132 protein-coding genes and 1 pseudogene (1 of these 133 cut by a window edge) are annotated in these 106,189 nt (G+C 72.5%); 30 read left to right on the forward strand and 103 right to left on the reverse strand.

Annotated features, from left to right (window positions below; genetic code table 11):
- The 6 genes from AB0C99_RS15425 to AB0C99_RS15450 all read right to left on the reverse strand — a co-directional run.
- Positions 1-783, reverse strand: a 783-nt coding sequence (locus AB0C99_RS15425; protein ID WP_362475011.1) for a carboxyl transferase domain-containing protein, incomplete at its 3' end; no start/stop codon positions are given.
- On the reverse strand, positions 776-2,239 hold the full coding sequence (locus AB0C99_RS15430; RefSeq protein ID WP_362475013.1) for an acyl-CoA synthetase: 1,464 nt from the start codon (positions 2,237-2,239) through the stop codon (positions 776-778). The genes AB0C99_RS15430 and AB0C99_RS15425, both read right to left, overlap by 8 nt.
- 46 nt (positions 2,240-2,285) lie before the next feature.
- Positions 2,286-3,488, reverse strand: a complete 1,203-nt coding sequence (locus AB0C99_RS15435) for an MFS transporter (protein ID WP_362475015.1) — start codon at positions 3,486-3,488, stop codon at positions 2,286-2,288.
- Positions 3,489-3,543: 55 nt separating this feature from the next.
- On the reverse strand, positions 3,544-5,013 hold the full coding sequence (locus AB0C99_RS15440) for a GAF domain-containing protein (protein ID WP_362475311.1): 1,470 nt from the start codon (positions 5,011-5,013) through the stop codon (positions 3,544-3,546).
- Between the two features lie 43 nt (positions 5,014-5,056).
- Entirely contained in the window at positions 5,057-6,100 is a 1,044-nt protein-coding gene (locus AB0C99_RS15445; protein WP_362475017.1) for a rod shape-determining protein, read from the reverse strand.
- A 136-nt stretch (positions 6,101-6,236) separates the two neighbouring features.
- Positions 6,237-6,827 carry a hypothetical protein gene (locus AB0C99_RS15450; RefSeq protein WP_362475019.1) on the reverse strand — a complete coding sequence of 197 codons (591 nt, stop codon included), beginning with the start codon at positions 6,825-6,827 and terminating at the stop codon, positions 6,237-6,239.
- Positions 6,828-6,949: 122 nt separating this feature from the next.
- Here AB0C99_RS15450 and AB0C99_RS15455 point away from each other — a divergent pair, with 122 nt between their 5' ends.
- Positions 6,950-7,759: a hypothetical protein gene (locus AB0C99_RS15455; protein WP_362475021.1), complete on the forward strand. Its 810-nt coding sequence runs from the start codon at positions 6,950-6,952 to the stop codon at positions 7,757-7,759.
- Positions 7,760-7,946: 187 nt separating this feature from the next.
- On the opposite strand, the gene AB0C99_RS15460 is transcribed toward AB0C99_RS15455, so the two are convergent.
- Complete coding sequence (locus AB0C99_RS15460) at positions 7,947-8,375, reverse strand: MarR family transcriptional regulator (RefSeq protein ID WP_362475022.1); 429 nt, start codon at positions 8,373-8,375, stop codon at positions 7,947-7,949.
- A gap of 89 nt (positions 8,376-8,464) precedes the next feature.
- On the opposite strand from AB0C99_RS15460, the gene AB0C99_RS15465 reads away from it, so the two are divergent.
- Entirely contained in the window at positions 8,465-9,484 is a 1,020-nt protein-coding gene (locus tag AB0C99_RS15465) for an NADP-dependent oxidoreductase (protein ID WP_362475024.1), read from the forward strand.
- 63 nt (positions 9,485-9,547) lie between these two features.
- Positions 9,548-9,970, forward strand: a complete 423-nt coding sequence (locus tag AB0C99_RS15470; protein WP_362475026.1) for an organic hydroperoxide resistance protein — start codon at positions 9,548-9,550, stop codon at positions 9,968-9,970.
- 79 nt (positions 9,971-10,049) lie between these two features.
- On the opposite strand, the gene AB0C99_RS15475 is transcribed toward AB0C99_RS15470, so the two are convergent.
- Entirely contained in the window at positions 10,050-12,566 is a 2,517-nt protein-coding gene (locus tag AB0C99_RS15475) for a M14 family zinc carboxypeptidase (protein ID WP_362475028.1), read from the reverse strand.
- 106 nt (positions 12,567-12,672) lie between these two features.
- Between AB0C99_RS15475 and AB0C99_RS15480 the strand changes: the two genes are divergently transcribed.
- Positions 12,673-13,464 carry an EI24 domain-containing protein gene (locus AB0C99_RS15480; protein WP_362475030.1) on the forward strand — a complete coding sequence of 264 codons (792 nt, stop codon included), beginning with the start codon at positions 12,673-12,675 and terminating at the stop codon, positions 13,462-13,464.
- Positions 13,465-13,505: 41 nt separating this feature from the next.
- On the opposite strand, the gene AB0C99_RS15485 is transcribed toward AB0C99_RS15480, so the two are convergent.
- Positions 13,506-14,471, reverse strand: a complete 966-nt coding sequence (locus AB0C99_RS15485) for a LysR family transcriptional regulator (protein ID WP_362475032.1) — start codon at positions 14,469-14,471, stop codon at positions 13,506-13,508.
- Positions 14,472-14,630: 159 nt separating this feature from the next.
- Here AB0C99_RS15485 and AB0C99_RS15490 point away from each other — a divergent pair, with 159 nt between their 5' ends.
- On the forward strand, positions 14,631-16,823 hold the full coding sequence (locus tag AB0C99_RS15490; protein ID WP_362475034.1) for a M4 family metallopeptidase: 2,193 nt from the start codon (positions 14,631-14,633) through the stop codon (positions 16,821-16,823).
- A 174-nt stretch (positions 16,824-16,997) separates the two neighbouring features.
- Here the strand turns inward: AB0C99_RS15490 and AB0C99_RS15495 are convergent, their stop codons facing one another.
- The 3 genes from AB0C99_RS15495 to AB0C99_RS15505 form a co-directional block, all read right to left on the reverse strand.
- On the reverse strand, positions 16,998-17,720 hold the full coding sequence (locus AB0C99_RS15495; protein WP_362475036.1) for a carbon-nitrogen hydrolase family protein: 723 nt from the start codon (positions 17,718-17,720) through the stop codon (positions 16,998-17,000).
- A gap of 65 nt (positions 17,721-17,785) precedes the next feature.
- Positions 17,786-18,994 (reverse strand): pyroglutamyl peptidase, encoded by a 1,209-nt coding sequence (locus tag AB0C99_RS15500; protein ID WP_362475313.1) that lies wholly within the window; start codon positions 18,992-18,994, stop codon positions 17,786-17,788.
- Positions 18,995-19,160: 166 nt separating this feature from the next.
- Positions 19,161-19,739: a TetR/AcrR family transcriptional regulator gene (locus tag AB0C99_RS15505; protein WP_362475038.1), complete on the reverse strand. Its 579-nt coding sequence runs from the start codon at positions 19,737-19,739 to the stop codon at positions 19,161-19,163.
- Positions 19,740-19,841: 102 nt separating this feature from the next.
- On the opposite strand from AB0C99_RS15505, the gene AB0C99_RS15510 reads away from it, so the two are divergent.
- Positions 19,842-22,313 (forward strand): glycoside hydrolase family 3 C-terminal domain-containing protein, encoded by a 2,472-nt coding sequence (locus AB0C99_RS15510; RefSeq protein ID WP_362475040.1) that lies wholly within the window; start codon positions 19,842-19,844, stop codon positions 22,311-22,313.
- A 90-nt stretch (positions 22,314-22,403) separates the two neighbouring features.
- Here AB0C99_RS15510 and AB0C99_RS15515 read toward each other — a convergent pair whose 3' ends face one another.
- On the reverse strand, positions 22,404-23,285 hold the full coding sequence (locus AB0C99_RS15515) for an SGNH/GDSL hydrolase family protein (RefSeq protein WP_362475042.1): 882 nt from the start codon (positions 23,283-23,285) through the stop codon (positions 22,404-22,406).
- 258 nt (positions 23,286-23,543) lie between these two features.
- Here AB0C99_RS15515 and AB0C99_RS15520 point away from each other — a divergent pair, with 258 nt between their 5' ends.
- A complete protein-coding gene (locus AB0C99_RS15520) occupies positions 23,544-24,038 on the forward strand; it encodes a DUF3145 domain-containing protein (RefSeq protein WP_362475044.1) in 495 nt (164 codons plus the stop codon).
- Between the two features lie 76 nt (positions 24,039-24,114).
- Here the strand turns inward: AB0C99_RS15520 and fabF are convergent, their stop codons facing one another.
- The 5 genes from fabF to AB0C99_RS15545 all read right to left on the reverse strand — a co-directional run bounded on the left by fabF (position 24,115) and on the right by AB0C99_RS15545 (position 29,045).
- Positions 24,115-25,377, reverse strand: a complete 1,263-nt coding sequence (gene fabF, locus AB0C99_RS15525) for a beta-ketoacyl-ACP synthase II (RefSeq protein ID WP_362475046.1) — start codon at positions 25,375-25,377, stop codon at positions 24,115-24,117.
- Positions 25,378-25,455: 78 nt separating this feature from the next.
- A complete protein-coding gene (locus tag AB0C99_RS15530; RefSeq protein WP_362475048.1) occupies positions 25,456-25,704 on the reverse strand; it encodes an acyl carrier protein in 249 nt (82 codons plus the stop codon).
- Positions 25,705-25,773: 69 nt separating this feature from the next.
- On the reverse strand, positions 25,774-26,805 hold the full coding sequence (locus tag AB0C99_RS15535) for a ketoacyl-ACP synthase III (RefSeq protein WP_362475050.1): 1,032 nt from the start codon (positions 26,803-26,805) through the stop codon (positions 25,774-25,776).
- Between the two features lie 18 nt (positions 26,806-26,823).
- Positions 26,824-27,774, reverse strand: a complete 951-nt coding sequence (locus AB0C99_RS15540) for an ACP S-malonyltransferase (RefSeq protein ID WP_362475052.1) — start codon at positions 27,772-27,774, stop codon at positions 26,824-26,826.
- A gap of 89 nt (positions 27,775-27,863) precedes the next feature.
- Entirely contained in the window at positions 27,864-29,045 is a 1,182-nt protein-coding gene (locus AB0C99_RS15545) for a helix-turn-helix domain-containing protein (protein WP_362475054.1), read from the reverse strand.
- Between the two features lie 90 nt (positions 29,046-29,135).
- Here AB0C99_RS15545 and AB0C99_RS15550 point away from each other — a divergent pair, with 90 nt between their 5' ends.
- Positions 29,136-29,798, forward strand: a complete 663-nt coding sequence (locus AB0C99_RS15550; RefSeq protein WP_362475056.1) for a pirin family protein — start codon at positions 29,136-29,138, stop codon at positions 29,796-29,798.
- Here the strand turns inward: AB0C99_RS15550 and AB0C99_RS15555 are convergent.
- The 5 genes from AB0C99_RS15555 to AB0C99_RS15575 form a co-directional block, all read right to left on the reverse strand.
- Entirely contained in the window at positions 29,795-29,989 is a 195-nt protein-coding gene (locus tag AB0C99_RS15555) for a DUF397 domain-containing protein (protein WP_362475057.1), read from the reverse strand. The two genes, AB0C99_RS15550 and AB0C99_RS15555, sit on opposite strands and share 4 nt — an antisense overlap.
- Positions 29,949-30,797, reverse strand: coding sequence for a helix-turn-helix transcriptional regulator (locus AB0C99_RS15560; protein ID WP_362475059.1), 849 nt, complete (start codon positions 30,795-30,797; stop codon positions 29,949-29,951). Before AB0C99_RS15560 ends, AB0C99_RS15555 begins: the two co-directional genes overlap by 41 nt.
- Before the next feature lie 1,117 nt (positions 30,798-31,914).
- Positions 31,915-32,436, reverse strand: coding sequence for a DUF4259 domain-containing protein (locus AB0C99_RS15565; protein WP_362475061.1), 522 nt, complete (start codon positions 32,434-32,436; stop codon positions 31,915-31,917).
- A gap of 6 nt (positions 32,437-32,442) precedes the next feature.
- Complete coding sequence (locus AB0C99_RS15570; protein ID WP_362475063.1) at positions 32,443-34,002, reverse strand: hypothetical protein; 1,560 nt, start codon at positions 34,000-34,002, stop codon at positions 32,443-32,445.
- Between the two features lie 430 nt (positions 34,003-34,432).
- Entirely contained in the window at positions 34,433-35,602 is a 1,170-nt protein-coding gene (locus AB0C99_RS15575; protein WP_362475064.1) for an Ig-like domain-containing protein, read from the reverse strand.
- Between the two features lie 209 nt (positions 35,603-35,811).
- Here AB0C99_RS15575 and AB0C99_RS15580 point away from each other — a divergent pair, with 209 nt between their 5' ends.
- The 5 genes from AB0C99_RS15580 (at position 35,812) to AB0C99_RS15600 (ending at position 41,477) form a co-directional block, all read left to right on the forward strand.
- A complete protein-coding gene (locus AB0C99_RS15580) occupies positions 35,812-36,990 on the forward strand; it encodes a peptidoglycan bridge formation glycyltransferase FemA/FemB family protein (RefSeq protein WP_362475065.1) in 1,179 nt (392 codons plus the stop codon).
- Positions 36,987-38,642, forward strand: coding sequence for a murein biosynthesis integral membrane protein MurJ (gene murJ / locus AB0C99_RS15585; protein WP_362475066.1), 1,656 nt, complete (start codon positions 36,987-36,989; stop codon positions 38,640-38,642). The genes AB0C99_RS15580 and murJ overlap by 4 nt, the downstream gene beginning before the upstream one ends.
- A 95-nt stretch (positions 38,643-38,737) precedes the next feature.
- Positions 38,738-39,424, forward strand: coding sequence for a response regulator transcription factor (locus AB0C99_RS15590; RefSeq protein ID WP_362475067.1), 687 nt, complete (start codon positions 38,738-38,740; stop codon positions 39,422-39,424).
- On the forward strand, positions 39,421-40,902 hold the full coding sequence (locus tag AB0C99_RS15595; protein ID WP_362475068.1) for a HAMP domain-containing sensor histidine kinase: 1,482 nt from the start codon (positions 39,421-39,423) through the stop codon (positions 40,900-40,902). Before AB0C99_RS15590 ends, AB0C99_RS15595 begins: the two co-directional genes overlap by 4 nt.
- The gene (locus tag AB0C99_RS15600) at positions 40,899-41,477 is read left to right on the forward strand and encodes a hypothetical protein (protein WP_362475069.1); all 579 of its coding nucleotides are present in this window, start codon (positions 40,899-40,901) and stop codon (positions 41,475-41,477) included. Before AB0C99_RS15595 ends, AB0C99_RS15600 begins: the two co-directional genes overlap by 4 nt.
- A 16-nt stretch (positions 41,478-41,493) precedes the next feature.
- Here the strand turns inward: AB0C99_RS15600 and AB0C99_RS15605 are convergent, their stop codons facing one another.
- Positions 41,494-42,327, reverse strand: a complete 834-nt coding sequence (locus AB0C99_RS15605; protein WP_362475070.1) for a serine hydrolase domain-containing protein — start codon at positions 42,325-42,327, stop codon at positions 41,494-41,496.
- Positions 42,328-42,388: 61 nt separating this feature from the next.
- Between AB0C99_RS15605 and AB0C99_RS15610 the strand changes: the two genes are divergently transcribed.
- Positions 42,389-42,799: a MerR family transcriptional regulator gene (locus AB0C99_RS15610; RefSeq protein WP_362475072.1), complete on the forward strand. Its 411-nt coding sequence runs from the start codon at positions 42,389-42,391 to the stop codon at positions 42,797-42,799.
- On the forward strand, positions 42,796-43,836 hold the full coding sequence (locus tag AB0C99_RS15615; RefSeq protein ID WP_362475074.1) for an aldo/keto reductase: 1,041 nt from the start codon (positions 42,796-42,798) through the stop codon (positions 43,834-43,836). The genes AB0C99_RS15610 and AB0C99_RS15615 overlap by 4 nt, the downstream gene beginning before the upstream one ends.
- Before the next feature lie 23 nt (positions 43,837-43,859).
- On the opposite strand, the gene AB0C99_RS15620 is transcribed toward AB0C99_RS15615, so the two are convergent.
- From AB0C99_RS15620 to AB0C99_RS15650, 7 genes are all read right to left on the reverse strand, one after another.
- Entirely contained in the window at positions 43,860-45,056 is a 1,197-nt protein-coding gene (locus AB0C99_RS15620; protein ID WP_362475076.1) for an acyltransferase, read from the reverse strand.
- Positions 45,053-46,033, reverse strand: coding sequence for an alpha/beta hydrolase (locus tag AB0C99_RS15625; RefSeq protein ID WP_362475078.1), 981 nt, complete (start codon positions 46,031-46,033; stop codon positions 45,053-45,055). Before AB0C99_RS15625 ends, AB0C99_RS15620 begins: the two co-directional genes overlap by 4 nt.
- Before the next feature lie 213 nt (positions 46,034-46,246).
- Complete coding sequence (locus AB0C99_RS15630) at positions 46,247-46,930, reverse strand: response regulator transcription factor (RefSeq protein ID WP_362475080.1); 684 nt, start codon at positions 46,928-46,930, stop codon at positions 46,247-46,249.
- Positions 46,927-48,315: a sensor histidine kinase gene (locus AB0C99_RS15635; protein ID WP_362475082.1), complete on the reverse strand. Its 1,389-nt coding sequence runs from the start codon at positions 48,313-48,315 to the stop codon at positions 46,927-46,929. Before AB0C99_RS15635 ends, AB0C99_RS15630 begins: the two co-directional genes overlap by 4 nt.
- 125 nt (positions 48,316-48,440) lie before the next feature.
- Positions 48,441-49,313 (reverse strand): DUF4429 domain-containing protein, encoded by an 873-nt coding sequence (locus tag AB0C99_RS15640; RefSeq protein ID WP_362475084.1) that lies wholly within the window; start codon positions 49,311-49,313, stop codon positions 48,441-48,443.
- Positions 49,314-49,389: 76 nt separating this feature from the next.
- Positions 49,390-50,601 carry an alpha/beta hydrolase gene (locus tag AB0C99_RS15645; RefSeq protein WP_362475085.1) on the reverse strand — a complete coding sequence of 404 codons (1,212 nt, stop codon included), beginning with the start codon at positions 50,599-50,601 and terminating at the stop codon, positions 49,390-49,392.
- Between the two features lie 266 nt (positions 50,602-50,867).
- Positions 50,868-51,497 carry a TetR family transcriptional regulator gene (locus tag AB0C99_RS15650; RefSeq protein WP_362475087.1) on the reverse strand — a complete coding sequence of 210 codons (630 nt, stop codon included), beginning with the start codon at positions 51,495-51,497 and terminating at the stop codon, positions 50,868-50,870.
- A 340-nt stretch (positions 51,498-51,837) separates the two neighbouring features.
- On the opposite strand from AB0C99_RS15650, the gene AB0C99_RS15655 reads away from it, so the two are divergent.
- The gene (locus tag AB0C99_RS15655) at positions 51,838-52,455 is read left to right on the forward strand and encodes a TetR/AcrR family transcriptional regulator (protein ID WP_362475089.1); all 618 of its coding nucleotides are present in this window, start codon (positions 51,838-51,840) and stop codon (positions 52,453-52,455) included.
- Here AB0C99_RS15655 and AB0C99_RS15660 read toward each other — a convergent pair.
- Positions 52,437-52,640, reverse strand: a complete 204-nt coding sequence (locus AB0C99_RS15660) for a hypothetical protein (RefSeq protein WP_362475091.1) — start codon at positions 52,638-52,640, stop codon at positions 52,437-52,439. The genes AB0C99_RS15655 and AB0C99_RS15660 overlap by 19 nt on opposite strands.
- Positions 52,641-52,742: 102 nt before the next feature.
- Here AB0C99_RS15660 and AB0C99_RS15665 point away from each other — a divergent pair, with 102 nt between their 5' ends.
- Positions 52,743-52,973, forward strand: a complete 231-nt coding sequence (locus AB0C99_RS15665; protein ID WP_362475093.1) for a helix-turn-helix transcriptional regulator — start codon at positions 52,743-52,745, stop codon at positions 52,971-52,973.
- A gap of 553 nt (positions 52,974-53,526) precedes the next feature.
- Here AB0C99_RS15665 and AB0C99_RS15670 read toward each other — a convergent pair.
- Complete coding sequence (locus AB0C99_RS15670) at positions 53,527-54,063, reverse strand: DUF6415 family natural product biosynthesis protein (RefSeq protein ID WP_362475095.1); 537 nt, start codon at positions 54,061-54,063, stop codon at positions 53,527-53,529.
- Positions 54,064-54,239: 176 nt separating this feature from the next.
- Here AB0C99_RS15670 and AB0C99_RS15675 point away from each other — a divergent pair, with 176 nt between their 5' ends.
- From AB0C99_RS15675 to AB0C99_RS15685, 3 genes are all read left to right on the forward strand, one after another.
- Positions 54,240-54,989, forward strand: coding sequence for a DUF6879 family protein (locus AB0C99_RS15675; protein WP_362475097.1), 750 nt, complete (start codon positions 54,240-54,242; stop codon positions 54,987-54,989).
- A 12-nt stretch (positions 54,990-55,001) separates the two neighbouring features.
- A complete protein-coding gene (locus AB0C99_RS15680) occupies positions 55,002-55,850 on the forward strand; it encodes a helix-turn-helix transcriptional regulator (RefSeq protein ID WP_362475099.1) in 849 nt (282 codons plus the stop codon).
- A 545-nt stretch (positions 55,851-56,395) separates the two neighbouring features.
- Complete coding sequence (locus AB0C99_RS15685; RefSeq protein ID WP_362475101.1) at positions 56,396-56,695, forward strand: hypothetical protein; 300 nt, start codon at positions 56,396-56,398, stop codon at positions 56,693-56,695.
- A gap of 260 nt (positions 56,696-56,955) precedes the next feature.
- On the opposite strand, the gene AB0C99_RS15690 is transcribed toward AB0C99_RS15685, so the two are convergent.
- The 18 genes from AB0C99_RS15690 to AB0C99_RS15775 form a co-directional block, all read right to left on the reverse strand.
- Positions 56,956-57,153 (reverse strand): hypothetical protein, encoded by a 198-nt coding sequence (locus AB0C99_RS15690; RefSeq protein ID WP_362475315.1) that lies wholly within the window; start codon positions 57,151-57,153, stop codon positions 56,956-56,958.
- Between the two features lie 53 nt (positions 57,154-57,206).
- Positions 57,207-57,434 (reverse strand): hypothetical protein, encoded by a 228-nt coding sequence (locus AB0C99_RS15695; protein ID WP_362475103.1) that lies wholly within the window; start codon positions 57,432-57,434, stop codon positions 57,207-57,209.
- A gap of 27 nt (positions 57,435-57,461) precedes the next feature.
- A complete protein-coding gene (locus tag AB0C99_RS15700; RefSeq protein WP_362475105.1) occupies positions 57,462-58,394 on the reverse strand; it encodes a peptidoglycan-binding protein in 933 nt (310 codons plus the stop codon).
- Positions 58,394-58,597 carry a hypothetical protein gene (locus tag AB0C99_RS15705; protein WP_362475106.1) on the reverse strand — a complete coding sequence of 68 codons (204 nt, stop codon included), beginning with the start codon at positions 58,595-58,597 and terminating at the stop codon, positions 58,394-58,396. The genes AB0C99_RS15700 and AB0C99_RS15705 overlap by 1 nt, the downstream gene beginning before the upstream one ends.
- 69 nt (positions 58,598-58,666) lie before the next feature.
- The gene (locus tag AB0C99_RS15710) at positions 58,667-59,110 is read right to left on the reverse strand and encodes a hypothetical protein (protein WP_362475108.1); all 444 of its coding nucleotides are present in this window, start codon (positions 59,108-59,110) and stop codon (positions 58,667-58,669) included.
- Positions 59,111-59,120: 10 nt separating this feature from the next.
- Positions 59,121-61,859, reverse strand: coding sequence for a hypothetical protein (locus tag AB0C99_RS15715; protein WP_362475110.1), 2,739 nt, complete (start codon positions 61,857-61,859; stop codon positions 59,121-59,123).
- Positions 61,860-61,868: 9 nt separating this feature from the next.
- Positions 61,869-64,865 (reverse strand): hypothetical protein, encoded by a 2,997-nt coding sequence (locus AB0C99_RS15720; RefSeq protein WP_362475112.1) that lies wholly within the window; start codon positions 64,863-64,865, stop codon positions 61,869-61,871.
- Positions 64,866-65,068: 203 nt separating this feature from the next.
- Positions 65,069-65,569, reverse strand: coding sequence for a hypothetical protein (locus tag AB0C99_RS15725; protein ID WP_362475114.1), 501 nt, complete (start codon positions 65,567-65,569; stop codon positions 65,069-65,071).
- Positions 65,569-66,039 (reverse strand): hypothetical protein, encoded by a 471-nt coding sequence (locus tag AB0C99_RS15730; RefSeq protein ID WP_362475116.1) that lies wholly within the window; start codon positions 66,037-66,039, stop codon positions 65,569-65,571. The genes AB0C99_RS15725 and AB0C99_RS15730 overlap by 1 nt, the downstream gene beginning before the upstream one ends.
- A gap of 13 nt (positions 66,040-66,052) precedes the next feature.
- Entirely contained in the window at positions 66,053-66,490 is a 438-nt protein-coding gene (locus AB0C99_RS15735) for a minor capsid protein (RefSeq protein ID WP_362475118.1), read from the reverse strand.
- 59 nt (positions 66,491-66,549) lie between these two features.
- A complete protein-coding gene (locus AB0C99_RS15740) occupies positions 66,550-66,900 on the reverse strand; it encodes a hypothetical protein (RefSeq protein WP_362475120.1) in 351 nt (116 codons plus the stop codon).
- Positions 66,897-67,211 carry a hypothetical protein gene (locus AB0C99_RS15745; RefSeq protein WP_362475122.1) on the reverse strand — a complete coding sequence of 105 codons (315 nt, stop codon included), beginning with the start codon at positions 67,209-67,211 and terminating at the stop codon, positions 66,897-66,899. Before AB0C99_RS15745 ends, AB0C99_RS15740 begins: the two co-directional genes overlap by 4 nt.
- Positions 67,208-67,621: a hypothetical protein gene (locus AB0C99_RS15750; protein WP_362475124.1), complete on the reverse strand. Its 414-nt coding sequence runs from the start codon at positions 67,619-67,621 to the stop codon at positions 67,208-67,210. The genes AB0C99_RS15745 and AB0C99_RS15750 overlap by 4 nt, the downstream gene beginning before the upstream one ends.
- A 14-nt stretch (positions 67,622-67,635) precedes the next feature.
- Complete coding sequence (locus AB0C99_RS15755) at positions 67,636-68,145, reverse strand: hypothetical protein (protein WP_362475126.1); 510 nt, start codon at positions 68,143-68,145, stop codon at positions 67,636-67,638.
- Positions 68,146-68,158: 13 nt separating this feature from the next.
- Complete coding sequence (locus tag AB0C99_RS15760; protein WP_362475127.1) at positions 68,159-68,722, reverse strand: hypothetical protein; 564 nt, start codon at positions 68,720-68,722, stop codon at positions 68,159-68,161.
- Entirely contained in the window at positions 68,719-69,144 is a 426-nt protein-coding gene (locus AB0C99_RS15765) for a hypothetical protein (RefSeq protein ID WP_362475129.1), read from the reverse strand. The genes AB0C99_RS15760 and AB0C99_RS15765 overlap by 4 nt, the downstream gene beginning before the upstream one ends.
- Positions 69,141-70,205, reverse strand: a complete 1,065-nt coding sequence (locus tag AB0C99_RS15770; RefSeq protein WP_362475131.1) for a major capsid protein — start codon at positions 70,203-70,205, stop codon at positions 69,141-69,143. The genes AB0C99_RS15765 and AB0C99_RS15770 overlap by 4 nt, the downstream gene beginning before the upstream one ends.
- Positions 70,206-70,222: 17 nt before the next feature.
- Complete coding sequence (locus tag AB0C99_RS15775; protein WP_362475133.1) at positions 70,223-71,014, reverse strand: hypothetical protein; 792 nt, start codon at positions 71,012-71,014, stop codon at positions 70,223-70,225.
- A gap of 164 nt (positions 71,015-71,178) precedes the next feature.
- Here AB0C99_RS15775 and AB0C99_RS15780 point away from each other — a divergent pair, with 164 nt between their 5' ends.
- Positions 71,179-71,508 (forward strand): hypothetical protein, encoded by a 330-nt coding sequence (locus AB0C99_RS15780; RefSeq protein WP_362475135.1) that lies wholly within the window; start codon positions 71,179-71,181, stop codon positions 71,506-71,508.
- Here the strand turns inward: AB0C99_RS15780 and AB0C99_RS15785 are convergent.
- From AB0C99_RS15785 to AB0C99_RS15805, 5 genes are read right to left on the reverse strand one after another with little or no spacing between them, the layout of a single operon-like run.
- Positions 71,505-72,650: a phage minor capsid protein gene (locus tag AB0C99_RS15785; RefSeq protein WP_362475137.1), complete on the reverse strand. Its 1,146-nt coding sequence runs from the start codon at positions 72,648-72,650 to the stop codon at positions 71,505-71,507. The two genes, AB0C99_RS15780 and AB0C99_RS15785, sit on opposite strands and share 4 nt — an antisense overlap.
- Positions 72,650-74,212 carry a capsid protein gene (locus AB0C99_RS15790; RefSeq protein ID WP_362475139.1) on the reverse strand — a complete coding sequence of 521 codons (1,563 nt, stop codon included), beginning with the start codon at positions 74,210-74,212 and terminating at the stop codon, positions 72,650-72,652. The genes AB0C99_RS15785 and AB0C99_RS15790 overlap by 1 nt, the downstream gene beginning before the upstream one ends.
- Positions 74,199-74,408 (reverse strand): hypothetical protein, encoded by a 210-nt coding sequence (locus AB0C99_RS15795; protein WP_362475140.1) that lies wholly within the window; start codon positions 74,406-74,408, stop codon positions 74,199-74,201. The genes AB0C99_RS15790 and AB0C99_RS15795 overlap by 14 nt, the downstream gene beginning before the upstream one ends.
- Positions 74,405-75,697: a PBSX family phage terminase large subunit gene (locus tag AB0C99_RS15800; RefSeq protein WP_362475142.1), complete on the reverse strand. Its 1,293-nt coding sequence runs from the start codon at positions 75,695-75,697 to the stop codon at positions 74,405-74,407. The genes AB0C99_RS15795 and AB0C99_RS15800 overlap by 4 nt, the downstream gene beginning before the upstream one ends.
- 22 nt (positions 75,698-75,719) lie before the next feature.
- Entirely contained in the window at positions 75,720-76,217 is a 498-nt protein-coding gene (locus AB0C99_RS15805; protein WP_362475144.1) for a helix-turn-helix domain-containing protein, read from the reverse strand.
- A gap of 57 nt (positions 76,218-76,274) precedes the next feature.
- On the opposite strand from AB0C99_RS15805, the gene AB0C99_RS15810 reads away from it, so the two are divergent.
- Both AB0C99_RS15810 and AB0C99_RS15815 read left to right on the forward strand, forming a co-directional pair.
- Positions 76,275-76,808 carry a PH domain-containing protein gene (locus AB0C99_RS15810; protein ID WP_362475145.1) on the forward strand — a complete coding sequence of 178 codons (534 nt, stop codon included), beginning with the start codon at positions 76,275-76,277 and terminating at the stop codon, positions 76,806-76,808.
- 576 nt (positions 76,809-77,384) lie between these two features.
- Entirely contained in the window at positions 77,385-77,765 is a 381-nt protein-coding gene (locus AB0C99_RS15815) for a hypothetical protein (RefSeq protein ID WP_362475147.1), read from the forward strand.
- 283 nt (positions 77,766-78,048) lie between these two features.
- Here the strand turns inward: AB0C99_RS15815 and AB0C99_RS15820 are convergent, their stop codons facing one another.
- The 9 genes from AB0C99_RS15820 to AB0C99_RS15860 form a co-directional block, all read right to left on the reverse strand.
- Positions 78,049-78,453, reverse strand: coding sequence for a hypothetical protein (locus tag AB0C99_RS15820; protein WP_362475149.1), 405 nt, complete (start codon positions 78,451-78,453; stop codon positions 78,049-78,051).
- Positions 78,454-78,618: 165 nt separating this feature from the next.
- On the reverse strand, positions 78,619-78,999 hold the full coding sequence (locus AB0C99_RS15825) for a hypothetical protein (protein ID WP_362475150.1): 381 nt from the start codon (positions 78,997-78,999) through the stop codon (positions 78,619-78,621).
- Between the two features lie 163 nt (positions 79,000-79,162).
- On the reverse strand, positions 79,163-79,375 hold the full coding sequence (locus AB0C99_RS15830; protein WP_362475152.1) for a hypothetical protein: 213 nt from the start codon (positions 79,373-79,375) through the stop codon (positions 79,163-79,165).
- Between the two features lie 28 nt (positions 79,376-79,403).
- The gene (locus AB0C99_RS15835; protein ID WP_362475154.1) at positions 79,404-79,958 is read right to left on the reverse strand and encodes a hypothetical protein; all 555 of its coding nucleotides are present in this window, start codon (positions 79,956-79,958) and stop codon (positions 79,404-79,406) included.
- Positions 79,958-80,794 carry a protein transporter Sec31 gene (locus tag AB0C99_RS15840; protein WP_362475156.1) on the reverse strand — a complete coding sequence of 279 codons (837 nt, stop codon included), beginning with the start codon at positions 80,792-80,794 and terminating at the stop codon, positions 79,958-79,960. The genes AB0C99_RS15835 and AB0C99_RS15840 overlap by 1 nt, the downstream gene beginning before the upstream one ends.
- Complete coding sequence (locus AB0C99_RS15845) at positions 80,794-81,054, reverse strand: hypothetical protein (RefSeq protein ID WP_362475158.1); 261 nt, start codon at positions 81,052-81,054, stop codon at positions 80,794-80,796. Before AB0C99_RS15845 ends, AB0C99_RS15840 begins: the two co-directional genes overlap by 1 nt.
- The gene (locus tag AB0C99_RS15850; RefSeq protein ID WP_362475160.1) at positions 81,054-81,377 is read right to left on the reverse strand and encodes a hypothetical protein; all 324 of its coding nucleotides are present in this window, start codon (positions 81,375-81,377) and stop codon (positions 81,054-81,056) included. Before AB0C99_RS15850 ends, AB0C99_RS15845 begins: the two co-directional genes overlap by 1 nt.
- Positions 81,370-81,753 (reverse strand): hypothetical protein, encoded by a 384-nt coding sequence (locus AB0C99_RS15855; protein WP_362475162.1) that lies wholly within the window; start codon positions 81,751-81,753, stop codon positions 81,370-81,372. Before AB0C99_RS15855 ends, AB0C99_RS15850 begins: the two co-directional genes overlap by 8 nt.
- A gap of 76 nt (positions 81,754-81,829) precedes the next feature.
- Positions 81,830-82,039, reverse strand: coding sequence for a hypothetical protein (locus AB0C99_RS15860; RefSeq protein WP_362475164.1), 210 nt, complete (start codon positions 82,037-82,039; stop codon positions 81,830-81,832).
- A gap of 104 nt (positions 82,040-82,143) precedes the next feature.
- Here AB0C99_RS15860 and AB0C99_RS15865 point away from each other — a divergent pair, with 104 nt between their 5' ends.
- The 4 genes from AB0C99_RS15865 (at position 82,144) to AB0C99_RS15880 (ending at position 83,346) form a co-directional block, all read left to right on the forward strand.
- Entirely contained in the window at positions 82,144-82,377 is a 234-nt protein-coding gene (locus tag AB0C99_RS15865; RefSeq protein WP_362475166.1) for a hypothetical protein, read from the forward strand.
- Positions 82,378-82,382: 5 nt separating this feature from the next.
- Complete coding sequence (locus tag AB0C99_RS15870; protein ID WP_362475167.1) at positions 82,383-82,799, forward strand: DUF6221 family protein; 417 nt, start codon at positions 82,383-82,385, stop codon at positions 82,797-82,799.
- Positions 82,800-82,916: 117 nt separating this feature from the next.
- Positions 82,917-83,135, forward strand: coding sequence for a hypothetical protein (locus tag AB0C99_RS15875; RefSeq protein WP_362475169.1), 219 nt, complete (start codon positions 82,917-82,919; stop codon positions 83,133-83,135).
- A gap of 31 nt (positions 83,136-83,166) precedes the next feature.
- Positions 83,167-83,346, forward strand: coding sequence for a hypothetical protein (locus AB0C99_RS15880; protein ID WP_362475171.1), 180 nt, complete (start codon positions 83,167-83,169; stop codon positions 83,344-83,346).
- A 13-nt stretch (positions 83,347-83,359) separates the two neighbouring features.
- Here the strand turns inward: AB0C99_RS15880 and AB0C99_RS15885 are convergent, their stop codons facing one another.
- The 36 genes and pseudogenes from AB0C99_RS15885 to AB0C99_RS16060 all read right to left on the reverse strand — a co-directional run bounded on the left by AB0C99_RS15885 (position 83,360) and on the right by AB0C99_RS16060 (position 102,284).
- Positions 83,360-83,692: a hypothetical protein gene (locus AB0C99_RS15885; protein ID WP_362475173.1), complete on the reverse strand. Its 333-nt coding sequence runs from the start codon at positions 83,690-83,692 to the stop codon at positions 83,360-83,362.
- A gap of 156 nt (positions 83,693-83,848) precedes the next feature.
- On the reverse strand, positions 83,849-84,604 hold the full coding sequence (locus AB0C99_RS15890) for a hypothetical protein (RefSeq protein ID WP_362475175.1): 756 nt from the start codon (positions 84,602-84,604) through the stop codon (positions 83,849-83,851).
- A gap of 101 nt (positions 84,605-84,705) precedes the next feature.
- Positions 84,706-84,966 carry a hypothetical protein gene (locus tag AB0C99_RS15895; RefSeq protein ID WP_362475177.1) on the reverse strand — a complete coding sequence of 87 codons (261 nt, stop codon included), beginning with the start codon at positions 84,964-84,966 and terminating at the stop codon, positions 84,706-84,708.
- A complete protein-coding gene (locus AB0C99_RS15900; RefSeq protein WP_362475178.1) occupies positions 84,963-85,646 on the reverse strand; it encodes a hypothetical protein in 684 nt (227 codons plus the stop codon). The genes AB0C99_RS15895 and AB0C99_RS15900 overlap by 4 nt, the downstream gene beginning before the upstream one ends.
- 16 nt (positions 85,647-85,662) lie before the next feature.
- The gene (locus AB0C99_RS15905) at positions 85,663-85,839 is read right to left on the reverse strand and encodes a hypothetical protein (RefSeq protein ID WP_362475180.1); all 177 of its coding nucleotides are present in this window, start codon (positions 85,837-85,839) and stop codon (positions 85,663-85,665) included.
- Positions 85,836-86,225, reverse strand: coding sequence for a hypothetical protein (locus AB0C99_RS15910; protein WP_362475182.1), 390 nt, complete (start codon positions 86,223-86,225; stop codon positions 85,836-85,838). The genes AB0C99_RS15905 and AB0C99_RS15910 overlap by 4 nt, the downstream gene beginning before the upstream one ends.
- Positions 86,222-86,455 carry a hypothetical protein gene (locus AB0C99_RS15915; protein WP_362475184.1) on the reverse strand — a complete coding sequence of 78 codons (234 nt, stop codon included), beginning with the start codon at positions 86,453-86,455 and terminating at the stop codon, positions 86,222-86,224. Before AB0C99_RS15915 ends, AB0C99_RS15910 begins: the two co-directional genes overlap by 4 nt.
- Positions 86,452-86,607, reverse strand: a complete 156-nt coding sequence (locus AB0C99_RS15920) for a hypothetical protein (RefSeq protein WP_362475186.1) — start codon at positions 86,605-86,607, stop codon at positions 86,452-86,454. The genes AB0C99_RS15915 and AB0C99_RS15920 overlap by 4 nt, the downstream gene beginning before the upstream one ends.
- A complete protein-coding gene (locus AB0C99_RS15925) occupies positions 86,604-87,029 on the reverse strand; it encodes a hypothetical protein (RefSeq protein ID WP_362475187.1) in 426 nt (141 codons plus the stop codon). Before AB0C99_RS15925 ends, AB0C99_RS15920 begins: the two co-directional genes overlap by 4 nt.
- A 100-nt stretch (positions 87,030-87,129) precedes the next feature.
- Positions 87,130-87,900, reverse strand: a complete 771-nt coding sequence (locus AB0C99_RS15930) for a hypothetical protein (protein ID WP_362475189.1) — start codon at positions 87,898-87,900, stop codon at positions 87,130-87,132.
- Positions 87,901-87,980: 80 nt separating this feature from the next.
- Positions 87,981-88,169 carry a hypothetical protein gene (locus tag AB0C99_RS15935; protein ID WP_362475191.1) on the reverse strand — a complete coding sequence of 63 codons (189 nt, stop codon included), beginning with the start codon at positions 88,167-88,169 and terminating at the stop codon, positions 87,981-87,983.
- Positions 88,170-88,204: 35 nt separating this feature from the next.
- Positions 88,205-88,573 carry a hypothetical protein gene (locus tag AB0C99_RS15940; protein WP_362475193.1) on the reverse strand — a complete coding sequence of 123 codons (369 nt, stop codon included), beginning with the start codon at positions 88,571-88,573 and terminating at the stop codon, positions 88,205-88,207.
- Positions 88,574-88,584: 11 nt separating this feature from the next.
- Positions 88,585-88,884 (reverse strand): hypothetical protein, encoded by a 300-nt coding sequence (locus AB0C99_RS15945; RefSeq protein WP_362475195.1) that lies wholly within the window; start codon positions 88,882-88,884, stop codon positions 88,585-88,587.
- Positions 88,881-89,321, reverse strand: coding sequence for a hypothetical protein (locus tag AB0C99_RS15950; protein WP_362475197.1), 441 nt, complete (start codon positions 89,319-89,321; stop codon positions 88,881-88,883). Before AB0C99_RS15950 ends, AB0C99_RS15945 begins: the two co-directional genes overlap by 4 nt.
- Positions 89,318-89,872, reverse strand: a complete 555-nt coding sequence (locus tag AB0C99_RS15955) for a hypothetical protein (protein ID WP_362475199.1) — start codon at positions 89,870-89,872, stop codon at positions 89,318-89,320. The genes AB0C99_RS15950 and AB0C99_RS15955 overlap by 4 nt, the downstream gene beginning before the upstream one ends.
- A gap of 17 nt (positions 89,873-89,889) precedes the next feature.
- Positions 89,890-90,231, reverse strand: coding sequence for an HU family DNA-binding protein (locus tag AB0C99_RS15960; protein ID WP_362475201.1), 342 nt, complete (start codon positions 90,229-90,231; stop codon positions 89,890-89,892).
- A 49-nt stretch (positions 90,232-90,280) separates the two neighbouring features.
- Positions 90,281-92,140 carry an AAA family ATPase gene (locus AB0C99_RS15965; RefSeq protein WP_362475203.1) on the reverse strand — a complete coding sequence of 620 codons (1,860 nt, stop codon included), beginning with the start codon at positions 92,138-92,140 and terminating at the stop codon, positions 90,281-90,283.
- Between the two features lie 10 nt (positions 92,141-92,150).
- On the reverse strand, positions 92,151-92,447 hold the full coding sequence (locus AB0C99_RS15970; protein ID WP_362475205.1) for a hypothetical protein: 297 nt from the start codon (positions 92,445-92,447) through the stop codon (positions 92,151-92,153).
- Entirely contained in the window at positions 92,447-93,265 is an 819-nt protein-coding gene (locus AB0C99_RS15975; RefSeq protein ID WP_362475207.1) for a DUF2303 family protein, read from the reverse strand. The genes AB0C99_RS15970 and AB0C99_RS15975 overlap by 1 nt, the downstream gene beginning before the upstream one ends.
- A gap of 5 nt (positions 93,266-93,270) precedes the next feature.
- Entirely contained in the window at positions 93,271-93,648 is a 378-nt protein-coding gene (locus tag AB0C99_RS15980; RefSeq protein WP_362475209.1) for a hypothetical protein, read from the reverse strand.
- A complete protein-coding gene (locus AB0C99_RS15985; protein ID WP_362475211.1) occupies positions 93,645-93,863 on the reverse strand; it encodes a hypothetical protein in 219 nt (72 codons plus the stop codon). Before AB0C99_RS15985 ends, AB0C99_RS15980 begins: the two co-directional genes overlap by 4 nt.
- A 311-nt stretch (positions 93,864-94,174) precedes the next feature.
- A pseudogene (locus AB0C99_RS15990) lies at positions 94,175-94,459 on the reverse strand (WhiB family transcriptional regulator); the annotation flags it as partial.
- Entirely contained in the window at positions 94,456-95,301 is an 846-nt protein-coding gene (locus tag AB0C99_RS15995; RefSeq protein ID WP_362475213.1) for a hypothetical protein, read from the reverse strand. The gene AB0C99_RS15995 and the pseudogene AB0C99_RS15990, both read right to left, overlap by 4 nt.
- Positions 95,298-95,882 carry a hypothetical protein gene (locus AB0C99_RS16000; RefSeq protein ID WP_362475214.1) on the reverse strand — a complete coding sequence of 195 codons (585 nt, stop codon included), beginning with the start codon at positions 95,880-95,882 and terminating at the stop codon, positions 95,298-95,300. Before AB0C99_RS16000 ends, AB0C99_RS15995 begins: the two co-directional genes overlap by 4 nt.
- Positions 95,879-96,178 carry a hypothetical protein gene (locus AB0C99_RS16005; protein ID WP_362475216.1) on the reverse strand — a complete coding sequence of 100 codons (300 nt, stop codon included), beginning with the start codon at positions 96,176-96,178 and terminating at the stop codon, positions 95,879-95,881. Before AB0C99_RS16005 ends, AB0C99_RS16000 begins: the two co-directional genes overlap by 4 nt.
- Before the next feature lie 2 nt (positions 96,179-96,180).
- A complete protein-coding gene (locus AB0C99_RS16010) occupies positions 96,181-96,879 on the reverse strand; it encodes a 3'-5' exonuclease (protein WP_362475218.1) in 699 nt (232 codons plus the stop codon).
- Positions 96,876-97,919, reverse strand: a complete 1,044-nt coding sequence (locus AB0C99_RS16015) for a hypothetical protein (protein WP_362475220.1) — start codon at positions 97,917-97,919, stop codon at positions 96,876-96,878. The genes AB0C99_RS16010 and AB0C99_RS16015 overlap by 4 nt, the downstream gene beginning before the upstream one ends.
- Positions 97,920-97,922: 3 nt before the next feature.
- On the reverse strand, positions 97,923-98,756 hold the full coding sequence (locus AB0C99_RS16020) for a hypothetical protein (protein ID WP_362475221.1): 834 nt from the start codon (positions 98,754-98,756) through the stop codon (positions 97,923-97,925).
- Positions 98,753-98,980 carry a hypothetical protein gene (locus AB0C99_RS16025; RefSeq protein ID WP_362475223.1) on the reverse strand — a complete coding sequence of 76 codons (228 nt, stop codon included), beginning with the start codon at positions 98,978-98,980 and terminating at the stop codon, positions 98,753-98,755. The genes AB0C99_RS16020 and AB0C99_RS16025 overlap by 4 nt, the downstream gene beginning before the upstream one ends.
- Positions 98,977-99,222, reverse strand: coding sequence for a hypothetical protein (locus tag AB0C99_RS16030; protein WP_362475225.1), 246 nt, complete (start codon positions 99,220-99,222; stop codon positions 98,977-98,979). Before AB0C99_RS16030 ends, AB0C99_RS16025 begins: the two co-directional genes overlap by 4 nt.
- Entirely contained in the window at positions 99,215-99,508 is a 294-nt protein-coding gene (locus AB0C99_RS16035) for a hypothetical protein (protein ID WP_362475226.1), read from the reverse strand. The genes AB0C99_RS16030 and AB0C99_RS16035 overlap by 8 nt, the downstream gene beginning before the upstream one ends.
- A complete protein-coding gene (locus AB0C99_RS16040; protein ID WP_362475228.1) occupies positions 99,505-99,852 on the reverse strand; it encodes a hypothetical protein in 348 nt (115 codons plus the stop codon). Before AB0C99_RS16040 ends, AB0C99_RS16035 begins: the two co-directional genes overlap by 4 nt.
- Entirely contained in the window at positions 99,849-101,252 is a 1,404-nt protein-coding gene (locus AB0C99_RS16045; protein ID WP_362475230.1) for a hypothetical protein, read from the reverse strand. The genes AB0C99_RS16040 and AB0C99_RS16045 overlap by 4 nt, the downstream gene beginning before the upstream one ends.
- The gene (locus AB0C99_RS16050; RefSeq protein ID WP_362475232.1) at positions 101,249-101,719 is read right to left on the reverse strand and encodes a hypothetical protein; all 471 of its coding nucleotides are present in this window, start codon (positions 101,717-101,719) and stop codon (positions 101,249-101,251) included. Before AB0C99_RS16050 ends, AB0C99_RS16045 begins: the two co-directional genes overlap by 4 nt.
- 80 nt (positions 101,720-101,799) lie before the next feature.
- Entirely contained in the window at positions 101,800-101,991 is a 192-nt protein-coding gene (locus AB0C99_RS16055; RefSeq protein ID WP_362475234.1) for a hypothetical protein, read from the reverse strand.
- The gene (locus AB0C99_RS16060) at positions 101,988-102,284 is read right to left on the reverse strand and encodes a helix-turn-helix transcriptional regulator (RefSeq protein ID WP_362475236.1); all 297 of its coding nucleotides are present in this window, start codon (positions 102,282-102,284) and stop codon (positions 101,988-101,990) included. The genes AB0C99_RS16055 and AB0C99_RS16060 overlap by 4 nt, the downstream gene beginning before the upstream one ends.
- Positions 102,285-102,634: 350 nt before the next feature.
- Here AB0C99_RS16060 and AB0C99_RS16065 point away from each other — a divergent pair, with 350 nt between their 5' ends.
- Positions 102,635-103,006: an XRE family transcriptional regulator gene (locus AB0C99_RS16065; protein WP_362475238.1), complete on the forward strand. Its 372-nt coding sequence runs from the start codon at positions 102,635-102,637 to the stop codon at positions 103,004-103,006.
- Here the strand turns inward: AB0C99_RS16065 and AB0C99_RS16070 are convergent.
- Positions 103,003-103,965: a helix-turn-helix transcriptional regulator gene (locus AB0C99_RS16070; protein WP_362475240.1), complete on the reverse strand. Its 963-nt coding sequence runs from the start codon at positions 103,963-103,965 to the stop codon at positions 103,003-103,005. The genes AB0C99_RS16065 and AB0C99_RS16070 overlap by 4 nt on opposite strands.
- A gap of 174 nt (positions 103,966-104,139) precedes the next feature.
- On the opposite strand from AB0C99_RS16070, the gene AB0C99_RS16075 reads away from it, so the two are divergent.
- Entirely contained in the window at positions 104,140-104,334 is a 195-nt protein-coding gene (locus AB0C99_RS16075; protein ID WP_362475242.1) for a hypothetical protein, read from the forward strand.
- 93 nt (positions 104,335-104,427) lie between these two features.
- Positions 104,428-104,673, forward strand: a complete 246-nt coding sequence (locus AB0C99_RS16080; RefSeq protein ID WP_362475243.1) for a hypothetical protein — start codon at positions 104,428-104,430, stop codon at positions 104,671-104,673.
- 76 nt (positions 104,674-104,749) lie between these two features.
- Here the strand turns inward: AB0C99_RS16080 and AB0C99_RS16085 are convergent, their stop codons facing one another.
- On the reverse strand, positions 104,750-106,189 hold the 3' portion of the coding sequence (locus tag AB0C99_RS16085) for a recombinase family protein (protein WP_362475245.1). It continues 240 nt past the right edge of the window; 1,440 of the gene's 1,680 nt are visible here — the last part of the coding sequence; its start codon lies off the right edge, out of view; it ends in the stop codon at positions 104,750-104,752.

A 106,189-nucleotide genomic window follows, 5' to 3' on the forward strand; every position in this document is an offset into this window, starting at 1 on the left:
GGCAGGGGGTGTCCGGACTGCGACCTCCGCTTCGCTTCGCTCGCTCCGGGCGCCGCCACGTCCGGACACCCCCTGCCCCCGCGGAGACTCCGGCGCCCTTCCCGCCGTCGTCCGCTTTCCGAGGAGGGTGAGCCAGAGGGTGAGGGTGCTTCGGAGGTCCTGTGGTCGTACGAGGGCGTCCACGTGGCCGTGGGCGTGCTGGTCCTCCGCCGTGTACGCGGCGGGGTCGGCGTCCGGTGGGCGGACCCGGGAGCCCGCGAAGGCCACCTGGGCGGACGGCAGGGCCAGGATCACGTCGGCGCCCGCCCCTACGGTGGCCCAGCCGCCGCCGGTCGACGGGTCGCGCAGCACCGTCACATGGGCCAGGCCCGCCGCGCGCAGCCTCGTCGCCGCCGCGGCGATCCGCTGGAGCTGGGTGAGGGCGATCATGCCCTCCTGCATCCGGCTGCCGCCCGTCGCCACCAGGGAGAGCAGGGGCAGGCGGAGGGTGGCGGCCGTGTCGTAGGCCGCCACCAGGCGGTCGCCCGCCGCGCGGCCGAGCGAGCCGCCGAGGAAGCCGAACTCGAAGACCGCCAGGACGCAGGGCCGGCCGCCTACGGTCGCCCTGCCGTACGTCACGGACTCGTCCTCGCCGGTGCGTTCGGCGGCCCGGGCCCGGGAGGCGTCGTAGCCGGTCCAGCCGAGGGGGCCGTCGGGCGGCTGGTCGGCGGGTGGCGCGGGGGCCGGTTCGAAGGCGTCGGCGACCAGGGCGACGGCCTCGCGGGCGGTGAGGCGGTCAGCCATCGAGGGCCTTCTTGAGGATCTTGCCCATGTCGTTGCGGGGCAGCGCGGTCAGGTAGCGGACCTCGCGCGGGCGCTTGTGCGGGGCCAGCAGCCTCGTCACGTGGTCGGCCAGCTCCTCGGGGCCCGGGGGCCGGTCGGGGTCGGCGGGGACCACCCAGGCCACGATCCGCTCGCCCAGGTCGGGGTCGGGCACGCCGGTGACGGCCGCCTCGCGCACCCCGGGGTGGTCGAGCAGGGCGTTCTCGATCTCGCCCGCCCCGATCTTGTAGCCGCCGCTCTTGATGAGGTCGGTGGCCTTGCGGCCGACGATCCGGACGTGGCCGTCGGCGTCCCGTACCGCCATGTCCCCGGTGCGGAACCAGCCGTCCTCGGTGAACGCCTCCCTCGTGGCGTCGGGGCGGTTGAGGTAGGCGGTGAAGAGGTTCGGGCCCCTCACCTGGATTTCGCCGATCGTCTCGCCGATCCTCTCGCCGATCGACTGGGTGGGGGTGGGGTGAGGGGGTTCTTCTTCCGTCACCAGGCGGAGGTCGACTCCTGGCAGGGGGAGTCCCACCGAGCCCGGGCGCGGGGGGCCGGCCAGGGGGACGGAGGTGTTCATGAGGGTCTCCGTCATGCCGTAGCGCTCGATCACCGTGCGGCCGGTCGCCGCGGTGATCCGCTCGTGGTCGCGGACCGGCAGCGCCGCCGAGCCGGAGACCAGCAGCCGGGCGCCGGTGAGGGCCTTGACGAGGGCCGGGTCGTGGGGGAGGGCCTCGGCCAGGCGGTGGTACATGGTGGGGACGCCGAACAGCATGGTCCCGCCGTCGCCGAGTTCCCGGGCGACGCCCTCGGGGGAGAACGCGCCCAGGTGGCGGACCTCGCCGCCGCGCCGCAGCGGGCCGAGGATCCCGAGGACCAGGCCGTGCACGTGGAAGAGGGGGAGGGCGTGCACGAGGACGTCCCGGCCCGTCCACCGCCAGGTGTCCGCCAGGGCGTCCAGGGAGGCGGTCACGGCCCGGCGGGAGAGGACCACGCCCTTGGGCGGGCCGGTGGTGCCGGAGGTGTAGACGATCAGGGCCGGGGATTCGGGGGGCCTCGGTGCCTCCTCGGCGCGGCGGGCGTGGGCGTGGGTGTCCACGTCGATCCTGGGCAGGGCCGCCGCCTCCCGGGGCAGGGTGTCGGCCGCGCCGGCGAGTACGGCCGCCGGGCGGCTGTCGTCCAGGATGTGGCGCAGCTCCGCCGAGCCGGTGCGGGGGTTGAGCGGGACGGCGGGGACCCCGGCGAGCAGGCAGGCGACGACGGCGACGGCGGTCTCCGGGGTCGGCGTGGCCCAGACCGCGTACCGTCCGGGGCCGGTCAGCCGCGCCGCCAGGGCGGCCGAGGCGCGGGCCAGTTCCGGGTACGTCAGGGTCTCGTCGCCGAACCGCAGGGCCGTGCGGTCGAGTGCGGCCCCCAGGGCCGGGAACAGGGCGCTCATGGGGGCATTCTGCCCACCTGTCAGGGGCGGCGCGCTGCGACCTTGCTCACCTCGGGGCCGGGTCGCCCTCGGGGCGGACGTTCCGCATCCGGCCGTACGCGTAGACGCAGCCCGCGAGGGCGAGGTCGGACAGCAGCATGAAGCCGATCGAGTACGAACCCTTGGCGCTGTAGATGGCGCCCATGACGAGGGGCGGGACGAAGCCGCCGAGGCCGCCCATCGCCCCCACGATGCCCGTGACGCTGCCCACCTTGGCCTGCGGGGTGACCTGGGAGACCAGGGCGAAGACGGAGCCGCTCGCGGTGCCGAGCCCGGCGGCCATGAGGAGCAGGGCGGTGGTGCCGCCCGGGTTCAGCGGCGGGTCGAAAGCCTGGACGATCGCCAGGAGGGCGACGACGGCCAGGGCGACGGCCGTCACCAGGGCGGGGTGGACGCGGTCCGAGAGCCAGCCGCCGATGGGGCGGAAGACGACGGTCACCAGGGCGAACCCGGCGGCCTTGGTGCCCGCGTCGGTGGGGTCGAGCTCGTACCAGGTCTTCAGGTACGTGGGGAGGTAGACGCCGAACGCCACGATGCCGCCGAAGCCGATCGCGTACAGCGCCGACAGCTCCCAGGTGACCCGCAGCCGGCCGGCCTCGCCGAGGCGGTGGGCGAGGGACGCGGCGGGGACGGGGCGGTCGGGGCGGTCGGTGATGAGCAGGGCGGCGAGCACGGCGTACGCGGCGAGGGCGACGGCCACGACGAGGAAGGGGAGGTTCTCGCCGTGCTTCGCGATCCTCGGGGTGAAGTAGCCGGACAGGGCCACGCCGCCCATGCCCATGCCGAAGATCCCGAGGGCGAAGCCCCGTTTGGCGGGCGGGAACCAGGAGTTGACCAGCGGGATGCCGATGGCGAACGTGGTGCCGCCGATGCCCAGCAGGAAGCCGACGACCAGCATCAGGGCGTACGAGTCCTTGACGACGGTCAGCAGCAGGACGGGCACGATGGTGAGCGCCGCGGCCAGCGGGAACATCTTCCGGGCGCCGTACCGGTCGGTGAGCGCGCCCGCCGGGATCCGGCCGAGCGAGCCGACCAGGACGGGGACGGCGACGAGCAGCGACTGCTCGAAGGAGCTCAGCGAGAGCCGGTCCCCGTACCAGCTCGCGAGCGGGGCGATCAGGTCCCAGGCCCAGAAGGTGAGCGTGAAGCCGATGGTCGCCAGGACGAGGTTGCGGTAGGCGGCCACGGGGATCTTCGCTTCGGTGTCCACGTCCCCAGTCAAGGGGCGGCGGCGGGCCGCTGCGCGCCGGGTTACGCCGGACGGGTCAGGGCCACTCCGTGACGGCGGGCGGGGTGCCGTCGTCCGCCGCGCGCAGGCGCAGGCCGTTCTCGTCCGCCGTCACCTCGACGGTCACGGAGCCGACGCCTGGGCGGCGGTGCGCGGCGGCGAGGGCCCCGCGCAGGGCGCCGAGCAGCCGGTCGGCGGAGGTGTCGTCGGCGAGGGTGTCGACGGCGCCGGAGAAGTGCACGGAGGGCTGGAAGCCGAGCAGGGCGGCGGCCCCGCCGGTCTCCCGCAGCACCCGGCCGCGGAAGGAGGTCGGGGCGTCCGCCGGGGGCTGCTGGAGGGCGAAGATCGTGGTGCGGACCTCCTGGATGGTGGAGTCCAGCTCGTCCACGGCCCGTTCGAGGAGGGTGTCCTCGTCGGAGGCGCCGTCGGCCCTGCGGCGGGTCGACTCCAGCATCATCTCGGTGGCGAACAGGCGCTGGACGACCAGGTCGTGCAGGTCGCGCGCGATCCGGTCGCGGTCCTCGTAGACGGCGAGCCGCTCCCGGTCGTGCTGCGCGTCGGCGAGCACCAGGGCGAGGGCCGCGTGGGAGGCGAACTGGGCGGCGAGCAGCCGGTCCACCGCCGTGTAGGGGGCGTCGCCGCGCCGCCGGGGCAGGGCGAGGGTGCCGATGAGCTTCCCGCCGCTCTGCAGCGGCAGCATCATCGAGGGGCCGAAGCGGCTGCGGACGTGGGTGGTCATCCGGGGGTCGCTGGCCGAGTCCTCGATGAACACCGGCTCGCCGCCGAGGAGCTGGACCAGGACGGGGGAGCCGGGGGCGATCGCGGTGCCGACGAGGTCGCCGGGGTCGTCGGTGGTGGAGGCGGCGACGATCTCCATGCCGCCCTCCTCGGTGGGCTGGAGCACCACCCCGGCGGAGGCGCCGGCGAGCAGCCTGGCCCGCTCGGCGACGGTCATCAGGGCGTTCTCGGCGGGCTCCTCGGCGAGCAGGGCCGTGGTGACGGCGGCGGCGCCCTCGATCCACCGCTCGCGCTGCCGGGCGGTCTCGTACAGGCGCGCGTTGCCGATGGCGATGCCCGCCTGGGTGGCGAGGACGCGCAGCAGGCTGCGGTCCTCCTCGGTGAAGGAGCCCTCGTGCCCGCCGGTGAGGCGGAGGTGGCCGAAGACCTCGGTGTGCACGCGGATGGGCACGGCGAGGACGTCGGTGCCGTCGGCGTCCTCGGCATTGGCGTCATCGGGTCCCTCGGGGAGCGGCTGCCCGTCGCCGCCGGAGGTGTACCGGTCGGTGACGGTCCCGCGCTCGGGGTCGAGGACCCCGAGCGTCCCGGAGCGGGCGCCGGTCAGCTGGGTCGCGGTCTCCACGAGGTGCTGGAGGGTGCCGCGCAGTTCGAGCTCGCTGCCGACGCCGAGGACGGCTTCGAGCAGCACGGGCAGCCGGGGGACCGGGGAGGCGTCGGGCCGTCCGGGCCGTCCGGTGCGCGGCCGCTGCCCGGCACCGCTCTCGTCCATGATCGACATGGGGTCATTGTCGTACAAAACACCCTGCCCGTGGCTATTCGCTTTCGGCCAGCGGGTCGAGCACGAGCGGCTGGATCTTCCCCTCCAGCATCGCACCCAGGCCCAGCACGGCGCAGACGTCGGGCCGCTCCGCGATGTGCACGGGCATCCCGGTGGCCTCGCGCAGCATCTGGTCGAGCCCCGGCAGCAGGGCGCTGCCGCCGACCATCATGATCCCCCGGTCCGCGAGGTCGGCCACCAGGTCCGGCGGACAGTCGCGGAGCACCTTGCCGATGCCGTCCAGGACGGCGGTCAGCGGGGTCTGGATGGCCTCCCGCACGGCGGCGGTGTCGACGGTCACCGACCGGGCCAGGCCGGTGGCCACGTCGCGGCCGTGGATCTCGGTGTACGTCGGGCCCTGGAGCGTCAGGCCGTTGCCGTGCAGGGCCACTTGCAGCGGGCGCACCGACTGGCTCGGCAGCATCAGCTCGTGGTGGTGGCGCAGGTGCTGGACGATCGCGTGGTCGATGGCCTCGCCGCCGACCGGGACCCGCTCGGCGGTGACGATCGCGCCGAGCGAGAGCACCGCGACCTGGGTGGCGGCGGCCCCGCACACCATGATCATGGTCGCGGTGGGCTGCTCCACCGGGAGCCCGCAGCCCACGGCCGCCGCGATCAGGGTGTCCACCAGCTCGACCCGGCGGGCGCCGAGCCCGACCAGGGTCTCCACGGCGGCGCGCTGGGCGAGCGGGTCGCTGTCGTGCGGGGTGCAGGCGGCGGCGCGCAGCCGGGGCTTGCGGCGGAGCTGGCGGCGGAGCTTGTCGCCCAGCAGGTGACGGAGCATCCGCTGGGCCATCTCGATGTCCACGACGGTGCCGCCGGAGACCGGGCGGACCACCCGGATGTAGTCCGGGGTGCGGCCGGTCATCTTCTCGGCGAGCGCGCCGACGGCGATCAGCGCGCCGGTGCGGGTGTTGACGGCGGCGACGGACGGCTCGTCGACGACGAGTCCGGCGCCCTTGACGAAGACCCGGGTGCGGGCTGCCCCCAGGTCGACGGCGACATGGCAGCGGCGCAGCTGCTCAAGGCTGACGGTCACGGCGTTCCTCCGGAGTGCGGTGCTGGCACGGGCGAGGCGGTGCGCGGAGCGCGGTCCTGTTGGCATCGTGCTGCCGCCCCGGCCCGGGCGCGCGCTGTGCTGCGCCGCCCGGGGGTGCCGCTTCACTGACGGAGGGTCAGGCTCGGGTCAGTGCTTCGCGGGGTGTCGCGGGCGGCAGCCGCTGGAGCAGGCCCCAGGCGAACTCGGCCGAGCACGCCGAGCCGTCGGGCAGGGTCAGGTCCAGGCGGGTCAGCGTGGGGGAGGGCTGCTCGCGGACCCGGGCGCCGGGGAACGCCGCGTACACCTCGTCCACCGTGCACCGCCAGGGCAGCAGGTCGGCCGCCGTGCGCAGTTCGGGTACGGGGGAGCCCGGCGCCCTGGTCAGGGTCCGGGACCAGACGGCGCGGCCGGGACCGGCGCAGACCGTGAAGCGGAGCTCCGGCCAGAGCGGCACCGGCCACGCCCACGCCTCGTGCCCGGCCGGCAGCCCCGGGACCGGCCGGCGGGACTCCGGGGCGCCCAGCGCGGCGCGGTAGCGGTCGAGTTCGCCCGGTCCGCGCCGGGCGTGCGCCCGCGCCTGCCAGCGCTTGTTCGCCTCGCGCATCGCGGTGCGGGTGGCGCCGAGCGCGCGCAGCGCGTCCTCGACGAGCTCCGGCTGGTGGTCGGCCATCCGGCGGAGCAGGACGAGCTGGAACTCGGCCGGTCCAAAGGGGGCGGCAGGGGTCATGCGCCCATCCTGCCCGAAGCGGGAGATTCGCGACGGCACGCCGCCGACCTGCGGTTTCCTCACAGGATCCTCACCTCTGCGGCTATCTGCCGGGCCGACGGGACGCATAGCCTGCGGGCGCCATGGACTACTGCCACTCGTGCCGACGGCATCTCAACGGCGCCCTGGCCTGTGCCGGCTGCGGGACCCCCGTCGAGGAGCTGCGGCACCGCGCCCCCCGCCCGGCCGCCGCGCCGCAGCCGCCGCCCCCGACACCGCCCGCCGGGGCGCAGTTCGGCGCCGCGTACGAGCTCGGCCCGCTGGAGCCGCCGGGGCGGGCCGCCGCACGCCGGGGCGCGCGCGGCGCGGGCCGGAGCGGGCGCCGGGCGCGGGCCCGGCGCGGGCGCGCGGTCCTGCTCGGCACCCTCGGCCTGGTGCTCGCGGCCGGGGCGCTGAGCGCCGCGCGGCTGGCCCTGGAGCCGGACGCGGGCGGCCCCGCCACCGCCGTCCAGGAGGCGGACGGCGTCGAGGCGCCCCTGGACCCGGAGCAGCCGCCGCCCTCGGAGAGCGCCGCGCCCCCCGACGGACCCGAGGGCCCCGAAGACCCCGACGCGGTCGGGAGCACCGGGCCCCCGGCCCCCGCCCCGACGTCCACCGGCCGCGCCTCGCGCGGCTCGGGCGGCGGCACGGGGACCGGCCCCGGCACGGGCTCCGGCACGGGGGATACGGGGGAGGGGGCGGGCTCCGGCGCCTCGCCGCGGGCCACCGGCGGCTCCCCGCGCGCGACCGGCACACCCACGGGCCCCGCCGCGACACCTTCCGGGACGCCCTCGGGCACCACCACACCCACGGCGACCGGCCCCGCCCCGACGGCGACGGGCCCGAGCGGCCCGCCGACCCCGGCCCCGAGCCCGTCACCGACGTGCACCCGCTTCCTGTGGTGGTGCGTCTAGGGCCTGTCGGCGCCCGGCGCGACTAGGGCCTGTCCGGCGGATCATGGCCGGGGTCGCGGCGTCTGGCACGGCACCTCGCCGCGTTGCCGAAACGCCCCAATAGCTCCGCTATCGAGACGCTCCGGCGCCTTGCGATGCACCGCACCAGACGCCGCGCCCTGTCCGACCCTGATCCGCCGGACAGGCCCTAGACCGTGCCGAGCATCCGCTTCAGCAGGTCGCGCAGGAGGGTGCGCTCGGTCTCGGTGAGTTCGCCGAGCGGCTCGCGGGCGAAGTGCAGCGAGTCGCGCAGCCGGCGGGCGACCTCGCGGCCCTCCTCGGTGGGGGCGGCGACCTTGACCCGGCGGTCGGCGGGGTCGGGGCGGCGCTCCGCGAGGCCGCGGGCCTCCAGCCGGTCGATGATCCCCGTCACGTTCGACGGCTCGCACTTCAGCTTGTCGGCGATCTTCCGCATCGGCGTGGGCTCCAGGGCGAGCAGGCCGAGGACGCGGGCCTGCGCGCCGGTGAGGGCGTGCCGGGCGGCGGCCTCCTCGTACTCGTCGTGGTAGCGCGCCACGACGGTGCCGATGAGCTCCACGACTTCCAGCGTCAGGGGGTCCGTACGTGTGGTGGGCATGGCCGCATCGTACTCCGATACTTGACAACATGAAATATTGAGGCGCATGGTTGTTTGAGTTCATGAAGCATTCTTAGGAGGCTCCGCCGATGTCCGCACTGCCCGCGTCCAGCCGTGAGTGGCACCTCGTCTCCCGTCCGCATGGCTGGCCCGTGCCCGCGGACTTCGCCCTGCGCGAGACCCCGGTCGCCGAGCCCGCCGAGGGCCGCGTCCTCGTGCGCAACCTGCACTTCTCCGTCGACCCGTACATGCGCGGCCGGATGAACGACACCAAGTCGTACATCCCCCCGTTCCAGCTCGACCGCCCCATGGACGGCGGCGCGGTCGGCGAGGTCGTCGCGTCCAACGCGGAGGGCTTCGCGGTCGGCGACCACGTGCTGCACGGCCTCGGCTGGCGCGAGTACGCGGAGGTGCCCGCCCAGCACGCCACCAAGGTCGACCCGGAGCTCGCCCCCCTCTCCACGTACCTCGGCGTCCTCGGGATGCCGGGCCTCACCGCCTACGCGGGCCTCTTCGAGGTGGCCTCCTTCAAGGAGGGCGACGCAGTCTTCGTCTCCGGCGCCGCCGGTGCCGTCGGCAGCCAGGTCGGCCAGATGGCGAAGCTCAGGGGCGCCTCCCGGGTCATCGGCTCGGCCGGCTCCGACGAGAAGGTCACCTGGCTGGTGGAGGAGCTCGGCTTCGACGCCGCCTTCAACTACAAGAACGGCCCGGTCGCCGAGCAGCTCCGCGCCGCCGCCCCGGACGGCATCGACGTCTACTTCGACAACGTCGGCGGCGACCACCTCGAAGCCGCGATCTCCTCGCTCAACGTGCACGGCCGCGCCACCCTCTGCGGCATGATCGCGCAGTACAACGACACCGAGCCGGTCCCCGGCCCGCGCAACATGGCCATGATCATCGGCAAGCGGCTGCGCCTCCAGGGCATCCTGGTCGGCGACCACTACGGCCTCCAGCCGCAGTTCGTCCAGGAGGTCGGCGGCTGGCTGCGCTCCGGCGAGCTGAAGTACGGCGAGACCGCCGTCGAGGGCATCGAGAACGGCGTGGACGCCTTCCTCGGCCTGCTCCGCGGCGAGAACACCGGAAAGATGATCGTCTCGGTGACCCGTTAGTCTTCCCTCAGCCGTCGCGATCGTGGGCGCGAGTCGCGGCGAACGAAGAAGGAAGACACCAGCATGTCCATCCAGCACTCCGACGTCCTCTACACCGCCGTCGCCACCGCCGAGAACGGCCGCGACGGCCGGGTCTCCACCGACGACGGGCAGCTCGACGTCGTCGTGAACCCGCCGAAGGCCATGGGCGGCTCCGGCGCCGGCACCAACCCCGAGCAGCTCTTCGCCGCCGGGTACAGCGCCTGCTTCCAGGGCGCCCTGGGTGTCGTCGCGCGCAACGAGAACGCCGACGTGTCCGGCTCGACGGTCACCGCCGAGGTCGGCATCGGCAAGAACGACGAGGGCTTCGGCATCATCGTGAAGATCTCGGCGACCATTCCGAACGTGGACGCCGAGACGGCGAAGAGCCTCATCGAGAAGGCCCACCAGGTCTGCCCGTACTCCAAGGCCACCCGCGGGAACATCACCGTGGAGCTCGCGGTCTGATCACGGGATACCGTAGAAGGGGGCCGCACCCCGACCGACCGAGGTGCGGCCCTCCTTCACGTGTGCCCGCGCACGCCCGTCAGCGGGCCAGCAGGGCCCGTCCCACCAGGGCGAACGAGCCCTTCGGGTGGTCCCGGAACAGCGGCTCCGTGCCGATCAGCGCCACCGGCGCGCCGTACCCGGCCCGCCCGCTCACCGCCGCGGCCCGCCCGGCCGCGTCCGCCGGACCGCCCGTGCCGTCCGCCGAGGCCCGCCAGTGGCCCGCGACCAGCGGCGCGACCGGCGCGTACGTCAGCTCCGCCCGCACCCCCGCCCCGAGCCCGGTGAACCACAGCGGCCCGTAGACGAAGGCGTGCCCCGGGGCGCCCGAGGCCAGCGGTGAGTCCGCCGCGCGCACCCGCACCACCCCGTTGGCGTCCTCGTTGCCCGCGACGGCCGTGACCCGCAGCAGCCCCGCCGCCGCGTTGAAGGCGGCGCCGTCCGCCCCGACCGCGACCACGCCCGCGCCGCCCGCCCGCAGCGCGCTCCGCGCCGCCGGGGTCAGCTCCGCCCAGTCCAGGCCCCGCGAGACGTACAGCACGTCCCCGGGCGCCCAGCGGAAGCCCGCGTTCAGCCGCTCGGCCGACACCGGGACCACCTCGAAGCCCATCTCCCGCAGCGCGAACAGCTCGCCCGACGCCGCCGAGGCCACCACCCGGGTGCGGGCCAGCGGCGCCGTGCCCCGCTCCTTCGTGGCCGCGAACACCACCCCGTACCGCTCCGCGAGCTCCCGGGCCGCCTGCCGCGCCGAGCCCGGCACGACCGCCGCCCCGTGCTCCGTGCGGCGCACCGCGACCCCGCGCGCCAGCAGCGCGTTCAGCGCCGCCAGCTCCTTCGGGTCGTCCAGCCGCAGCAGCAGGTCGCCGCGCGGGGCGACCGAGCCGGTCGGCGCCGCCGCGTGGACCGCGCGCGCCACGGCCGGGACCGGGCCGCGCTCCACCGTCCGCACCGTCGCGCCCCACAGCCGGCCCAGGCTCCAGCCCGAGATGTCGTACATCGTCGACACGTCGGCGCTGATGTCCCGGCCGTCCGCCAGGATCACGTTGGCGATGCCCCGCTTCGGCTGCCGCAGGTCCACCACGTACGAGCCGTCCTTGGCCTGCCCCACCCGCACGTCGTTGGCGAGCAGGTGGTCCACCAGCCGCGCCGCCGCGACCGCCGACCTCTGCGAGCGCCCGGCGGGGATCACGTACGCGCGCGGGAACGTGGTCGTGTACACGTCCTCCGGGCCGATCCCCGGCACCCCGGGCACCGTCTCCGGCGACACCGGCCGCTGCGGCTCGCCCGCCGCGCCCCGCCGGAAGGTCTCGATCTGGTCCGCGAGCACCGAGGCGCGGTGCGCGTCCGTGTAGTCGAGGGTGGCCCGCATGGCCGCGCCCGCGATCGCCGTGTTGATCGCCGAGCGGCGGCGCAGCTCGGCCACCGGCAGCGTGTCGTACTCCTCGTTGTTCACCGCCATCGGGAACTCGACGGTGTGCGCGGCGACCGCGCCCTGGAACGGCATGTACTGCGGGGTGAAGATCGGCGGCCAGTCGTCCCAGCCCTCCGGCATGTCCCGGAACGGGATGACGGCGGGTTCGACGCCGTCCTTCGCCGGGGTGTAGCCGAGCCCGTTGACGGCCTTCTCCATGCCGAGCGCGTTGGCGTAGGAGTTCTTCAGGAACAGGTCGTACTCGTAGTTCTCGCCGTGCGGCGGGGTGGTCGGCTCGATCAGCGTGCCGTTGACGTAGCCGTGCAGGTCGAGCATGACGGCCGGCTGCTTGTCGATGGCGATCCGGCGGATGGCCCGCGCCTCCGGCTGGGAGGCGGTGACGAAGTCCCGGTTGAGGTCGAAGCCGTCGGCGTTGGCGCGGGTGCCCGCGATCCGGCCGTCCGGGTTGGCTGTCACGTTCAGGTAGATCCGGGTCCGGGCGAGCAGCCCGGCGGTCTTGCGGTCGGTGGCGGTGGCCAGCTCCTCGATGAGCTTCAGGGCCGCGTCGGTGCCCTCCCACTCGTTGCCGTGGATGTTGTTGTTGATGAGGACCGGCGTCTTGTACGCGGCCTTGATCCGGGGGTCCTTGGCGGCCGAGGCGGGCGCGTTCTCGATGCTCTCGCGCATCCGCTCCTGCTCGCGGCTCTGCCCGGCGGACTCCGGCGCGGTCACGGTGACCAGATACAGCTCGTGCCCGCCGGCCGAGCGCCCGGCGACCTCGACGCTGACCCGGTCGCCCAGCCGCTGGAGCGCGTTGAGGCGCGGCGCGAGCGCGTGATACGGGGCGAGGCCCAGCTTCAGCGACTTGTCGGCCGGGTCGGCGGGCGGCACGGTCAGGGCGGTCCGCCGGGGGTAGCCCGCGCCGGGGCGGGCCGCGGCGGCCGGGTCCGCGGCCCGGTCCAGGGTGCCGAGCGCCCGGGGCGGCAGGGAGGCCGCGGTGTCGTCGGTCCCGCCGTCCTCCCGTACGGGATGGGGCCGGGGGCCCGGCGGGCCCGGCGGCGCGGCGCTCGCCGGGAGCGCGGTCAGGACCAGCGCGCCGAGCGCGGCGCAGGTCGTGGCGATCAGAACGGAACGGGGTCGTGCCATGCGTGCGAACCTCCGTGATGGTCCGATGATCATTACGGAGGGGTCTACCGTCTCAACTCGGGAACAACAAGAGGGCGTCCGGTCGACCGCCGTTAGGGTGACCACCATGCGCGATTTCGGGGTGGGTTTCGGTTACCTGGTGCAAGGCCAGAAGTGGGTCGGCCGGCACGGGCGGTGGTTCGGCTTCGGGCTGCTGCCGGGACTGGTCACCTTCGTCCTCTACGTGGGGGCGCTCATCGGCCTCTTCTACGGCGCCGACGACCTGACGGCCTGGGCCACCCCCTTCGCCGACGACTGGAGCTCGCCCTGGCAGGGCGTGCTGCGCGGCACCCTGACCTTCCTGGTCTTCGCCCTCGGGCTCTTCCTCGCGGTGATCACCTTCACCGCCGTCACGCTCCTGGTCGGGCAGCCCTTCTACGAGTCGCTGTCCGAGGAGGTCGACCGCAGCCGGGGCGGCGACGTGCCCGAGTCGGGGCTGCCGCTCTGGAAGGACCTGTGGATCTCGGCCCGCGACAGCCTGCGGGTGCTGTTCCGGGTCGCGCTGTACGGCGTGCTGCTCTTCGCCGCCGGTTTCATCCCGGTGGCCGGCCAGACCGTCGTCCCGGCGATCGGCTTCTGCGTCTCGGGCTTCTTCCTCGCCGAGGAGCTGACCGCGGTCGCGCTCCAGCGCCGGGGCGTCGAGCTCAAGGAACGGCTGGGCCTGCTGCGGGGCCGCCGGATGGCCGCGATCGGCTTCGGGCTGCCGCTCACCCTCGCCTTCCTCGTCCCCTTCGTGGCCGTGCTGCTGATGCCGGGCGCGGTCGCGGGGGCGACCCTGATGGCCCGCGAGCTCAACGGGGAGACGGACGCCGAGCCGACGGACGCCGAGGCGGGCGCGGGCGCCCCTTCCGGCGCCTGAGCGCCCGCTCCCGTACGCCCGGCCCCCGGCCCCCGTCCCCCTCAGTCCAGCACCGGGTGCAGTTCCGGGCGGGAGTCCCACCAGGCCCGGTGGAAGTCGTTGGTGGGGACGTTCGCCAGATAGGCGCGGCCCGCCGCCCGGTACAGCAGCCCGGCCCGCCGCTCGGAGACCGCCGCCCGGTTCCAGGCGAGCCGGATGCGGCCCGTGATCGGGTCGCCCGCCAGCGGGCGCAGCACGGTCCCCTCGGCGGGCGGCGCCGTGGGCTGGCTCACCGAGATCGCCCGGCCGCCCGCGATCAGGTCGTAGTGCATCTTGCGGTCGGCGATCCGGTAGCGCAGCGTCGGGGTGAACCCGGCCTTGCGGCAGGCGGCGACCAGCGCCTCCGGGCCGCCGTCGTCGTCCTCCACCAGCGTCATCCACGTCTCGCCCGCGAGGTCCGCGAGCTCCACCCGCTCCCGCGCGGCCAGCGGGTGGGCCGCCGACATGCGCACGCAGAACGGCTCCTTGGGGATCAGGGTGCGGGCCGCGGTGCCCTCCGGCAGCGGCACCTCGTGGTCGTTGCACTCCCCGTAGACGATGGCGTCGTACTGCCCGGCGCCGAGCATCCGGCTGAGCGTGGTCACCGAGTGCTCGATGCTGACCGCGATCTCCTGGCCCTCCAGCTCCAGCTCCTGGTCCAGCTCCCCGAGCAGCCGGTCCACCAGCACCAGCAGGATGCAGCCGAGCCGCAGCGTCGGGTGCGGCTCGGCGGCGCGGGCGCCGGCCGCGAGGGCGTCCATCTCGCCGAGCACCCGGCGCGCCTTGGCCAGCACGAACTCGCCGAGCGGGGTGGGGTCCACGCCGTGCCGGCCGCGCACGAACAGCTCGCCGCCGGTGGCCCGTTCGATCCGCCGCAACTGCGCGGACAGCGCGGGCTGGGAGACCCCGAGGCGGGCCGCCGCGCGCCCCAGACTGCCCGTCTCCGCTATCCGGCAGACCGCTTCGAGATGCCTCAACTCCAGCTGCATTTCAGCAGCGTACGCAGCGGATGAGGGTCGGCGGCAGGGTTCGGCGGGACCCGACCATAACGCGCGTCTTATGTCCGGTGGGATGTCCCCGACTTGCCATGTCCACGCACATACTCGGGCGTCCCACCGTCTCCCCCCCCCACCCTGATCGGAGCAGACGTGCACCCCACCAGACTCTCGGCGGCCGTCGCGGCGCTCGCCCTCACGGCGAGCCTCGCGGGCACCCTCGCGGGCACCGCATCCGCCGCGGCGCCCGCGCCGCGGCCCGTACCGCCGGGGCACGGCAAGTCCCTCGCGCTGGCAGCCGCCGACAAGGCCGCCGACAGCGGCCTCGACGGACTGCGCCACGGTGTGGACGAGGAGCTCGTCCGCACCGCCGTCACCCCCTGGAGCGGCGGCCTGTACTACGCCACCTACCAGCGCACCTACAAGGGGCTGCCGGTGGCCGGCGGCGACGCCGTGGTCCTCTCCGACAGCGCGGGCAAGGTCCGCGACGTCACCTCCGCGCCCGCCCCGGCGATCAGGCTCTCCACCAAGGCCACCGTGAGCTCCGCCGCCGCGCTGGCCACCGCCCGGGGGCAGCTCGCCTCGGTCGAGAGCGCGAGCACCCCGGAGCTGACCGTGCTCCTCAAGGGGAACAAGCCGGTCCTCACCTGGCACACCCTGGTCGTCGGCCGCACCGCCAAGGACCTGCCGAGCTCGCTGGACACGTACGTCGACGCCCGCACCGGCGCCGTCGCCCGCGCCACCGACAAGATCCTGCACGCCGACGGGCGCGGCTACCACAACGGCAACGTCACCATCGACACCGCCGCGGGCTCCATGACCGACACCAGCCGCGGCTCCTTCAAGTGCGGCGGCCAGAACGGCAGCGCCTACACCGGCTCCTCGCCCTGGGGCAACGGCACCGCCAACGACCTGGTCACCGCCTGCGTCGACATCATGTACGCGGCCCAGCGCGAGTCCGACATGCTCAAGCAGTGGTTCGGCTACAACGGCCAGAACGGGCAGGGCGGCATGGTCCCGGCCCGCGCCGGGCTGAGCGAGGTCAACGCCTACTACGACGGCACCAAGACCACGTACGGGCGCAACCAGAACGGCACGATGCAGCTCACCGGCATCGACGTGGTGGCCCACGAGTACGGTCACGAGATCTTCGACCGCACCCCCGGCAGCTCCGGCTCGTCCAACGAGAACGGCGGCATGAACGAGTCCACCGGGGACATATTCGGCGCGCTCACCGAGCACTTCGCCAACAACCCGAACGACACTCCCGACTACACGGTCGGCGAGAAGCTGAACTTCCTCGGCGACAACAAGCCGATCCGCTACATGTACAACCCCTCGCTCGCCAACAACGACCCCAACTGCTACACCCAGTTGAGCTCGGGCACCGAGGTGCACGCGGCGGCCGGCCCGCAGAACCACTGGTTCTACCTGCTCGCCGAGGGCTCCAACCCGGGCGGCGGCAAGCCCGCCAGCCCCATCTGTTCCGGCGGCCCCTCCTCGGTGACCGGCATCGGCATCCAGAAGGCCGGCAAGATCTTCATGGGCGCGCTGCTGATGAAGACCTCGTCCTGGAACCACCTGGCCGCCCGCAAGGCGACCCTCTCCAGCGCCAAGAACACGTACGGCAGCGCCGAGTGCAACGCGGTGAAGGCGGCCTGGAACGCGATCGGCGTCCCCGCCCAGTCCGGTGAGACCGACTGCGGCGGCACCACCACCCCGGACTTCTCGCTGGCCCTGAACCCGGCCTCCGGCTCGGTCCAGCCGGGCGCCTCGGCCACCTCCACGGTGAACACGAGCACCACCGGCGGCAGCGCGCAGACCGTGCAGCTCTCCGTGAGCGGCGCCCCGAGCGGCACCACCGTCTCCTTCAGCCCGTCCTCGGTGACCTCGGGCGGCTCCTCGACGATGACCGTGCAGACCGGGGCCGGCACGCCCAACGGCACGTACGCGATCACCGTCACCGGCACCGGCTCGGCCACCCACACGGTGACCTACCAGCTGACCGTCGGCTCCGGCAACCCGCAGCCCGGCGGCTGCGACAACGCCGAGTACACGTACCAGGGCACCCTCGCCTCCGGTCAGGCCCAGGCCCAGCCGGACGGCTCGTACTACTACTCGGCCACCTCCGGCACCCACACCGGCTGCCTGCGCGGCCCGGCCGCCGCGGACTTCGACCTCTACCTGCAGAAGTGGAACGGCTCGGCCTGGGTCGACGTCGCGGTCGGCGGCACGGCGAGCGCCGACGAGGACGTCACCTACAACGGCACCGCGGGCTACTACCGCTATGTGGTCCACGCCTACAGCGGCTCCGGCGCGTACACGCTGGGTCTGAGCGCCCCGTAAACCGGGGTCGGGGCGCCGTCGCGGACCGGGGGTTCCGCGGCGGGCGCCCCGAGCCGGACGGCCGGTGGTCCCGCACCGGTCGTCCGGCGTTTCCGCGCGCCGGTCCTCCGGCGCGTCCGCGCGTGCCCCGGGCGCGCGCGGACTCCGCGCGCCGGGCGGCCGGTGCCTCCCCCGTCAGCGGCCGTCCGGCACCTCCGCCAGCGCGTACCCCGGCTCCGTGCCGCCCGCGTCGGCGGTCCTGCGCCCGTCCGGGCCCCAGGCGCCCGCGCGCCCGGCGCCGACACCGTCCTCGTTGGCCCCCAGCACGTTGCCGAGGACCACGTGCAGCCCGAAGTCCCGGGCCCGCGCCGGGTAGACCGTCTCGAACGAGTCGTTGCCGGCGCCCAGCACCGAGCTGGCCAGATAGACCGCGCAGCCGTCGGCGGCGGCCCGCTCGGCCAGCTCAGGGAAGCGGTTGTCGTAGCAGGTGGCGGTGGCGAACCGGACCCCGTCGAGCGTGAAGCGCCCGTCGGCGGTGCCCGGAGCGAAGACCTCCGCCTCCACCCCGTACAGGTGCCGCTTGTCGTAGCGGGCGAGGAGCGAGCCGTCCGGGCCGATCACCAGCGTGGTGATGCCCGGCCGCCCCGAGGCCGTCCGCACCGGCCCGTTGACGACGGCCGCCGCCCCCGCCTCCCGGCAGGCCGCCCGCAGCGGTTCGAGGCGCGGGTCGTCCTCGGTGAGGACCAGGGCGGGGGTGTCCCGGATCAGGCTCGGCTCGTAGCCGGTCAGGGCCAGCTCGGCGAAGACGACGACCCTGGCCCCCTCGGCCCCGGCGGCCCTGACGAGCCCGGCGGCGGTGCGGACGTTGGCGGCGATGTCCCCGGCGGCCGGGGCGAACTGGGTGGCTGCGACGATCATGGCCGCCATCATCCCGCGCCGCCGGGTAAGGATCAACAGAGCTGAGAGAGTATTAGCTCCGCCGGTCAGGACCCCGCCGCCACCGCCACGATCGCCCGCACCTGGGCGATGACGTCCAGCCGGTTGCGGACGAACTCCGGGTCGGTGACCGTCCCCGTCGCCGGGTCCGCGTTGGCGGCGCCGAACTGGAGCACCGGCGTGTGCACGTGCCCGCCGGGCAGCCCGGTCAGGCCGAGCCGGTCGCGCAGCAGGGTGGCCCGGTAGGCGATCTCGTTGGAGAGGTAGTTCCCGCCGCCGCCCGCCCGCGCCAGCGAGCCTGGTGTCGGGCCGTCGGGCCGCACCACGGGGGTGTCCGCGCCGGCCGGGACCTCGGTCACCGAGGTGTTGTCGTAGACCGGGAAGCGCCCGGTCGCCGCCGCCGTGATCGCCGCGTACGGGAGGGTCGTCGAGGTCCACTGGGGCTGCGCGGCCGGACCGGCCACGGGCACCGTCCCGGTCTCCGACACGTTCTCGTTGTCCGGGAAGCCGCCGCGCCAGGCGCCGTTGGTGCGCTCGATGTCGAAGCGGCCGGGGCGGCCCTGGCTGACCGTGGTGAAGAGGTCGACCTCCGCCAGGTGCGGGCGCAGCGTCCGCTCCACCGTGCCGTCCGCGAAGTCGGCCCAGCGGACCGGGAAGACGGCGGTCTCGACCCGGGCGAGCGAGCCGTCGGCGGTGCGCAGCCAGGTGCCATCCAGGGCGAGCGCGGTGGCCCCGGAGGGGTTGCTGATCCGCACGTCCCGGTCGAGCGTGAAGGGGTCGAAGCCGGTCAGCAGGATCCGCTTGACGCCCTTGCCCCCCTTGCCCGCCGGGTAGCGGATCGAGTCCTGCCCGCGCGAGGCGCGCTCCAGCCGGTCCATGAGCCGGGCCCGGCCCTCGTCGGTGACCGCGAACCCGGGGCGCCAGCCGCGCAGTTCGCGGGTGAGGGCGAGCCGGGCCCAGTACAGCGGCCGGTCGTCGTCCCGGGACAGGTCGCCGTGGAGCGGCCCGCGCCCCTGCGCCCGGTCGACGGCCCGCCGCCACAGCCCGGATCCGTACCGTACGACGGTGTCCTCGGCCTGCCGGACCGTGCGGGCGCGGGCCAGCGCGGCGGCGAACTCCGGTGCCAGGGAGTCGAATCCGCTGCGGCGCAGGACCTCCCGCGGCACGGCCCGGTCGAGCCGGGCCTCCTCGGCGGTGACGGCGGGGGCGGGATCCGGTGCGGGGGAGGGGGCGGCCGTGGCGGGCGGGGCGCCCACCGCGAGCGAGGCGGCGGCGAGGGCGAGGGCGAGCGTGCTGCGTATCGGGGACAACGAAGGTCCTTCCGTGCGGCGGTGACGGGCCGCCGGAAGTATCGCTTCCCCTCCCCGATTCCCGCCAGGACGCGCCCCGTTGTCCGTCAGGGGCGTCCGTCGGGCTCGTCCGTCAGCCCGGGTGCTTCGAGTCCTGCGTGAGCAGCGCCAGGAAGTCCCGGAAGGAGGCCCCCATGTCGACCGCGTCCGGGTCCAGCAGCCACTGGTACTGGAGCCCGTCCATGACCGCCGTGAGCAGCGGGGCGACCCGCTCCGGGGTGAGCCCGCCGGGCAGTTCGTCGCCGTACTCGGCGCGCAGCACGTCCGCCATGTTCTCCCGCACCTGGGTGTAGCGCTCGGTGAAGAAGGCGCGGGCCGGGTGGTCCTCGGTGACGCTCTCGCCGAGCAGCGCGGAGAAGGTCTGCACGATGCCGGGGCGCATCGCGTTGTACTCGACGAGCGACTCCATGAGGTCGAGCCGCCAGCGCTCCCGGTCCCGCCCGCCGCTGGTGTCCCAGCGGTCGCGCTCCTCCAGGACGGCGACGAGCAGCGCCTCCTTGGTCGGGAAGTAGTGCAGCAGCCCCTGCTGGGTCAGCCCGACCCGCTCGGCGACCGCGCCGAGGGAGGCGCCCCGGTAGCCGCGCTCGGCGATCACCGCCAAGGCGGCGCGGACGATCTCCGTCCGCCGCTCCTCGCTCCTGGCCCTGGCCATGGCTCCGTCCCCCTTCGAAGGTCCCTGTCAGGAGGACCGTACGGCATTCGATAGTAACGAAACAGTAACGTAACCTACCGATCTACAGGTAGGCGAGTCACCATGGCGGCACCAGCACTTCAACGAGGAGGTACGGCCGTGCCGGAGACGAACGCGGACATCGTGCGCGAGGAGGCCGTCGAGGCGGCCCTGGCCAAGCTCGACCTGGACACCAAGACCCGGCTGCTCGCCGGCCAGGACATGTGGTCGCTCCCCGCGCTGCCCGAGATCGGCCTGGCCTCCCTGGTCATGTCCGACGGCCCGATCGGCGTCCGGGGCGTCCGCTGGACCGCCGACGACCCCTCCGTGGCCCTGCCGTCCCCGACCGCCCTCGCCGCCACCTGGGACCCCGCGCTCGCCCGCCGGGCGGGCCGGCTGCTCGCCCAGGAGGCCCGCCGCAAGGGCGTCCACGTCCTCCTCGCCCCCACCGTCAACCTGCACCGCACCCCGCTCGGCGGGCGCCACTTCGAGGCGTACAGCGAGGACCCGTACCTCACCGGCGCCATCGGCACCGGCTACGTCCAGGGCGTCCAGGACGGCGGTGTCGGCACCACCGTCAAGCACTACGTCGGCAACGACGCCGAGACCGACCGCTTCACCGTCGACAACAAGATCGCCCCGCGCCCGCTCCGCGAGCTCTACCTGGCGCCCTTCGAGGCCATCGTCAGGAACGCCCACCCCTGGGGCATTATGACCGCCTACAACCGGGTCAACGGCACGACGATGACCGAGCACCGCCACCTCGTCAACGAGGTGCTGCGCGGCGAGTGGGGCTTCGACGGCTACAACGTCTCCGACTGGATGGCCGCCCGCGACACCAAGGGCGACATCGAGGGCGGCATGGACGTCGCCATGCCCGGCCCGCACACCGTCTACGGCGAGGCGCTCGCCGCCGCCGTGCGCACCGGCGACGTCGAGGAGTCCGCCGTCGACGCGGCCGTGCGCAACGTGCTCCGGCTCGCCGCCCGCGTCGGCGCCCTCGAAGGCGCCCCCGCCGCCGTCCCCGAGCCGCCCGCCGCGATCGACGGCGACGCCCTCGCCCGCGAGGTCGCCCGCCGCGGCTTCGTCCTCGTCCGCAACGAGAACGCCGCCCTGCCGCTCAGGCCCGGCACCGTCGCCCTCTCCGGCGCCGCCGCCCGCGACGCCCGGGTCCTCGGCGGCGGCTCGGCCCAGGTCTTCCCCGACCACGTCGTCTCCCCGCTCGACGGCCTCACCGCCGCGCTCCCCGACGGCGCCCTCACCTTCCACGTCGGCGCCGACCCCAGCGAGGAGCTCACCCCCGCCGACCAGGGCTTCACCCTCCGCGCGGTCTGCCGCGACGCGGCCGGCACCGTCCTGGGCGAGGGCACCCTGCCCAACGGCCAGGTCCAGTGGATCGGCGACGACCTCCCGGCCGGCGTCACCCACGAGGCCCTCGCCTCCATCGAGGTCATCGGCTCCTTCACGCCCCGCGAGACCGGCGAGCACTCCTTCGGCACCCGCGGCCTCGGCGCCTTCGCGCTCGCCGTCGCCGGGGAGACCCGCTACGAGGGCGTCCAGGCCATCGGCCCCGAGACCGACCCCTTCGAGGCGTTCTTCGGCTCGCCCGTCGAGCGCGCCCGGGTCGCCCTCACCGCGGGCGAGACCGTCGAGGTCTCCCTGCTGCACACCCTCGACAAGGAGTTCGCGGCCCCGCTCCCGGCCGTCATGTTCTCCTTCGTCCACCTCGGTCCCCGCCGTGACCCCGACGAACTGATCGCCGAAGCGGTCGAGGCGGCCCGCGCCGCCGAGACCGCCGTCGTGGTCGTCGCCACCACCGAGCGCGTCGAGTCCGAGGGCTTCGACCGCAAGGACCTCGCCCTCCCGGGCCGCCAGGACGACCTCGTCCGGGCCGTCGCCGCCGCCAACCCGAACACCGTGGTCGTCGTCAACGCGGGCTCCCCGGTCGAGCTGCCCTGGCGCGAGGAGGTCGCCGCCGTCCTGCTCGGCTGGTTCCCCGGCCAGGAGGGCGGCGCCGCGCTCGCCGACGTCCTCACCGGCGCCGAGGAGCCCGGCGGCCGGCTGCCCACCACCTGGCCCGTCGCCCTCGCCGACGTCCCCGTCACCGAGGTCACCCCGACCGACGGCGAACTCCACTACGAGGAGGGCGTGTTCATCGGCTACCGCGCCTGGGACAAGGCCGGCGCCGTCCCCGCGTACGCCTTCGGCCACGGCCTCGGCTACACCACCTGGACGTACGACTCCCTCGTCGTCACCGAGGACACCGCCACCGTCCGCCTCACCAACACCGGCGAGCGCACCGGCCGCGAGACCGTCCAGCTCTACCTGGCCCCGGTCAACGACTCCGTCGAGCGCCCGGCCCGCTGGCTGGCCGCCTTCGCGAGCGTCGAGGCGGGCCCCGGCGAGACCGTCGAGACGACCGTCGAGCTGCCGCGCCGCGCCTTCGAGATCTGGGACGAGGAGACGAACACCTGGACCCTCGTCACCGGCGCCTACCAGGTCCTGGCGGCGCACTCGCTGGCCGACGCCCGGCTGACCGCGACCCTGGAGCTCTGACCTCCCGGGTCCCCGAGACCGGCCCCGGGGCGGCACCTGACTCCCGCCCCGGGGCCGCGGCCCGTCCCGGCCCTGACGGGCCCGCGGCCGCTACGCCGTGCTGATCCGGCGGTACGCGAGCTCCGCCAGCCGCGCCTGGCCGTCCCGGCTCGGATGGAACCAGTCCCAGCGGCTGAGCTGCCCGTCCTCGAAGGCGAAGCCGAAGACCGCCCCGCCGTCGTAGCGGCAGCGCGCGTCCTTCGCGCACTCCTCGCGCAGCACCTCGTTGTACGCCACCACCCGGTCCCGCACCCGGTTCCGCCGCGCCTCCGCCGCCGGGCCCAGGTCCTCCGGGTCCGCCAGCATCGAGCCGCACACCCCGAGCCCCCACACCTGGCGCCCCAGCGGGCTGACCCGGCCGGTCGCCCACAGCCGCTTCAGGTCCGGCAGGCTCGCCACGTACACCTGCGCCTTCGGCGCCCCCGCCCGCAGCCGGCCCAGCGCCGCCGCGAACGAGGCCCGGAAGTCCTCGACCGGGGTCATCAGCTCGGGCCCGGGGCGGCAGGCGTCGTTCGCGCCCATCATCACCGTGACCAGCTCCGGGCGCCGGGCCGCCGCCGCGGCCATCTGCTCCGGCAGCTCCGCCATCCGGGCCCCGGTCGCGGCCAGGTTCCAGCTCTTCGCCGCCGCGCCCTCGGGCCCGAGCAGCCGCACCGCGAGGCTGCCGACGGCCGGATCGGTGCCGGTCGCCCAGGAGACCTCCGGGCAGTCGGACAGCACCCCGCAGGCGTCGAAGGCGCGCGTGATGGAGTCCCCGACCGCCGCCAGGGAGCCGGGGGAGGGGTCCCAGGAGGGTGACGGCTTCGGTGTCGGCCGGGGCGCGGAGGCGGCGGCCTCCGGGCGCCCGTCGCCCGCCGAGCAGCCCGCCAGCGTCGCGGCGCACAGCAGCGCGACCGCGGCGGCGGTGGTACGGATTCCCTGTCGCCCGCGCATCCCCGGGGCCCCTCCTCGGCGTCCTGGCGGGTGAAAGGTTCGTGTCCACCCGCTTCCGACCGACGGTACGTCACCGCGATGTGGGTGCGGCACGGTAGCTTTTCCCCCGTCGAACCAGAGGCGCCTCGGCCGATCGGGTCCGGTAAATTACATCACGTCACATGCTGTCCCCTTTTTGGGGGTTTGCGAAGATCTACGTCCGATGTGTTTACTGAGGCCGCTGGGCAAGGCGAACCTCGTCCCACACTGGAGGTCCCGGTGACGACACGTGGAGTCCTGTACGTACACTCCGCACCGCGCGCGCTCTGCCCGCACGTCGAATGGGCGGTCGCGGGCGTCCTCGGTGCGAGGGTCCAGCTCGACTGGATCCGCCAGCCGGCGTCCCCCGGCACCTGGAGAGCCGAGCTCTCCTGGCAGGGGCGCACCGGCACCGCCTCCACGCTGGCCTCCGCGCTGCGCGGCTGGCAGATGCTCCGCTTCGAGGTCACGGCGGAGCCCTCCGCCGCCGCCGAGGGCGAGCGCTACAGCGCCACCCCCGCGCTGGGCATCTTCCACGCCGTCACCGGCATCCACGGCGACATCATGATCCCCGAGGACCGCCTGCGCGCCGCCCTGGCCCGCGCGGCCCAGGGCGAGACGGTCCTGGAGGCCGAGATCGCCAAGCTCCTCGGCAAGCCCTGGGACGACGAACTGGAGCCCTTCCGCTACGCGGGCGAGGGCGCCCCGGTCCGCTGGCTGCACCAGGTGGTCTGAGCCCGCCCCGCACGGCACACGAAGGAGGCCCACCCCCGACCGGGGGTGGGCCTCCTTCGTATACGCGTCAGCCGGATCAGACCGAGCGGAACGCCAGCACCACGTTGTGGCCGCCGAACCCGAACGAGTTGTTGATCGCGGCGATCGTGCCCTGGGGCAGCTCGCGCGGCTCGTCGCGGACGATGTCGGCGTCGACCTCGGGGTCGAGGTCGGTGACGTTGATGGTCGGCGGGGCCAGGCGGTGGTGCAGCGCCAGGACCGTCGCGACGGTCTCGATGCCGCCCGCGCCGCCCAGCAGGTGGCCGGTCATGGACTTGGTCGCGGAGATCGCGACGTGGTCCAGGTCGTCGCCCAGGACCCGGCGCAGCGCCTTGATCTCGGCGACGTCGCCCTGCGGGGTCGAGGTGGCGTGGGCGTTGAGGTGGACGACCTCGGACGGCTTGAGGTCCGTCGAGTCGAGGAGGTTCCGCATCGCGGCGGCGATGCCCCGGCCGGTCGGCTCGGGCTGCGCGATGTGGTGGCTGTCGGCCGACAGGCCCTGGCCCAGGACCTCGCAGTAGATCTTCGCGCCGCGCGCCTTCGCGTGCTCCTCGGACTCCAGGATGACGACGCCGGCGCCCTCGCCGAGGACGAAGCCGTCCCGGCCCTTGTCGTAGGGGCGCGAGGCGAGCTCGGGCTCGTCGTTGCTCTTGGACATCGCCATCATGTTGGCGAAGGCCGCGATCGGCAGCGGGTGGATCGCCGCCTCGGTGCCGCCCGCGACGACCACGTCGGCACGGCCGGTGCGGATCATCTCGACGGCGTAGCCGATCGCCTCGGCACCCGACGCGCACGCGGAGACCGGGGTGTGGACACCCGCGCGGGCGTTCACCTCCAGGCCGACGTTGGCGGAGGGGCTGTTGGGCATCAGCATGGGGACGGTGTGCGGGGAGACGCGGCGGACGCCGGACTCCTTGAGCACGTCGTACTGGTCGAGCAGGGTCGTGACGCCGCCGATGCCGGAGGCGATCACGGAACCGAGCCGCTCGGGGACGATCTTCTCGTCCTCACCGGCCGGCGCGGTGTAGCCCGCGTCCGCCCAGGCTTCGCGGGCCGCGATCAGCGCGAACTGCGCCGAGCGGTCCAGCTTGCGGGCCAGCGGGCGGGGCAGCACCTCGGAGGGGTCCACCGCGGCACGCGCGGCGATCCGGACGGGCAGCTGCTCGAAGCGCTCGCCCTCCAGGGGCTTGACGCCGGAGCGGCCCGCGAGGAGGCCCTCCCAGGTGGAAGCGGAGTCGCCACCCAGCGGAGTGGTTGCGCCGATACCGGTGACGACCACGGTGCGATTGGTCGAGCTCACAGGAATTCTTTCTCCATGTGTGTGATGGTCGAAAAACGGCGCCACCGCTGGGTGGCGGGCCGGGACACTGGGGCTGGATCAGCCCTGGTGCTCGAGGATGTACGTGGTCGCGTCGCCGACCGTCTTGAGGTTCTTGACGTCCTCGTCGGGGATCTTGACGTCGAAGCGCTCTTCGGCGGCCACGACGACCTCGACCATGGACAGGGAGTCGACGTCCAGGTCGTCGGTGAAGGACTTCTCGATCGCGACGTCCTCGACCGGGATGCCGGCGATCTCGTTCACGATCTCCGCGAGACCGGCGACGATCTCTTCCTGGGTGGCGGCCATGGTGGCGCTCCTTCTTGTTTCTTTGTGTGTGCTGAGAAAAAACGAGGCGTCCGGAAGGATCCGGAGTGCCTAGGGGAGAGTAACGACCGTCGCGGCGAAGACGAGACCCGCCCCGAAGCCGATGATGAGCGCGGTGTCGCCGCTCTTCGCCTTGCCGGTCGCCAGGAGCCGCTCCATCGCGAGCGGGATCGAGGCGGCCGAGGTGTTGCCGGTGGTCTCCACGTCACGGGCGACCGTGACGTGCTCCGGCAGCTTGAGGGTCTTCACCATCGAGTCGATGATCCGCATGTTCGCCTGGTGCGGGATGAAGACGTCCAGGTCGTCCGCCGAGATTCCGGCGGCGTCCAGCGCCTGCTGGGCGACCTTCGCCATCTCGAAGACGGCCCAGCGGAAGACCGCCTGGCCCTCCTGCGTGATGGCCGGGAACTTGATGTCGCCCTGCTCGTTGAGCGGCAGGTTCGACACGTCGCCGATGTGGAACTCGTTCCACGGCACGGTCTGCTTGATCGTCTCGGACTTGTCGCCCTCCGAACCCCACACCGTGGGGCCGATGTGCGGCTCGTCCGAGGGGCCGACGACCACGGCACCGGCGCCGTCGCCGAACAGGAAGGCCGTGGCGCGGTCCTCCAGGTCGGTCAGGTCGCTCAGCCGCTCCACGCCGATGACCAGCACGTATTCGGCCGAACCCTCGACGATCATGCCCTTGGCGAGGGTGAGGCCGTAGCCGAAGCCCGCGCAGCCGGCCGAGATGTCGAAGGCGGCCGGCTTCCCGGCGCCGATCTTGTCGGCGATCTCGGTGGCGACCGCGGGGGTCTGCTTGAAGTGCGACACCGTGGAGACGACGACCGCGCCGATCTGCTCGGGGGTGATCCCGGCGTCCGCGATGGCCTTGCCGGACGCCTCCACCGACATCGCGGTGACGGTCTCCTCCGGGGACGCCCAGTGGCGGGTGGCGATGCCGGAGCGCGAGCGGATCCACTCGTCGGAGGAGTCGATCTTCTCCAGGATCACCTCGTTGGGCACCACACGGGTCGGGCGGTAGCCGCCGACGCCGAGGATGCGCGCGTACGGGGCGCCCTTGCTGGGCTTGATCTTCGCCATGCTTCTCGACACTCCTTGTCAGGCCGTGGCCGTCTCGGCGACAAGCGTGCGGGCCGCGTCGAGGTCGTCGGGGGTCTTCAGGGCCACGGTGGGGACACCGGGCAGGGCGCGCTTGGCGAGGCCGGTCAGGGTGCCGCCGGGGCACACCTCGATCAGGCCGGTGACGCCGAGCTCCTTGAAGGTCTCCATGCACAGGTCCCAGCGGACCGGGTTGGCGACCTGGCCGACCAGGCGGGCGATGACCTCCGCGCCGCCGGTGACGACCTGGCCGTCCTTGTTGGAGACGTAGCGCACGGCCGGGTCGGCCGGGGACAGCTCCTGGGCGGCGGCGGCCAGCTTCTCCACGGCCGGGGCCATGTGGTGCGTGTGGAACGCGCCCGCGACCTTCAGGGCCACGACGCGGCGGACGCCCTCGGGCTTGTCCGCCTCCAGGGCGGCGAGCTGCTCCAGGGTGCCGGCGGCCACGATCTGGCCGGCGCCGTTGACGTTGGCCGGGGTCAGGCCCAGCTTCTCCAGGTGCGGGACGGTCACCTCGGGGTCGCCGCCGAGCAGCGCCGACATGCCGGTCTCGGTGATCGCGGCGGCCTCGGCCATCGCCAGACCACGGGTGCGTACGAGACGCAGCGCGGCGGTGTCGTCGAGGACACCCGCGAACGCGGCGGCGGTGAACTCGCCGACGCTGTGACCGGCGACGGCGCCGGGGGACACGGCACCGAGACCGAAGGCGGCGCCGGGAGCGACGTCACCGAGGGCGGCGGCGGACAGCAGACCGGCGGCCACCAGCAGCGGCTGGGCCACGGCGGTGTCGCGGATCTCGTCCGCGTCCGCCTTCGTGCCGTAGTGGGCGAGGTCGAGCCCGATGGCGTCGGACCAGGCCGCGACACGGTCGGCGGCACCGGGGAGTTCGAGCCAGGGAGTCAGGAAGCCGGGCGTCTGGGCGCCTTGGCCGGGAGCGACGAGTACGAGCACCCTCACACTCTCTCTTGGGGACGGTCCCGGACGCCCGTGGGGACAAGGACGAAGAACCGTCGGTCGAATTGTTGGTGTTCGACAAAAGTCTAGGACTGCGTCTCCGCGTCGGCCAAGCGCCCGAGGATGAGCGCGATCCGCAGGGTGAACGCGGAGCGGACGTCGGAGGGTGACCAGCCGGTGACGTCGGTCACACGTCGAAGCCGGTAGCGCACGGTGTTCGGGTGGACGAAGAGCATCCGCGCCGCGCCTTCCAGGCTGCTCGCCTGCTCCAGATAGACACTGAGCGTTTCGAGCAGCGCCGAGCCCGCCTCCTCCAGCGGTCTGTAGATCTCCTCCACCAGCTGCTCGCGCGCCGAAGGGTCGGACGCGATGGCCCGCTCCGGCAGGAGATCGTCCGCGAGGACCGGCCGGGGGGCGTCCTGCCAGGCCGAACACGCCTTGAGCCCGGCGGCGGCGGCCTGCGCGGACCGGGTCGCGGCCAGCAGGTCCGGGACCACCGGACCGGCCACCACGGGACCCTGCGCGTACGGCCCGATCAGCGCCTTCGCCACGGCCAGCGGGTTGTCGTTGCCGCCCGCGATGACCACGAGCCGGTCCCCGAGGACGCCCGTGAGCACCTGGAGCTTGGCGTGCCGGGCGGCGCGCCGGATCGCCTCCACGGTCAGCTCGCTGTCGCCGTCCGGCGCCGTGCCGAGGATCACACAGACGTGGTCCGGCGAGTTCCAGCCGAGGGCGGCGGCCCGGGAGACGGCGCCCTCGTCGGCCTCGCCGGACAGCACCGCGTTCACGACCAGCGATTCGAGCCGCGCGTCCCAGGCGCCCCGGGCCTCGGCGGCCTGCGCGTACACCTGGGCGGTGGCGAAGGCGATCTCCCGCGCGTAGACGAGCAGCGCCTCGCGCAGGGTGCTCTCGTCGCCGGGGGCGGCCACGTCGTCGATGGCCGTCTCCATGACCTCGATGGTCGTGCGGACCATCTCGACGGTCTGGCGCAGCGTGATCGCCCGGGTCAGCTCGCGCGGCGCGGTCCCGAACACGTCGGTGGAGATCGCCTGCGGGGTCTCGGGGTGCCGGAACCACTCGGTGAACGCGGCGATGCCGGCCTGGGCGACCAGGCCGATCCACGACCGGTTCTCGGGCGGCATCGCCCGGTACCACGGCAGCGTCTCGTCCATGCGGGCGATGGCGCTGGCGGCGAGCCGCCCCGAGGACTGTTCGAGGCGCTTCAGGGTCGCGGCATGGGGGTGAGCGGCGTTCACTGGTTCAGACACGGGGACAAGACTGCCTTATCAGGACGGCGGCGTGCGGGGCCGGTCCGTTTTCACGGCCGCCCGCGCCGCGCCCGCCGCTACCGTGATCCCGTGATACGCATCCAGCGCGCCGGGGAGCGGTACCCCGGAGGCGACCCCGAGTCCGGGATCGACACCCGGCACGCCCTGTCCTTCGGCCGCTTCTACGACCCGGACAACCTCCGCTTCGGCGCGCTGCTCGCCGTCAACGAGGAGCGGCTGGCCCCGGGCGCCGGCTTCGACGAGCACCCGCACAGCCACACCGAGATCGTGACGTGGGTCGTCGAGGGCGAGCTGACCCACCGCGACACGACCGGTCACGCCACGGTCGTCCGCCCCGGCGACCTCCAGCACCTGAGCGCCGCCGAGGGCGTCCGGCACGTGGAGCGCAACGATGGCCCGGACCCGCTGGTCTTCGTCCAGATGTGGCTGGCCCCGCTGACCCCCGGCGGCGACCCGGCGTACGACGTGGTCCGGGGCATCGCCGACGCGACCCCGTACGCCCTCCCGGCCTCGGCCGCGATGCTGCACGTCCGCCGCCTGGAACAGGGCGAGCGCGCGGCGGTCCCGGACGCCGACTTCGTCTACGTCCACGTGACCCGAGGCACGGTCCGCCTGGACGGCGAGGAGCTGGCGCCCGGCGACGCGGCGCGCGTCACCGGAGCGGAGGGCCTGGCCCTGCTCGCGACCGGTGACGCGGAGGTGCTGATGTGGGAGATGCGGCGGACGTTCTAGCGGACGGCGTCCACGAAGGTCTGCCAGGCGGCGGCGTGCACCATGAGGACGGGCCCGGCGGGCCGCTTGCTGTCACGGACGGGGACGACACCGGGGACGCTGTCGGAGACTTCGAGGCACTCGCCGCCGGTGCTTCCGCTGAAGCTGGACTTACGCCACCGCGCGCCGGTCAGCTCGGGACGGGTCTCCATAACGTTCCTCCATCACGCGGGCGATCAGTGCCGCCGAATCCCCTACGGAGAGGGCGGTGGCCTGCACGTGAGAGTAACGGAACGCTGCTTCCTTGACGGTGTCGGGGTTGGCGGTCATGTGCCCGGAGATCAGGTCCTCCGTGTAGATGATGTCCGGGTCGTCGTCGAAGCGGAGGAGGGTGAACGACCCGTCCAGGCTGGCGTGTTCCCCAGCCCCGAAAGGCAGGACCTGGATGCGCACCGAACGGTTGTCGGCGAAGTCCAACAGGTGGGCCAGTTGCCGGCGCATCACCGTCCGGCCGCCGATGGGCCGGTACAGTGCGGCTTCGTCCAGCACCACCCAGGTGAGCGGCGGGCGCTCGCGGGTCAGGATCCGCTGGCGTTCCATGCGCGCCGCGAGCAGACCTTCCAGGTCGTCCGGCATACCCGTCGCCAGGACCGCCCGGGCGTACGCCTCGGTCTGGATCAGCCCGTGCACGAGCTGCGTCTGGAACGTGGAGATGTACGTCGCTATGGCCTCCATCTGCGCGTACGGCTGGAACCACGTCGGCAACTGGCTCCGTAGCACCAGCCCGATGAGTCGGCTGAACATCCCGCCCGTCCCGAGCGCCGCGTCGATCCGCTCGGAGAACTCCCGGGTCGGGACCTTCTTCGTGGTCTCGACCTGCCCGATGAGGGAGCCCGTGCAGAAGATGATGTCGCCGAGCTGGTTCTGACTCAGCCCGCTCGCTTCACGTAACCGGCGCAGCTCCCACCCGAAGTAGTCCAAGGGGGAGGCGCTGGGGTCGAGTTCGACAGTGTGAACCATGGCGGATACCTCCGGCCTGCGACGCGCGCGGCGTCTCGACTCGCTGTGTCGCCGAGCCTATTCAGCGCCCACGCGGGCCGGAGGGAGAACGGCGTACGACCACTCGTGTGGGTGACCGGGCCGGGCTCTGCCGCGCGGCGGCAAATCGTGTCGGAAGTAGTAATCGGGAGATCTCTTTGGGCGGATAACGTGCCGGGAGTCCACGTGGCGCTCATGCGCCCTCCAGGACAGCAAGATGTCAGGACTCGCGGCAAGGTTCGTGTCTGCCGCATCCTCCAGTGCCGTAGCAGTGACGCTCCTGACGCTATCGCCAAACACCCAAGGAGCCCCGCAGAATGATATTCTACGAGGCTCCCTGCGCTTCAAAAGGAAGTGATTCGCTGCTATGCGGATACGAAGGGCGTCGCGCATAGGTGGGGTGCTATCTCCTCGCTTGACCCGCAGAATAGATCTATTCGCCAGTCCTTGCCAGTCACCATGACTCATCGCCCGTCAGGACGATGATCACCTCATCGGGCTCATCTGTTCCGTCTCCGTAGACGTCGACCCTATTTTCTACATTCGGAACGGGAATCAGTAGCCTCACCGATTCATTAGGATCCGAAATTTCGAGAGACGCCTTGGGGAGATACAGATTCCCTGAGTAGACAAGAACCTTTCCGCTCGGCCGGTAAGGCCCTTGCATGCATTGGACCGACACTGGACCGCTGGCGGCTTGCTGCACCGCGATGAACAAGGAGTCCGGACCGCCGTGCACTACATCCGTATCTGCATCCCAGCCTGTGTGGCTGTCGAGACTCCCAGGCGCGGAAGCGACAACCAGACCATGCGCGAATCTAGTCGTGCACGAGGCGAAAAGCATCATTAAATCCACCTATTGTCCGGGTTTCCATGCTGGGAAGTCGACGAGGATGTAGCACCGCCAACGTCGACTGTCACCCCGCCCTTTCAACCTCAACGTCAAACGACCCGAGGGTCCCCTCCGCGCAGAAGCGTGGAGGGGACCCTCGCATTTGCCGGGCTACCGAATTCTCCGTGATCAGATGCCGTGACGAAGTCACGGCTCACGCCTTCATGACCCTTCATTCAGTCGATTCAGATAGCCGCCTCGAAGGTATTACCAAAGTCCTTCCTGGATGGATTCATCCTCATGCGCAGCTCGTCTAGCCCTCTGTGTCCCTTGCTTTTGACCTTCGGCGCCTGGAGCGGAGAGGAGAACCCCTGCAGTACTTTCTCTGTCAAGCACCGCTTTCAGCCTTCGGAGCATTGCAAGCCATTCAGTGCCTTCCTCCTCCACGCTCCAGTCGTCCCGCAAGTCATTGCTTGTGGCGAGTAGGCGAGAAATTGCTTCGAGCGCCAGAGGTGTCAGCTCTTTCGGAATCTTCGGAATCTCACCATTCGGCCCCCACGTCGCAGATTGAAATTCATCGCCGCCCTCAACCCCTCGGACTGTCAACGCAGCGGCAGCGATTGCCAGCTCTGCTCTGCCGCCATCGATATGCGGGCTGCCGTCGCCCGCCACCGAGGCGAGGGCAGCTCGGATCGCCTGAATCCGCCTAGACAGCGGAGTGGCATCCAAATCTCCAGCAAAGTCCGCGGCGCCATCGTTATCGAATGGCCCGTATCCCCATTTCCCCATATCGCCCTACTCGAACGGGAGCTCAGGCTGAGTTGCCTGGCGCTTGTTGTAGAGGTTTCGACCAAACCCCTCGATGTCGCTACTGAGCTTAAAGCCCATTTTTTTCTGGCGGGGCGGAGTGTTGTAGGTGACCGACAGGTAGGCGTTGCCGCAGACGCGCTTCCATCCGTAGTACGTGCTTTCGTCCTTCGCCTTGAGGCCGAGGGACATCGTCGACCAGCCGCCGGCTGCGGCAGCCCCCATCTGCGTCAACAACTCGCCGTTGCTGAAGTGGAGATTGGCCGCACTCGGGCACGCGGTGGGAGAGATCTTCTGGTTGACCGTCATGAGGTAGTCGGACCATTGGCCGACCGTGTTCTCCCAGTTGCTGGACGATGTGATCGTGTGGTTCGCCCCGCCGATCCGGTACAGGTCGATCGGCTCGGCCTTGGCGTCCGCCCAGTAGACGGCTCCCACACGAGCGGAGAAGCTGGTGCTGATGATCTGCTTCTTGCTGTAGAAGCTCGTCGGGAAACTGAACAGCAGTCGCCGTACGCCGATGCCCGAGCATTCGGTGGGGTTGTAGTTGGAAGGGCACTTGCCCATTCCGGCGTGTCCCGAGAACTTCCAGTTCTGCGCGCTGGGCATGCCGGACATCACGGATGTCCAGGCATTGGTCCCGGTGGTGCGGGGGATGGGGTCGATGACCACGGGATAGACCGTGTCCGGCCCGCGAAGCAGGCGAATGTCGGGGGTCAGCGTTACCGAGTCGCCGCTGATGTCCAGCCCGACGGGCGCCTGACGGCCTGCTCCCTCCAGGTCCGGTTCGACCGCCTGCGCGGCGGACCGTTCCATGGAGCTGGGCATCCGTGCCGCAGCCTGGTCGGCCGAGGAGTCCCACATCCTGGCCTGAGCGGCTTCGAAGACGGTTCCCCCGACGGCGGAGTCCGTCGCCTTGAGCGCTCCGTCAGCCGATTTGCTGACCGTCACACCCTTGGTGGACAGGCCGAGTTCGATGCTGTCGAGCTCAGGGTTGGCGGCTGCCTGGGCGTTCTTCACGACGAGGTAGTGGGCGAAGCCCTCCACATCGGCCCGAACGGCGAGGTCGACGCCGGGCAGCACCTCCTCGTAGCGGGCGGTGTTGCCGTCGACGCGGGGTTTCGGCAACGGAGCGCCGGGCCAGGACAACGCGTACTCGCGGCCGACTTTGCTCATGCGGGCGAACGGTCCCTGCCCCCCGTCGGAGAACTCCACGTCGACCGTGGCCGCGCTCGGTGACCAGCCTCCGTCGGCTCGCCTCACCAGAGTGTCGTCCACCGGAACCCATGAGTTGCCCCGCCGCGTGCGTATCGGCTGGGTGTACTCATGAGCGGTGAACGACCCGTCCGGATTGGCGAACACCTCACGCCGTTCCTGCCGGAGTCCGGTGACCTCGACCTGCTGTTCGCTCGCTTCGGCGGCGGCCTTCGCCGTTGACTCGTCGAATGCCTGACCGGCCGCCGCGGTCGCGGAGACCCTGGCGTCCTGGATCGGACCGCCCGATCCCGCCGCGGCGGCCGGCAAGGCTGCCGTGCCCCCTGCCGTCAATGCCGTCAGTATCGCGATGACGGCTCCGTGCGTCGCTCTGTGACGACGTCTGTCCCTCCCCATCGGCCCCCCAGCCTCTGCGTGGCAAACGCGAAGTTTGCGTGATCAGCCGAGAACGCTACCGAGGGAACGAGTGTTCGGCATGGGGGATTTAATGGTCCCTTGAATCGAAACCAGTCTTTGCAGTCATGTCGACCGGAGGGTGACGCCGCGCCCGCGGAATCACATGGGACCCTGCGGGCTGCTGTTACGTCGTGAAATCTCACTTCACATGGCGAAGAATACGGTTGTGGTTCTCCGAATATGCTGTCGGACCGAAGGGTGCGGCGAGGATGACTTTCGATGAAATGTAGCGGCCGAATATGTCAGGTCGCCGAACCGGTAGTTCTCATTCCGCCGCCGGCCTTGACCGGGAGGCGGCAGTTCGCCCTCAGCCGCGCAGCGCGCTCTTCTTCTGCCACGCCGCCCAGTCGACGTTCCACGCGCCGTAGCCGTTGCCCTCGGCGACGACGCCCTTGGTGTCCTTGCCGGTGATCTCGAAGGGGTCGCCCACGCGGACCGAGGCGTAGAACGAGGTGGCGTTCTCGGTGCTCATGCCGATGCAACCGGAGCTCTTGTTGGCGTTGCCGAAATAGGCCGCGTTCCAGGGGGCGGCGTGGGCGTACATGCCGGACCAGGTCAGGCGCATCGAGTAGTCGACGTCCTTGTTGTAGGCGTCGCCGAGGCCGACCGTCTCCGAGTTCATGTTGATCGTGCCCTCCTTCGCCATCAGGACGGCCGTGCCGCGCCAGGAGCGCTTGTCGCCGCCGGGGGTGCCGCCGGAGACGGGGATGGTGCGGACGGTGCGGCCGTCGCGGATGACGGAGAGCTTCTTGCGGTCGAGGTCGACCTTGATGACCTGCGCGTCGGCGGCGACGGTGAAGCCGGTGCGGTAGTCGCGGACGAACCAGCCGCCGCCGGAGTCGGTGCCGTTCAGGGTCGCGTCGAGGGTGACCTTGGTGCCGGGCTTCCAGTACGAGCGGGGGCGCCAGTCCGCGCGGTCCTTGCCCGAGTAGTCCTTGAGCCAGCCCCATGAACCCTCGGTGGGGTTGGAGGTGGTCACCTTCAACTGGCGCTCCACCGCCGCCTTGTCGGTGACCGGGCGGTCGAAGACGATCGACAGGGGCTGGGCGATGCCCACGGTGGTGTTCTTGCCGGGGGACAGGGTCAGCTTGTTGACCTTGTCGGCGGCGGGGGTCGAGAAGGACCTGCTGTCCTTCGTCTCCTTGCCGCCGGCGCCGCGCGCGGTCACCTCGACGGTGTACGTGGTGCCGGGCGCGGCCTTGCGGTCCGAGGACCAGGAGGCGCCGCCCGAGGCGGTGCGGCCGGCGAGTTCGGCGCCGTCCTCGTCGACGACCCTGACGGTGGCGAGGGTGCCGCCGGCCGCCGTCACCTTGACCTGCTGTCCGGCGGCCGGGGGCGTCACGGTCACCTTCGCCGGGGTGCCGTCGGCCGCCGCCTTCGGGGTCCCCGCCTGTGGGTCGGCCGCCGCCGTCGAGCAGGCCGTCAGCGACGCGGCCGCGATCAGGAACAGGGGGATGCGTATGTGGGTGCGCGGCACGGCACGGCCTCCTCGGGAGGGTGGAATCGGTGGGATGTACCGGACTGTAGGACCAGGTCAGAGGGGAATGCCCGGCTCCGGGGGCGTGTGACCGGCCCTGGTGAGAAACGGTCATCATCCGGTCACATTCCTCGCGCGGAGCGGTCAAGACCGGCTGTGAGCCTGCTGAGCGCCCCACCACCGAGGGGCGGAACCAGGAGGCCCTCGTTGTGTCAGCGCTGCTCGTGACGCCCGCGCCCGCCCGCCCCGCGACGACGCGGCTCGGCCCCGTCACGCCCGAGGTCTACCGCGCCTTCCTCACCGCCCGCGCCGCCGCACCCGGCGGACCCAGCTTCCTGCAACTGCCCTCCTGGGCGCAGGTCAAGGACGGGTGGAGCCACCAACTCATCGGCTGGGGCCCCGAGTCCGGCGAGCTGAGCGGCGTCGCGCTGGTGCTGCTGCGCGCCTTCCCCGGCACCCGTAAGTACTTCGCGTACCTCCCCGAGGGGCCCGTCGCCGACTGGGCCGACCCGGACCTGGACGGCTGGCTCGGGCCGCTGCTCGGGCACCTGCGGGCCTCCGGCGTCTTCGCCGTGCGGATGGGGCCGGGGCCCGACTACCGCCGCTGGTCCGCCGCCACCCTCAAGGCGCACGCCGGGCCCGGCCGGCGCCTGTCCGACGTGCTGGCCAGCGAGGTCGACCCGCTGGGCTCGGCCGTCGCCGAACGGCTGCGGGCGCGCGGCTGGAAGCGCTGCGGCGGCGAGTCCGAGGACGGCGCCGACGCCCAGCCCCGCTTCGTCTACCAGGTGCCGCTCACCGGCCGCAGCTCCGACGACCTGTGGTCCGGGCTCAACCAGGAGTGGCGCCGCAACATCCGCAAGGCCCGCAAGTCGGGGGTCGAGGTCGTCCAGGGCTCCGCCGCCGACCTGCCCGAGTTCTACCGGCTGCTGCGGATCACCGAGGAGCGCGACGGCTTCCGGCTCGGCCGCTCCCTCGCGTACTACGAGCGGCAGTACGCCGTCCTCAACGCCGAGCACCCGGGCCGGATGAAGCTCTACCTGGCCCGCCACGAGGGCGAGGTGCTCGCCGCCCACACCATGATCACCGTGGGCCGCCGGGTCTGGTACCAGACCGGCGCCTCCGCCGACCACCGCCGCGAGGTCCGCCCCTCCAACGCGCTCCAGTGGCGCATGATGCTCGACGCCCACGCGGTCGGCGCGGACGTCTACGACCTGCGCGGGGTACCCTCCACGCTCGACCCGGACGAGCGCGCCCACGGGCTGCTCCGCTGGAAGCTGGGCACCGGCGGGCGGGTCGTCGAGACGCTGGGGGAGTGGGAGATTCCGTTGCCGGGCACGACCAACCACACGCTGTACCGCGCCTTCCAGGCGTACCTGGCCCGCCGATGACGGCCACCCTGACGGAGACCAGAACGCCCTCCGTCCTGCGCAGCGGCGCCCTGATGGCCGCCGGCTCGCTCGTCTCGCGCGCCACCGGCTTCGTCCGCTCCGCCGTCGTCGCCGCGGCCATCGGCACGGGCTTCGTCGCCGACGGCTACGCCGTGGGCAACTCCGTCCCCACGATCGTCTACATGCTGCTCCTCGGCGGCGCCCTCAACGCCGTCTTCGTCCCCGAGCTGGTCAAGGCGGCCAAGGAGCACGAGGACGGCGGCGCCGCCTACACCGACCGGCTGCTCACGATCTGCGTGCTCGCCCTCACGGTCCTCACCGGCGCCGCCGTCCTCGCGGCGCCCGCGATCGTCGACGCTTACACCGACTACACCGGCGCGCAGCGGGAGCTGACCGTCGCCTTCGCCCGGTCCTGCCTGCCGCAGATCTTCTTCCTCGGCCTGTTCACCCTGCTCGGCCAGGTCCTCAACGCGCGCGGGCGGTTCGGCGCCATGATGTGGACGCCGGTCCTCAACAACGTCGTCGTGGTCGCCGTCTTCGGCCTCTTCCTCGCCGTCTCGGCGGGCGGCGGGCTCACCCCCGCCGAGACCGCGCTGCTCGGCTGGGGCACCACCGCGGGCATCGCCCTCCAGGCCCTGGCCCTGCTGCCCTCGCTCAGGGCGGCGGGCTTCCGCTGGCGGCCCCGTTTCGACTGGCGGGGCAGCGGCCTGACCGCGCCCCTCAAGGCGGCGGGCTGGCTGGTCCTCCTCGTCCTCACCAACCAGGCCGCGTACTGGGTGACGACGAAGGTCGCCACGGCGGCCGGCCAGCGCGCCGAGGGCGCCGGGCTCAGCGCGTACAACAACGCCTACCTGCTGTGGGCCGTCCCGCACGGCATCGTCACCGTCGCCCTGGTCACCGCCCTGCTGCCGAGGATGAGCGCGGCGGCGGCCGACGGCGACCTCGCGGGGGTCCGCCGGGACGTGGCCTACGCGCAGCGCACCAGCATGGCGGCGATCGTCCCCGCCGCCTGCGCGCTGTTCGCCCTCGCCGTCCCGCTGATGGGCCTGGTCTTCGGCTACGGGCGCACCGACGCGGGCGCGGTCCGCTCGATGGCCTGGATCCTGATGGCCCTCGCGCCCGGCCTGATCGCCCTCTCCGGCCAGTACGTGTGCACCCGCGCCTTCTACGCGCTGCGCGACACCCGCACGCCCTTCTTCCTCAACCTGGTGATCGCGGGCCTCAACGCGGGGCTCGCCGTCACCGCCGCCGCCCTGCTGCCCGCCCGCTGGGCCGTCACCGGCATGGCCGCGGGCTACTCGCTGGCCCTCTGGGCGGGCTGGGGCCTCACCGCGTACGTCCTCGGCCGCAGGCTGAGGCGAGAGGCCCCCGACAGCCCCGACAGCCCCGACAGCACCACCGCCCCCGGCGCGGAGGCAGCCCCCGGCGCCGGGAGCGCGCTCGTCCGCCTCCTGCTCGCCGCCGTGCCCGCCGCCGCCCTCGGGCTGCTCGCCGCCGACCGGGCCGCCGGCGCCCTGCCCTCCGGCGCGGCCGGCGCCCTCGGCGCGGTCGTCATCGTCGCCGTCTTCGCCCTGCTCGCCCGGCCCCTGGGCCTCACCGAGGTCCGGGCCCTGCTCACGGGCGCCCGCGCCCGGCTCACCCGGCGGCGCTGAGCCACCCGCTCCGCACCGCCCCTCACGACCCGCTCCCCGCCGGGATCCCCTCCCCGGCGGGGAGCGCTTCCGACCGACCTTGGGATACTCCACGAATGCCACGCGTGCTGCTGATCGAAGACGACCCCTCCGTCCGCGAAGGCGTCGAGCTCGGGCTGCGGCGCCGCGGCCACGAGGTGCGCACCGCCGCGACCGGTGAGACCGGGCTCGCCGCGCTCCGCGACTTCCGCCCCGACCTGCTGCTGCTCGACCTCATGCTGCCCGGCATGAACGGCGTCCAGGTCTGCCGCCAGGTCCGCGAGACCAGCCAGCTCCCGATCATCATGCTCACCGCGCGCGGCGACGACTTCGACGTCGTCATCGGCCTGGAGGCGGGCGCCGACGACTACATCGTCAAGCCCGCCCGTACCGAGGTCATCGAGGCCCGCATCCGGGCCGTGCTGCGCCGCATCGAGGAGCCCGGCGGCGGCGCGCGGCCCTCCGTCGAGTTCCACGGCGAGCTCGCCGTCGACCGGGCCGGGCTCACCGTCGCCAAGAACGGCGAGCGGGTCGCGCTGGCCCCCTCCGAGCTCAAGCTGCTGCTCCACCTCAGCGCCGCCCCCGAGCAGGTCTTCAGCCGCCAGCAGCTCCTCGAACACGTCTGGGAGCACAGCTTCCACGGCGACGCCCGGCTCGTCGACGCCTGCGTCCGGCGGCTGCGCAACAAGATCGAGGACACCCCCGGCGACCCCCGCTACATCCAGACCCTGCGCGGCTTCGGCTACCGCTTCGGACCCCTGTGAGAGCCCATGTGCCGGGCGGCGGGCGGCACGCCGACGCCCGCCGCAGACGGCTGCGCCCCTTCGGGCTGCGCACCCGGCTCGTCCTCGCCTTCCTGCTGGTCGCCGCCGTCGGCTGCGGCACCACCGCCGCGCTCACCTACCGGGCCGCCCGCAACGCGATCCTGGAGCAGACCCAGAACACCGCCGTGACGGCCTTCCGCCAGCAGGTCGAGACCCTCGGCACCCAGCTCCCCATCAACCCCGACGGGCTGCGCACCGCCCTCCAGGGCATCGCCAAGCAGGGCAAGCCGCGCCCCTGGCGGGTGTACGCGGAATACGGCGACCTGCGGGTGTCCTCCACCGACCGCCCCGAGTCGAGCGTCCTCACCCCCGAACTGCGCCGCCGCGCCACCGCGATCGGCGCCACCCACGGCAGCTTCCAGCGCGTGGTCAAGGACGGCACCCCGTATCTGACCATCGCGGTCCCGGCGGTCTTCGGCGACTACTACCGGGGCTTCCCCGAGGGCAGCCCCACCGGGCTCGTGCTCTACGCGGTGATGGACCTCGGCGAGGAGGAGGCCAACGTCGAGGCCATGGTCACCGCCGCCCGCGACGGCGCGCTGCCCGCGCTGCTCGTCGCCCTGGTCCCGGCGCTGATCGCCTCCCGGAGCGTGCTGCGGCCGGTGCGCGAGCTGCGGGTGGCCGCGCACAGCATGGGCCGGGGCCGGCTGGACACCCGGATCCACGCCAAGGGCAGCGACGAACTCTCCGACCTGGCCCGTACCTTCAACGAGTCCGCCGCCGAGCTGGAACGTTCCGTCACCGAGCTGCGCAACGCCGAGGCGCGGGCCCGCCGCTTCGCCTCCGACGTCTCCCACGAGCTGCGCACCCCGCTGGCCGGGATGCTCGCCGTCACCGAGGTGCTCGACGAGGACGCGGGCGCCCTCGACTCCGACACCGCCCGCGCGGTCCGCCTGATCAGCGCCGAGACCGGCAAGCTCGCCGTGCTCGTGGAGGACCTGATGGAGATCTCCCGCTTCGACGCCCGCGCCGCCGAGCTGCACACCGACGAGGTCGACGCGGCCGCCTCGGTCCGCAAGACCCTCCAGAACCGGCACTGGACCGACCCGGAGAAGATCGTCACCGAGCTCACCGACGGCCTCCGCGTCCCGCTCGACCCGCGCCGCTTCGACGTCGTCGTCGCCAACCTGGTCGGCAACGCCCTGCGGCACGGCGCCCCGCCCGTGACGGTCCGGGTGTACGCGGAGGGGGCGTGGCTCGTCACCGAGGTCGCCGACCGGGGGCCCGGCATCCCCGCCGACGTCCTGCCGCACGTCTTCGACCGCTTCTACAAGGCGGACGCGGCCCGCACCCGCTCGGCGGGCAGCGGCCTCGGCCTCGCGATCACCCTGGAGAACGTGCGGCTGCACGGTGGTACGGTCGTCGCCGCCGACCGCCCCGACGGCGGTGCCGTCTTCACCGTCAGGATCCCCCTGTGACTCCCGCCGCCCGCCGCCCCCGGTGGCGCCCGGCCGCCGCCGCGCTGGCGCTGCTGGCGCTGGCGGGCTGCGGCATCCAGGAGAGCGACGTGGTGGAGGCGGGCGGCGGGGCGCCGGTCACGGTCAACCCGACCGGCAACCCCCGGATGCTGCTGTTCTTCGTGGGACGGGAAGGACGGCTGATGCCGGTCGCCCGGGACCTCTCCTTCAGCCGGATCATCGACGCCGGGACCGGCACCGAGATCACCAGCCCGCCCACCCACCGGATCGCCACCGACAAGGTGCTGGCCGCCCTCCTCGACGGCCCGGACACCACCGAGCGCGAGGCGGGCCTCACCAGCCGGATCGAGCTGGACGGCGCGACCATGCCGCACGTCGTCCGGCAGACCGACGCGACCTGGCGCCCGGCGCTGAGCATCCGCCTCGGCAAGGTCCGGGTCGGCGACCTCGACCCCGTCGCCGTGCGCCAGATCGTCTGCACCGCCTCCTACGCCGAGGACCTCGGGCGCGCGGCCGAGGTCGTCCTCGCGGGCGAGGACGGCCCGCTGCCCGCCACCCGCTGCGAGACCGACTGACCCCGCCGGACAGGCCCTAGCGGCCGCCGCGCAGCTCCGCCAGGACCGCGTCCGTGAACGGCGGCCACGCCTGGATCGCCCACGCCCCGAAGGGCCGGTCGGTCAGCGCCACGCACGCCGCGCCCGCGTCCGGGTCGATCCACAGGAAGGTCCCCGACTGGCCGAAGTGCCCGAAGGTGCGCGGCGAGGACGAGGCGCCCGTCCAGTGCGGCGCCTTGCCGTCGCGGATCTCGAAGCCGAGGCCCCAGTCGTTGGGCCGCTGGTGCCCGTAGCCGGGCAGGATGCCGGTCAGCCCGGGGTACGTGACGGTCATCGCGTCCAGCACCGTGCGCGCGTCGAGCAGCCGCGGCGCCTGCACCTCGGCGGCGAAGCGCACCAGGTCGTCGACGGTGGAGACGCCGTCCTTGGCGGGCGAGCCCTCCAGCTCGGTGGCGGTCATCCCGAGCGGCTCCAGGACCGCCTGGCGCAGATACTCGGCGAAGGGGATGTCGGTGGCCTTGGCGACGTGGTCGCCGAGCGCCTCGAAGCCGGTGTTGGAGTAGATCCGCCGGGTGCCGGGCGCCGCCATCACCCGGTTCTCGTCGAAGGCCAGCCCGGAGGTGTGGGCGAGCAGATGGCGTACGGTCGCGCCCTCGGGCCCGGCCGGCTCGTCCAGGTCGATCGCCCCCTCCTCGTACGCGACGAGGACGGCGTACGCCGCGAGCGGCTTGGTGACGGAGGCGAGCGGGAAGCGGCGGCCGGTGGGGCCGTGCGCACCGGCCACGGTGCCGTCGGCGCGGACGACGGCGGCGGCCGCGGTCGGGACGGGCCAGTTCTCGATCGACGCCAGGGACGGAAGGCTGTTCGGCATGGTGCCGAGCGTACTTCGCCCGCTTGCTTCGAGTGCACTCCAACGTTCTAGCGTGGTGCCCATGAGCTTGATCGAGAGCACGCCACAGCCGGTGCGGAAGGACCGCTACACGATCAGTGAGGTGGCCGCGCTGACCGGACTCTCGGCCCACACCCTGCGCTGGTACGAGCGGATCGGCCTCATGCCGCACGTGGACCGCTCGCACACCGGCCAGCGCCGCTTCACCGGGCGGGACCTGGACTGGCTGGCCTTCGTCGGGAAGCTGCGGCTGACCGGGATGTCGGTCGCGGACATGGTGCGGTACGCCGAGCTCGTCCGGGAGGGCCCCCACACCCACGCCGCGCGGCGCACGCTCCTGGAGACCACCCGGCGGGACGTCCTGACCCGGATCGCGGAGCTCCAGGACACCCTCGCCGTGCTCGACCTCAAGATCGACCACTACGGCACCGTATGCGGAGGCAGCACCTCATGAGCAGCAGCGACGGCAGCAACGGCAAGATCGACACCGTACGCCTCGGCGCGGGGACGGACGGCCCGGAGATCGGCGTCCAGGGCTTCGGCGCCATGGGCATCAGCGAGTTCTACGGCGACACCGACGAGAAGGCCGCCCGCGACACCCTCGACGCGGCGCTGGAGAACGGCGTCACCCTCATCGACACCGCCGACATCTACGGGCAGGGCGCCAACGAGGAGTTCCTCGCCCCGTTCGTCGCGGAGCACCGCGACGAGATCGTCCTCGCCACCAAGTTCGCCATCGAGCGGAGCGCCGACGACCCGAACCGGCGGGCCGTCCGCAACGACCGCGGCTACATCCGGAGCGCGGTGGAGGCGAGCCTGCGCCGCCTCGGCGTCGAGACGATCGATTTGTACTACATGCACCGCCGTGACCCGGAGATCCCCTTCTCCGAGTCCGTCGGCGCGATGGCCGAGCTCGTCCAGGAGGGCAAGGTCCGCCACCTGGGCCTGAGCGAGGTCACCGGCGCCGAGCTGCGCGAGGCGTACGCGGTCCACCCGATCGCCGCCCTCCAGTCGGAGTGGTCGCTCTTCTCCCGCGACGTGGAGCGCAGCGCGGTCGGCGCCGCCGCCGAGCTCGGCGTCACCTTCGTGCCCTACTCGCCGCTCGGCCGGGGCTTCCTCACCGGCTCCTTCGCCGACGCCTCCAAGGAGCTCTCGGAGAGCGACTTCCGCCGCTACCAGCCGCGCTTCTCCGGCGACAACGCGGTCCGCAACGCGGCCCTGCTCGAACCCGTCCGCGCCATCGCCGCCGCGCACGGGGCGACGCCCGCGCAGATCGCCCTCGCCTGGGTCCAGCACCGCGCCGCCGTGCACGGCCTCGACGTCGTCCCGATCCCGGGCACCCGCAAGCGCTCCCGCCTGGAGGAGAACGCCGCCGCGACCCGCATCACCCTGACCGCCGAGGAGCTCGCCGCCCTGGAGCCGATCGCCGCCCAGGTGGCCGGCGACCGCTACCCGGACATGCGCTTCACCTCGGTGGGCCGGGAGGACTGAGCCGCCCCGCCGGGCCCGCCCGGTCAGGCGAGCCCCAGCGCGAACACCGCGAACCCCGCCGCCAGGACACCCGCCAGGGCGCGCCTGGCGGTGCCGGTCCGCGTCCACGGCGACTCGAAGCCCCGCGCGTACCGCCCGATGAGGACGAGCAGCCCGGCGAAGACCGGCATCCACGCGAGCCGGGCCAGGATCCAGCCCGACGAGTCGGGCGCCCCGACCAGGCCGGCGACCTCGCCCGCGTACGAGGCGGGGATCGCGGCGGCCAGCATCGCCGTCTGGTGCCAGCACAGGATCGTCATCGCCGACAGGTTGATCACCACGACCGGCGCCCACAGCGCGGGCCGCCGCAGCAGCCTCCCGAGCCGGTCCCGCAGCAGGATCGCGGCGCCGGACTGGCCGGCGGCCAGCGCGAGCACCAGCAGCGACGGCGGGTGCGAGTTGGTGCGGGCCTCGCCGGGGACGCCGACCATCGAGGCGGGGTAGCCGAACCAGACCAGCAGCGCGGCGAAGAGCGCGGCGCCGCCGAGCAGCAGCCCCCAGGCGTGCCGCCGGGTGACCCGGCCCACGCCCCAGGAGACGCCCAGCTGATACGCGAAGAGCCAGCCGGGCAGGATGTTCAGCAGGCTCAGCCAGGACGGCATCGCGTCGGCCGCGGGCCCGTAGCGCAGCAGGTCCACGACCGCGACCGTGCCGAGCAGCGGGGCCGCCGCCCACACCCCGAGCCGCCGGGCGGCCCGCACGCAGTACGGGGTCAGCGCCGTGACCACCGTGTAGACACCCACGAACCACAGCGGCTGGATCACCAGCGTGGCCGCCGTCCGCAGCGTGTCGCCCGGCACCCCGAGGCCGAAGTGCAGCAGCGGCGCCAGCACCGCCCACACGGCGGTCACCCCGAGCACCGGGCGGCCCAGCCGGGCGAGCCGGCCCTTCAGCCAGTCGCGGACCGGCCCCTCGTGGCGCCGGAAGGACAGCACCGAGGCGTAGCCGCCGACCAGGAAGAAGATCCCCAGCATCTGGAGGATCCAGCTCGCCGGGGCGAGCCCGCCGAACGCGGACAGCGGGCTGGCGTTGTGGATCGCGCCGTCGGCGGAGAGCGTGAAGCCGCCGAGCAGCCAGTGCCCGGTCGGCACGGCCAGCAGCGCGAGGGCGCGCAGCCCGTCGACCGCGCGGTCGCGGTGGGCGGGGGTGCCCGCCTCGATCTTCCGGATGAGCGTCTTCATCGGGCGGCCCCCTCGGCGATCGCGGCGAACGCGCGCAGCGAGGAGGTGCCGGGCGCGAAGTAGCCGTCGTGGCCGCGCGCGTCGGCGGCGTCGATCCGGCGGGCGCCGAACTCGGGCGCGGCCGGGTCGGTGCCGTGGCCGAGCCCGGCGAGCGTCACGTAGGGGACCCGGTCGATCCAGTCCGTCGGGTCCTTCGCCGCCCACACCCGGGCCCCGGTGCCCAGGTCGGCGGCGCGGTCGGCGCGCATCCCGGGGGAGCCGAGGACGACGAGGTCGGTCGCGTCGATCCGGCGCGCGGCGAGCCCGCAGACGACGGAGCCGTAGCTGTGGCAGAAGACCGAGGGCGCGGCGGCGCCGACGGCGGCGAGCCCCTCGGCGAAGCGGGCTAGGCGGTCCGCGCCCGCCTCGGCGAGCTCGCCGCCGGCGGCGTCCAGGCCGACCCCGACCGGTGTGGTGTAGCCGGCCCAGGCGATCACGGCGGTCCGCCCGCCGGTGGCCTCGCGCAGCGCGGTGGCCTTGCGGGTGAGCGGGGCCAGGTTGCCCGCGTCGATGTCGGAGCCCGGCACGATCACCGCCACGTGTGCGGCCCGCGCCAGGTCCCCGTAGACCAGGACGGCCTGGCCGCGCCCGCGCGGGTCGTACGCGAGGAGCTGCTGCCCGGCGAACCGGCCGCCCGCGCTCCGGGCGTTGGCGGCGTACCGCAGGGCGAGCGGGGCGCCGTCCAGGTTGCCGACGACGGTGGGGTGGGCGGCGGCCAGCTCCCGCTGCCGGGCCGGGGTCAGGGAGGCGAAGTACGCCCCGGCCTGAGCGGGTGTCAGGCGGGCCGGGTCGGGCAGCCCCTCGGCCCGCCACTCGGCCGTCCCGACCGGCATCCCGGTGACCGGCCGCTGGCTGGTGGCGGAGGCCCAGCCCGCCGTCCCGGCCACCACGCTCGCGGTGAGCACGGTGGCGACCAAAGCCCTGGTGAAGCGGCGCATGGGGTGGCCCTTCCTCTCTCTCGTCCGTCGGCGAGAGGAAGGTAGGAAGGGAACGCCTGACCGGGCGTCACACCAGGGCGCCAACCGTGAAGTGATACCGGGGTAGGGGGCGGTGGAGCTGCTGACCCCAGGTCAGGGGTGGGGCTAACCCCCGGTGCCGCGCGCGCGGCCCGCCCGGGACCGCACACCTGGCCCGCGCGTGGCCCGCTCGGGTCAGGCGCCGCCGCCCGGCGTCACCAGGCCCGACTCGTACGCGAAGATCACCGCCTGCGCCCGGTCGCGCAGGTCCAGCTTGGCCAGCACCCGGCCGATGTGGGTCTTCACGGTCTGCTCGGCCAGGACCAGGGCGTCGGCGATCTCCTGGTTCGACAGGCCCCGGGCGATCAGCTCCAGGACCTCCGTCTCGCGCGGGGTCAGCCCGTTGAGCCGCAGCGCGGCCCGGTCGGCGCGCGGCGCGGGCTTCGAGGCGGCGAAGTCCGCGATCAGCCGCCGGGTCACCGACGGCGCCAGCAGCGCCTCGCCCGCCGCCACCACCCGGACGGCGCCGATCAGGTCGGCGGGCGGCGCGTCCTTCAGGAGGAAGCCGGAGGCCCCGGCGCGCAGCGCCTCGTACACGTAGTCGTCCACGTCGAAGGTGGTGAGCATCAGCACCTTCGGGCGGTGCACCACCCCCGGCGGCGGGTTCAGGATCTCCCGCGCCGCCGCGAGCCCGTCCATCTCCGGCATCCGCACGTCCATGAGGACCACGTCCGGGTGGACGGACCGGGCCACCGTCACGCCCTGCCGCCCGTCCGGCGCCTCGCCCACCACGTCGATGTCGGGCTGCGCCGCCAGCAGCGCGGCGAACCCCGCCCGCACCATGGCCTGGTCGTCGACGATGATCACACGGATGGTCACGGGGCTTCCTCGGCGGTCGGGCGGATGTCGGCCGGCCGGAGGTCGGCCGGACCCAGCGGCAGCCGCGCGGCGACCCGGAAGCCGCCGTCCGGCAGCGGACCGGTGTCGAGCGAGCCGCCGGTCAACCGTACGCGCTCCCGCATCCCGACCAGCCCGTGCCCGGTCCCCGTACCGCCCTCGACCGGCGGACCGCCGCCCTCGGCGGGCCCGTTGACGACCAGCACGATCAGGCGGCCCGCGCCGTCCGGGCGGATCGAGACCCGGGTGACGGCGCCCGGCGCGTGCCGGACCACGTTGGCCAGGGCCTCCTGCACGATCCGGTACGCCGAGAGGTCCACCGCCTGCGGCACCTCGCCCAGGTCGGCGGCGAGGGACAGCTCGGCCGGCACCCCGGCCCGTACGGTCGCCTCGATCAGCTGCTGCACCCGGTCGAGCCCCGGCTGCGGGGCCCGCTCGCCCTCGGCGCCCTCGCTGCGCAGCACCACGAGCAGCCGGCGCATCTCGGCCAGCGACTCCCGCGCCCCGGCCGCGATGGAGGCGAACTCCTCGCGCGCGGCGTCCGGCAGCCCGGTGATCCGGTACGGGGCGGAGTCCGCCTGCACGGTGATCACCGACATGTGGTGGGCCACCACGTCGTGCAGCTCGCGGGCGATCCTGGCGCGCTCCTCCAGGAGGGTCCGGCGGGACCGTTCGGCCTCGCTGATGGTCTCCTGCTCGACCAGCCGCCGTTCGGCCTCGCCGCGCCCGCGCAGGGCGGTCGTGAGCAGCAGCACGACGCCGCTGAGCACGAAGAGCAGCAGGGTGATGCCGCCGGCCCGGTTCGGCGAGGCGATCTCGAAGACCGTCGCGGCGGCGCCGGTCATCAGCCACACCCCCATCAGGGCGCGCCGGGACTCGCGCAGCCCGAGGGCGAGCATCAGCGCCAGATAGCCGACCACGACCATCGGGGTCCACGGCCAGGGCCGCCCGTCCACCCCGTCGGCGGCGAGCAGCGCGAAGCCGCCGAGCACGTCGGCCGGGAAGATCACCCACCAGGCTTGGAGGGGCCGGGTGACGGCGAGCAGCAGGGGCGCGGTCTGCGCGGTGGCGAGCGCCCCGGCGACGGCCCCGTTGACCTGGTAGTCCTGCACGAGCACGGTGACGGTGACGGGCAGCAGCGAGGCGACGAACGCCAGCGCGACCCCGTACGGCAGCAGCCGCACCCAGGGCGTGGCGGCCCGCCCGAGCAGCGGCTCGCCGGGGCCGGTGGGGGTGGTGAGCGCGACGCCGAGGCCGCGCAGCAGCTCGTTGGCCCCGGCCCCGGCCGCGCGGAGCACTCCGCGCGCGCCGCCGGTCCGGGGCGTGGTCTCCGGTGGGTGCGGCCTGCGCCGCTGTTCATCCTTCATGGCCCGCCCAGGGTAGGCGGGCCGCCCGCGCCCGCACGTCATACCGGGGTGCGGGGCCGGGGGTCATACCGGGGTACGAGACGGGGGCGGTTCCCGCCCGGTCACCGGCTGGTCGCCGGCCGGTCCTACAGCTCGGCGAGGAGCTCCGCCTTGCGGCAGGAGAACTCCTCGTCGGTCACCAGGCCCGCCTGGTGCAGCTCCCCGAGATGCCGAATCCTTTCCTCCACCCCGGCCGGGTCGTACGGCCGCGCCGCCCCGGGCTGGGCCGGGATCGCCCGGCCCGAGCCGCGGATCGCGGCCAGCACGGCGGCGGCGAAGGGCAGCGACTCGTGCACCGGGCCGTAGCCGAGCCCGAAGACCACCGAGGCCGGGTCCCGGTCCGGGTGCTCCCCGAGGCGGGCCGAGCCGCACGGGTCCGGCCGCGTCAGCAGCCGCAGGAAGCCCTCCGGGGCCTCCGGCGAGCGCCACTCGACCCCGTTCAGCTCGCGCACCGCGAAGACCTGGTCGCCGGCCCGCCACTTCTCGGAGGACGCCATCGTGCGCGACCAGCGGAACGAGACCTCGCCGGAGCCGTCGAAGCTGGCCTTCCCGTCGTACGCCTTGAAGGACTGCGGCCCCTCCGGAGCCGCGACCAGGAAGCCGTCGGCGGGCTCCGTCGCGTCCGCCGGGAGCAGCCCGAGGAGCTCGTCGCGGTAGTACGCGGCCTGCGGCTCGCGCTCGGCGGGCAGCACGAGCCGATAGGGGTCGCCCCCCTCGGTCAGCTGCCCCGCCGCCGCCTCGACCAGCGGATCGGCCCCGGCCCTCGGCACGGCGCGCAGCACCAGCGTGCCCCGCTTGCCCGGCGTCAGCGTCACGGACGCCAGCGCCTCGTGCGGGATGCGCCGTTCGCGCAGCGTGCCGAAGAGCCTCGGCGTACGGATCCCCCGTTCGAAACGGATGACGATGGCGTCGCTCTCGAACTGCCAGGTGGCATGTATTCCTGCCAGCACATCACCCATACACCTCATCGTATGCGGCGTATGCCCCGGCGTCGCCCCTGTGGCGTCGCCCGAAATCCACGGTGATCTACGCGCGTCAGGCGGCTTCGGCACCGGAGATTCCCCTGCGGCAAGCGCTGTCCGCGGGAGCGCAGGTCAGCTCGCCGTAGGCGCCGACGCCTATCGCGGCGAAGTTCGCCAGGCTTCCGGTGCCGGGTTCGAAGTACCCGGCGTGGCCGCTCGCGCCGGCCGCCGACAGCAGCCGGGCGCCGAACTCGGGGGCCACCGGATCGGCGCCGTGGCCGACCCCGCCGACCTCCACGTGCGGGACGTCCGCGATCCAGTCGCCGCTGTCCCGCATGGCCCAGACGCGGGCCCCGGTGCCCAGGTCGGCGGCGTGCTCGGCGCGCATCCCGGGGCTGCCCGCGACCACCACGTCCGTGACCCGCGCGGGCAGCCGGCCGGCCGCGACGCCGCACAGGACGGAGCCGTAGCTGTGGCAGAAGAGGCTGACGGGGGCGGATCCCGGCAGCGCGGCGGTCAGCCCGAGGAGCCGGACGGCGCCGTTCTCCGCGAGCCGCCCGATGGCCGCGTCGATGCCGACGCCGACGGGCGCGGTGTAGTCGGCCCAGGCGATGACGGCGGTCGGGGTGCGCGGGTCGGCGCGGTGCTCGGCCGCGTACAGGGAGGCGGCCATCCCGGCGGGCGCCGAGTACATCCGGGCCGTCTTCTGGAAGGTCAGCAGATTGGTGTCCACCCCCGGCACCACCACCGAGATCCGGCGGGCCCGGTCCAGGTCGCCCAGGACCTCCGCGGCCCGTCCCGTACCGCCCGGGTCGAAGGCGAGGATCTGGCGGCCCGGCCGCATCAGCGAGCGGAAGCGGTCCACCCGGCGGACGGCGTCGTGCCGCCCCTCGGCGCTGAGCCGAGGGTCGTCCACCCTGCCCCGCTCGGCGTCGAGGACGCGGGCCAGGGAGACCCTGTTGGCGCGGTAGCGCAGGGCCACCGGCACGCCGTCGAGGTTGCCGACGACGAGCGGATACCGGTCGGCGAGCAGGGTGCGCTGCGCGGGGGAGAGCGAGGCGAAGAAGGCCGCGATCGTGCTCGCGGGGGCGGTGGGGGCGGGCAGCGCCCGGTGCCCGACCCGGCCGTGCGCCCAGGCGGCGAGCGTGCTCTGCCGGGTCTCGCCCGGGGCCGCCCGGTGCCCGATCGTGGTCCACCCGGTGGTCGCCAGGAACACGAACACCACGGCGAGCGCGAGCGTCATGCGCCAGACCGAGAGGGTGGGGGAGGTGTCGAAAGGAGGCATCGGGCGCCACCCTAGGGGGCGCGGTCGTACGGCCGGGCGGGCGAGTGACGCGGATCACCTGGCGGACGGCGCACGGTGACGCTCCGCACGCGGGGGCGCACGGGCCGGAGGGTGTACGGGGGGCTCGGGCGCCCTGGAGGGTCGGGCGGGGGGCCCGGCGGCTCGGGCGGGTGACCCGACGGCTGGGGGCGGGGGCCCGGTGGCTCAGGGCGGGGGGCCCGGTGGCCGGGCCGGGACCCGGCGGCCGGTCTCGGCGGCCGGTCGGCTCAGTCGCGCCAGTCCGGCGCGAGGGCCGCGCCGAGCTGGTCCAGATAGCGCTCGGTGAGCGTCCGGATCGCCTCCAGGGTCGGGTCGCCGCTCCGCCCCCACAGCTGGCCGGTCACCCGCATCACGCCGCTGAACGCCGCCACGGCGATCCGCGGGCGCGGGTCGGTGTCCACGTCGAGGCCCTCGCGCTCGGCGATCACCCGCGCGATGGACTCCTCCATCTCGTGGGAGCGGCGCAGATGGACGGCGAGCAGCGCGGGTGTGGACTCGATGACCTGGAAGCTGCGGACGTACAGCTCGACGGGGACGACCTCGGCGATGGCCTCGCCGATGGTGTCCCAGGCGCTCAGCACCGCGTTGCGCATCGCGTCGAACGGGCCCTCCTCGGGGGGCCGTTCGGTGAGCGCGCGCATGAACCGCTCCTCCACCATCTGCTGGACGGCGAAGGCGACCTCCTCTTTGGAGGCGAAATACCGGAAGAAGGTGCGCTGGGAGACCTCGACCGCGTCGGCGATCTCGTCGACGGTGGTCCCCTCGTACCCCTGGCTGGTGAAGCGCTCCAGGGCCACCCGGATCAGCGCGTCACGGGTGCGCTGCTTCTTCCGCTCGCGCAGACCGGGAACCGTCACCGTCTCGACCCCTTCCCGCGTCTCGATTTCTACTGCTTCGTCCAGCTCAGCGTACCTGTGAGCAACATGACAGTTACCGTCGCGTGAACTGATTAGTCAATTGTCAGTGACTGACATTAGCCTCGCGGCATGACTAGTCAGACCACCGTGGAAAAGACCCCGCAGGGGCAGGGGGGTGGCCGGACGCCCGACGCGAATCCGGCCCCGGCTCAGGCGAAGGGACTCCGCGGACATCCGTGGTTGACGCTGTTCGCCGTCCCTAATCTCTCTTAGGGAGGTAGGTCTGTCCCAGTAGGGTGACAGTCGACCGTCTGGGCCCGCACTTCAGGAGGACTCGACGATGGACCCGGCCCCCGACTACCGCGAGCGGCGCACTCTGCGGACCCGCGGCGAACTGGCCCGGGTCGGCCTGGAGCTCTTCGCCGCCTACGGCTACGACGAGACCTCTGTGGACGACATCGTCGCAGCCGTCGGGGTCGTCGAGCGGACCTTCTTCCGGCACTTCCCCGCGAAGGAGGACATCGCGCTCGCCGTCCAGGGCGACGTCGACCGGGCCTTCCTCGAAGCCCTGGAAGCGCGGCCCGTCGGTGAACCGCCGGCGGGCGCGCTGAGGCACGCCGCTCTCGCCTCGTGGGGCTCCTTCGGCGCCGTCCTCAACGGCGCCGTGCCGGTGTCGCTGGGCCTGCGGGCCTTGGCCCTGGTGGAGTCGACGGCGGGGCTCCTCGGTGTGGCGCTGCTCCGTTCCCGGGAGACGGAGAACGCAGCCGCCCGGATCGTTGCCGAGCGGGAGGGCCTGGACGTGGACATCGACCCGCGCCCGCGGATTGTGGCAGCCGTGTACGGCGGGCTGATTCGCTCGGCGGTGAGGGTGTGGGGCAAGGGTGCCGACCGGTCGCCGGAGGGGCTCCGGGAGGCCCTGGAGGGCTGCCTTGTGGGGGTTCAGGCCCAGTCGCGGTAGAGCTGCCGGTAGGCGTCGGCGAGTTGCGCCAGGGCGACGCTGAGGTCTCCGGGCGGGGCGGCCAGTTCGGCCGCGTGCTGGTCGCAGCTGTAGACGGGCGTGTTGCCGTTCAGGGCGACGAGCGTGACCGGGGCGCCGGACGGCGATGTGGTGGCGCCGCAGGTCTTGCAGCAGGGTTCGGCCATGGGTGAGGGGCCTCTGTGTGAGGGTGGGCCGGGTGATTCATGATCGAACAATTTACCTGTGCAGGTAAAGACGTCTCGTCATGATCATCAGAGGTTGGGGGGATGCCCGTAGAACAACCCCCTTGGGTGATCAGTCGACGTCGGCTGATCGGTGCCCGAATCCGGGCCGCGCGCGAGCACGCGGACTTGAGCCAGGTGCGCCTCGGCGAGCTCGTCGATGCCGACCACAAGACGATCCACCGGATCGAGTACGGCACGTCCGACCCGGGCCTCGGCCTCATGCTCCAGATCGCGAAGGCCCTGGACATCCCCCTGGCCGAGCTGGTGAGGTAGCCCCGGCCGGCCGTGGGGGAACGGATACCGGCCGGGGCGGTCTTGTGGTGCTACTGCTGGTTGCAGGTGCCGCACGCGAAAGACTGCTGGCTGACGCAGTTTCCGTGGTCGTCGTACACGTACACGGTGCTCTTCATCCCCGGGCACATGCCTGTTCCGTCCGGTTTCTGCCTACCGCATGGCGTGGCTACGTCCTGCTGGTGTCCCATGGGTGTGCTCCTGCTTCTCCTGGGGGGTGGGCTCCCAGTGCTGGCGGCACCCGGTGCAGTACCACGCCCACCGGTCCGGGGCGTCCGGGCGGGTGGAGGTGGTGTCTTTCCAGAGCATCGGGGGCGGTGTGCACTGGGGGCAGGGTGGGGGCATGGGCGCCATGTGGTCTCCCTTGGGTTGCTGTCCAGCGTGGCGTCCGCGCCTGGTGGTGCGTGCGGTTCAGCCGTCTCGGCCACCCATACGGGGGATGGCCGGGGCGGCGCCTAAGGGGTGATGCCGATGACGATGAGGGCGAGCAGGCTGAGGGCGATCAGGACGTAGCAGATCTGCCGCCCGAGCTCCGTCACGGCGACTCCACGGGGACGGGCGGCAGCTCCGTCCGGCCGACGAACGCGGCGCGGCGGCGGCTCATGCGCCGGTGCTCGCGGAGCTCCTGGAGCAGCGCGCGGCCAGCGATGCCGAGCTGCCGGGCGTAGCTCCAGTTCCCGAGTGGCCCGTCCCCCGGTCCGGCCTGGACGAGGTCGACCCACATCCGGACGGCGGCCGTGCCGCGCGCGGGCCGCTCGGCCTCGGGGATCAGCGCGATGCCGTCGGCGAGGGACGAGCAGTGGGTGAGGAGGTCGTTCGTGAGCTGGGCGATGGCCGCGTCGCTGGGGCAGTGGTGCTCCAGGCGGACGGCGAACGCGATGTGCCTCTCGGCCTCCGCTTCGACGTGCTCCTCTATGCCGTCAGCCGCCATGGTGAGCGCGGCGCCGAGGTCCGCCGCGACCAGCACGTCGGCCGGCTTGTCGTGCTGGTCACCCTGGACGCGGACGCAACAGTCCGCGCCCGGGTGAGGGCAGTAGTTGCAGGGCTTCGGCCTGTCGGTTCGCTGCGCCATGTCGGTGAAGCTAGGCGGCGGTTGGAGCGGCGAGCGATACCGTGTTCTCGAATGTTCTCGCGTCCTGGCCGAATAGTCTCGTCTGGTCACACAGAGGTGCGGGAACGTGTGGTGCGGCTCAGCCGGGGTGGCCATCCTGGACAGGACACCGGTTGCATCAAGGGGGAGGACCAACCATGGCGCGTCGCCTGCGCTTCGCCGGAACCGACAGCAAGAACGGCGGATGCCCTGCTCTGCACGAGGACACCGACACCGGCGAGTTCATCGTCCAGGGCAGGCCGCTTACCGCCCCGGACGACCTCACCCGACTCCGGCACCTCGGACCCGAGGACGTAGCGGTCGTTGTCCCGCGAGAGCTGCTCGTCAACCACGCCCCGAAGGAGATGACCCGGGTGCCCGAGCTCATCGGCCTTGACGAATTCGGGCGTCTCTTCCACAACTTCGCGTACTCCGCGTGGCACCTGGAGACCCGCGGCAGGTACGCCTCCGACGAGGAGGACCCGGACTTCGCCGTCTTCCTGGAGACCGGCGAGGCGCCGATGGACCTGGACAGCGACTGGTGCCGGACCATCTCCGCCCAGACCGCAGCCGGCAAGTACGTCGGGCGCGTCCGGGTCGTCGACAACCCGCCGACCGACGGTCAGCGATTCCTCCAGTCCTACGCCCGCTGCAACGCGGCCACCGGCGAGGACGCCCGCGCGATGTGGCGCGCCGAGGCTGAGGCCGGCCTCATCCCGGCGGAGGACTTTTGGGTCTTCGACTCCCGCCTCGTCGCCGTGCTTCGCTTCGACGACCAGGACGCCTTCCACGACGTCGAGGTCATCACCGAGCCCGCCGAGGTCCTCCGCTACGTCCAGGTCCGCGATGCCGCTGTGGCCATGTCGCGGCCGTACGACGCCTTCGCCGCCCAGCTCGGCGCCGAGTAGCACGAGCAGCCGGTGAGCACGGACTACCAGCAGGCGCGCGAAGCCCTCGGAATTCGGCTGCGGGAACTTCGCCAGACGGCGCCCGGCGGCCCGCTCACCGGCACTCAGCTAGCCGAGCGACTCGGCTGGCCTCACTCCAAGGTGTACAAGCTGGAGGGCGGACGCCAGACCGCCACCAGTGAAGACCTTCGCGCGTGGGTGGAGGCCGTCCGGCAGCCGGATGTCCTGCCCGAGCTCCACACCAGGCTCCGTGGATTCGAGTCGCACATCCGGTCTTGGCGCCGCCAGCTCGCAGCCGGGCATCGTCCGGTGCAGGACACGTGGAACGTGGCCGTTGACCAGGCCCGAGTGATACACGCCTGGGAAGAGTCGGTGATCCCCGGGATGCTTCAGACAGCTGACTACGCGCGGCACATCTTCCTGCGCTACGCCGAGCTCCAGGGCACCAAGCGGGACACCGAGGATGCCGTCCGGGCCCGAATCCGGCGACAGGACTGGCTGTATCAGAGCGGGCGCCGCTTACACGCCCTGGTGTGGGAAGCCGCCCTTCACGCGCAGGTGTGCCCGCCGTCCGTGCTCGCCGGGCAGCTGGACCGGCTGGCGGCCATCGTCGGCATGGACACCGTCGAGCTCGGGGTGGTCCCTCTGGGGGCGCCGCTGAGGATCCCGGCGGCGTCAGGATTCTGGGTCTTGGACGAGCGGCTCGTGATCGCGGAGGACTGGCACTCCGAGTCGTGGCTCGACGACGCGGACGTGGTGGCCACCTACCTGAAGGTCTGGCGGACCCTGGCTCGCTCGGCGGTCGGGGGCGCGGATGCCCAGGAGCTGATCCACCGAGTGCGCCGAACGGTGCGCGCGTAGAGCTGTCGCCCCTCAGACGTGAAAAAGCCGCCCCCTCCCGCGCCGCAGCGCGAGAGGGGGCTGAATCCCCACAGACGCGGGGAGCAGACTCGTACCCGGCGCGCACCCCAGAAGCTCGCGTGGGTCATCCCCGCAGACGCGGGGAGCAATGCGAACTGGCCTTCAAATTCGGGCCAACCCCGTGGTGACGGGGAGCAGGTTTCACAAGCCCGCTTCATCCGGACCATCCCCGCGCACGGCGGGGAGCAGCGTGATCTGTCCCCGACGTTCGGGCCATCCCCGTAGTGACGGGGAGCATATTCACGAGCCCTGCTTCATCTGGACCATCCCCGCACGGGCGAGGAGCAGGGGCTGGGCTGAAGTTGCAACACTCCTGACATTCGGACCATCCCCGTGTTCACGGGGAGCAGTGGGTTGAACGTATCCCATCCGGCGCCTGTGGCGGGCGCCCTTCACTCGATCGGGTGACTCTCATTGTGGACCTCGTTACATGTGTGACAAAGTTCAGGTGTTGACAGGGAGCGACCACCACCGAAGGAGCCACCATGAGCACCGAGATCTTCGACAACTTCCCCGGCCGCAGCTTCAGCAACTACGACCTCCTCGACGAGATCACGAAGAAGCACGGGCTTGACCGCCGCGAGGCCCACGACAGCATCAATGTCTTCCTCGCCCAGATCATCGCCATCGACGGCGACGACGTCGTCCTCAAGCGCGAAGCGGCGAACCCCGAACTCCTCCGAGACAACCCGCGCGACCTTGACGTCCGGTACTGGCTCACCATCAGCGACGAGACCGCCGACATGATCCGCGAGAGCTTCGCCGCCGTCTACGAGACCGACTGATGCCTGAGGAGCTCTGGAGCCGGGACGAGATCGCCGAGTACCTCGGTATCGCGCCAGGCTCCGTTCGACAAGTCGTGCGCCGCATGGGCCTCACGGCTACCTACAGGCCCGGCCCTAACGGACGCCCGATGGCCTGGTACAACGCCGCTGCCGTACGCAGAGCAGCCGACCACCGGCCCGGACAAGGCGCTCGAACCGACCGCCCCAGCACATGACGAAGCCGCCCCCTCCCGCGCTACGCGAGAGGGGGCGGTGGTGCATCAGCGGAGGAGCAGACCGGCCGCTGCCGTCGCGACACCGGCCAGGCCGACGAGCGCGCCGATCGAGGCGAGCGGCCACCTGGACTTCTCCAGCGAGTCGAGGCGGGCCTCGTGGTCGGCGAGCTGCTTGTCCGTCTGGTCGCTGCGCTGCACCAGCAGCGCGAGGGCGCCGTCGACCCGGGCGAAGCCGGCCTCCATGGTGCCCCGGAGCCGCTCCAGTTCGAGCGCCACCTGTGTCGACTCGGCCGGCGTCACGACCGGCCCGCGGTGTCGTCGGTCCGCAGCCACCTCGGGAGGAGCTGCTGGACGCCGGGCAGCGCCATGACGCGGGCGAAGCCGCCCGCGACGGCGAGGCCGCCCGCGACCCAGGGCAGGGACTCCGGGATCCCGGAGGCGGACACGATCGCGGGCAGGGCGACGGCGAAGCCGAGCGCGGTCTGGAGGATGGTGCGGGCGGTGCGCTTGGAGGCGTCAGACATGGGGGGTGGTCTCCTGTTCGGTGGGTGCTACTTGATCTTCGGGACGCGGAGGGCGGCCCAGGACTCGGCGCCGGGCCAGCCGTCGGCGTCGTCGCCCCGGTACCCGCGCTTGCGCTGCCAGGCCGCGTACGACTGGCGGTCCGCCTCCGTCCAGCGGGGGCCGGGGCCGGAGCGGTACCGGCCGCAGCCCTCGGAGACGAGGCGGCGGCCCATGGCGGTGATCACCGGCGAGTTCGGGTTCCGGCGGAAGAAGGCAGTCCCGGGGAACGGCTCGTAGGCCGGCGGCGGCGTGGGCTTGGCCGGCGGGGGCTTCGGCTTCCCGGGCGGCGGGGTCGCCGGGTCGCCGGGGTTCCAGCTCGCCGGGTGCCGCAGCCGCTCGGCGACGTCCCGGCGGAACTGGTTCATGTCGATCCGCGGGTCCATCGGCTTCCGGCGGGTGGCCTCCTTGTGGGCCCAGACGCTGTTCGCCGACCAGCCGTGGAACCGGCAGCGGGCGGCCTGGACGCGGACCGCGACGTCGTACTGGGCGGCGGGCCACGAGCGCCCGGCCGCGCCGGAGTTTTCGACCTCCATGCCGTAGCTGCGTGCGTTGCCGTCGAGGGCGTCCGGGCCCGGCGCCGGGTGCTCCGCGAGCTCGTTGAGGACGGCGTTGTACGCGTTCCGGGCGACCATCCCGGCGTGGTTCGCGCGGCCGGAGCCGACGAGGTAGAGGCGGCCGGAGCGGGCGAGGAAGTCGTGGCACAGCGGGCCGGGAAGGTCGGCGTTGCCGGTGTAGCACCAGGCGGGCAGGCCGGAGCCCTCTCCGGCGGTGTGGTGGACCATCGTGGCGTGGACGTCGCCCCAGCCGTCGCCGCGCTGCCCGCGGTTGTGGGTGCGCCAGCCGGGCATCTCGACGATGTCGGTGATGCCCTCGGCGCGGAGGGCCGTCAGCCACTGGTCCGAGGTCATCGGGGTCGCCATCACGCCACCTCCGGCCAGTGCCAGCTCGCGTTCGGGTGCGGCGCGGTGTCGGAGAAGGGCACGTCCGGGTACGACGCCTGTCCGCCCTCGGGGCCGAAGAACGTCATCGACGTGGCGTCCTCGGTGACGGCGGTGATGAGCGCGGCCATGCACGTGCCGTCGAAGGTGTAGTGCACGATCCGTCCGACCGTGGGTTCGGCCATGGGGTCCTCCTGGCATGAGAAAGGCCCGCACGGTGGCGGGCCGGGGGGAGTGAGGCGGAGGGGCTGGGGTCAGCCCCAGAGCCCCTCGACGAGGATCAGGCGGTAGTCGAAGATGCCGCTCGTCGCCGTGTTGTTGACGCGGTGCTTGATCGTGACCGTCAGCGTCTCGCCCGGGACGAGGTTCGACAGATGTTTACGCAGGTCGAGCGGCTGGTTGTTGGCGCCGGGCGTGATCAAGGCGGCGTTGTCGTTGGGGCTGTAGACGACGCCCGAGACGGAGCCGGAGCCCTGCCACGAGGTGATCGTGTTGGACGAGGCCGAGTTGCGTTGCGTCGCGCGGATCTCGACCGCGACCTTCCCGGAAGCCGGGACGACGACCGACGCGGACAGCGCCCCGCCAGACGCGTCCGCATACGCGTTGCTCGACGTGGTCCGGCCGACGGTGGTGTCCTCGGTCTCGGCCGAGAACACGGTGAGCATCGAGGCGGTGATGATGTCCCCCGCGAGGGCCATGGGGACCTCCTTACAGGGCGAGACGGGCAGGGGTGGCGACCTGGACGGCGGCGCCCGCGGTGTGGCTCTTCGTGATGCCGTTGACGGACCGAATCCCGTTGGCCGTCTGCGTCAGGGTCGTGCCGGTGATGGCGGTGATGCGGATGAGCTCGCCGCCGATCAGGACGTCGAAGGGGAAGCGGGACGAGTAGGCCGCGGAGTCGATCCAGCGCGGGCCCGGGGAGGATACGAACGTGAACGTCGTCGCCGTGCTGGAGACGCCGGCGCCGAGCGTGCACCCGTCGGTGGCGAGTCGCCCCTGCACCGGATCGCCGACGACGCCGACGGTCCAGGGGCCGGCGGGGACGCACGTGAGGCTGATGTCCCACGTGCGGACGCCCGGCGTCTCCGTGATGCCCAGCACGAGGAGGTCGATCGGGCCGGGCGGCAACCAGTCGGGGAGGCTGGTGATCTGGATGCGGTCGCCGAGCTCCAGGCCGAGGAACCCGGGGATCAGCTCGGGGCGCCGGTGGAGCTTCAGCTTGACCGTGGGGTAGCGGGCCTCGTCCCAGGTGCCGAGGTGGCGCAGCCATCCGGCGATCTGGCGCGGCTGCTGGTCGGTGGCCAGGGACAGGTCGATCGAGTCGTCGTAGACGCCGACGCCCAGCGGCGGCGCCTTGATGGACAGCGGGCCGTCCTCGCGCACCGCGCGCGCCGACGTGCCGCCGATCCGGTTGACGGTGCGGTCGTTGCGGGTGGACTGGTCGTCCTCGACCGGCTCCAGGTCCGGATCGATGCTGCCGTACGGGATGACCATCTTCGGGGGCTGGTTGTAGAGGGTCGCGCGCTCCCGGTAGACGAGCGTCGCGGACTCCCGGGCCTCGGTGAGCAGGCCGCCGTCGCTGTCCGCGCAGTCCCGCAGAAGGTCGAGCAGGGCCGCCGGCCTCTGCGGCCCCATGGCCTCGCTCACCAGGGCGAGGTCCTGGTAGGTGGCGATGCCCAGCGTCTGGGCTTCCTCGGCGCCGAGGCGCGTGAGGCGGGCGCCCGCGGTCTCGCCGTCGAAGCCCTTGTCGGCGGACGCGTAGGCGGCGCTGATCGCGTCGGCGGACCAGACGGTGAGGTGGCCTGCCCGGATGTCGGGCAGGCCGCCGCCGAAGACGGTGTCGATCTGGGTGACCTGGCCCACGGTCCCGGCGACGGAGTCGCTGAGCTGTGTGTGGCCGCCGCCGACCTGGGTCCAGCCGATGGTCCAGGCCACGGTTCCGCCGCTCTGGGTGACGGTGAACTCCAGCCGCCACCAGCCCTGGAAGAGGCTGCTGTTGGTGGCGATGGCGACGTCCACGTTCAGGGCGCCCGTCTGGTCGTAGCCGAGGACGTGAGATCCGGTGGCGCCCTGGGTGATGCGCCACCGGCGGACGGTGCCGGACGTCTGCCACGAGAGCAGCTCCTGTTCGGCCGCCGGTGCGGCGCCGTCGACCCGGTAGAGCAGGCACACGGCCCAGGTGGTCGACGCGGGCACCGGCGCGGGCACGGTGCCGCGCATGGTGCCGCCAGGGGCGACCGTGGGCAGCGCGGCGGACCCGCCGAGGGTGTCGTCCTGCGCGAACGTCCAGCCGGTGACCCGCAAGGGGCTGTTGGTGGCGAGCGGGCTGTACGCCTGCGTGGAGCCGTTGGAGTCCTCGCACGGCCAGTACGCCAGGAGCGACGGGCGCGAGGGCAGACGGCGGCGGAGCGTGGAGTCGAGCGCCTTCTTGCCCTGGGACAGCCGCCGGAGGGTGCCGGCCGCGTCCACGGACGTCCACCCGTCCCGGCCGGACGGGGTCCACTTCGGCGGCCACGCCGACACTTCGCCGACGAACCGGTATGAGCGGTCGCTGATCGAGGCGCCGTTGGCGACGGTCCAGACCTTGCCGGTCGAGTCCGTGAAGCTGGTGGCCCCGGCGGTCTGGGCGGACAGCGAGGGGGCGGCGACCAGGGTGCCGCCGATGCCGGAGCGGATCTCGGCGCCGTAGATCCGCCGCTCGTGGTTGGTGTACCCCATGGTGGCGATGTCGCCGAGCTCGACGGCTGCCGTAGACGCGAAGATCGCGGTGACGCCGCTGGTGGTGACGGTCTGCCCGATCTGTGTCCAGGGCCCGGCGAGGCTCGCGGCGGTGTAGTAGGTGAGCGTGTAGCCGCCCGCGCCGTTGTTGACATCGAGGGTCGCGCGGACGGACATCCGCGGGCCGCGCGCGCGGAGCTTCGGCGAGCGGTGCTCCAGGGTGTTCGTGCCGTCCGGCGACCAGGTGAACAACAGCTCGCCCTCGCCGGTGATCATCAGCCGCCAGGAGCGGTTACCGGAGGTGGCGCCGTACTTGCCGATCAGCTCGTAGCCGATACCGGCCCCGGCCCACTGCCGGGGCGCCAGGTCGACGCGGACGTCGATGTCGCCGGTGATGTCCAGGACGGCGGTGTCCGGGGTGGTGGCGCGGCCTGCGACGCCCTCGGGAACGTAAAGGTACGGCTCCGCGCCCGGGACTGAAACTCGGAGCGGGGTGTTGCGGCCGATCTTCCCGTAGTACGGCGACCGCGGGTTGCGCGGCGAGTACTTCCCGTCGGTGTTCTTCAGGGTGAGGGAGCAGCGGCCCGGGTCGGCGGTGGAGGCGTTGCTGGGGATGCCCCGGGTGATGGTGACGCGGTCGCGGAGGTAGCTGTCGGGGGTGACGGCCGTCCACACCCCTCCGATCCCGAGCTCGATGCGGGCCCCGAGGGGTGTGTCCGGGAACGCCATGATGGCCTCCTATCTGCGCTGGCTGAGGACGAGGTTCGCGTCGCCGCCGCGGGCCTGGATGCCCTTGCGGAGCTCCTCGACGAGGTAGTCCGCGTGGCGGCTGCCGTCCGAGCTGATGACGATCTGGATGGGGTCGCGGCGCTGCCCGAAGGCGCCCCCGCCCGCCCCCGCGCCGCCGCCCGCGCCCGAGCTGGCGGACGCGGAGGAGGGCGGGGTGACGAGGCTGGCCATCGTGGCGTCGATCGCCGACCGGCCGGCCTCGATGCCCCGGACCAGGCCGGCGGGGACCATCGCGCCGACGGCGGCCATCACCCGGGAGGGGGAGTGGATGCCGAGGGCGCGCCTGATGGCGGCCTGCATGGACCGGGCGATCACGAGCATCTGCCGCTCGATCGCGGACTGTTCCCGCTGGAGGCCCTTCACCAAGCCCTGGGCGGCCTGGATTCCGGCGCCGTACATGGCGTTGCCCGCGACGTTCCCGGCCTGGGTGGCGGCCGTGACGAGCTGTGCCTGGGTGGCGTTGATCTGCTGGATCTCGCCCCGGGACGCGGCGGCGAGCGCGGCAGCCGCGGCGGCGCCCTGCTCGACGCCGGCCTGTGCGATCTGGGCGATGAGGTCGGCGCGGACGCCCCGGGAGCGCAGGGTGGCGAGCTGCTGCGCGAACCGCTTCGCCTGCTGGAGGCGGGCGGTGAGGTTCGCCCAGATGCTCGTGGCGGTGGTGCCGCCCTGGTCGCCGGTCTGGGTGATGTTCGCCGCGTCGAGGACGCCCTTGCGGACCGACGAGGCGAGCTCGTCGCGGGCCTTGATCTGGTCCGCCAGCGACTTGTTCGCGGCCTTGAGCCGCGACGCTACGATGCTCTCGCGCGCGGCCAGCCGCAGGAGCGCGGCCTCGCCCGTGTCGATGCGGGCCAGGGCCGTGCGGCGCTTCTTGCCGGTGAGCGAGCGGGAGACGATCCCGGCGAGCCGGTCCGCCGCCGCCTGCACGTCCTTCATGGTGCCGGTCATGCCGACGATGAGGCCGCGCGCGATCCAACGGCCCTGCTCCGCCGTGACCTTCGACGGCGAAGCGATCCCGAGGGCCCTGGCGATCGGGCCGGGGACGACCGACTTCGCCCAGCCCATGATCTTGTCCGTGATCCAGCCGCCCATGGCCTGGATGCCGTCCCAGAGGCCCCGGACGATGTCCTTCCCCTTGTTGAGGAGCAGGGAGCCGAGGGCGCCGAGTCCTCGGGTGATCCGGCCGGGGAGGCCCTTGAGCCAGGCTACGAGGTCGGACGCCTTCTGCGTGACACCGGTCTTGATCTTGTCCCAGTGCTTGATGACGATCCCGACGATCGTCCAGTTCATGAAGAAGTCGAGGATCTTCTGACCGGCGCCCTTGATCATGTTCCAGAGCCAGTCCCAGATCTTCCCGGACCACTCTTTGATCTTGTCCCAGTTGGCGATGATCAGCGCCGTCAGGCCGATGACCGCCGCGATGATCCAGCCCACCGGGCCCATCGCGATCAGCCACTGTGCCGCCATCGTCGCCGCCCAGATCACCGCCCGCGCCGCCATCATCGTGAACTGAGCGATGGCGAGCGCGGCCGTCCGGATCAGCTGCATCGCGAACGTGGCCATGCCCGCGAGCGCCGACCCCATCCAGGCCGCCGCCGTCCGGGCGCCGGCCACGACCGCAGCGGCGGCCAGCCGCGAGTAGGTCAGCAGGCCCGCCATCAGCAGCCGGGACCAGGCCGCGATCGTCGTCCAAGCCGACGTCGCCATCAGCGCGTTGGCCGCCGCTGCGATCCGCCCGCCCAGCGCGTACCCCATCGCGGCGACCTTGGCCACGAGGAGGATCGCGGCGAGCGCGGAGAGGACCGGCGTCGGGGTGTTGCTGATCACGATCGCCATGGCGTTCGCGATCGTGGTGAGCGCGCCCATCAGCGGGGCCGCCGCCACGAGCAGCGCACCGAGCGCCGCCGCCAGGTTGAGTAGGGTGCCGCCGCCGTTCTTCGCCATGTTGAGGAACTGAGCGAAGCCCGCGCTGTCCTTCAGCCCGGCGGCCCAGTCGGCGAAGGCGCGCGTCATCGAGGCGAGGCCGCCAGTGACCGTGCCCGAGACGGGGAGGAACGCCTGGAACAGTTCGGCGAAGCCGCGGCCGAGGTTCCCCAGGAAGGCGAGGAAGTTGGTCAGCGCGCCGCCGGACGCGGCGGCCATGTCGGAGAGCCAGGTCTTGAACCCGGCGCCCTGCACGCCCTGTTCGATCTTGCCGAGGGCATCCCCGGCGGCCTTCCCGAAGGACTGCACGAACGGGGTGAGCGAGGGGAGCAGCGACCGAATCAGGTTCAGGCCGCGGGTGAAGAGCGGCATCGTGGTCGACGCCATCGACGCCGACCAGTCCTCGGTCGCGGTCTTGAGCTGGGCCTGCGCCAGGGCGGCCTCGCGGGTCGCCTTCGGCAGGCCGGCGGTCTGCCGTTGGAACGCCATCTCGGCGTCCTTCGTGGCCAGCCGGGCGGACTGGTAGGACTTCTCTGCCTTCTTCGCCAGGTCCGAGCCCTGCGCCTTGAGCTTCGCGGCGAGCGCGGCCTTGCGGGCCTCGTCTTCCTGCGCCTGCGCGAGCTTGTCGGCCGCGTCGGCGGCCTCCTGCATGAGGGCTAGCTGCGGCTTGACGGCCACCGCGAAGGCTCCGGTGGCAAGGCCGGCGGCCGTTGCGCCCGCAGCGAGGCCGCCGAGCGCGGTGGAGAGCGCGGCGACGGCCGGAATCCCGACACTGACCGATGCGGCGGCCGGCCCGATCTTCTTCAGCGCCGCGACGGCGACCCCGGCATAGTGCCGGATGCCGTCCGACAGGCCCCGGCCGGCGGCCTCTCCCTCGGAGACGAAGCGGCCCCGGAGGTCGCGGAGTTGCCCGTCCGCGTCCCGGGCGAGGCCGCGGAGCCGCAGGCGGGCGGCGGCGAGGCCCGAGCGCCACCCGGAGTCATCCGCGCGAAGGACTCCGACGAGCTCGCCGACGGTGAGCGCCATGCGCCACCCCCCTCAGGTCTTGGGCTCGGGCGGCGCGAAGTGCCGCTGGATACGGGTGTCGCTGCTGAGCAAGCCGAGGATGCGGACGCGGAGCCACCGCCAGGACCGGGCGCGGAGCAGCGCCCGGTCGCCGACGTCGATGCCGTACGTCTCGTGGAGGTCTGCCTCGATGAGCGCCCACTGCTCCAGCAGCGCCGCCCAGGTCAGGTCTGGGCGGCCTTTCGGGCGCGGACGGTAGCCGGCCGGGAACTCGTACCACTCCGCGAGCCCGGTTTCGGGGTCGATTTCGCCGCACGGGATGAGGCCCGGCGCTGCTCCCGGTTCGCCGGGCCCGCCTGAGAAGGGTCGCCCCCGGCGTTCCAGTAGGTTTCGGCGGCGTCGAGGCCCTGGCTGATCCAGATGACGGCGGTCAGGGCGACGTGCCGGAAGCGGGGCCAGTCCAGGTTCTCGCGGAGCTTGGGGAAGGTGTCGCCGAGGGCGGCCTCGTACAGGTTGAGTTCGGCGAGGTCGTCCAGGGCAGCGGAATCGGGCTCGGCGTCCGGGTCGGCGGCCAGTTTGAGGCCGGTCTCCATCAGCTTCTCGACGAGCAGGCCGTTTTCGGCGGACGGGCCCTCGATGTGGAAGGTGCGGACCTCGCCGTCGGTGCACTTCACGGGGAGGTCGAGGGAGTCGCCGAGGAACTCGTCCAGGGTCTTGAAGGCCATTAGGGGGTCACCGGGTTCGTGATCGGGGCCAGCGGGCCGGTGCCCTTGAGCGTGACCTTGACCTGGCCGAGGGCCTTGTAGTCGCCGCCCTGCGGCTCCCACTCGACGAGGACGGTCCCCTTGTACGCCTCGGGCAGGCCGTTGCGGTCGTAGAACCGGACGCCGATCTTGCTGCCGCTGCCCCAGCCGAAGGACGCCAGACGGAGCTTCTCGTGGACGGTGGAGAACGCGGTGCTGTCGGCGGTGGACTTCCGGTTGAACGTCGCCTCGATCTGCCACGCTTGCGCGGTTTTGGTCGACTCCTCCCAGCCGTCCGAGTCGTAGCTCGTGGAGTCCTCGAAGTTCGGCGGCCACGTCGGCTGGAATTCCGTGATCGCCGGGCAGAGCTGGTAGTCCGGGGCCAGGTCCGTGCCCATGTTGATGTCCAGGCGCCAGTCCCGGGCAAGCTGGTCTTCGGTCGGCGTCGTCATGTGACGCTCCTCCTCAGGTGTTCAGGTAGGGGGCGGGCCGGGTGGCGCGCACGTAGTAGTTGGCGGTCATCTCCTGGCGCCCGTGCGGGTCTTGGCCGAGGAGGGTTTGCGACTGGCGCCAGATCAGCGCCACGCGGGTCGAGCCGAGGTAGACGCCGCTCCGGTTGTGGAGCAGCGCGAAGACGGCGTCGGCCATGTCGGCGGCGTCGAGCGGGTCGGGCCCGGACCGGATCCACACCTGGAGGCCGGTGATCGCGGCCGACAGGTCGGTGTCCTCGACCGGGTAGGGGTTGAGCCAGAGGATCCGGTCCGGCGCCTCGGGGCGGGTGCCGTGGCCGATGGCGGTGATGTCCTCGCCAGGGGCGTAGACGCCGCCCGGCCGGTAGACGCCGAGGCCGCCGTCGGCCAGGAGCTGCGCGCCGCCGTCGAGGATGTCGCGGGTGTAGCTCACGGGCTCCTCCGGGCGTGCGAGAGGGCCCGCGCGGAGGCGGGCGGACGGGCGGGAAGGGGTTAGCCGCGGAGCCAGGCCCGGAGCGGTACGGCCATGAGGCGGAGCGCCGTCTCCCGGGAGTCGTTCATCGCCGACTCCAGGTACTTCGCGCGGCGCCCGGGGAGGTGCCGCCAGGTCAGCTCTTCGTGCTGGCGGACGGCGTACGGCGTGTCGTAGGAGATCGTGGCCTCCAGGTCGTTCACGGCGGCCCGGCCGGAGCGCTCCAGGGTGCCCTCCTCCAGCGGTACGCGCTGGTTGGAGACGGACAGGACATGTTCGGCGGCCCGGCCGAGGCCCCGCGAGGCGAGGCGCCGGCCGCGGGCGGTCCACTGCCGGTCGCCCTGCCAGGAGACGCGTACGTACCGGGTCATGCGAGCTGCACCTCCAGGTGGTCGGGTGTGGGCAGGCCGCCGCCGTCGTGGTGGAGCGTGGTGATGACGGCCGTACGGCGGCCGGACGGCAGCCGCACGCGGCTCTTCGGCGGGATGGAGGGGCCGAGGCGGGTGTAGAACGTCGCGGAGGACGTGACCTCGTCGCCGTCGGGCGCGCGAACGAGCCGGGTCTTCTCCTCGACCCACGCCCGCAGCGGGGCGGCGGGACCGTACTGGGGACCGGACGGGCCGGTCCCCAGGTACGGCTCCACCACCACCTCGTGCCGCAGCCAGATCCCGGGCAATTTCACGAGCGCACCCCCTGCATGACCCAGATGTCCGGGGTCAGCACCGGTGCGAGGAGCGAGTCCCACACCTTGGGGGCGATCTGCCGGCCCGGGGAGTCCCCGCCCGAGACCGCGGTCACCGAGCGGCTGAGCTTGGCCGAGCCGAGCTCGACGCTGCCCCACCCGGCACCGGCGGCGCCGGTGGTGTCGCCGATCTCGTCGCCCCACTCGGCCTGAGCGCACACGGCGTCCGCCATGGCCTGCGCCACGAGGGCGTTCGTGGGCAGGCCGGACGCGTCGGCGTCGTACAGGCAGTGCCGGAAGACCTGGGCGTCGAGCATCAGGGACGCCCCGGCGAGCAAGACGTCGATGTCCTCCGGGGCGGGCTTGCCGGTGTACGCGGTGTACTGGGCGGGGGTCGCGTAGACGGGCATGGCGACCACCTCCCCTACGCGGACGCGCCGATGATCACGATGTCGTACGTGACCGCCGTCCCGGCCCCGGAGTTGCCGACCTTGAGGATGTCGCCGGTCCCGGCGGTGACCGCGTACCCGGTCGGGTCCGCCGTCCCGGTGGCAAGCCCGAGGGCCGCGCCGGGGCGCAGTGCCAGCGTGCCGGTGGCGCCGAGGAGCGCCGCCCACGCATTCGACGTCGCGTTGCCGATCACGACGTTGTTGACGTTCGCGTCGGCGGCCTTGATGTACAGGCCCTTGATCCGTACGAAGGTGATCGCCTGCCCGAAGGCGTCGAGGAGGACGCCGGCCAGGTCGAGGTCCTCGCTGGCCGACGCGTTCAGGGTGCGCCGGTCGGAGAACACCCGGTCGGCCTGGCCGACACCGGTTCCGCTCGACCAGGCCGTAGACGACCGGGCGGCCAGCGGCGCGGCGGCCGTCGTCAGGTCCAGGGCGCTGGAGAGGTTCGCGTTGACCGCGACGGACAGAGCAGAGAGCAGAGGCATGGTGCGGCCCTCCTCAGGTCGCGATGACGAGCGGCACCGCGCGCTTGAACGCGGGTGTCGCGATCGTCGCCGGGGCCGTGCCGGTCAGGCCCGAGCCGGACGTCTGCGCCAGGTTGCCCTCGCCGGTCAGTACCGGCTTGGCGGCGGTCGAGCCGATCAGCGTCGGGACGGTCGTCGCGGCCACCGACAGCGCCGCGAAGTACACGCCGCTCTTGGCGATCCGCTGCGCCGTCGCCAGCGGGAACGTCTTGGCGGTGTCGGCGGCCCACGCCTCCGTGGTCTTGTCGGCGGACTGCGCCAGCAGCGCGCCGGACCCGGAGTACAGGGCCGCGAACTGGTTCGTCGGCGTGCCCGCGGCGGTGGCGCCGGAGACGAAGGTGAGGTTGGAGACCAGGTCACCCTCGTGGAGGTACAGGGCGACGGAGCACATCACGCCGGTCGCGGCGGTGGCGACGTCGTCCAGGCCCACACGGGGCAGGTTCGCCCGGTGGAAGACGGCGTCGGGGTCCGGGCGGCCGGACGAGTTGAGGTATCCGAGGTCGTTGCGGGGGATCCCGCGGAAGGTGCCGAGGCTCACAGCTGCTCCTCCTGCTTCTGCTCGCTGCGGGCGAGGATGGTCTTGCGTGCCTTGCCGTTCTGCTCGGCGGCGAGGATGCGGTCGAACTCGGCGCTGGCGTCGGAGTCGTCCGTGCCGAGGGCGTCGAGGTAGGCGAGGACGTCCGGCACGTCGTGCGCGGCCGGGTCGAACAGCTCGGCGTCCGAGGCCGACGAGACGACCGGCGCACCGACGGCGGCCATCGCCTCCGCCGGAGAGGCCACCTCGACGGCGGCCTCCGGGACCAGGACGTAGCCCTGGCGGCGGAAGTACTCGATGGCCGCGCGGCCCTCCTTCGTGGAGTCGTCCACGAGGCCGGTGCCCTTGTGGAAATGCACGCCGACGGACTCGCCGGTGAAGTCCCTGCTCGGGGACTCGACGGTGTACGCGTTCACGCTGGTCACCGCACCTTCACGTTGCGGAGCACACCGCAGCTCTTCGTGTTGCGGAGAACGGCGGCGACCGGGCCCATCTCGACCTCACCGGTCTTAACGGCGCCCGGGACGGTGAAGTCGGGCATGTACGTCTCGACGAGCGGGGTGCCGGCCATCGCGGCGCCGTGGAAGGCGTCGAGGCCCAGCGACACGGCGTAGATGTCGGTGAGGCCGGTGATGACGCCGCCCGCGCCACCGCCGTCCACGTCCGCCGAGCGGATCGGGATGATCGGCGCGGAGCCGTCGGAGCGGTCGCCCAGGTCGACGAGGACCCAGTCGCCGTACTTCTCGATCAGCATCCCGAGGTCGTCGCGCTCCGAGGTGAACTGGGAGGCGCGGCGGGCCAGGGACTTGATGCGGCTGATGGACTTGGTGTTGCCGAGCAGCGCCTTCACGCCCGCCGGGACGGAGCCGTCGGCGCCGGTGTCGCCGGATCCGACCTGCGAGCCCATGATCCGGGACAGGAAGTCGTCGAGGGCGTCGAAGGCGCTCATGGCGATGTCCTCGGTGGTGACTGTGGCCGGGGACCAGTCGAGGTAGCCGGCCGAGATGCCCTCGTTGATCGGAAGGTACTCGGTCGACTGGTTGACGAGAGCCTTGTCGAGCCCGTCGAAGCCCGCGTCATCGACGGCGGTGTCGCCGAGGATGAGCTCCTGCTGGAAGCGGGTCCGCATCGAAGTCAGCTTCTGGGTGAGCTGGAAGCTGATCTCGTTGGAGGCGGCCGGGCCGAGGCGGGCGAGCTTGCGGTCGACGTTGAAAGCTCCGCCGAGCGGGTGGAGTTCGACGGTCTTCCGCTCGCGCGATGCCTGGTTCGGCGTGTACTCCTCGTTGAACCGGCGGAAGGCCGCGCTCGACGGGGCGAGGAGTCGGGTGTAGCCGTAGGTGAGGGAGCCGTCGCCGGTGCCCGGGGTGACGGTGTCGTCCCAGACCATGTTCCGGAAGAGCCAGCTGTTGCGGCGGAGGTTGTCGATGACGGCGAAGTCGATGTCGGCCTGGGTGTTGAGCTGCGCCTGGGCGAGCGTCACGGGCATGAGGTACTCCTGAGGGGTCAGGTCCGGTAGTGGTTGGTGATGGCCCCGGAGAGGGAGCCGTCGCGCTTCTTGGCGTCGCCCTCGCGGGTGCCGCCGGACAGGTCGCCGCCGGAGCGGGTGACGGCCTGCGCGGCGAAGGTCGGGTTGTCCTTGACGGCGGCCTTGATGGCGTCGTCGAGGGCGGCGGTGAAGCCCTTCACGGCCGGGTCGAGGGCGGCGAGGGCCTTCACGAAGGCCCTGCTGTCGAGCAGCGCCCCGGCCTTCGCGCCGGCCTTCTCGGCGCGGGCCCACACAGCGAGCTCGACATCCCGGGCGCGGAGGTCCGCGTCCTTCGCGGCGAGCGCGCTGTCCTTCTCCGCGATGGCGGCGGCGAGCTTCTCGGGGTCCGGCGGCGCGTCGGCCTTCACGAGGCCGAGGGCCTTGCCGATCTCCTGGGCGAGCGCGGCGCGAGCGTCGTCGGCGGCCTGTGCCTTGGCGGTGGTCCGGTCCTTCGCCGCTTCCTTGCGGGCGTCGGCGAGGTCCTTTTCCAGCCGCTTGATCGTGGCGGCCGTGTCGTCGCCGCCGGTCTTGGTGTCCGTGGTGCCGGAGCGCTGTCCGGACCCGGATCCGGCGCCGTCCGCCTGTCCGGACTGCTGTCCGCCCTGGTCAGCGACCTGTCCACCGGACGTGTCCGTGTCGGATCCGGATGCGGATCCGTCGGCGTCCCCTCCGTCCGCGTACAGGTACGGGTCGAAAGGGCCGGTCGAGTAGGGGTGAGCCCAGCCTGCGCCGTCGAGGCGAAGGTGTCGGGCGAGGGTGCGCTTCGGCATAGGTGCCCTCCTGGGGCGGGGTGCGATGGCCGGCGCCTGGCCGACCTGAGGAAGGGGTGGTGCGGGGCCCGCGCCGGGCGGGCCGTGGTGCTCCCGTCCGCGCCAGGCGGAGGGAAGTTCAGGGGCGCGCCGCTCTCGGGCGGGCGAGCGTGGAGACTGAGCGCATGGACACGACGCTGACCACGTACGACGGACCGGCCACGATCGAGGGGGAGGCCGTTCAGCTGCTGCGGCTGCGCGTCACCGAGACGCAGGACGACGGGGTCGTCTTCCCCGATGAGCCCGTGCGGCTGCTGCGCAGTTGGACGGCCGAGGCCGAGTTCCAGGCCGAGCCGAAGCTGGCCTGGATCTGGGCCAACCTTGAAGGCGGCGTGGAGATCCGGCTGCCGGACTGTGACGAGCCGGGCCGCGCGCTCATGACCGGGATGGACGTCCTGGACGGCGGCGGGTGGACGGTGTACTTCACCGGTACCGGAGCGCCGCCGATGTCCTAGCGGGCCCCGATCTGTTCGCGCGCGGGCTTGCGGCGGAGGTCCGGGTGCGCGGCGACGTGGCTGCGGGCCTCTGCCTGCCACCGCCGTACGAATGCGACTGCGCGCCGTCGGGCGGGCTCGTCGGTCGCGGCGGCCTGGCGGCGCTTCCACTCCCGGATCCGCCGCTCGATCGCCCGCTGACGCTGCGTGTCCGCGTACGTCGTCCCGGGCGTCGGGTGATGCGGCGGCCGGGTCGTCACCCCGGGCAAGTAGCCGGCCAGGCTGTGCCGGCAGTTCGGATGGAACAGGCCCGCCGCCCTGGCCTCGGTGAGGCTGCCGGCCACGTGCACCGCGACCGTCTCCGGCGGCCGGAGAGCAGCCCGCAGCCCGGTCGGCTGGATCGCCGCCTCCGCCCGGATCGTGCGCGGCCCGGACTCCGCTCCCAGGCTGAGGACTTCGCCCTCCCACGGGGCGCACAGCGGGCACTCCAACGGCGCGTCCGACACGACCACCAGGCCGACGCCGACCTCCGCGAGGGCGTCGATGTGCCCCTCGATCGCCGCGCGGGCGGTCACCGACCGGACGGCCATCTCGGCGTACGCGGCGAGCTCCCACGACCGGCCCGCCGCATCGGTGAAGCCGCTCACGCCCCGCTGCGCGAACCGGTCGAGCGCGTGCTGGGTCGCCTGCCTCCGGGTGAGACCGCCGAGGAGCACCGGCGACGACGCCCGGGTCACGATCGACCGGTAGACGTCGAGCACGGCACGCGTGATCCGCACGTACAGCGGGCGGGTGTCGTGCGCGTACGACGCGGCGAGCCGGTCGACTGCGGGCGCCCCGGGCAGGACGCGGCGGGCCTGAAGCTCGCGGCCGATGTCGAGCGTGCCGAGCTCGGCGACGGCGGCCTGCCGCCCGCGGCCGTACGCCTCGGCGAGCGCGCGGCCGACGGCGCCGGTCGCGTCCTGCTGGAGCGCGTTGGCGACGTCCTCGACGGCCTGGCGGAGGTCGCCGATGGATCGGAGCTTGATCTCCGCCCACAGAGGGCTGTCGATGCCGGCCATGAGCGCGGCCTGGAGCTTCTCCAGGAGCGCGAGCTCGGCCTCCGCGTACAGCGTGGCGATCGCCGCGGCGAGGTCCTCGGCGATGGCGGGGGATACGGGCATCAGGCCGCCTCCCCACCGCCCTGGTCGGCTGTGCTGCCGAAGAGCTGCTGACCGGTGGCCGTCGGGTCCGTGACGTCCTTGCCCGACTCGGCCCTGATGCGCCGGACTTCCGCGGCCTGCTCCTCGGCGGGCATCCCCGGGTTCACCAGGGCCACCAGGGTCTCGATGGACGCGGCTCCCGCGCGGGAGAGGAGATCGGCCGTCTCGGCGAGATACCGGCCGTCCTCCTGGACGGAGTCGGCGAACCGCACGACCGGGCGCTCCACCTCGACGGACGGCAGGCCGGGGAACAGCGGCGAGTTCTCCAGGACCAGGAGCGTCTCGGTGATCTCCGCAATCCCGATGGCCTCCAGCTCGGACTTCCGGCCCCGGGTGGACATGCTCCGCGAGGACCGCGCCTTGACCTCGGTGGCCGTGATGGCCGTGCCGTCGCTGTCGTCGCCGAACGTGGCCCCGGAGTAGCCGGCGTTGTGGACGACCCGGCCGACGAGGTCGACGATCGTCTCGCGGTGCTCCTGGAACCGGATGGCGAACTGGTTGAGCGTGATGCCCTTGCCGGACTCGGTCGGCGGGATGTTCATCTCGGTGAAGACGTCGCGGTCTTCCCAGGCCACGCCCTTCCCGGGGCCGAGGGACTGGAGGTAGCCGGACGGGACGAGGATGCGTGAGCGCGCGTGCCGGATGTCCCGCATCCAGCTCGTGTACGTCTCGTCGATCGCCGACAGGAACGGCTCCTGCCCCTGGAAGTCCGATGTGCCGAGGCTGTCGGCGCCGGGGATGTCGTGCCAGTCGGGCGCCGTCACGGAGTTCGGGATGTAGCTCGTCGCCAGGCGCTTCCCGATGGGCAGCACGATGACGGGCTGGTAGCTCTGGGTCTCCCGGAACGCGCCGAGGTCGACCGGCTTGCCGAGGTGGTCCTCGGTGCCCTCGTAGACGCCGTGCAGGATGACGCCGGGCTCGTGGCGCTCCAGGTGCCGGACGACCTTCTGTCCGTCGGTGCCGATGACCTGCCAGAACGTGACGGCCCGCAGTCGGCCGCCGAGGAACTCCGGCGCCGCGCCGTCGGCCCGGACGGCGGTGATCCATGGCCGGTCGCTGACCTCGGTGTCCCACATGAGCCGCAGGTAGCCGCCGCCGAGGGCGGCGGACATCTCCGCGCGCGCGAGGAGGGTCTGGCGGAGACCGGTCTCCATCAGGGTCTCCAGGCGTTCCCGCGTGGCCTTGTTCTTGGTGATGAGGGCGGGCGGCTCGGAGAACAGCAGGTCGGCGCTCGTGCGGGCGATGTCACGGGCGAGCGGCATGTGCAGGCCGTTCCGCTTCTCGCCCAGCGGGACCGGCTCGCCCCAGATGATCCGGGCCGCCATCCCGATGAGGCCGCCCCGGTACTGCGAGGGCCGGTTCGCGGGGCGGCCGTAGGGCCGACCGTGGTTGCCCCGGCGGTTGCTGTAGCGGTAGACGAGGCGGTCGGGGTTGGCGGAGTACCAGGCGGACCAGTCGGCCATGTCGGAGGCGACGATGGGGTTGATCGGGGGCCACGGTGCGTTCGTCTCAGGCAGCGGCATCGGGCACCTCCTCGTCTGGTGTCGGGTTCTCGATCGCCTCGGCGGCCGTGCGTCGGGCGTTGGCGAGCTCGGCGCGCAGGGCGGAGAGCTTCAGGGTGCCGTAGGGCATCGGCAGGGCGAGGTCGCCGATGAGGCATTCAGGGCCGCCCCCGACCCGCATGTAGAGCGGGAGGTGCAGCTGGTCGGAGCGGGTCACGCGGCCACCTCCAGCTTCGTGCGGATCAGTGGGCGCCACTCGTGCGCGGTGGAGTGCAGCGCGTACCGGAGGGCGTCCACGCTGTGGTCATCAATCTTGAGCGGGGCATCCTCGCCCTTGAGCGCGGCCTTCTCGTCCCACGCGTACGAGGGGAGCTCGCCGAGCAGGCCCTTGCACGAGCGGTGGATGGACAACACGTTCTGCCCCAGGGCGACGGACACGGACCGGATGCCGTCCTTCACCGTGTTGTCCGCCTTCGCCACCCCCGGAAGGCCGTCGGCCCACAGCTGCGTCATGAAGCTGGCGGCGCTCGGGTCGACGAACACCCACTGGGGCTGCACGCCCTTTACACCGCGGTGCTCGTACGAGGCGAGCCAACTGCGTAGGCCCTTGCTGTATTCGGCGTCGGTCAGCTGCCGGCGCGCGAGGCGGGAGTCGTGCCGGTACTCGCTCGCCGCGTACAGCCGGTTGTCGCTGCCGACGCCGACGAGGAGCGCGGCGAAGGGGTTGATCGTGCCGTAGTCGAGGCCGACGGCCATCCACCGGGTGATGTCCGGGAGCAGGTCGACGACGTGCTTCTTCTCGTCGAACATGTCGTAGACGACGCCCTCGGCCAGGCACCACTCGCCCAGGACGTAGCGGCGGTAGAAGAGGCCGGTGTACTCCAGCTTGAGTGACTCGACGTACGCCTCGGGAAGGTATGGGTTGTCGTCCAGGGAGAAGCTGAAGCGGTGCAGGTCGATGGCGGCCGGGTCCTGGGACTCGGCGAGCGTGCCGTCGCGCTGGAGGTGCAGCCGGGCGCGGTCGAGGAACCCCTTCTTCAGCCAGTGGTTCGGGCCCTCGGGGTTGGTCGTCCCGAACCACTGCGCGCCGTGGATGCTCAGGCGGGTGCCGAGCATCTTGAAGAACGTCTCGGGGAACGTGGTGACCTCGTCGAGGTACGCGCCCGCGAGGGTCATGCCCTTGATCTTCTCGGCGGCCCGCTCGTCGTTCGCGCCGGCGGTGTAGATCGTGCGGCCGAAGAGGATGAGCTCACCGGCGCCCGCCTTGTAGACGCAGCGCTGCGAGCCGACCATCTCGATGATCGGGTCGATGATGTTCCGCTTCAGGGTCCGCTCGGTCTTCCCGACCATGAGGAGCGGACCGGCGGGCCCCACCCGCACGTACTTCAGCCACACCAGGATCGAGCTGATCGTCTTGGACGAGCGGACCGCGCCCTCCCACAGGTTCCCGCGCGCGGTCGCGAGCATCGTGGAGCGGAGCTGCTTCCCGGCGAGGGCCTTGTACATGGCGCGCCCCCTCCTGGTCGGTCTACTCCGGCGGCGCGCCTCCGCCCATCATGTCTCGGAGCCAGGCGTCAACGGCCGCGAGGCCCTGCTGGTCGGTCTCGGCCGGGACCAGGCGCAGCGACTGCGCGGCGGCGGCGGTCGCCGCGGACATCAACGCCCGCTTGTCGGCGGCGAGCGGCTCGGGGATCTCATGGGAGTTGTAGGTGTGCTCCTTGCCGCCGAAGGAGTGGATGACGGCCGGCTCCCACATCTGCGCGGTCAGCCGGAGGGCGTCGTCGGCGAGGGCCTCGGCGAGGATGACGCGCTTCTCCTCCAGGTCCGCCTTCCGGGCGGCGGTGGCGGCCTCGGTGGCGGTCCGGTCGAAGGTCAGGTGCATGGCTGCGGCCTGGACGCTGATGGTCCGCCCGGAGCGGTCCAGTTGGCGGGCGATCTCGTTGCGGCTGAGGCCCTGCGCGTGGAGCTCGCGGATCCGGTCCCGGTCGGCGTCGGTGACGGGGTTCGTGTACTGGTTCTCTGCCATGGGTCACCTCCGGGGCGGGCTGGTCGATACGATCCGAGCCACGAGAAAGGGGTGGGGATGGGCAAGTTCAACGTGCGCCCGGACATCGACGCGGCGGCCGAGAAGGCCGGCCCGGCGCTCGGGTCGAAGCGCGAGATTCAGCAGCTGCCGAGCGTCTTGTGGGAGGGCGAGCACGTCGACAGTCTCGCCACCGGCGTCTACGGCGGCGGGAATGGTCTGGTCGCGCTCACGGACCGGCGGCTGGTTTTTTTCAAGCACGGGATCATGGGCCAGAAGCTGGAGGACTTCCCGCTCACCAACATCTCCTCCGTGCAGTGGACTGCCGGCCTGCTCATGGGCACGCTGTCGGTGTTCGCGTCGGGCAACCGAGCGGACATTAAGTCCGTGGCGAAAGCACAGGGCGAGGCGCTGTCCGGTCGGCTGCGGATGCTGCTGGCGACGCCGGCCACGCAGGCTGCCCCGGCCGTGGCGCCGGTCGGGGCGCCGGACGTGGCGTCGAGGTTGGCGACGTTGGAGCAGCTGCGGGCGGCCGGGGCGATCAGCGATGCGGAGTACGGGGAGCGCCGGGCGGCGATCCTGGCGAGCATCTGACGGTGGTCATGCCGAAGGCCCCGACTGGGTGTTGGTCGGGGCCTTCGGTGTGTTCGGAGTCCGGGCACGCCGGAGACGCCCCCATGATGGACGACGTCTCGACTTTTTGCAACTAGTTGCAAAAAGCGGGCGGGGGTGGGGCGGGGGCGCGCCAAGGCGGGCGGGGCGCGGCGGCGGGGTGGGGAGCAGCTTCCCCGGGGGCGGGGGCCCGGTGGGGCGGTGCGGGAGGGCCGCCCTCCGGGCCCTGGCGGGCCCTGCGGGTGAGTCCCGGGCGCCCTTCGGGCGCGTTCACCGGTACTCAGTCCGCGCAAGCGCGGACCGCTCTGGCCTGCGCCTTCGGCGCGCACCGGCCAGAGTTCGGGCCCCTGCGCCTCCGGCGCGCACGGGGCCCTCTGCCCACCGTCACCGCCCCACCGGGCCCCCGCCCCCGGGTGAAGTCCCCTTATGTGCAAGGGACTTCAATTCCAAGTGTTGCAAAACGCTACGGCATGGGTCATAATAGAGACACGAAGGCAGCAAGGGGCCGCAATCCCCAAGTCTTCGCAAACCAGCACAACTCAACAGAGAGAGGACGACATGTCCGACGAATACGACGAGACCGGCCAGAATCTGGTCATCTCCCTGGTCTCCGTCTACCGGATCATCCGGAAGGTCTGCGGACGGCTCCCCCTTCCGATCGAGCTGCCCGACGGCCCCGTGTACGACGGGGAGCTCACGATGCAGGCAGTCGGCCGCACGGTGTTCATCCTTCAGGACGCCCCCGTCGACGAGGAAATCCGCAAGGACCTCACCACCGCCTGCCTGATGTGGCTCGCCGCCTCCAAGGTGATCATGTGGTACCTGAGGTTCCCCGATGACCCGACCGCCGAGATTGAGGCCACGCACCTCATGGTCGCCGCAGGTGAAGCGGCCATCGACGCGGGAAGCGCCCTCCTGGAAAGCGAGACGGACGACTAGCCCCACCCGAAGCCCCCGGCATCCAGCCGGGGGCTTTCCCCGTTTCCGGCACGGACATCGACGGCCCTGCGGGCCGGGCCGCCCCCTGTGTGCCCTTCGGGCACGGGCGGCCAACAGCAGCAAGGAAGGCGGCCCCCTAAGTGCCCTTCGGGCACGGGCCGCTACACCCGCCCTGCCGGGCGGGGCGCTTCGCGCAGGGCCCTCCAAGGCGCTTCGCGCCGGGCCCGCCCCTGCGGGGCCAAGGAGCGCGCTCCGCGCGCGGTACCCAGGCGGCGCCCGGCGCTCATCGCCCGGCGCGCCGCCGGTACCCCTGGCGCCCCTTCAGGGCGTCCAGCACCGTCGCTCCCAGCCACACGTCCGCCCGGCCCCGTCGGCCGTCAGGGGCCGGCCACCGGCCCTTCGACTTGTCCGCCCGGATCGCGCCCGCGCTGACGCCCGTCGCAGCCTCGATCTCGGCGGCGCTGTACTCGCGGCGCGGCTCCAGCTCGACGGCCGGGCGCGCCAGGTGCTCGCTCACGACACGGTCGACGGCGGCCGGGTCGTACACGTACGCGCGCCCGCGCCTGCCGAGCGGCTCGGGCCACTCGGGGTGCGGGACCCAGTGGGTCGTCACGGTGGTCTCGGCCCGGCCGTACCGGGCGGCGATCTCCCGCACGGTCTCACCGGCGGGCGGCGGGGTGTCTACCATGGTGGTGTCGGTCTCCTCGTTGAGGCTGGTTGGCGACCGGTAGGGCATTGCGACGGGTGCGCGTGCGCGCCTGTGGGCTTTCGGGCCCGGCCCTGCCGGTCGTTTCTGCTGTCCGGGGTGAGAGTGAGGGGTGCCCCCCGGCTGGCTGCCGGGGGGCTGTGTCGGTTACTCCTTGCTGGTGTCCTCCTCGTTGTCGAGGTAGTCGAGCAGGCCCCTTCCGGCCGTTTCGATCAGGACCTCCAGCTCCAGCCGCGAGACGAAGTTGCCCCGGATCTCGATGTAGCGGCTGTAGAGCTTGGCCGCTGCGGTCCAGTTGATGGCCGAGCCCCAGATCAGCGACTGGTCCTCTTCGCCCATGTTGGGCTGGTCGCCGATGATCTCGATCAGCCGCTCGACCGCCGGGACGATCTCGTTGAGGTCGTACTCGACGACTCGGGGGAGCCGGACCGGGATCGGGAGGTAGAGGCAGATCAGCCGAAGCGTCTCGTAGACCTCGATCAGAGCCCTGGCGAGCGCCAGATTGGCGCGCTCGAACTCGTCGGACATGGTGTCCTCACTCTCTGTTGAGTTGTGCTGGTTCGAGGTGGTTCGGGGATTGCGGCCCCTCGCCCTCTCGTGTCTCTATTATGACCCATGCCATAGCGTTTTGCAACACTTGAGGAGAAGGGAAAGGCCCCAACCCGAACGGGCGGGGCCTCACCACCACCAACTACCCCCGGCGCCGCCAGTCGAACAGCCGCTCACCGGCACCCACACGCGCCGTCAGCCGCACCCCCGGCAACTCCGCCCGGTCCCCGCCCACAGCGGCCAGAAGCTCCACCACCGGGTACCGCTCCGGCTCCGTCGCATCCTCGGCGTCCGCCACGATCTCCGCCTCGTCGCCGACCAGCAGCAGTACCCGCACGTTCACGCGCTCGCTCATCTCAGAAGTCCTCTCAGGTGGTAGGTGGTCACGCAACCGCGTACGCGGCCAGCTGGCGGAGGGTCTCCTCCGTCGGCGCGTAGTCCTCGGTCCCGGGCTCGGCCCCCGCGTCGAGGAGCTCCTGGATCGCCGGCGGGACGGCGCCGGCGGCGGCCGGCCGCGCGGCGCCCGCGATGGGCAGGCGGCCCGCCGGGGGCGCGCCGTCGAGCAGGATCGCCGCGGCCCGGACCACGTCGGCCGGCTCCGGGACGACGCAGCCCACGATCAGGGGCTCGGCGCGCTGGAGGTGGCCCTCCTTGGACCCCGGGCCCCACTGCCAGCCCTCGACCTGGTTCCACAGCAGCGTAGCGCCGTACTCCCACCCGGCGGCGGTCGTGCGGTCCTCGTCCAGGGTGATCACGAGCTCCATGACCATCACGACGCCGTTGTCCGAGCTGTACTCGGTCCAGGAGCCCTCGGCGTCGAGCATCCCGTCGGCCTCCAGGGCCTCCATCACGGCGGCGGCGTACGGGTCGTGGGGCAGGTGCGTGTAGTTCATCGGCTGCTCCTCGCAGTCGTAGGGGTGGTAGTGCGGCTGGCGCATCAGGCGCCCGCCTTCAGGACGCGGAGGTACCGGCCGACGGTGTCGGGCGGCGCGGCGCGCCCCTGAACCTTGCTGACGTAACGGACGATGTCCGTCTGCTCGCGGAGCCCCGAGTCCCACGCGATCTTGACGGCGTCCTTGGTGGTGACCGTGGTGATCGGGAGAGGGAGCACCGTGGCGTCGTCCGGGACGTCGTCCGGGTCCGCCTCGTCGGCCGACCGAAGTGCCGCCTCGACAGCCGCGGCCCGGCGGTCCTCCCGTGCGAGCTGGCGGGTGGCCGCGCCGAGCGACAGGCGGGCGCCGATCTCCCCGCGCTTGAGCGTCACCCACTGCTGCGTACGGGAATCGAGCGGCGTCGCCTGGTGGTCGAGGACGAGCGTCCACAGCCCCTTCGCGCCACCGGACAGCACGGCGCCAAGGACACCGACCGTGAAGGTGTCGACGATCCAGCCGTGCACGCAGACGGCGGCCATGTCGGCGGCGAGGAAGAGGTGGCCGGCGGCGCGCGGGCGCCGGACCCTGGCCGGGTCGTAGCGGGCGAGCCACTCCAGCGCCATGCAGACGATCCACCCGGCGCTGAAGCCGGTGGCGGCGGCGTACGCGATGCCCGGCTCGGAGACGGCGCGGGCGAGGAGGTCGCCGATGGACGCGGTCGACCAGACGATGACGATGCCGAGGCCCGCGATCACGACGACGAGGGCGCCGGTGAGGACGATGTGGTCCCAGTCGCGCGGCGGGGCCGGGACCACGACCGCGTACTCCTCGGTGACCATCTTGGTCTCGCCGTTGACGGTGTGCGGGACGAGCCGCTCGCGCTGCTCGGTGCGCGTGCGCATCAGGCCCCCTGCTCGTGGTCGACGGTGTGGACGAGGGTGCGGAGCGCGTGGTCCAGGTCGACGGCCGCGAAGTACAGGGCGATCCGGCTGTGGATGTTCGCGCCCTGGTGCCGCGCGAGGGCGTCACGGGCGATGCGGAGGGCGGCGTCGAGCGGCAGCGGGGCGGCCGGGGTGTGGACGGTCGGGTCGTGGAGCGGCTCGGGGGGCAGGGCCGGGGCAGCCGGCTGCGGCCGGCGGCCGAAGACGCGGGGGATGCGCATCAGGCGCCGGCCTTTCCGGCGACGCTGCGCAGGCGCTGGGCGTACGTGCCGCGGTGCTCGTTGTGGTGGGGCGTCGGCATGAGCTTGAGGAGCCGCGCGGTGAGCTCCTCGGCGAAGGCGCTGTCGAGGGTGGCGTGGGCCTTGGCGTAGCTGCTGGCGAGGTACTGGCGGGACGCCTCGACCATGTAGTCCCCGGGGCGGGTGTCCGCGAGGTACTCGGCGATGGCGGTGATGAGGGCGCTGGCCGTGGTCCGGACGAGGGTGTCGTGGCGGGCCTGGCGGAGGGCGTCGTCCTGCTGGGTGGGGTGGGCGCGGTCAGCCACGGCGGGCCCCCGTGGTGGTGTGGTCGGCGATGACGGGGAGGGTGTAGCCGTCGAGCTCGGTGGCGGGGTCCCAGTCGGTGGTGATGTCAACGGTGGCGAGGCCGGGGAGGCGGGTGGTGACGGTGGCCTCGACGATGGAGTACGTGGTGCCGTCGGAGACGGTGCGGGTGACCTGCGCGAGGGAGAGCCGGCCGCCGACGCGGGCGTAGACGTCCTGGAGGCTGCGGATGTCCCAGACGGTGACGCGGGTGGGGGTGTCGCCGGGGTCGATGGCGTGGGTGCCGCGGAGGCCGAGGCCCTGGCGGACGCGGGCGGCGAGGAGGGTGCGGGCGCGGTCGCGCTGGGGGCAGAGGCGGGTACGGGTACGGTTGGGCATGGCCTTCTCCTGGTCTGATCAGGGGTGGGCGGGCCCCGGCTGGAGGTGCGAACTCCGGCCGGGGCCGCGTTGTGCGTCAGCGCCAGTCGATGCCGGGCGGCGCCGTGTATGCCGCGGAGGTCATCGAGCCGTTCCGCAGCGCGCGGATGATGCGCTCCTGCGGGTGCTGCATGCGGTAGAGGGTCACGGCCGCGATCTCTGCGGCCTGCGGGGTGTCGGCGTAGGTGGTGTAGTCCTCCCAGCCGGTCGTGGTCTCCAGGGTGACCTTGAACGCTCGGGTGATCATTCGGGACTCCTCAGCTATGCGCCGCTTACGTCAACCAGCTTGGCCAATGGACTTGGCTATTGTCAAGTGGGTTGGCCTATCCGGTTGGCTGATCGCGTGGCATCATGTCCGCCATGGACACCACCACCCTGGACACGCTGACCCGGCGCTACCGCCGCGCCGAGACGGCCTTGGACGAAGCGCGGGCCGCGCTCGCCACGGAGGTGGTGCGGCTGCTCGCCGCTCACGACGAGCGGGGTGCGCAGGCGGAGATCGCACGGCGCACGGGCTGGTCGCGCGAGCAGGTGCGCCAGGTGGTGAAGGCAGCCGCGGCGAAGGCGCGCGAGGGCGAGGAGTGACCGGCGTGGATCTGGTGGAGTTCCTGAACGCCCGCCTCGACGAGGACGGGCGGGTCGCTCTCGCCACGGCCGTCAGTCGTGGCACTCCTGCCTGTTACGTGTGGGAAGCCAGCCCCGAGGCGGGGCGCGCCAGCGAGTGGGAGGTGTGGACCGAGGAGAGGTGGCGGATCGTCCCGGGGCAGACGGAGGCGGATGCCACCCACGTTGCCCGCCACGATCCGGCGCGGGTCCTCGCCGAGGTCGACGCCAAGCGGCGGATCTTGGAGTTGCATGGCCCGGCCGAGTACGAGTACTCCGACGTGGACATCTGCTCGACGTGCGATCGGGGCGGCCCGCTGCCGCACCCGTGCCCGACGCTGCACCTGCTGGCCCTGCCGTACGCCGACCACCCCGACTACGACGAGGCGTGGCGCCCGCAGTAGCCGCGCAGGCGAGCCCCCACTTCCGCCGACGTGCTGGAGGTGGGGGCTCTGTGCTGTCTACGCCTGTCCGGCGCCGTCCGGATGCGTCCGGGCCTGTCCGGGCGGAGGGTGGAGGGTATGGGCGATGAGCAGCCGCACGTCGTGGTGATGCCGCCGGACCCGGAAGGTGGGCGGGCGGTCCGGATCGGCGACCAGATCGCGGGTAGGGCGTTCAAGTTCGAGGACCTGATGGAGTTCCTGCGCCGGGCCGGGTGGCTGGAGGAAGCGGGCTGGCCGCCGATCGAATGGCGCGGCGGCGACCCCAAGGCATGGCCGGCAGATCCGCGCGAGCCGTGACCGACCGGCTGTCCCGCAGGTTGGTCTGCCCGTGGACACTGCCGAGCCCGTCACGGGCACCTATCCGCCAGACGACCGCCAGCCGCTGCTCACCCTGCACGAAGCCCGGCGGGTGGTTGCGCTGCTGCTGCACTTCGAGGACGACACCGATGAGGGCCGCGAGGCCGGCCAGCTCGCCGTCGACCTCGCCTGTCGGCTCCCCGCCGAATAGGCCCTGCTCTTCTTCACCGTTCCCAGGTCGCCCGTCGTCCCGCGTCCGTCACCGAGATGGGCCGACCCGTCCGTCCGTCCTCCCACCTCCACGGGCCGCGGGCTTCGTCGTACTCGGGCACGGGCTCCTCGGCGCCGATCTCGACGAATCCCCGGCTGATGGCGTCGTACATGGTCGCGTCTCTGACCGAGCCGCAGTAACGGAAGATGGGGGCATAGAGGACGCTGTCGAGGACGACGATGCCGCGGTGGCTGCCGACGCCGGTGATGACCCAGGCGGAGGCGGGCGTGATGGAGAAGGGCAGGATGCGGAGAAGGCGGCCGAGGCCGGTCGGGGCGCGGTACATGCGGGCCCTTTCGCTGGGTGGTGTGGGGACCGTATCGACGGCGCCGGGGGACGGTCTGGTCCTCAGGCCCAAGGGAGCGGTGGGCTGAGTCACACCGGCAGTCCGGATCCGCCCGGATCCAGGGCGGATTCGCTCCGGATCAGGGCGGATCGCAGGTCAGGCCGCGACCACCCCGCCCTCGTGCCACAGCGCCCCGCACGCCCCGCACTGCGCCACCGGCTGCGTGCCGGCCCCGCCGTGGACGGTGATCGTGCCGCCGCACGCGCACGGGTGCGTGGCCGCGAGCTCCCGCTTGCCGTCGGCCAGGTCGAGGACGCCCTCGACGCGGGCGAGCGCGCCGGCTGCGACCCGGTCGAGGTGCCGGTGCTGGTCGGCGGACAGCGGCCGGAACGGTCCGGACCGTCCGGCGGATCGTCCGGACAGCCACAGAGCAGCGCGGACAGCGGTTCGGCCCTGCTGCGGCTGCCACCGCCGAGGGTCGCAGGCGTCGGCGCGGGCGGCACGGATCCGGCGCGCCCGGTCCTCCCAGGCGAGGCGCTCCCCGCGGGTGCGGGCGTACGCGGCGCGGGCGGGGGCCGGCGGCTGCATCGGGGCTCGCTGGATCGCGCGGGCGAGCTGGTCGGCGGTGTCGAGGAGGACGGCCTCGACCGCGCGCATGGTGTCGTGGACGCGGAGGTTGAGCGGGACGGGCCGGGTGCCGAGCTGCTCGGGGGATCGCTCCAGGGCGCGGCGGGCCGTGTTGTAGGCGGCCGGGTCGTCGATGTCGAGGCGCTCCATGGCCTGGAGGTAGCCGCGGAGCTCGACCGGGGGCCACGAGTGCTGCGTGGGGGCGGCGAGCGCGTCCTGGAGCTCGGGCCAGAGGCGGGCGATCTGCTGGAGCTGCTGGGCGGTGGTGAGGGTGGGGTTGTTCATGGTGCGCTCCGTGGGATGGGTGCTGCGGCGGTACGGTGGTCGCACCGGATGGGGCGTGCCTGGCCTGGCGAGGTTCGTGGAGGCGCGCCCCTTCGTCGTGCTCAGGGGTGGGTGGCTCGGATGGTCGGGCGCCGGTTCGTGCGGGCCTCGGCCGTGACGGTGAAGCCGGCCCGGCGCAGCGTGGCTGCGTACTGGTCGAGGTGTGCGGGTTCGTCGGGGCCGTCGTGGTGGATGCGGGTGGTGTGCGGGCTGGCCTGGCTGACGCGGTGGCCGGGTGTCCAGGCGGGCCCGCGGTCGCTGCTGGGGTGGCCGGCGGTGATGAGCTGGCTGGCGATGTCGGCGGCGTAGATGCGGCGGGTCATCGTGGCTCCTTCGTGGTGGCGCAGTTCAGGGGCGCCGGGCAGTCGTGGGGGATGTCAGGGGTCCCGTCGCGGCCCCACTGCCGGCAGGCGTCGCAGTAGGACCAGCCCTCGGCGACGATGTCGGCGTAGCCGTACGGCGTGCCGTCGGGGTGGACCGGGCGGGCGCCGGGCGTGCGGACGACGATGGCCTCGCGGATGGCGTCAAGGGCCGCGTCCCATCCGGTCGCCTGGGCGCGGGCGGGCAGGCTCCACGGAAGCCGGCCGGGCGCCCGCCGCACCGCGAGCGCCCGCGCGGTGGCCGCAAGGGCCTGGTCCCGCTCGCCCGCGAGCATGGGCACGATGTGCGTCTGCCAGTGCCGCAGCTCGATGCCGAGGCGGCGGCGCTGCTCGGCCTGGTCGTCGCGGTCGTGCTCGGTCTCGACGATCGCGGCCTCGGCGGCGACGAGTTGGTCGTCGCGCTGCTGGAGGGCGCGCTCGACGCCGATGAGGGAGGAGCGGAGGGCGTCGGCGGCGGCGAGCTCGGCGCGGGTGTGCTCGACGAGGAGGAGGACCTCGGTCGGGGTGAGTCGGTCGATGCGGTTGAGGAGGTCGAGGAGGGTCCGGCGGCGGGCGGCGCGGTCGCGGGCGCGGGTGCGTCTGGCGGCGCGCAGGCCGGAGGGGGCGTCCGAGGCGTCATCCATCAGGGGCTCCAGGTGGTCACGACTGGCTGGTGAGGTGCCAGCCGCCGCAGCGGGAACAGCGGTAGGCGCGGCGTTCGCGGCGCCGGCCGATGCCGGTGTCGATGCGGGCGAGGGCGAGCTTGGCGGCGATGGCGTCGCGGTGGCGGAATTTGCCGGTGCGGCAGGTGCTGGGTGTTCTCCGGCGGCGGGTCACTGCTGCTCCTGCTGCTCGTCGAGGGCGGTGCGGATGCGGCGGGCGATCGCGGCCTGGGTCCAACCGGCGCGGTCGAGGTCGGCGGCATAGGCGCGGACGCGTTCGGTGGCGGCCTCGGCCTGCTTCGCTCGCTCCAGCCGTTCGACAGCGGCGTCGTACCAGTACTGCACCGCTTCTTCGGCCTTCTTCGTCCATGCCTTCCACGCGTCGCGGTCGGCGACGTGGCGGAGGGTGCCCTCGCCGAGGGCTTGGGCGCGGTCGCGGGCGCTGTGCCAGCAGGAGCGGTAGCGGTCCCGCTCGGCCTCGGCCTGCTCCAGGTCGGCGTACAGCTGGTCGAGGGCGTCCGAGGTGATCGTGTCGGCGGTGTGCCGGTCGGGCTGGGTCACTGGTCGGCTCCGGTCTCCAGGACATAGCCGCTGCGCCGCGGCTGGCCGGTCTTGGTCCTCGGCGTGGTGTACATGCGGTTGACGAGGACCTGTCGGGGCCGCTTGCCGGTGGTGGCGTCGACGACGTGAGCGCGGGCGTCGCCGGGAGTGTAGGCGGTGACGCGGAACCGGATGGTTTCGCGGTGGTCGGCGGAGCGGTAGGTCTGGCCGGGCTGGATCTGGGTGGTCACAGGAGGTCTCCTGTCGGGACGCTTTCGACGGGCCGGTCGTGGGGGAGGTTGGGCCGGCCGATGGGTCGGGCGCATTCGGCGAGGGGTGTGATGCGTGGGGCGTGGAGGTCGAGGTGGGCCTGCTCGTCGGCGGTGAGGGGTGGCTCGGTCACCGGTCGATCAGGCCCTGAAGCCACCGCGCGTCCTCCGGTGCCACGTGCTGGCCGTCGGCCGGCTGCACGAGGAGGTAGACGGGCTGGCCGTCGCCGTCGCGCTGGGGGCCGACGCGGACGCCCCAGGTGCAGCGGTCGGGCGAGCCGTGGCCGTCGATGCAGTGCAGGCACGGGAGGTCGTTCTCAACCTCGGTCTCCTCGAAGTCGAGCCAGACGATCTGGGTGGCGCCGCCGTGGCCGTGGACGGCGACAGCGTCTTCGAAGCGGTCCCAGTGAACGGCGCTGGGCCGGTCGCCGCGCCAGCGGATGTCGGCGCTGCCGTCGGGCCAGAGGATGCCGTCTGCGACGTGGCCGGTGCCGGAGACGCCGGTGATGTCGGTGGTGCGCTGGAGGTAGAAGCGGCGGGGGACGGTGGTGGTCATCGGGCACTCCTGTGCTTGAGGTTGTGGATGGTCCGGCAGCAGATGGCGGCGGTGAGGAGGGAGGCGGGCGGCCACCAGGCGAGGAGCTCCTGCCACCAGGTCACGACTCGGCCCCGGCGGCGAGACGGCGGAGCTCGGTCGCCATGCGGCGGGTGGCTGCGCCTTCGACCTCGGTGTCGCGGTCCAGTTCGCTGTACTCGGCGCGGATCTCTTCGTCCATCTGGGCCTGCAGCTTCTCGATGAAGTCGGCGGCCTCACGGAGGGCGGCGGCGCGCGTCTCGCTGTCGTGGTTGGTGGGCGCAACCGGCACGGCGGCGGGGACGGCGGTCGGCGGTGCGAGGTCGTCTCGGAGGGCGGCGGCCCGCTCGGGGTCGAGCTCCAGCCAGTACGGCGCGCGGTCGGGCCCGGAGAGGCAGACGGCGGCGGCCGGCTGTCCGGCGGCGGTCAGCGGGCCGAAGAAGCGCTGGACGTCCCGGCGCAGCATGGGTGCCATATCGCCGGCCGAGGGCAGCATCACGCGGTCACCGTCGTGCGTCTCGTCGGTGAGGTGCCACACCTCGGCGTCACGGTCGGTGTACTCCGGCCAGGGCAGCGGGACGCCGCTGTTCGTGGACTCGCAGATCTCGGCGACGATGTCGTCCGGGATGGTGGCTGCGCCGAGGCGGAGCGCGCGGGCCATGGGGTGCTCGGCGGCCGGCTGTCCGGCGGCTTGGCGGGCGGCGTCCCGGACCTCGGGGTCCTGCGCCAGGTGCTCCGCGAGGTACTGCCTCGCCTGCGCAAGACGGAGAACGTCCCAGCAGGCGACACCGTTGAAGGCGACGAGCGAGTCGTAGATGCGGGCGGTCAGCTGGTCGGCGGTCTGGTCGGTCATGGTCAGGCTCCTGATCGTGTGGAAGGCTCGGGGTGGCCGTCCGCCCGCGCTGCCTGCGGGCGGACGGCTTGCGTGCGGGGTCAGGCGGACGGCTGCTGGACAGCGGACTTCAGGTGAGCGAAGAACAAGGCCGCCTCGTCCGGGTAGGTATCGGTGCCCTCGTCCTCGCTGCACACGGTCTGCTTGTGCAGGTCGTAGTCGAAGATCGCCAACCATCGGCGAAGGGCGGTCTCGACGGCGTGGACGTCAACGCTGATGCGGTCGGTCATGGCTGCTCCTGTGGGTTGGGTGGAACCGGATGAGGTCAGGCGGCGGGCTGGCCGTCGAGGGCGAGTTGGCCGGCGGCTTCGCGGGCGGCGCGGCGGGTGGCTGCGGCGGTCTGGCGGTGGTGGTCGCGGTCGTAGTGGAGGTGGCAGCCCTGGCACATGGCACGGAGGTTGGCCGGGTCGCAGTTCTCGGGGGTGTGGTCGAGGTGGGCCACGGTGAGCACGACTCGGGAGCCGGTTCCGTAGGCGGTGCCGCCGTTCTCGTTGGGGCACCGGCCGGTGTGGGTGCCGCGGCCGCACTCGCCGAGGCACTCGCACCGGCCGCCGGCGCGCTCGGTGCGGATGTCGAGGCTGATCTGGGGCCAGTTGGGCGGGTAGCGGTGTCGGTTCTCGGGGCGGATGGGCATGTGGGTCTCCTTCAGGCGCCGATGGGCGCGGTGCGGCGGACGGGCGTGAACGCGCGGGCCCAGCTACGGAGCCGACGCTTCGTGTCGTCCCCGCCGCCGCTGTGCCACCAGAGCCAGGCGAAGTACGCTGCGACGCCCGCGAAGACCCCTGCTAGCGGCGGGTTCTCCGGGATCCGGGCGGCTGCGGCGAGGGCGTTGGCGATGCAGCTGGCGCCCGCGCCCGTCTTGCGGTCGTGGGGGCGCAGCAGGATCAAGGCGAGTGCGCAGGCTTGGGCGCAGAGGCTGGCGGGGGTGAGGAGGATGGCGATCATGTGGTGGTCTCGCTGTCTGCCGCTGGCGGCATCGGCTCGATCGTGGTGATGGTCGTGCGGCGGACGACGCGGAACTCCCGCCGGACGGCGGACTCCGCAGCGGTCGCGCAGTAGGCAAGGGCCTCAACCGGGTTGGTGAGCGGGCCCGACCACGGAGACCACACGTCCGAGCGGAGGCGCGCCTCGACGACCCAGCGGGTCTCGATCGGGTGCGCCTCGTCGAGCGCCCCGGCCGGCAGGACCTCGCGGCGGATGTAGACGGCGACCGCGGCGGTGAGCGCGCCGACGAGGTCGGGCGCCGCCTGCGGGTCGCCGAGCCGGACCGGGGTGTCGCGAAGCGTCCGGGCGATGACCTGGGCGAGCGGGCCGAGCTCGGCGAGGGCCGGATCGGTCCGGGCGTGGTCCGGACCAGTCCGGGCGCGGCCCGGGGCGCTCACTGCGTACCGTCCTGATCAGCGCGGACCGCCGGATCCGGCGTCCGGACCGCTGTCCGGGCCGCCTTCGCCGCGTCGCACGCCCGGCCCGACGCGGCTCGGCACTCCGGGCGGTCGCCGTGGAACCGCGGCACGCCGCACGCCGGGACGCCCGGCTCCGGGACCGGGCCGACCCACGTCCACCGGGACTCATCGGTCTCGATCGGCTCCCCGCAGTGCGCGCACACCATCGGGTGCGGACGGCACTGAAGGTCCCGCTCCCACATCGCACACAGGCTCACGATGCGCACCAGGAGCGCGCGGAGCACGGCCGGGTCGACGGCGGCAACGACGACCGCGGTCATCATCTCCAGCTGCTGCGCCCACGTGAGTACGCCGTCGCGGTGGGCGATCTGCCCGTCCTGGTACAGCTCCTCAGCGAAGCCGGCGCGGGCGCTGTCGGTGCCGTCGGGGAACGACGGCTCGCCGTACGTGGTGAGCGTGCTCCGGACCTCGATGTCGAGGCTGCGGGCGAACGAGGCCAGGCCCGGGGCGGTGAAGAAGACGGGATCCATGCTGCTGCTCCTCTGGGTCAGGCCGACTTGGGGTTCTTGCGGATCGTTGCCACCGCCGGGTCGGCGGCCTGGACGGTCTCCCGCAGCCGCGGCGACACCCGGAACCGGACCTCCTGCCGCGCCGGCACCAGCACCGTGCCGCCGGTCTGCGGGTTCCGCCGGGCGCGCGCCGTCCGCTGCACCGGCACGAAGGCGCCGAAGTTGGAGACCGCGACGCCGATGCCGCCGGTGATCGACCGGGTGATGACCTCCAGGACGGCGTCGACCGCGCGGACGCCGTCGCGCTGGGAGACGCCGAGCTGGGCGGCGACGAGGTGGCCGAGCGCGGTCTTGTTGATCGAGGTGGGCGTGGTGCTCATGGTGGGTTTCTCCTGGGTGCGAGAGGGGCGGGGAACCGAGGGCGCCGGGTCAGGCGGCGTCGGTGTCGTGTTGGAGGCAGGTGTCGTATCCGCGGTCGAGTCGGTAGCCGTGGAGGGGTTGGTTGCAGACGGTGCAGCGGGGGGTGTTGGGGGTGGTGTTTTTCTCGTCCTCCCCTGCACCTCCCCCCTCCCTAGAGGGGGAGCGGGGGGAGGGAGGTTTTGTAAGGGCATCCCCCGGACCTCCCCCGGCTTGTGGGGGGATGTCTGACCTGGGGTTTTCGGTGACCTCCCTGGACCTCCCTCCGGATTCGTGGGGAGGTTGGTTGAAATCTGTACGGGGGAGGTTTCGGGGGAGGTCATTTCGGGTGCAATCGGACAGTGATTCATCGGCCGTGCCGGGGATGGCTGTGTCTGTCCATGTATGGGCGCCCGATTCGCCCTCCCCTGTCCCGGTTTGCGGGGCGCGGGACTTACGGATGCGGAGGGCTTCCTCGATCTTCGGCTTCCCGAGCTTGATGTTCTCGCCGGTCAGCCACCGGGAGACCCGGATCTGGCCCCAGTCGAGCGGGATGCCGGCCTTGTCGAGGACCGTGACGAGCCACTCCGGCGATCCGGCCTCGATGGGCGGGCGCGCCATGGTGTCGAGGGACTCCAGGACGACGGAGGTGACGGGGCGCCCGTCGGGCTTGGTCTCGCCGTCGAGGGTGACGACCTTGAGGCCGAACTGGAGGTCTTCGCCCTCCTCGTCGTCCTTCTGCTTGCCGACCTTGAAGGTGACGATGATGTTGGCGGCGTTGTCGCCCTTCTTCGACACGTGGAACTCGGACTGGAGCGCGCCCTTGGCGGCGGAGGCGCCACGGCCGTGCTCGCCGATGTGGCCGGTGTGGTGGATGACGAGGACGCACGCCTCGGTGGCGCGGCGGAGGTCGTCGAGGCGCTCGACGACGATGCCGAGCTCGGTGTTGGAGTTCTCCTCGACGCCGACGGAGACGCGGGCCTGGGTGTCGATGATGATGAGCGCGGGCTCCAGGCGGCGCATGGCCTCGATCCACAGGTCCCACTCCGGGCCCCGGGTCTGGACCGGGCGGGGCAGGAAGAGGACGTTGTCCATTTTCAGGCCGTGGTGCTTCTCCCAGGCCCGGACGCGCTTGCGGATACCGCGGTGGCCCTCGGCGACGAGGTAGACGACGGTGCCCTGGGTGACGTGGTGGCCGTGCCAGGACTTGCCGGTCCCGACGTGGGCGGCGATGTCGATGGTGGCGAAGCTCTTCATGTGCCCGGAGGGGCCGATGATCCGGGCGAGGGTGTCGCGGTGGAGGAGGTCGCCGACGAGGGGTTCGAGCGTCGGCATGCTGTCGAGGGCGCTGGTGTCGAGGAGTTCGGCGAGGAGCGCGTCGACGGGGTCGCCGGAGCGGCCGGCGGCGCGTTCGCGCTGCCGCTGGAGGTAGTCGTCGATGAAGGTGACGATGTGCTGCGGTTCGGCGTCGGGCTTGTGGGAGTACTGGGTGATGAGGCGGCCGAACTCTCCGGCGGCGCGGAGGTCGGCGGCCTCGCGGACCATCTCGGCGAAGTGGTCAGGTGCCGGCCAGTGGTATTCGAGGAGCGAAGCGAGGTAGGGGACTCCGCCGACGCGGTGAAGGTCTCGGCGTGCCTCCAGGGCCTTCCTGAGCGTCACGGGCTCGGTGGGCTGGCCCGTGTCGTAGAGGTGGCAGAGCGTGTTCCAGATCAGTTCGTTGTTGGGCTTGTAGAAGTCGGCGCCGCTGATGATGTTGCGGAGGAGGGGGATGTGGCGCGGCTGGTGGATGCAGCTGCCGAGGACGTACGCCTCGGCTTCCGGGTTGTTCGGGGGCACCCGGGCGAAGTCGTCGTTGTCCGCCGTCTCGCGGTTCATCTGGCGGACGTTGTCCACGGGGTGCTCCTCAGAACAGGGTGGTCGGCGCGGCGGTGCAGCGGTGTTCGGTGACGTGTCGATGTGGGCAGTCGGGCGGGTGCCAGCGGGACAGCCAGCGGAGCCGGGGGGTTCCGTGGCGGGTCTGGACGAGGCACCAGATGAGCCGGTTCGGGGTCCGTACCGCGGCCTGCTGCTCGGGGGTGAGCGGCGTGAGGTCGGCGGTGATCCGGAGGGCGGCCCGGTCGCCTACCCACTGGGCGAGGACGGGGGCCGCGCACGACGGGCACCGGGAGTCGGCGGCGCCCGCCGCACGCGGCCGGCTCATCAGGCCGGGGTGCCGTTCATGATCGGCTGCTCGATGTCGGCGCCGACCTTCTCGACGACGTCGGCGAACGCCTTGCGGATCACGTCGCCGGGGCGCTCCAGCTTGTAGCCGAGGGCGAGGCCGCCGTCCTTGCCGATGCGGTACCGGAAGCGGGCGGTGAGCTGGTAGCCCGCGCTGCCCTCGAACGGGACCAGGCCGATGACGAAGGTCTCGGGTACGGTGAGCTGCCCGCGCTGCCCGGCCTTGGCCTGCGTCGTCTCGACGTACTGGAACTGCCGCTGACCGGAGGCGAGGCGGGTGGAGTTCTGCCACTCGACCTTCGTGGCGCCCTGGATGGACTGGGCGATCTCCAGCATCTCGGCGGCGGACGGCTCCAGGAGCTCGGGGAGGTGGTCCTCCAGGAACTCGGCGAACTGCTCCTGCTGCATCAGCCGGCCGTCGAGCTCCAGCCACTGCGCCCACGACTCCGTCTTGCGGAGGCCGAGGGTGAGCCGGTGGCCGGACCAGCGGGCGGTGTCGGCGGTGTGGGCGTCGAGGACCGCGGTGACGGTGAGCCGGTCGGCGTCGGCGTAGACCTCGGTGTCCGGGTCGGCGTGCTTGGTGAAGTAGGCCGCGAAGGAGACGGCGTCTCGGACGGTGGTGGTGCCGGACTTCCGGGCCGGGATGCCGGTGTGGTCGGGGCCGGTGAGGTCGACGGTGCGGATGCCGTCGCCGGTGCGGAGCACGTGGTACTTGCCGGTCTCCAGGGCGACCGGGGCGGCGGCCTGCTGGGCGACGGCGACGAGGCTGCGGACGTTGTCGGTGGTCTCGATGGTCATGGGGGTCACGCCTTCTTGAACTCGGTGGTGACGGCGGGGGCGGGGCGGAAGTCCATGGCGAGCTGGCGCGGGTCCTCGCGGACGGGGAGGCCGTCGCTGTCGAGGAAGTACAGGGACCTGACGGCGGTGGGCTTGGGGGCCTTGACGGCGGACTCGACGCCGATCGGCATCGGGGCGGAGTCGACGCCGTTGGCGGGCGGCTCGACGACGATGGTGATCGTCATCTGGCCCTTCTTGCCGTGGGCGCGGACCGCGTCGAGCAGCTGGTGGAACTCCCGCGAGAGTTCCTCGTCGGTGCGGCCGGAGAGGTGGGAGGCGAGGAACGCGGCGACGGGCGCGGCGGGCTGCGGGTCGAGGTCGGTGTCGGGCTGGGTGGAGGTCATGCGGCTTGCGCTCCTTGCTGGTTGTGGTGGTGCTTGCTGCGGATGGTCTGGACGAAGGCGGTGACGGCTGCGGCGCCGACGACGGGGCCGTCGGTGGTGCGGCAGACCAGGCACTCGTACTTCGCGCGCGGGGGCCGGGCCCAGGTGCCGTTCTTGAGCTGCTGGCCGAAGTCGACGAACAGGGCGCCGGTGACGGTCTGCCGCTGAGGGGTCATGCGGCGGCGGCCAGGGGCTGCCGGGCGTCCCGCATCTGCCCGTCGGCGAGGTGCTCGGCGGCGACGCAGCCGGTACGGCCGCACGTGGGGCGGACGATGCCGAGCGGCGAGCGGCCGTGACCGACCACGAACGCCAGCTGAGTCGGGGTGTACTTCCGGCCGGCGACCGCGTACGACGTTTTCGTGCCGTGCCACCGGACGTGACCGTCGTCGTCCTGGGTGGTCCTGTCCAGGTAGGAATCGACGACCTTGTCCTGGCCCTCTTGCTGCCAGATGGCCCGGACTTCGGCGACGATCTCGGCATCCGTGAGACGCTTCTTGGCCGCCCTACGCGCGAGGCGGGTGCGCTGGGGGGTGGACAGCCCGCCGAACACTCCGTCGCTGTGGTTCTCCCGGAGGGCCCAGAGGGCGCAGGCGACGGCGGCGGGGCAGTCGCGGCAGAACGCCTTGGCCTCCTCGGCCTGGAGGGCGTGGACGCCGGTGGTGCCGTTGGGGAACCACAGCTCGGGGTCCATGCCGGGCTTGCGGCAGTCGGCGCTGTCGCGCCAGTCCGGGGTGTGGGCGGGGATGGTGGCGTGGGTGCTGTTGTGGCTCATCGTGTGCTCCCGAAGATCGCGGTGAGCTGGGAGTCGAGGGCCTCGCGCATGGGCCGGTCCTCAAGGTGGTCGGGGTGGACGCACCGCGGTGTGCCGCAGCCGGGCAGGACCTTGCCGACCGGCGCCCGCCCGTGCTTCTGGCGGAACGCGTACCGGGTGACGGAGACATCGGGGCCGTCACCGTTCTGGATGCGGTAGTTGGTGGTGGGCCAGAGGAGATGGCCATCCGCGGTGCGGGTGACCCGGCTCTCGAAGATCTCGTCGATGCTCCGCAGCTTGGGGCCGGGCTTGCACGGCGGGAGCCGGAGCTCGTCCCGGATGCGGCGGACCCGGGCCGCGTCCACACGGAGAACGCGGCTGATCTCGGCCGCCGAGTGGCCGCCGCGCAGCATCTCGACGATGGAGTCCCGGGGCGGTGCGGGGCGGGCGGCCTTCGCCGCCTGGACGGCCTCGAACCGGCCGGTCTGGTCCTGCATGTGGGCAGGGGCGACGCACTGTGCACGGCCACAGGACGGGAGCGCCTTCCCGACGGGCGGGCGCCCGTTGTGGATCTCGAAGGCGGCGCGGCGAGCGGTCCACAGTCGGCCCTGCCACCGGAAGGTGCCCATGCCGTTCTGGGCGTGGCCGGTCCACAGCATGTGGCCGTCACGGGCCCGCTTGGCCCGAGCGTTGAAGGCGGTCGTCAGGTCCGCCGCCGGCCGCTTGCCCGGCCGGGCCTTGGGCAGGCCGAGGGTGGCGCGGGCGGTGGAGACCGTCCTGGCGTCGGTGTGGAGCGTGGCGGCGATCTCGCGGTCGGAGCGCCCGGCGTGGAGGAGCTCGACGACGTTGTTGCGGAGCTTCATGCGGCCACCGCCGGGGTCTGCTCGGGCCAGGTGACACCAGCGAGCGCGGCGGCGGCCCGGTCGGGCACCGGCGCCAGCTGGTAGCCGAGCCAGTCCATACCGGCGGCCATGGCCACGTAGGCGTCGGCCTCGTCGTACCGGGCGGCGCCCTCGGTGTGGATGCCGTACCGGTTGGCGACCGCGCTCCGGACTTCACCCTTGGCCGCACGGCCGTTGCCCGTGCCGTACAGCTTGAGCGTGGCCGGGGGGATGACGGCGTACGGGATGGTGTGGCGGTGGCAGTACTGCCGGACGAGGACGCGGAGCCCGGCGAGGTCCTCGTGTCCGGCGAGGTGGGCGTGGCCGTAGCTCGGGCCCTCCATGACGACGAGGTCGGCCCGCCGGATGAAGGTGGAGATCTGGCCGATCAGGTAGTGGAGACGCATGTCGCCGCGGGTCTTGGTGCGGATGCGGTCGGTCCAGCCCTCTCCGGCGACTCCGGTGGAGGTGAGGGAGAGGTCGAGGCCGACGACGAGGGGCCGGGTGGCCCCGGCCGCCGCCGGGAGGATGGTCATCCCGGCGGCGGGGGACTGGGTGGTCATCGCGCGGCCTCGGCCTTCTCGACGGCCTCGCGGCACATCAGCTCGTTCGACGCCTGGACGTCGAGGAGCTGCCGCTCCAGGGCGGCGTACGCCCGCTTGAGCTGGGCGTGTTCGGCGGTGGTCACGGTGCTGACGGACCGGGCCTTGAGCTCCTGCTGGAGCCCCTCGATCCGGCCCGCGTACTCGACGGCGACGCTCCGCGACGTCTTGAGGTGGCTGCGGGCGACGTCGCGCTGCTCGACGACCAGCTCGTAGCGGGCCTGAAGTGCGCGGTAGGCGCGGCGGGACACGGGCATGGTCAGGCTCCGTTCTGCTGGCGGGGGATGAGCGGCCACTCGGGCGCGCAGTACGCGGCCGGGTCGGTCTTGCGGAGATGGGCCTGGAGGCTGGCGGCCTGCTCGGCGGCCCACCCGACCTGTGCCGTGTGCAGCTCGTCGAGCGGCATCGCGGCGAGCTGCGGCCGGGTGTGGCCGATGCGCCAGGCGACGCGGCACGCGGCGACGGCGTCGGCCGACGAGGTGTGCGCGGCGCCGAGCTCGACCCGGTAGTGCTCGCACAGCGCGGTCAGGTTCCGCTTCCCCCGCCGGTAGCGGTCGACGTGCTTGTCCAGGACGAGCGGGTCGATCACCGGCCCGGCCGGGAGCGCCGCCAGCCCGTAGCGGGCGGCCTCCCGGTCGAGGAGGGTGAGGTCGTAGCGGGCGTTCATCGCGACCACCGGGATCCCGGCGGCGACGACCTGGCCGAGCGCGGCGAGGACGTCGGCGACGACCTCGGCGGCCGGGCGGCCCTTCGTGCGGGCGGTGTCGGTGGTGATGCCGTGGACGCTGGCGGCGCCCTCGGGGATGTCGATGCCGGGGTCGGCGAGCCAGTCCGCGGCGATGACCGGCTGTCCGCCGCCGACCTGGACGACGGTGGCGGTGACGATGCGGTCCGCCTCGACGTCGGTGCCGGTGGTCTCCAGGTCGAAGCCGCACATGCGGCCGAGGTGCCAGCTCATCGGCGGGCCCCCGCCCCAGGCGCGGCGACGGCCGGCCACTCGGTCTCCGGGCCTTCGTCGACGACTTCGGCCTCGTACGCGCCGTCCTCGTCCGGCCCGTCCGGCGCCAGCTCGGCCTCAGCGGCCCGCGAGGTCTCACCGACGGCGGTGGTCTCCTCGACGTCCTTGCGCGCTGCGATGGCCATGAGCTTCCTGGACAGCGGGTCGGCGCCCTTGGGGTGGACGTGACCGGCCTCGCTGGCCTGCCGCCACACGTCACGGACGTCGTCGGAGGACAGCGCGGCCTCGGCGAGCGCGACGTAGTCGGGACGCGGCGCCTCGATCGCGGCCACCGCGTGGGAGCCGGTCGGGTCAAGTGCGGTCGCGGCCGACATCGGGCCCGCGAGGGCCTGCCGGGGCGTCACGCCGCGCAGCTCGACGACGACGACCGGGAACCTTTTCGTCTTGCCTTCGCGGATCACCTGGCGCGGCTCGATCCGCAGCGTCACCGGGACGAACCCCCGGCCGTCGGTCCCGGCGAGGACCATGTCGACCATCCCGCCCCACTCCGACGCGGCGTAGAACGAGTGGGTCTCGGCCCGCCACATGCCCATGCCGGACAGGTCCGGGAGCATCACGTTCAGGCGGGACGTGGTGGAGCAGACACGGCCCTTGGGCTGGGTGTGCCAGTCCTCGCCGAACTGGCGGGCGCAGACGCACGCCTGGCGGGTGAGGAGCTCGGTCTGGCCGTCGCAACGCCGCTGGCAGCCACCGGCGGACCACATCTCGTTGTACTGGTTCAGCGGGTCGCCGGGAGTGATCAGGGCCTCGATGGACGCGGCCTTGGTGATGACGCGCCACTGCTCGATCGTCGAGTTGAGGGGCTTCCACTGCTCCGGCTCGCCGCCCCACAGCTCGGCGGCGGCGCGGACGTGGTCCTCGGAGTGGGAGGTGATGACCCACGTGGCGGAGCGGACGGGCCGCTTGCCCTGGGTGTAGCCGGTGCGGAGACGACCGTGCTCGGCCGTACGGCGCTGGATGGTGAGGATGCGCGAGCCCATGGTTCAGGCCGCCTTTCGGGTGGTGGGCGCGTCGGCTGCCGGGGGCAGGAGCGCGGGGTACGAGGACGCCGCCGCGTGCAGCCACTTCGTGTTCTCCAGCGCGCCCCGGAACGCGCGGTGCGCGGTCCGGTCGGCGGGCATGGGCACCAGGGCGTGCGAGCGGGAGCGGAGGTTGAGGACGCCGGCCTTTTCGATGCGGGGCATCGGGGCGTCGGTGTCGTCGGGGAGGAGGACCGTCTCGCAGTACCGCAGGGCGGCGAGCTGGAGGGTGTTCTCCGGGTACACCGACTTCGCGGGCCGGGTGGCGGACGACTTGTAGTCGATGAGCCACAGCTCCAGCCGCCCGCCGGGGCCGGTCGGGAGCCAGACCATGAGGTCGGCCGTCCCGGCGTAGCCGAGGCGCCGGTGGAAGCACGTGACCTCCGTGGCCACGACGTGCTCGCGGAGGTTGATGCCCCAGGAGGTGAGCCAGATCTTGAGCTGGAGGAGGTACGGGCGGACTTCGGCGTCGTCCGCGACCGGCGCCCCGAGGACGTGGCCCTCGGCGGCGGCGTGGACGCGGTCGCCGAGGTCCGCGGCGCGTTCCTTCGCCTCGCGGTGGAGGGCTTTCAGCTCGCGGGTGAGCGTCGGCCGGTCGTCGGCGGCGCGCACGGTGACGGCGTCGAGGTGGTCAAGGACGTGCTCGACGGTGACCTTGACGCCCCAAGGGATGAGCGCGTGGCTCTTGTTGACGGCGGTGTCGATGACGTTGGTGACGGACACGAGGTCGGGGCCCCCGGCAGGGTCGCTGTAGTAGCGGCCCCGCTCGGTGTCCCGGGCGTACTTGGGACTGGTCATGCCATGCCCTTGGTGGTGGTCTGGCCCCAGGCGGTGATGTGCTCGCCGTCGCCGATGTACCGGTCAGCGAGCTGCCCGGCCGTTGCGGCGGCGAGCGCGAACGTCGCGTGCGCCTGCGCGGCGGCAAGGGACATGGGCCGGACGAAGTAGGTGCCCTCCGGCCCCTCGGCGCCAGCCTCGGTGAGGAGGCGCTCGGCCTCGCGGTAGTGCTCGGGTCCGGTCATGCGGCGGCCCTCCTCGTCAGGCTCTTCGGGGTGTACGTACGGCGGTGCGTGATTGCGTCGTCCCGGGCGACCAGCGCGCCACGGGACGCCAGGGCCTTCAGGTCCTTCCGCGCGGTGTTCCGCTTGCTCGTCGGCCACGGGCTCGCGTGCATCACGGCCTCCACGCGGCGGACGGTCCACACCCCGCCCGAGCGGCGGATCTCGGTGAGGAGCCAGTCCCGGCGGTTGATCGGGTCAGTCATCGATGACCTCCGTCATGGCGTGGCGCTCCCAGCCCGGGACGAACGTGTCGAGCGACGCGTCCGGGGTGGTGCGGCCGAACGAGGCGCCGCACTGGCACGAGGCGATGAGCTCGCAGTCGCCGAGCTCGACGATCAGGGCGTGGCCACCGGCCAACGTCTCCCGGAAGTCGGGGTCGGGCGGGGTCTCGCGGGGCTCCCTGTCGGCGCGGGCGACGACACCGGCGGCGCCCACCGGCCCGTAGCCGACGTGCTGGAGGGCGCGGAGGATCTCGGCGCGGGCCTTCACGACGCCCTCCGGATCTGCGGCGGGACCGGCCTCGGGCCGCCGGCCTGAGTCAGGCGCTTGGCGAGCTCCAGCGACGCCTTGCCGTAGAGGGGGACCCGCGACGACGCGGCGTTGGCCAGCTGCTCGACGAGCTCCTCGTACGGCAGCCGCCCGTCGGTCGCCGCCGGGGCGTCGGCCAGCTCCTGGAGCCGGTCCCACGCGCTCGTGTCCTCGGTGGAGAGGAGGGCGTCGAGGACGTCACCGACGACGAGGCGGGTGAACGCCTCCAGGTCGAGGACGACACCGGCGGGGATGGTGCGGATGTACAGGGGGATGGGCCCGGTAACGGGCTTGTCGTTGCTCACAGGACGCTCCGGGCGTCGGTGGGGTGGGCGGTCGGCAGCTCGGCCGTGGTGTGGGCGCTGGCCATGTGGCGGTGGAGCGACTCCTCGGCGGACCCGTCGTCCGCCTGCCACACGGTCTTCCAGTCGCAGACGGGGCAGATGCGGGTCACCTCGGCGCTGGCCCTGTTCACCGGCCGGGCTCCGGCCCCGAAGGGGTTCAGCTCGGAGACCAGGTGCGTGCAGTCGTCCGCCTCGCACTCGTACGGGTCGGCGCCGGGGTCGTCGCACCGGCACGTCGGAGGCGTCGTGCGGGGGGCGAGGGCTTCGAGGGCGTGGTCGAGCTCGTCCATGAGGTGCCGCTGCTTCGCCAGCTCACCCCCGGAGGGGCGCGGGGCGGGCGCGTCGTGCGCGGGCCCGCACGGCCCGCTGTGCGCCACCCGTCGGTAGCAGGTGAAAGGGAACTCGGTCCGGCCCAAGTCGGCGCCGCAGTACTGGTACTCGTCCTCGGTGGGCGGCGTGAGCGGGAGCCCGACCAGGTGCCGGATCTCGCGTTGAGTGATCGTCTGCTCGGAGACGACCCGGCCGTCCCGCCAGTGCTGCCCCCGGCGCATCCGGCTGGCGAGCCGGATGAGTCCGGCCTCCAGCTCGGCGATCCGGTCGCGCGCCGTGGCCAGCGACTCCACCGCCTCCGACAGAGCCGCGTTCGTCGACTGCCGCTCCGCCTTCAGCTCCGCCACCCGAGCCCGCAAGCCGACCAGTTCGGCCGTCGCGTCCTCCATGTGCCACAGGTACGACGGTGCGCAGTCCACGTGGACGGTCTCGCCGCTGTCGTCCGTGCCCGTGACGCGGAGACCGGACTCGTTCTCGTCCGTCGCCCGGTTATGGAAGAGCAGCCCCGAGGCCGAGCCGTCAGGCGCCACTCGGGTCACCGCGAAGCACGTCATATCGTGCGGGTGCCGGACCCGGTCGCCCGGGACGAGCTCGTCGGTACGCACCCGGGAGCTCTGAGACTCCAGCTTGGCCACCCGGGCTCGAAGCGCAGCCAGCTCACCCGCCGTCGCGTCCCCGCGCATCGACTCCCACAGCCCCAGCACCGCACCCAGACCGATGTCGAACGCGCCCGTGTCCCACATGCCCGGGAAGTAGCCGCGCGTTGCGCAGCTCTCCGGCCACTCCCGGCAGTGGCACAGGTCGTCGTGGTAGTGGTCGTTCAGCGCCCGGTTTCCCGCAGCGGCCAGCGCGTCGAGCTGCGCCTCGGTGAGGTCGGCCGGCTGTGCGTCGAGCAGCAGCCGCAGCCGGTCCAGCTCGGGAACAGCTTCCGCTCGGACCTCGTCCCGGAACGCGTCCAGCTCCTCGACCGCGCGCTCCGGCGGAACCTGCGCGCCTGTCAGCCGGGCCAGCAGCCACGTACGCGCGCTCATGCCGCACGCTCCGAGTTCGTCGCCAGGTACTCCAGGAGCGCGACGGCCTCGGCCGTCGTCCGGCCGGGCTCGTCCCCCCACCCGTCGACGTGTTTCTCCAGATCGAACCCGCTGATGTTCATGAAGTCCGGGCCGCCGTCGAGGCTCATCGCCACGAAGCCGACCGCCGTGTCACCGAGCGTCGAGGAGAGGTGGGGGTTCCCCGTCGCCGCACACCGGATCGCGGCCACGATGTTCATCGGGCGCGAGGCGTGAGGGGTGGTGGTGTGGCGGTCGAAGGGGTCCGGCACGTAGTCGCCCTGCCAGAGGCCGTTGGCCGTCAGGATCCGGGCGGCGGCGAGCAGGACCGAGGGGACGGTCGTCGGCCGGGCCGGGGGGAGGAGCACGAGCGCCGGGCGGCGGTCGCTGCTCGGGATGTTGGTCGGCGACATGATCGGCGCCGGGGAGGGGCTAGGGTTGGGGGTCACGGGTTCTCCGATTCCATGGGTCGGGATTCCGGAGGGGCTGCGTACGGACCAGGCAGGGTCCGGGGCGGCCCCGTTCGTTTTCAGGCCGCGCGGGCGTCGGGCGAAGAGGCCCCGGGGATCGCGCCACCGGGCCGGGTGAAGACCCGGCGAAGGTCAGCGACCAGCTCGGGCGACGGCGGCGGAGCCGCGTCGACTTCGGCGCGGATGTGGTCCATGACCGTCTCGCCGAGGAGCTGCCGGAACTGCTCCCGCATCTGGTGGGCGTACTTCATGCGGCGACCAGCTCGTGCGGGACGGTCTGCACGACGGCGGCGCGCTGGTCCGGCACCCAGAGGATCAGCAGATCCACACCGATCACGGTGGCGATCGCCTCCGCCGTCGGCCCGGACACGGTGTCCTGAGTCCCGGAGAGGACGTTGCCGATGGTGGTGTGCGGGATACCGACGAGCTCGCCGAGAGCCCGGAGGGTCACCTCGGCGCCGGTGCCGGTCCGCTTCATCAGCGTGCGGAACAGCTCGGCGTCGTGGAGCCGATACCTCGTGACAGCGGTGGTGGGAGGGGACATGTTCACCTCGACGTACCCAGACAGAGCGGCTGGAACTTTCCTGCTCCAGTTGGCACTTTGGTGCGCCAACGAGATGAGCATGGCACGTCATGGACAGCTTGTCCATCATCTGCGCCACGTGGCGCACTGGTGCGCCATCATGGTCAAAGGAGGGTCGAGAAAGGGTTGCCCCCACTGGCGGTTGCGCCGGATTCCGTGGACACTCTGTCCACGACAGACCTCACCCGGCGGGGCGGACCAGGGATAATTCACCTGGAGCCCCGCCGGTCTCATGGACACCGACCGTCCCGGACACCATCAGGAGTGGCAGGATGATCGCTATGACTGCGGATCAGAGCGCACTAAGGACTTTGTCCGACCTCGTACGCGATCGTCGTATTGCCCTGGACCTGAGCAGTCGTACGCTCGCGGAGCGCTGCGTCGACCCGGAGACCGGCTTCTCCGTGCCGAGGCACTACATCGACCGCCTCGAAGGCGACGAACCGAACCTGACCCCACCGCGGGCCCACGTCCTCCGGGCGCTCTCTGCCGGCCTCGGCCTCCCCCTCGAAGCCCTCCAGGACGCCGCCGGCCGACAGTTTCACGGCACCACCACCAAGTACCTGCCGGACGGGAAGGCGCGCGCCCTCATCGCCGAGTTCGAGGAGTTCGACGAGGCGGAGCAGGACCAGGTGATGGCAATGCTGCGGGCGTACGCGGCGACCCGCCGCAAGAAGGGCTAGTCGGCGGCCCCCTGCGCGGCCAGCTGCTTACCCCACCAGATCGCGAGCTGGAGGGTCGTCTCCACGCCGACGCGGTCCTGGAGTTCCGCCACGGTCTTGTAGATGGTCCGCTCGCTGATGCCCAGACGGTGCGCGATCTGCGCCATCTTGATCCCGGCCTCCATCAGCGTCAGAACCTGCCGCTCGCGCTGCGACAACAGGCCGGCGGGCTTCGGTGATGCCGCCCCGCTCCACGGCTCCGAGCGGCCCCACTCGGTCAGGTACCCCTCGCGCATGTACTTCACCGAGGCCAGGTCCCGGACGTGCCAGCCAGAGTGGTCCTCTGGGTCGTCGGAGGCCATGTTGCGGATGAAGGCTTCGCGGGCGTCCAGGATGATGATCTGCTGGAAGGGCCCGTGGGCGACTTTGATCTCGCCGCCATGGGCGATGATCTCGCGGGTGTAGTCCTTCACCGCCGGGTTGAACCTGGTGGAGGCGTGGTAAAGGATCTTCATGCGGACTCCGCGGAGCAAGAGCTGGACGTCCTGCTCCATGACGCTGTCCACCACCTTCTGCTTGCGGTGGCCCGGCTGGGCGGTGAGGACCTCCGTTGCGGCCCGCGATACGGCCTTGTCGATCCGGGCGGTCATCAGGTCCGCCGAGGGCAAGAACTCGCTCGCAGGGCCGCCCCAGTACCGTTCGGCGCTGTGCTGGTCGGCCAGGCGCTTCAACTCTGCGATGCCCGCCATGCGCTGGGCGGTGGAGTAGAGCGCCTCCTGCTCGGCCGCCATCAGGCGCTGTACGGCGAGCTGGGCGTCCAGGGCGATGTAGTGGCCGGGGATGACGGCGTTGGGGGCGGCCAGGCCGAGGTCCAGGAGCTGGCGAAGGCCGGGTGCGTCCTCGGGTACCGGGCGCTCCTGGATGATCAGTGTGTAAGTCTCCTCTGCTCCGGCCGGCAGCGTGAAGTCGTAGCCGCGCATTTCCGCCTCCTGTAACGGTGGTGTCTCCCGTCACAGTCTTGCAGATACCTGAAGGTGCAGTTTTCTGCATAGGCATATGCCTTGCGGGTTACAGCCCGGATCAGGGAGCGTACTCTCAGCGAATTCCTTTCGCACGCGATTCGAACACAAGCGCTCTCTTTCGAAGGAAACCACATGGTCAACGTCACCCGGACCCGCGCCGCCCTCGCTGCCGCCGCCGTCACCATCGCCGCCCTCGCCGGCCTCGCCACCGCCACCACCGCCACCGCGGACACCGGATGGGGCCGCCCCCCGGCCGACGTCACCCCCACGCCGACCGCGCCCGCCCCCACCACCCCGGTCACCACCAACGACACCGGCTGGGGCTAGCCCCCACAGCCGCCCGAGCCCCCACCTTGCGCGGCCCACAGCACCACGCACCACCCCGTTCCAGAAGAACACCAACCACCTCAGGGGGGCCGAGTGAACGGCGTCACCACGCCGCAGGCGCAGGCGCAATACGCGGGCGTGCAGGTCGAATTGGAAAAACTGCCAGGCGCAATGGCCGCCATGGCCATGCAAGACGACGGGCACCTCCTGCTCCTCCTGGACCCCGATGCACCCGCCAGCCGCCTACGGTCGGACCTGAACAGCATCCTCGGCCACCTCATCCTCACCGGCATCATCGAGGACATCCCCGAGGCGTCCGACGGCCCAGACCCGGCCTGACGCCCCCAGAGGCTCCACGAGGAAGCGGCGCAGCACACCCCCCTGGTGCTGCGCCGCTGTCATGCCCGCAGGCCCTCTAGGGCCGCCTCGGCTCCCGACTCCGCCGCTGTCGGGCCACGTCCAGCTCCGAGACTGCGTTCGCCATCTGAGCTGCCGCGTACTCCTTCTTCGTGACCGGCCGCTTGATGAACCCCGGATCGCCCCGGAACGCCAGCCGGATCCGCCCCGGCTCCAACTTCCGGATCCCCGGCCGAGATGCCTTGTGCAGTCGGATCGTCACCACCTTCCGCAGCACCTCCCGCTTCTGCTCCAGGGTCAGGCCGGCCCGCCTCTTGTCCTCGTCGCCGAACCACATGAGCCAGGGGTCCTCGGCCAGGAGCAAGTCCTGAACCTGTTGCGGAACACCGGCCGTCAGCTCGCGGACCTTCGCCTGGTCCTTGTCGATCTGCGGCACGAGCCGCCGCTCGAAGGTCGCGAGCGCCGACGGCGACAGCCGGAACGTCCCGGTCTCCTCGTCCAGTTCAGTCGCCAGCTCGCGCGCCTCGTCCAGCTGATCGGTAGCCGCCTTCAAGCGGGCCCGGACGCGCGCGAGCTCCTCGTCGCGCTCGCTGCTGTCCGGGAAGAAGGCAGCGCGGGCCTCGGGTCGGCCGAACCAGGCGAGAACCTGGGTCTGGACCCACGCCTCCATCCAGTCCTCGCGGATCGCCGTGTCGTGCTCTTCTGAGCAATTCAGGTACTGCACGCCACCGTTGCGCTTCCCGGCGGTCAACAGGGCGTGATCGCCGCACTCTCCGCACAGCGAAATGCGCGACAAGAGGTGCGACACTCGGGAATCCCTGTGAGTCATCCGAGCCGGGTCCTCCAGCTTCTCCTTGACCCGGTAGAACATGGCCACCGCGTCCGGGGTATCCAAAAGTGCCGGCCAAGCCGCGTCGCCGATGATCTCGCCCTTGTATATGCGCTTCCCGATATAGGCGACGTTCGTGAGCATCGCCTTCACGTGATCCGGAGTCCAGGGAATCCCGTTCGCCCGCTGAGCCTTCGGCCCCAGGGAGTTCAGCCATAGTGCGATCGCGTACGTCGACTTCCCGGAGTCGGCCTCCGTCCAGGAGCGGACGGCGATGGGAGCCTGTACGCGGTGCCTGAACTGGCCGATCAGCTCACCGGTGTCGGGGTCGTAGTGCCGGGTGTATCCGAAAATGAGGGGGCCCCACGGCTTCCCGTCCTTGGCGTGGGCGAGGGCCGTTCGGAGGGTATTTCCGTGAATGTTGTCGGCTTCACCCTCGGCTGCGATAGCGTCCTGAGCGGTGATCTTTCGATCGTCCGACTTGGACATGTCGTAGACGTTCCGGTTGTAGCAGAGAAGCGTATTCGTCTCCATGCAGGCATTCCGCAGGGTGACGTACTCCTTGAGATCTCTGTATAGCCGGTTGTGCTGAAACGCGATAACTATGTCGAGCTCTCCGGCGTGAACTGACTCCACCAGGGCCGTGAAGTCGTCGCGGGTCTTCGCCGT

It is taken from the genome of Streptomyces sp. NPDC048659, assembly GCF_040650575.1.
Classification (GTDB): Bacteria; Actinomycetota; Actinomycetes; order Streptomycetales; family Streptomycetaceae; genus Streptomyces.

Coding starts and splice junctions, on each gene's coding strand:
- AB0C99_RS15840 (WP_362475156.1), bottom strand. CDS start 80,794: ATGCGCACGCGCACCGAGCAGCGCGAGCGGCTCGTCCCGCACACCGTC.
- AB0C99_RS15560 (WP_362475059.1), bottom strand. CDS start 30,797: ATGGTTCACACTGTCGAACTCGACCCCAGCGCCTCCCCCTTGGACTAC.
- AB0C99_RS15780 (WP_362475135.1), top strand. CDS start 71,179: ATGGACACGACGCTGACCACGTACGACGGACCGGCCACGATCGAGGGG.
- AB0C99_RS15530 (WP_362475048.1), bottom strand. CDS start 25,704: ATGGCCGCCACCCAGGAAGAGATCGTCGCCGGTCTCGCGGAGATCGTG.
- AB0C99_RS15805 (WP_362475144.1), bottom strand. CDS start 76,217: ATGGCAGAGAACCAGTACACGAACCCCGTCACCGACGCCGACCGGGAC.
- AB0C99_RS15725 (WP_362475114.1), bottom strand. CDS start 65,569: ATGGCCTTCAAGACCCTGGACGAGTTCCTCGGCGACTCCCTCGACCTC.
- AB0C99_RS15685 (WP_362475101.1), top strand. CDS start 56,396: ATGAGCACCGAGATCTTCGACAACTTCCCCGGCCGCAGCTTCAGCAAC.
- AB0C99_RS15775 (WP_362475133.1), bottom strand. CDS start 71,014: ATGCCGAAGCGCACCCTCGCCCGACACCTTCGCCTCGACGGCGCAGGC.
- AB0C99_RS15515 (WP_362475042.1), bottom strand. CDS start 23,285: ATGCGCGGGCGACAGGGAATCCGTACCACCGCCGCCGCGGTCGCGCTG.
- AB0C99_RS15960 (WP_362475201.1), bottom strand. CDS start 90,231: ATGAGCACCACGCCCACCTCGATCAACAAGACCGCGCTCGGCCACCTC.
- AB0C99_RS15825 (WP_362475150.1), bottom strand. CDS start 78,999: ATGTCCGACGAGTTCGAGCGCGCCAATCTGGCGCTCGCCAGGGCTCTG.
- AB0C99_RS15465 (WP_362475024.1), top strand. CDS start 8,465: ATGTCCGCACTGCCCGCGTCCAGCCGTGAGTGGCACCTCGTCTCCCGT.
- AB0C99_RS15955 (WP_362475199.1), bottom strand. CDS start 89,872: ATGGATCCCGTCTTCTTCACCGCCCCGGGCCTGGCCTCGTTCGCCCGC.
- AB0C99_RS15430 (WP_362475013.1), bottom strand. CDS start 2,239: ATGAGCGCCCTGTTCCCGGCCCTGGGGGCCGCACTCGACCGCACGGCC.
- AB0C99_RS16075 (WP_362475242.1), top strand. CDS start 104,140: ATGGTCAACGTCACCCGGACCCGCGCCGCCCTCGCTGCCGCCGCCGTC.
- AB0C99_RS15510 (WP_362475040.1), top strand. CDS start 19,842: ATGGCGGCACCAGCACTTCAACGAGGAGGTACGGCCGTGCCGGAGACG.
- AB0C99_RS15900 (WP_362475178.1), bottom strand. CDS start 85,646: ATGGATGACGCCTCGGACGCCCCCTCCGGCCTGCGCGCCGCCAGACGC.
- AB0C99_RS15710 (WP_362475108.1), bottom strand. CDS start 59,110: ATGGCCCTCGCGGGGGACATCATCACCGCCTCGATGCTCACCGTGTTC.
- AB0C99_RS15895 (WP_362475177.1), bottom strand. CDS start 84,966: ATGACCCGCCGCATCTACGCCGCCGACATCGCCAGCCAGCTCATCACC.
- AB0C99_RS15890 (WP_362475175.1), bottom strand. CDS start 84,604: ATGAACAACCCCACCCTCACCACCGCCCAGCAGCTCCAGCAGATCGCC.
- AB0C99_RS15565 (WP_362475061.1), bottom strand. CDS start 32,436: ATGGGGAAATGGGGATACGGGCCATTCGATAACGATGGCGCCGCGGAC.
- AB0C99_RS15590 (WP_362475067.1), top strand. CDS start 38,738: ATGCCACGCGTGCTGCTGATCGAAGACGACCCCTCCGTCCGCGAAGGC.
- AB0C99_RS15830 (WP_362475152.1), bottom strand. CDS start 79,375: ATGAGCGAGCGCGTGAACGTGCGGGTACTGCTGCTGGTCGGCGACGAG.
- AB0C99_RS15455 (WP_362475021.1), top strand. CDS start 6,950: ATGGACTACTGCCACTCGTGCCGACGGCATCTCAACGGCGCCCTGGCC.
- AB0C99_RS15705 (WP_362475106.1), bottom strand. CDS start 58,597: ATGGCCGAACCCACGGTCGGACGGATCGTGCACTACACCTTCGACGGC.
- AB0C99_RS15470 (WP_362475026.1), top strand. CDS start 9,548: ATGTCCATCCAGCACTCCGACGTCCTCTACACCGCCGTCGCCACCGCC.
- AB0C99_RS15845 (WP_362475158.1), bottom strand. CDS start 81,054: ATGCGCATCCCCCGCGTCTTCGGCCGCCGGCCGCAGCCGGCTGCCCCG.
- AB0C99_RS15480 (WP_362475030.1), top strand. CDS start 12,673: ATGCGCGATTTCGGGGTGGGTTTCGGTTACCTGGTGCAAGGCCAGAAG.
- AB0C99_RS15800 (WP_362475142.1), bottom strand. CDS start 75,697: ATGTACAAGGCCCTCGCCGGGAAGCAGCTCCGCTCCACGATGCTCGCG.
- AB0C99_RS15970 (WP_362475205.1), bottom strand. CDS start 92,447: ATGAGCCGGCCGCGTGCGGCGGGCGCCGCCGACTCCCGGTGCCCGTCG.
- AB0C99_RS15980 (WP_362475209.1), bottom strand. CDS start 93,648: ATGACCTCCACCCAGCCCGACACCGACCTCGACCCGCAGCCCGCCGCG.
- AB0C99_RS15855 (WP_362475162.1), bottom strand. CDS start 81,753: ATGCCCAACCGTACCCGTACCCGCCTCTGCCCCCAGCGCGACCGCGCC.
- AB0C99_RS15555 (WP_362475057.1), bottom strand. CDS start 29,989: ATGGAGACCCGTCCCGAGCTGACCGGCGCGCGGTGGCGTAAGTCCAGC.
- AB0C99_RS15665 (WP_362475093.1), top strand. CDS start 52,743: ATGCCCGTAGAACAACCCCCTTGGGTGATCAGTCGACGTCGGCTGATC.
- AB0C99_RS15720 (WP_362475112.1), bottom strand. CDS start 64,865: ATGGCGCTCACCGTCGGCGAGCTCGTCGGAGTCCTTCGCGCGGATGAC.
- AB0C99_RS15815 (WP_362475147.1), top strand. CDS start 77,385: ATGTCCGACGAATACGACGAGACCGGCCAGAATCTGGTCATCTCCCTG.
- AB0C99_RS15640 (WP_362475084.1), bottom strand. CDS start 49,313: ATGGGTGATGTGCTGGCAGGAATACATGCCACCTGGCAGTTCGAGAGC.
- AB0C99_RS15625 (WP_362475078.1), bottom strand. CDS start 46,033: ATGCGCCGCTTCACCAGGGCTTTGGTCGCCACCGTGCTCACCGCGAGC.
- AB0C99_RS15930 (WP_362475189.1), bottom strand. CDS start 87,900: ATGACCGACCAGACCGCCGACCAGCTGACCGCCCGCATCTACGACTCG.
- AB0C99_RS16030 (WP_362475225.1), bottom strand. CDS start 99,222: ATGACTGACCCGATCAACCGCCGGGACTGGCTCCTCACCGAGATCCGC.
- murJ (WP_362475066.1), top strand. CDS start 36,987: ATGACGGCCACCCTGACGGAGACCAGAACGCCCTCCGTCCTGCGCAGC.
- AB0C99_RS15635 (WP_362475082.1), bottom strand. CDS start 48,315: ATGAAGGATGAACAGCGGCGCAGGCCGCACCCACCGGAGACCACGCCC.
- AB0C99_RS15660 (WP_362475091.1), bottom strand. CDS start 52,640: ATGGCCGAACCCTGCTGCAAGACCTGCGGCGCCACCACATCGCCGTCC.
- AB0C99_RS15935 (WP_362475191.1), bottom strand. CDS start 88,169: ATGACCGACCGCATCAGCGTTGACGTCCACGCCGTCGAGACCGCCCTT.
- AB0C99_RS16000 (WP_362475214.1), bottom strand. CDS start 95,882: ATGACCACCCAGTCCCCCGCCGCCGGGATGACCATCCTCCCGGCGGCG.
- AB0C99_RS15675 (WP_362475097.1), top strand. CDS start 54,240: ATGGCGCGTCGCCTGCGCTTCGCCGGAACCGACAGCAAGAACGGCGGA.
- AB0C99_RS15690 (WP_362475315.1), bottom strand. CDS start 57,153: ATGGAGGCCGGCTTCGCCCGGGTCGACGGCGCCCTCGCGCTGCTGGTG.
- AB0C99_RS15610 (WP_362475072.1), top strand. CDS start 42,389: ATGAGCTTGATCGAGAGCACGCCACAGCCGGTGCGGAAGGACCGCTAC.
- AB0C99_RS16010 (WP_362475218.1), bottom strand. CDS start 96,879: ATGAGCTGGCACCTCGGCCGCATGTGCGGCTTCGACCTGGAGACCACC.
- AB0C99_RS15790 (WP_362475139.1), bottom strand. CDS start 74,212: ATGCCGCTGCCTGAGACGAACGCACCGTGGCCCCCGATCAACCCCATC.
- AB0C99_RS15645 (WP_362475085.1), bottom strand. CDS start 50,601: ATGCCTCCTTTCGACACCTCCCCCACCCTCTCGGTCTGGCGCATGACG.
- AB0C99_RS15985 (WP_362475211.1), bottom strand. CDS start 93,863: ATGACCCCTCAGCGGCAGACCGTCACCGGCGCCCTGTTCGTCGACTTC.
- AB0C99_RS15605 (WP_362475070.1), bottom strand. CDS start 42,327: ATGCCGAACAGCCTTCCGTCCCTGGCGTCGATCGAGAACTGGCCCGTC.
- AB0C99_RS15975 (WP_362475207.1), bottom strand. CDS start 93,265: ATGACCATCGAGACCACCGACAACGTCCGCAGCCTCGTCGCCGTCGCC.
- AB0C99_RS15995 (WP_362475213.1), bottom strand. CDS start 95,301: ATGAAGCTCCGCAACAACGTCGTCGAGCTCCTCCACGCCGGGCGCTCC.
- AB0C99_RS15485 (WP_362475032.1), bottom strand. CDS start 14,471: ATGCAGCTGGAGTTGAGGCATCTCGAAGCGGTCTGCCGGATAGCGGAG.
- AB0C99_RS16045 (WP_362475230.1), bottom strand. CDS start 101,252: ATGAGCGCGCGTACGTGGCTGCTGGCCCGGCTGACAGGCGCGCAGGTT.
- AB0C99_RS15695 (WP_362475103.1), bottom strand. CDS start 57,434: ATGTCTGACGCCTCCAAGCGCACCGCCCGCACCATCCTCCAGACCGCG.
- AB0C99_RS15450 (WP_362475019.1), bottom strand. CDS start 6,827: ATGACCCCTGCCGCCCCCTTTGGACCGGCCGAGTTCCAGCTCGTCCTG.
- AB0C99_RS16025 (WP_362475223.1), bottom strand. CDS start 98,980: ATGACCGGACCCGAGCACTACCGCGAGGCCGAGCGCCTCCTCACCGAG.
- AB0C99_RS15865 (WP_362475166.1), top strand. CDS start 82,144: ATGTCCGCCATGGACACCACCACCCTGGACACGCTGACCCGGCGCTAC.
- AB0C99_RS15670 (WP_362475095.1), bottom strand. CDS start 54,063: ATGGCGCAGCGAACCGACAGGCCGAAGCCCTGCAACTACTGCCCTCAC.
- AB0C99_RS15820 (WP_362475149.1), bottom strand. CDS start 78,453: ATGGTAGACACCCCGCCGCCCGCCGGTGAGACCGTGCGGGAGATCGCC.
- AB0C99_RS15810 (WP_362475145.1), top strand. CDS start 76,275: ATGGGCAAGTTCAACGTGCGCCCGGACATCGACGCGGCGGCCGAGAAG.
- AB0C99_RS16055 (WP_362475234.1), bottom strand. CDS start 101,991: ATGAAGTACGCCCACCAGATGCGGGAGCAGTTCCGGCAGCTCCTCGGC.
- AB0C99_RS15535 (WP_362475050.1), bottom strand. CDS start 26,805: ATGGCGAAGATCAAGCCCAGCAAGGGCGCCCCGTACGCGCGCATCCTC.
- AB0C99_RS15700 (WP_362475105.1), bottom strand. CDS start 58,394: ATGGCGACCCCGATGACCTCGGACCAGTGGCTGACGGCCCTCCGCGCC.
- AB0C99_RS15860 (WP_362475164.1), bottom strand. CDS start 82,039: ATGATCACCCGAGCGTTCAAGGTCACCCTGGAGACCACGACCGGCTGG.
- AB0C99_RS15785 (WP_362475137.1), bottom strand. CDS start 72,650: ATGCCCGTATCCCCCGCCATCGCCGAGGACCTCGCCGCGGCGATCGCC.
- AB0C99_RS15750 (WP_362475124.1), bottom strand. CDS start 67,621: ATGCCCGTCTACGCGACCCCCGCCCAGTACACCGCGTACACCGGCAAG.
- AB0C99_RS15740 (WP_362475120.1), bottom strand. CDS start 66,900: ATGACCCGGTACGTACGCGTCTCCTGGCAGGGCGACCGGCAGTGGACC.
- AB0C99_RS15620 (WP_362475076.1), bottom strand. CDS start 45,056: ATGAAGACGCTCATCCGGAAGATCGAGGCGGGCACCCCCGCCCACCGC.
- AB0C99_RS15505 (WP_362475038.1), bottom strand. CDS start 19,739: ATGGCCAGGGCCAGGAGCGAGGAGCGGCGGACGGAGATCGTCCGCGCC.
- AB0C99_RS15715 (WP_362475110.1), bottom strand. CDS start 61,859: ATGGCGTTCCCGGACACACCCCTCGGGGCCCGCATCGAGCTCGGGATC.
- AB0C99_RS15755 (WP_362475126.1), bottom strand. CDS start 68,145: ATGCCTCTGCTCTCTGCTCTGTCCGTCGCGGTCAACGCGAACCTCTCC.
- AB0C99_RS15655 (WP_362475089.1), top strand. CDS start 51,838: ATGGACCCGGCCCCCGACTACCGCGAGCGGCGCACTCTGCGGACCCGC.
- AB0C99_RS15875 (WP_362475169.1), top strand. CDS start 82,917: ATGGGCGATGAGCAGCCGCACGTCGTGGTGATGCCGCCGGACCCGGAA.
- AB0C99_RS15770 (WP_362475131.1), bottom strand. CDS start 70,205: ATGCCCGTGACGCTCGCCCAGGCGCAGCTCAACACCCAGGCCGACATC.
- AB0C99_RS16070 (WP_362475240.1), bottom strand. CDS start 103,965: ATGCGCGGCTACGACTTCACGCTGCCGGCCGGAGCAGAGGAGACTTAC.
- AB0C99_RS15945 (WP_362475195.1), bottom strand. CDS start 88,884: ATGATCGCCATCCTCCTCACCCCCGCCAGCCTCTGCGCCCAAGCCTGC.
- AB0C99_RS15940 (WP_362475193.1), bottom strand. CDS start 88,573: ATGCCCATCCGCCCCGAGAACCGACACCGCTACCCGCCCAACTGGCCC.
- AB0C99_RS16020 (WP_362475221.1), bottom strand. CDS start 98,756: ATGACCAGTCCCAAGTACGCCCGGGACACCGAGCGGGGCCGCTACTAC.
- AB0C99_RS16005 (WP_362475216.1), bottom strand. CDS start 96,178: ATGCCCGTGTCCCGCCGCGCCTACCGCGCACTTCAGGCCCGCTACGAG.
- AB0C99_RS15495 (WP_362475036.1), bottom strand. CDS start 17,720: ATGATCGTCGCAGCCACCCAGTTCGCCCCGGCCGCCGGGGACATCGCC.
- AB0C99_RS15885 (WP_362475173.1), bottom strand. CDS start 83,692: ATGTACCGCGCCCCGACCGGCCTCGGCCGCCTTCTCCGCATCCTGCCC.
- AB0C99_RS15730 (WP_362475116.1), bottom strand. CDS start 66,039: ATGACGACGCCGACCGAAGACCAGCTTGCCCGGGACTGGCGCCTGGAC.
- AB0C99_RS15835 (WP_362475154.1), bottom strand. CDS start 79,958: ATGCGCCAGCCGCACTACCACCCCTACGACTGCGAGGAGCAGCCGATG.
- AB0C99_RS16060 (WP_362475236.1), bottom strand. CDS start 102,284: ATGTCCCCTCCCACCACCGCTGTCACGAGGTATCGGCTCCACGACGCC.
- AB0C99_RS15615 (WP_362475074.1), top strand. CDS start 42,796: ATGAGCAGCAGCGACGGCAGCAACGGCAAGATCGACACCGTACGCCTC.
- AB0C99_RS15460 (WP_362475022.1), bottom strand. CDS start 8,375: ATGCCCACCACACGTACGGACCCCCTGACGCTGGAAGTCGTGGAGCTC.
- AB0C99_RS15475 (WP_362475028.1), bottom strand. CDS start 12,566: ATGGCACGACCCCGTTCCGTTCTGATCGCCACGACCTGCGCCGCGCTC.
- AB0C99_RS15925 (WP_362475187.1), bottom strand. CDS start 87,029: ATGACCACCACCGTCCCCCGCCGCTTCTACCTCCAGCGCACCACCGAC.
- AB0C99_RS15440 (WP_362475311.1), bottom strand. CDS start 5,013: ATGGACGAGAGCGGTGCCGGGCAGCGGCCGCGCACCGGACGGCCCGGA.
- AB0C99_RS16015 (WP_362475220.1), bottom strand. CDS start 97,919: ATGGGCTCGCGCATCCTCACCATCCAGCGCCGTACGGCCGAGCACGGT.